Genomic DNA, 115,343 nt, shown 5'->3' on the forward strand with positions numbered 1-115,343 from the left:
CCGGCAATCGCCCACTGGCGGAAATCATGTACCAGGGGGTGCGCTTTGGCGGCTCACCATACTTTCCCAACTGGTATCGCTGGGGCTATGGCTGGCAATATGGGCGAGGTTATGCCCCCCTCACTGATGAGGAAAGACTGCAAGTCACTCGCAGGATGGCCGCATATTACAAAAATCCGCCTGCCAAGCAATGTCCGGATTGAACAAACATAGGTCTACACGCCAAGTGAGCGGGCAGCGATATCCAATCCCAGAAAGGACAGGCACTCAGGTTCCAGTTCTTCACCTGCCCGACGCAAAATACGGCGCTGATGTTCATCGGATAAGAGTGTTCGATGATCACCCACCTGGCCACGTCGAATAAATCCACCGGGCTTGAACAGCGGCTTTGTATCACCATTGTGGCGAGTGAATTTTTCGCTATGCGCCTTCATCCAGGGGAACGAGCTGTGCAGCAATGCACGTTGCCGTTGTTCTGGCGAAATACTCCATCCGAGAAACTCCAGAATCTGGTCGATGCAGCCGGGTAAATCCAGTTTCATATCTTCATAGCGCAACCACAACACGTTTTCATCGTGTCTGTGTGGCCACCAGCTTTTGACGTTGCGATACCAGGCACCAAAACCCAGCCAGTCCTCTACATATTGATCGAAGGTAGGCGGCTCGCCTATGCCACGCCGCGCCCGCGCCTCGTCGGTCAAATCCTGCAGATGATGATAAAAGCTCACGCAGCAGTCGCGTGGGTCACGGGAACTAAGTATGACTTTGACCGTGTCGATGCCGGGCGTCTGCTCATATGTACAATGGGTCTTGAATACACGCGGATTATTTATGGTCTCAAAGTCCGCCAAAACCTCCTGCCAGCTGCGACCGATTTGCGGCCATTCTATCCAAGGCACCACATCGTTAATCGACTCAAAACTGTCATCACCTCCGGATTTCAGCTGATACAGTATTTGCTGCATCCAGGTGGTGCCCGCCTTTGGTGCCGTGGTTATCAACACATCGCTAGCGCGTGGCCGGAAATTCGCCAGGGCATAGGGATCATGAAAAGGTGAAGCGTGTCCCCAACGGGGATCGAGTTTTTGTGACATGTGACGAATGGTAATCTCAAATGACGGTCAGGGAAAGTTCGCGTCCGTTATTGATGATGATTTTGGCCGTCCCAGTGGTCCCCGCGACCTCGATGACCAAGGTGTTCTTGTCTTTGGCACTGACATTGAGTTGCATGTTCGCCGGTCGCATAGAAGAGATGTTGTCGATGACGTCGTTTGCATTTGAAGGAATCAGATAAAGATAAGTCACCTTGCCCCGCTCCACTTTCACTGTATCCTGATTTGAGGAAAGACGAACAATATTCCCCTGAAGACTCCGTGTACGGAAGACCCAGTCCATACTTCCGGCGATACCATCGGCAATGTATTCCAGTTCAACTCGATATCGACGATTCCACTCCAGTCTTTGCAGTGGGAACAGCGCAAATTCATGACTACTTAACAACTTATTCGGATCGTTGTTCGTGTCCAGCTGCAGAGTGGATTCAATATAGACATCATCCACCAGATCATACAAACGAAACGCCGTCACGCTCACACTAGCGTAAGCCACGCGATTGAACTGCACAGTTACGGGATATCCGGAAACCGAATGTTCTGGCAATGGATCCGGGTCCTCTTCATAGAACACGGGAGGGATATCAAACGCGTTCTCCGCTGGCCACACCACAATGCTATTGTTTTTTTGTCGCGTTGAGACTACTGCCTGCATCACTTCGGCACTATCTATTGTTGCGCCGCTCGCACAATAGCCTTCAAAGGATACTCGATGTTCCTCGGTAGTTTTGCACAGCGTATTGATTTTCGAATTCCCCATATTGTGCACTACCAGGGTTTTATTTTTTCTCAGCTCGCTGCTACTGATGCCTATACTGTCTAGATCAAGATTGAATAGATTCAAACGATGATAGATTGCGCTCATTAGGTTATCCACGGCAATCATGTCGCCGTCCCCTGTCGCTATCCCCTCAAAAACAAAGCGTGTGCTATACCCCGCCGCCAAAGCTCTCGCGCTGGCATTTTCACCGGTATATTCATCGAGTGCAGCGTCTTCTTCATGACTGTAGCGACTATTGTTTTTCAAATAGCGCAAATGATTCTCGGCCGCCGTTTGCAAATTATCATTCTTGTTCAAAGCACTCAGACCGGCGGATTGGCGCAGATGGTTGATATATTCGTAGAGATCGCTAAACACTACGTAGTCTTCTTCCACCGTTTTTGTCGCAACGAAAGGCAGCATTCCATCAGATCGTGCGACACCGCAGGAATTGAGCGTAAAAACTGATAACAGAAAGAAAGCGACGATTGTCGTTCTATACATGAGACTCCCAGAATCGTTCTTGTTTTAACTACAGTTCAACGATGAGTTTGTCTTTTTACGCGACAGGCATTAATCCTGACTTATCGGGAATAGCGTGAAGAGAGCATTAGAAAAAGAGAAGATGGTGCCCGGGGCCGGAGTCGAACCGGCACGGATTATTCATCCGAGGGATTTTCTTACCCGCTACAGCTTTCGCTGCTCTATCTATATTAGATAGATTTGTGGTCTGGACTTTCTCTTTGCCGTGTTATATTGCTACAACTTAGGCAGGAGCCGTCAAGTCTCTACACTTTTCCTGAACAAAATGAAACTATACAAATATTCAGAGAAAGATCTCAGAGAAGCGGTAAGAAATTCGACTTCTATGAGACAAACCCTAGATAAACTTTGCGTTTCACCTTTTGGTGGCAACTACGATGTATTGCGAAAAGCGCTATATCACTTCGCGATCGATACATCTCATTTTCGCGGTCAAGCATGGAAAAAAGGCAAGTCACTGCCTCCAAAAACGTCCACAGAGGACTACCTTTCTAACAAACTTCCAATTCAATCATACAAACTAAAAAGGCGCTTGATAAAAGAAGGGTACTTTCAGCATTTGTGTTCAAAATGTGGGAACACCAAATGGCTAAACGAACCAATTCCTCTCGAACTCGACCACGTCAATGGGGACAAAAAAGACAACAGATTAGAGAATCTTCGACTTCTTTGTCCAAATTGCCACGCTTTTACACCGACGTATCGGAGTAAAAACCGGTCCAGGACTTAGCTCGGGATTGCCACCACCACTACGTGCTGAGGTTTCCCCGAATTTGACTCCATTCACGCCAGGTGTTTCCAGCCTGGGTGCTCAAAAGTTTAAGTCCCTTGCGTCTACCAATTTCGCCACCCGGGCCACGGGAAAGCGGCCGCCATTATAACCACTTCAACTTCTTATTGGAAATGATTGTACGAAGGGATTCGCAATTGAAAAAAACATAAAAAAAGGAAAAAAGAAGATGGAGGCTGAGCCCGGAATCGAACCGGGGTACAAGGCTTTGCAGGCCTCTGCATGACCACTCTGCCACCCAGCCATCAAAGAGTGTGGAAGTATAACGTGAGACCGTGGTGATGTCTCCCTATACGGCCTTTGCAAGGCCCCACAATTCACTACGCTAAAATCAAAAAACCCCGGCAAGCACCGAGGTTTTGAATTTGGAGCGGGAAACGAGACTCGAACTCGCGACCCCAACCTTGGCAAGGTTGTGCTCTACCAACTGAGCTATTCCCGCGTCAAGCGAGGACGTATTGTACCTTCAAAACACTCCTTGTCAAGCCGGTGGACAAGGAATTTCCTTCACATATTTTCTCAGCCCAAAGGTAGCGATTTCAGTCGGTTAGCGGCTGGTTTTCGCTCACTATTTGCGCCTGAGCAGGCATTTTTCAGTGCAAAATAATTAAGTGCTCTATAAGATGCTTCGGGGATAATTCAAGCACTTAACCCAGCCCCCGACCATGTGGACAACAGAATCCACAGCGCGGGAACACTGGCAAGCGTGTTGGAACAGGGGTGAGAAAAGTGAAAAAAACATCCGGGAAAAAACCCGGCTTCAGTTTGGTTGAGCTACTTGCGGTTATTACCATCGCCGGTATTCTTGCCTCATTCGCCATTCCAGCCTATTACAGTTTTTTGCAACGCGGGTATGTGGCCGATGCCACCTCTAGCCTGACGCGCCTGGCCAACCAGCTGGAATCCAGTTTTCTCGACAGCCGCAATTATGCCAACGCACAAGGTCAATGCGCGGTTCCCACCGATGACACCAGTGATTATTTCGATATTCAGTGCGCTATCACCGGTCAAGGTTTGAACCAGTATTTATTGAGCGCGACCACCACCGCTCGTTTTGACCAGGAAAAGACCTACGTCTATAGCCTGGACAATAACGGTCGCCGCCAGACACGGGTATTTATCAATAATAGTGAAACTGCCCACCATGAATGTTGGCTGGTGAGCAACAACGGGGCATGTATTTGATGAGCGCTCGACACAATCAAAGTGGCTCGTTGATGATCGAATTAGTCATCGTAATGACGATCGTGGTGATACTGGGCAGTGTTGCCATGCCGGATCTACATCGGTTTCTGGTGCGTCGTGACATAGACAATACACGCTCGATGCTGATTCAGTCCCTGCACTATGCGAAACAGATGGCGCGTGCGGAAAACACCCTGGTCGATGTTCAGGTGGGAAGCAATCGTCTGACGATCAAGCCACGCAATACAGCACGCGAGATTTCCCGTCAGTTTTCGCAACGCATCAATCTCGTTAGTGCCAATAATACAGTTGGTCTCAGTTTTGTTTTTCGCCCGATGGGTACGCTGGCCCGCGAAGATGATGACCTGGTCATCGATGCCGACGCGGATTTATTGATTAAGATTCTTCCTCAGGATACCCGTCTGACCGGTATCGAAGACAGTGTGGTAATCGGAAATTATGGCAGTCTCGCATCCCGTTAATACACAATCAGGATTCACTCTGATCGAAACGCTGGTAGCAATCACCGTGCTGACTGTTGGCATGCTCTCGATCTCCATGAATCTCACCCTTGGCCTCAAATCCCGCATCGATACGGAAATCCATTCCGAGGCGATGCAGGTGACAGCGCAATATGTGGAACCACTGAGTATCGCAGCAGGATCAGACCTCGAACGTTTTCGTGACTTGATTATGTCGCTCAACACCGTGCCTGCACAGTCGCGCTATCAGGTATCGATCAATTCAGTCCATGACGCGAAGCAAGTTGATTTGCGTGATGCACCCAGCGGATCCTGGGAACCGCCGTTCACGCTGGTCATGAACGTCGCCTATCGCGGCAAGAATAATCTCGCGCTAAACTTTCCCACAACGCATGTCTTCGTGCCATGAACAAAATCACATCGCAACAAGGATTCAGCCTGGTCGAGATGATGATCGCTATAACCCTGGCGAGTCTAATCACCATCATGGCTTTGTCGATGTATTTCATACAGGACCGCAACATCGGCATCGAAGAAAAGCGCAGCGGTAATATCACGCTTAGCGAAACAAGTTATAGCTCGCTTAGTCGCTTATTGCGTCACGCCTTGAGCAATACCGTCACGATTAATTATGGCAATGGTCGGCTAAATACCGCCAATAATGACTCGCCAGAAATTAGCAGCGATGAAATGACCGTAGATTTTTCATTGCCGCCAAACTATCCCATCTGGCCAAATGATAAACTTCCGTATGACAAACCATGGGTTCGACTGCATTGGTCAAACAGACCACAGGCCGATGCGCCGTACAGCATTACTATTGCTACCGCTGCCAACCCTGCGGATCTTGCGAATGCAACGCCCGGCAAACTCACACCTGATGAGGGTGAAAATCTGATCGCCAATCTGGACTTCTGGCCACTCGATGCAAACGGAAATGTTCAGGCCTCGCCCCAGGCCGCGGCCCCCGGTGGTTACCTTTTGTCTGTCACCTCACGCACCACGATACCGGATCAAAACTATCAGCATCCACGCCTGGCGCAGAACAATCCCCTGGCGCAATTTCGCACCCACTCCCTGCAGGGCGTGGTTTCGCCGAGGAATTAAGCGATGAAGCAACAGGGTTTTATACTTATATTCGTCGCGTTAATTCTGATGGCCTTGAGCCTGGTTTCGATCAGGTATTTCAACGGCTCTATCGGCGCGAAAAAAATTGCCGCTTATAATCGCGATGCAGAAGAATCTTTTATGTTCGCCGAAGGGGCTCTCAATACCGTATACGGTGGCTTTGTTTACAAAGCAGATTTCAATCAGGATGGCACCATCGACAAAGATGCAGCAATCAATCTGGACCAGCCCTCCCCCTTGCCGAATCCCTATATGTATTTTGTCTCAGCAGAAAACAAGATCGTGCAGACCATCCCATCGATACTGCAACGCATAGCGGATGGTGAAGCACGCGGGCGCGGCAATAGCGTTAATGGCGCGATTGTTCCGGCAACTGCCACAACTTTGAAAATCGATGATTTGTTTGGCGATACCGTCAGACCGATTTTGTTTACACAGGACGCAACTGGCCTGCAACAGGTCACGGGGAGCACCTGGGCGAATCTTGACAATGAAAACGCCAGGGCTGCTACCTGGATAGAAATCATACGCGACACCTATCAGCCTAATCGCCTTTATTTGTTTGTGCAGTCCATGGCCCAGGTCGGTGATTCGCGCAGTTATATACAACGTTATATCGGCGAATATACCGATACCATTGGACACCAGGTAAGTGCATTGACGGAAGCCAACCCGCATCCAGCAAGCAGCAACAGGGAGCGTCACCATGATGACTAAACAGAGAATTTTTATTGTATTGCTTTTGCTTGCTCTTACACCGTCGCTTGCAATGGCATCCTCAGAGCGTGAGAAGAAGAACAAGAATCCCGGCAGTCTGATTATCGACAACAGCCTGGGAAAACCTGGAAGCATGGGCATTACCACGAATATGCGTGTCGGTCTGGACGACGATAGCGATGACCATCACCGTGGCGATATCGAAGAGTGCGAGAACGAGCACGACACGATTTCTCGATCATGTAATAGCTTCGAGTTGGAAGACGGCGCAGACCTGCAGGTAATCCAACGCAACACACAAGACCAGCTCCGTATCGAGAGCGGCGTGTTTAACACCGAGTCCACCAGTTACAATAATTTCGGCACCGACAATCAACTACGCCTGTTTGAAAACGAAAACCACTTATTCGATATCGCACGTTTTCGCGAAGCGGCGAAGAAACTTAGCCTGATCACTACCACAGCCGAACCGTTTACCTATGGCAATATCACCTGGAAACAGTTTATCGATAACGTCGCCCATGCGCGCACCATGCACGGCATCGTGCGCGTCGAGATACCGTTGCAGCGCTTAAGCGATGTCCCGCGTTCATCAAACGAAGAGCATCGTTATCGCAGTCGCAGCGGCAAGCGTTACGGATTTTGTGGCAAGGAAAAAATCGAAAAATGTGGTTGCGGGCCGGGAACGAAAAGAGAAGGCGGTGACGATGACGACTACGATGAAACTCACATCAAACCCGGCGAAAAAATTTGCGATATTAAGATTCCCAGCTTTGCACGCATAGACGTACGCGGCTCCATACTCTTTGAATGGGTGGATTGCGATACGCGTGAACCGATCGCCCTGGAAGACCTGCCAGAAAAATCCGAAGATTTGCAGATCAAGGTTTCGGTTCCCCTCAGTATCAATCCTGCGCTTGCGGATACGGATACCAGTATGAAGAACACGCTTGCGATAGCCGCGCTGACGGCGGGCAAAAGCTGCGGCCCTGGCAGGCCGTGCAGCTTCCCGTTCGAAGTGCCTTTAAGCGCATCTTCCTTGCTGCCACCGGCCAGCGATTCGCGATTTCACCAGTTATTTAGCGCGTCCGAATATGCGGCCTTAAGCCACCCGATGCGCTATGGCTCGCTTATGCCTAGCGGCTATACCAAGGGTTGGGTCGAGGCCTTTCAAACTTTGGGCATCACCGGCGCGAAGTGGCGCAGCTATGGATTTCAAACACCGACGTCTGATAGTGCGATCATCAATGCAGAAGATATTCACGTTCAAAACAACACACCATTTGAAGACATTCCCGTGTATATGTATACCGGCGGTCTGTTCAAACTCGAACACCACATCAATATCTCGGGGCTGCTATATATTCCGCGCGCATTAGATCTCGAACAAGAAGGCATTGAACTGGAACGCAAAGTCAAAAAACACGATGAGGAATACGAAAGAGAAGACGACCACTATCGTGAATATAGCCACTTCAAACGGGTCTATCGTTCCGAAAGCGAATACCATGACCACGAATATTCCAGTTGTCCGAAAAAGACAGAACACTACGAAACAGAGATTCCTGCCAAACAATATATCAGTGGCGCAATTGTAGTACGTGATGGTTTTTCAATTGAAGTGGAAGACGGTGGTGGCGCAACAATCATCGCTAATGATCCGGCTACCTATGACAATATGCGCGGTTCAGGAGGCAGTCATATGGCGAAAGGATTTGTTGCGTTTAAAAAGGAAACTACCGCATCACCGGGAAATTCGGGAGGAAATAATCCCAGCTCAGGAAGTGGAAATCAGAACGGCTCTAACAATGATGATCAAAACAACAACGGCAATACCGGTCCTTCAACAGGGAACCGTCCAACCTTACCCTTGTGGATGGAAATTAGACCACGCTAGTTTTCTTAATGGATATCTGGTAGACGCTGCGATGATTTTCTCATTACCGTCTAAACCCGTGAGCCTCAACTCATTCCAGATTTACCTTAGTTCCAGCAATCCTGATTGGCATTGGGCGCAGTAGTCACCGGTCCGTTATGATTAATCACGAAATTACCACAGGTATCATTGACCTGATCCGTCCCCGCAACTGCTGAGGCCGATACTTCAAAAGTTAGTGCCGTCGATTTAGTACTATCGATTTGAATATCGTAGAAACCCGCTGTGGTTTGTATCGTCGCAGTTGTGTAACCAAGTTGAGTTAAGCTACTCGCGTAGTTAGGGCTGTTCAGGCGAAAGCGTTCCTGTGCCAGGGCAACTTCCAATAAAATCGAAACCGCCTCGGCGCGACGACCATCACGCACCTGATTGATATAGTTCGGATAAGCGATAGCGGCAATAATACCAACGATCGCAATTACCAGCATAATCTCTATTAGTGAAAATCCGCTGCTTCTACTTTTCATATGTAATTTCCGCAATTCTGTCTTACCAACTAGCCCGATACTTGTTACGGTTCGCGTCCTAAAAACTTAAGCTTTTGCCTCAATAGACGAAATCAAGAACACAAGTCATCAATTTTGGCTACCCATTGGATTCAAGCAGGTTTTAAGGACCAATGATGTTAAACACCACGCAAATTCACAAACAACACGCATTTACCATGCTGGAATTACTCATTACCATTGCCGTATTGGGAATCCTGCTATCGGTTGCGATACCCTCTTTCTCCGGAATGACGGAGCGGTACCGCCTGAAAACGATGATAGAAACCGTGGTGGAGGACTTGCAATTTGCACGAAGCAAGGCGGTAACTGATAACACCAACATCTTTGTCAGTGTGTCCACCGGCAGTACCTGGTGTTACGGTATCAGTAGCACGGCCGCATGCGACTGCAGTACGGGTACTACATGCGACTTAAAGAAAGTTGGCTTCGGTGATTTCAATGGTTTGTCTATAGATGGAACGAATACCGATGTGAGCAACATCACATATGGGCCAATTGGTGTTTCCAATTTCATCACAGGTGGTGGACGCATCGAATTTCGTACAACAAATCTGACCGCTCGAATCAACATCAATGCGATCGGCCGTTTGCAAACCTGCTCCGATGACATACCCAGTCTTGGAAGCGCACTGGTGGATTGTTAGAACTGGCCCAGCAAATTGTAAAAAAATATGTGATATACCCCTCTAAAATTGAAATAACCGGACGCTAACAAGGTATGAAGAACCGTCTCCGCTCAGCGTAGACGGGACTATTGGTTCTAACTCATTGAAGTAGATGAATATGAACAGTTACCTACCACAGCAAACGGCACAATCAGGCTTTAGCCTGTTAGAGATGATGATTGCATCATCCCTGGGCACGCTCATTATTATGGGTTTGCTACAGGTGTTTGCGAGTAATGTTCGTACCAATAGTGATGCCATCTTGAGTACCAAGATGACTCAGGAATTGCGTGCAACAATGGACTTTATTACTACCGAAGTTCGTCGTGCAGGCTATTGGAGCGCTTCGCCTGCGCCCGCCGGATCTGTCAATCCCTATGGTATCCATGAAATTAATCAGACATGTTTACTGTACAGCTACGACACCACCGCTGCTACGACACCGGTCACAACGACAAACAGAGGTTTTCGCCTCAACACCACCACGAATACGATAGAGTGGATACAAAGCAGCACGCCAGTCGACTGCGCCTCCGGCGCCTGGACGCCGATTACGATTCCATCGATGGTAACCGTAACCGCTGTGAATTTTTCACTAAATTCTAACTCTGCCTGTATGAATGCAACCACCGGCGGTGACTGCGATCCATGCAATGGCGCAACCGCAGTATGGGCAGTAAACGATGTTCTGCACTATACACGCGGTATCAATGTCATTGTGGCAGCACAATTGACTAATGCACCGACAGTGTCGATGGCATTGCAGGAAACGATTTCCATCAGAAACCCTGAGTCTGGCGCGGCAACGGCTGCCGGACCGGCCAATACCAGTTTATGTGGTTTTAAACTTCCACTTCAGACACCAGCGATGATACGGATATGAAGTCTATGAAGCCTTTAAACGCGATACAAAAGCAGTCTGGTTCCGTCACACTTGTAATGACGGCGATCATTTTGTTCCTCTTGAGCATGGTATCGGTATTCGCCGCGCGTATTATTACGACAGACTATCGCATCAACGCCAATCACTATCGCGCCAAGCAGTTGTTTGACGCAGCGCAAGCAGGTATCGACCAGGCAATAAGTACACTGGATCGCCAGGCCATTAACGCGAATATCGGTAGCACCGATATATTCTCCGGTGGTCCACATACACTGTGTCCTCAAATACAAGCAGGACAAACAGAGTTTTACTGCGCAACCGATGCCAGTGGCACCATTGGTTTAGCCGTATTGCGCGCGCAATACAATCCTGTTCTTGTCGGTGATACCTCGCAATTAACACTAACGATCAACGCATTCTCCCCCAATGCCAATATTGCGGGAGGCATTACAGCGAACAAGACGTTTACTCAGATTGTTCAGTTCAGCCCACTGATTCCAAACCCACCACCAGGTCCACTGACCGTACTTGGAGATATCAATGCAGCGGGTGTCAGGCTGACGAATACCAATACCGACATTGCAGCATGGTCAGGTGGCGCGGCAGTAGCTCCGCCTAACACCTTCGTAAAAACCGGTACTGGCATCTATCCTTCCGACACCAATCTTGCGGCCCTGGGCATTGATCCGGCGCAAGGTATGTTCGACAACTTTGTCGGCTTTAATAAGGCCATCGTCCGTCGCCATGCACGCACGATTAATTGTACAGGTGGCTGTACCGATACAAACGCCGATATTCAGAAAATCGCAACATCAACCGGCGGCACGTACTGGCTCGCTGGTGATCTCGTTCTAAATTCTAATACTGTGCTTGGCACGTCACAGAATCCCATTGTTTTGATCATGGAAGGCAATCTGACCCTGTCCAAGAAAAACGACACGATTAATGGCCTGGTTTACAAAATTGGTGACTGGATCGATACCGGCAGCAAGGGCACGATCAACGGCGCACTTATTGTCGAAGGTAGCTTTACCGAAACAGGCAATATGGACGTCTGGTACGGCGATCTCTTATTAGGCACACCGCAGATTAGCAATCTCAATATGGTTGGTATGTATACCTCGGTTGCTGGTAGCTGGCGCGACTTCTTTTAATCAGTACGGTATGAGTAATATGCAGCATAAATCACCACACACCCGGAACTCTGGTTTTACCCTGATTGAAATCCTGATTGCCATGGTCGTCATCGGTATCGGACTGGTCGCACTGGCACGCTTTTCCGGTGTCGGGGTAAAAGAAAGTAATATGTCGCAGGCGCGTGTGCAGGCGATCACCCTGGGTGAACAAGGTATCGAAACACTGCGCACTCAATGGGCAAATGACCCAACCAATGTTCCCAGCGGTACCGACCAACAGACACCGGCTGGTAGTAATACCACTTATGATCGCAACTGGAATGTGAGTGAAACAACGAGTGGTGCGACACAGATCGATATGCGGGTTTCCTGGGCCGACCGTACCGGGGCTTTGCAAAGCGTGAGTTTGTCTTCGGTATTGGCAACGTCCACGCCACTGGATCATTCCATCACATTAACTTCAAGTCCTTCGGGTTTGGTAGTGGTTAGTACGACTGCACCGGGAGCACCTGGTACCGGCGGCGGCGCGGCTCCTGGTACTGGAACAGGTACTGGTACGGGAACTGGAACAGGTACTGGTACGGGAACTGGAACCGGCACCACAACGACTACCCTGGCAGGCACAACCACCACCACTACGCCGCCGGTTTATGTAGACGTATTGACCTGTAATTGTGAATGGAGCCACGGGAAAAAAGGCAAAGTTGAAGGCACATTACATACATCATTGAACGGCGTCTATGCTAATCCAGAGCTGACACAAATGTGTAATACCTGTTGCGGATTGACGCCTATAAAACCACCAGTTGGCGGCGAACACTACACCGAGATCTGTAATGTAGACAGTACTAAGGCGATTACGCTGCAGTAAGCCAGAAATATAGATAACGTAAAAACAAAATAGAAAAGACAGGCCATAAGGGATTGCAAAAGGCCTGACATTTGGTTGGAAAGCTATGTTGTTGCTTCTTTCATTTCTGAGGGGATGCGGCGTCATAGCATAAGGAAAGTGACTATGAAAACGACATTCAACAACCCACAACAAGGTGGGTTTAGTATGATCGAGATTCTGATCGCGATGGTTATCATCAGCGTTGCTCTATTGTCACTGGGCAAATTCGCCGGAGTCGGCGTCAGGGAAAGTAATATGTCGGCAGCGCGGGTGCAGGCAATCACCCTGGGTGAGCAGGGCATCGAAGAGCTACGTACCCAATGGGCGAATGATCCTACTGCCATTACCAATGGTTCCGACCCGACAATTACCCAAGGTAACACCACTTATGATCGCACATGGAACGTGAGTGAAACCTCTTCCGGTGCGACTCAAATCGACATGCGGGTAACATGGGCCGACCGCACCGGTGCCTCGCAAAGTATCGCGCTTTCATCAGTATTGGCGACTTCAACGCCTCTTGATCACTCGATTACGCTGACCTCCAGTCCTTCGGGACTGGTGGTGGTGAGTACGACCGCGCCGGGTGGTGGTGGTGGCGGTGGCGGTGGCGGTGGCGGTACAACTTCGACTATTGGCGGGGGTGGCATGATGACCACAACCACCTTGCCCGGCGGCGCCACGACAACCACATTGTTCGGGGTTACTACGACCACAGCGCCTGTTTACATCGATATACTCACCTGTCAATGTGAGTGGGAACGTGGACGCGGCAGCGTCGAGGGAACTGTGCATATCTCGCAGAATGGTGTGTTCGTCAATCCCCAATTGACCAATCATTGCCGCACCTGTTGTGGGCTATCTACCGCACCCGCGTCGGGTGATGTCGATGTTGTCGACGAATACTATAGCGAGATGTGTTACGTCGATAGTAGCAATAACGTGGGCCTATATTAAAGTCTAGATCGACACGCTTTTTGCAGTAAAAAGGCTTTTACTGCAAAAAGCGCAACGTGTTGATCAGCATCGTCATTCCCATATACAACGAATCGGCCAATATCTCCCCACTGTGGGAGAGTCTTTCGGCCGTGATGACTACCCTGGAAGCACCGTGGGAATGTATCTTTGTCGATGATGGCAGTCATGATGACAGCCTGGCGCGACTAGCCAATCTGCAACAGCGCCATCCACAATGTCGGATCATCAGCCTGTCGCGCAACTTCGGCCACCAGGCCGCATTATTGGCCGGCTTGCAGGCGAGTAGAGGCGACTGCGTCATCACCATGGATGGCGACCTGCAACACCCACCGCACATCATTCCGCAACTATTGGTGCAATGGAAGAACGGCGCGCACATCGTCAACACCCGCCGCGTGGATAGACGCCAATTGAATCTGAAGCGACTCACTTCCGGGCTGTTTTATCGCCTGTTTTCCTCGTTGTCGGGGCAGCGCCTACTCCCCGGCATGGCGGATTTTCGATTGCTTGATCGCCAGGTGGTGGAAACCTTGTCGCAAACCCAGGAACGCGCCCTGTTTTTACGTGGCATTTTGCAATGGCTGGGTTTTCGTCAGGCGATCGTCGACTACGAACCAGCGAAAAGATTAAGCGGAAAGTCCGGCTATTCAACGGGCAAGATGTTACACCTGGCCATGGATGGTATTACTTCGTTTTCTCTGATACCACTGCGCATGGCGACTTATTTAGGCTTTTTGTTTTCCTTCGCCAGCTTCGCCTATCTCTCTTACGCCTTGTATGGCTGGTGGTATACCTCACACAATATCGTCGGCTGGACCTCGGTCGTTGGTTCGGTATTGTTTCTCGGCGGCATACAACTGATTTGTCTCGGCATCATGGGCGAATACATCGGCAAGATTTATCTCGAAGTCAAACACCGCCCGCACTATGTCATCGAGAAGACTCTGGGGTTTGACGATGAGTAATTTTGTATTATTCATACTTGCCACTCTCGCCTCGGTCAGCGCACAGATACTCACACGCCAAGGTATGACGCAACAGACCAATGATGTCATCGCTTCATTGTTATCATGGCAAGTGTTTGCAGCTCTGGTTTGTTATGCCCTCGCCTTCGTGTGTTACGCCCTGTTTCTCGCGCGTGTAGAACTTTCTCTAGCCGCGCCGTTATTCGTCGGCGGCACCATCATCCTGCTACAAGTGTATGGACAGTTCACTGGTGAACATCTGGATATCTATCGTATTGTCGGTGCGGTACTCGTCATTGCGGGTGTAACGCTGTTATCGCTGTCCATGCACAAGGGGGCGGCATAGTGTTTTTTCGTTTGCCAGGGATGGTGGCGCTATTCAATCTTGCAGGGCTCGCGCTACTCTATTTTATTTTTCTCGATCGATTTGAGCTGTCATTACTGTTTGAAGACACCATACTTACTGGCGGCGACTCGGCCTCATGGTATCAAATCGCCTGGCATATGAAGCATGAACTGCTGCCCTACGGACGTGTGTTTGGCTGGAGCCAGGACAATTATTTTGGCTACGATAATTTGTTGCACTACTTTGTGTTACCGTTCCTGGCCATCGTGTTACTTAGCTTTATTATCCCACTGACGATCTCTCTCAAGCTGATCAGCTTTCTCGGTGTGCTGTTGTTACCGCTGGCCGTGTTCTGGATGCTCAAACGTATTGGTTATAAAACGCCACTACCCTTGATCGGCGCCGCGCTGAGTTTTTACTTTTTACTACACGAACAGTTCAGAATATTCGGCGGCAATTTATTGAGCACCCTGGCGGGTGAATTCTGCTTTAGCCTGGCCTTCGTCTTATTCACCTTGTTTATTGGCAATCTTCATCGTGGCATAGATTTGAATTCACGACTGGTGAGCAATGCCTTGTTGCTCGCCGCTATCGGACTCTCCCACGCCTTTGTGTTTTTCTCTGCGGCGTTGTTACCGGTTTTCTATTTGTTGCAACGCCACGGGCTGCGCCAGCGATTACCCTATGTATTAAAAATCTACGGCCTGGCCTTTTTGCTCATGGCCTTCTGGTCTTTACCTATGCTCGACATGCGCGAGTTCACGACGCAGGTGAATATGGTTTGGTACTTCACATCGTGGCGTGATTTTCTAAACAACCTGGGGATAATACCGATCGTGATTTTCATCAGCGGTGCGGTGCTGACCTTGATACCAGCGACGCGCAATCAACGCCTGTCCCTTTTCGTATTCATTGGCGGATGCGCAGTGGTGCTATATTTCGTCGCCAATTTATTGCGCGTACCGGATATTCGCTTTTTCCCGGCTTTTCTCTTTTCAACCATACTGATCTCAGTAGAGATTGTGTACTTACTCGCTAGTCGACTGTATTTTTATCGGCGTTATTTTATGGCTACGCTTGTGGCCATGGTCGTGCTGTTCTGTGGCAAGACGGTTTATGCACCGGAACTGCAATCACCGGCCTGGTTTGAATGGAATTACAGCGGCTATGAAGTTAAGCCGGCCTTTCGCAATGGCGTATTTCAAGAACTGGTCAACGAACTTAAAGGCGACTACACCCGTGGCCGTGTGGCCTGGGAACATGTGGATTACAATCCCGACTTTGGCAGCGAACGCGTATTTGAAAACCTGAGCTACTTCACCGGCCGTTATACCACCGAAGGCATACACTACGCCGCTGGCTTAATGAGCAAAACGGTAACGATACTGGCCAATGAATTTTCCTTGCGTCGCGGTGGTGCCGAACCCGTGATGCAAGCACAGCCCAATGTCGAGCGACTAGGTGATCACTTCAAGTTATTTAACATCTCGCAAGTCATCGCCAAGAGCACTCCGATTGAACAAATGTTCAGACGCTCGGCGGATTTTGAACTGGCACTGCTATCCGATGATTACTCTGTGTTTAATTTGAGAGACTACACGCCGTCGTTTGTTAAACCTTTGGAATATGTTCCCCCGTTGGCTACAATTGAAAGCTCACATCCAGAGGCCGCGATACGCAACTGGTTTCGTCGCGGCCATACCTTGGAATCACTATTTGTCGATCGACGACATCTTCATACGCCCGAGTTGAAAGAGCCGTTCACACAATCGGTCACGCTTGCCGCCAATGGTAAGTTGAGTGAATTATCGGTTGAGAAGATGACCCCAGCGTCAGTAAGCAAGGAATTTATTGATAACAGAACGATACGCTTTCAAACCGATGGCATTGGCAAGCCACATCTGATCAAAGTCAGCTTTTCGCCCTTATGGCAATCGTCCAATGGCGAAACAATTTATCGTGTCGCACCGGGGATGATGTTGTTGTTTCCGCAACAGGAGAAAGTTGAACTCGTGTATACGCGCAGCACTGCCGAAAAAGTTGGCCTATTAATGACATTGACAGGCTTGCTCATTATTCTCGGCATGCGCTACAAAGAAACATTCACCGAGCGATGGCTGGAAAGGCTGTTTTTGATCGCGCCGATTAACGCTACGGTATACCGACTACACCGTCCGTTGTTAATTTTACTAGTAGTGGCAACACTACTCTTGTGCTGGTGGGGTGCGAGTGTGAAGCGACAACTACTGGACTTTCACTACCAGGGCGCTGCGCTGAGCAGTAGCCAGCAATTTCAGGCCAGCGTGAATTTTCATCAGGCTACGCTCGACAACCCCGAACAAATCGACGACGATCTCGACGTGGGGGCGTTGAGTATGCTCGCGCTGGCACGTGACCTGATTGCACTCAAACAGTATGATCGCGCGCAAATCGTGTTGCAACGCATGCATGAGGACTATCCAGATTGGGCTTCATTTGATTTGATTTATTTACAACAGGCACGCCTTGCACTCGCGCAAAACCGACGCGAGATCGCCTCACGCGTACTAGATGAATGCAAAAAACGGCAAGTGCAGATTGGCGTAAACAAGTCCTGCAATAATTTCAGGGAGTCCTTCCATGTGGCACCCTGATCGATCGAATAATTGTTTCTACCGCATGCTGGCAGGGGTGTTGTTACTCCTGATATATACAGGCATGGCAAGCGCAGAAGAAGCAAAATTGTCAGCCTCTATCCAGGTGAAACTTGTCGACAAGCAGTTCCACCTGAATTGCCGAATCGAAAACACGGGGACCGTATCGCTATTCGATGTTGCGCCCGTGCTATTTGTAAACAACCAGCGCATACGCTTGCCCGCCAGTCCGCAGCTATCCGCAGGTGCGACTTACCAGCACATCATGCAAATGGATAACCCCTGGTCGACCAGAGGTAACTTTCTGTTTCCTGTGAATATCACCTATCGTAACGAAGAGGGCGTCACCGGTAGTTTTTATGCCGTAGCCGACGTCGCGCATGAGGCAAGTGCCTCGCCCAAACTCGTCATTGCCGTGCCTCCTAACTTTCTTAGCGACGATGAATCATTTGATGTTGATACTTTTATCCGCAATGCGGAAGACCAGGCGATAGACATTACGCTGTCACTCTATCCTTCAGGGCAGGTGTCCCGCCGTTTTTATCAAAGCGCGGCGCTGACAGCAGGACAATCGCTTGAATTGAAGACCGAAGTAGAAACGGAGCTAAGTCTACACAAGAAGGAGATGCTCATCATTGTTGACTATGAAAAACAGGGATATCACTATGCGCAATTAACGCGCACCTATTTTTCCGAACCCCCTGACTATGAATGGCTGTCGGCCTTTTTCTCGAAATCCAGGCTTGTCTATAGCCTGATGTCAGTTCTATTCCTCATAGCACTCACCATCATTTTTCTCGACTGGCGTAAACGCCGCCTCACACGTACTTAATATTCGGTTAATCCCGCTTTTCTATAAAGTCGCTTCGTTGAAAACAATAAAAATATGGAACGAGATTTTCAGGGATGATGCTGCATACGCGGGCGCAAGGTTTTAGCCTATTCGAACTACTCACCGTCATAACACTCGTATGTCTGCTCGTACTGGCAGCCGTTCCAGCGTTTACCGATCTCATCGACCGCATTCGTATCAAGCAACAAACGCATACCTTGTATTCACGACTACAACTGGCCCGACAATTAGCCTTGAGTAGCGGTAGCGATGTACGGGTGCGTTTTCAGCAACACCAGGGGCGCTGGTGTCTGGGTTTTTTTGATGAAATACATGGCGCGTGTGATTGCACGCAAGCTGACAGTTGTCGCGTTTCGGAGCGGGAATATCGCTACACCATCGACAACCACGATGCCGCCTTGTACCGGACGCGATTTGCCGGAGGCGGCGTTCTCGGGTTTTCCGCCAGCCGAGGGATAGCCAGCGATAGCGATGGTTTTCACAACGGCAGTGTGTGGTTGCGTTCGCCTCGCAACAAAACCTTTGCGGTTGTCGTCAGTCGGCTTGGGCGATTGCGCCTGTGTGAAGCAGGCGTCGGTAATTGTCCGCCAGCGCCGGGAGCCTAACATGCACAATCAGCGAGGTCATAGCCTAGTCGAACTGGTAATCGCCAGTGCCATCGGCGTCGTCGTGTTAACCCAGGCGCTGGACTTATTTGCTCATCGAGTAGCGGCGCAAACCCATCACCAGGGGCAACTACGACTCGAACAGGAAGTCCGCGCCATTATCGCCGTCGTGGAAAACGAGGTATCGCGTCATGCCTATTGGAATTCCGCTGATCAAACGCACAATCCACACGCGCAATGGATCGCACGCAGCGACTGCCTAATCGTCAGCCACGATCGTAATCGCGACGGTTCGACTTCTGTCGATAGCGGCGAACGAAGTGGCATACGATTTCGTGAACAACGTGTCCAATGGCGCAGCAATGCCACGGATTGTGATAGCGGTCGCTGGGAGGCGCTGAATGAAGACTCCACCGTCGTGATCGACGAGTGGCGTTTTGTGTTTGTCGCGGATGGCGACTGTACAAATCTTAGTCATACCCCGCCGTCTTCGTGCAATCCTACGATTTGTCCTTATGATCAGTTTCGAAGGGGTGACAAACTAAGAAAACATTATCGCGTCGGTATAGACATAGACGCCCACTTACGCGCCAACCCAAACACTAAAATTCAAATTCAACATCAGATTCATCTACACAATCCGCTTGTAGAAATTTCAAGCACCGACGGGCCATCACAAGGAGAAGAACATGCCTGTAACTAAACAACAAGGAGCGTATACACTTAGCACGGTACTTACCATCTTATTTATTTTCGGTCTTGCGAGTATCTTTAGTGCACAGACGAGCATCGCCGAAACACGCATGGTGAATGCGGAAGCCCAGCGACACCTGGCGTCACAGATTGCGCAAATCGGTCTCGCCACCAGTTTGCAACAACTTTCCGCAGAGACGTTCCACTCGCTGTCTTCTTCGGAAACGCAAACGATAGCAAGCGAGGCACTATCCAATTCGTCTGGTTTGGCCATTGGTAGTTACACAAGCTCGATACAACGCAATTCCAACGTCGACGCATTCGTCACGGTAGAGGCAAGAACTGCCGACAACAGTAGTCGTCAACGTGTGCAACAACAGGTCAATCTGCAACCATTGTTTCACTATCTTCCACGCAGCGCGGCCACGATTAGCGGTGATGCGGTATTGCATCCACTGGTAACGATTAACGGCCTGGATGAGACGCCCTTGTGGTGGAGCGGTGGCACAAAACACGGCGGATTCGCCTATCGGCCTGTTACCAACGATCAACACCTCAGACAACTCAATAGAGATTCCTTTATTGCGAATTTCAGCACCTTGTCACTCGACGGTCTACGTCAGGCCTTGACCAACATTGATTGCACTGACACATGCTCAACCTCGCAGCTCGACGATGTCGGCAATGCCTTTATCGTCGGTGATTTGAACATAGAGCATAGCTTCGGCACGATCGAATCACCTCGCCTTCTAATCGTCGATGGCAATGTGAATATTCGTGACCGCGCGACGTTCACAGGCGTGCTGATATGTCTCAACGGATGGAATAACCGAACACATGTTGGTGGTGTGCGCGGCGAAGTTCTCGTATGGGGAGATGTCAGCATCGATAATATCTTTCAACTGTCTTACGATTCTGGCGTCGTCAGCACCGTGATACGTAATAGCGCGTTTTTAGTGCCGGTTGCGGGAACCCTGATTGATGGATAACCAAGGTGGCGCGTCGCTCATTGAAGTAATGATCGCGATGGCGATACTCGTCTCCGGTAGTCTCGCCTTTGTACAACTGGACAATAAACTGCTACGCCATACCCGTGAGACGATGAACCACGCCCACGCTGCTCAGCTGTTACAACAAAAGTTGGTCGAACTGCAACATACTACGTCCCTGCACGATGGTAGTGATCAGATAGAAACGGACACGCATGTATTTGAGCGGCGCTGGCAGATGTCATCTGAGCAAGGCATTGTTTATATTCACGTCTATATTCGTTGGCCCGATGTCCAGGGAGAATTTAGTGATCGCAGCCAGCAACAGGCGTCGCTACGCATCCGTGCTCCCGAACTGGACCTTGCCCCAGCTCGGCCTATCCAGATCATACGATTCCCCGCTGAGTAGCCCGGTAGCCGGGCTCAATCTACGCCAATTCTGTGTTAAAATGCCGACTTTTCGCCCCGAGGATGTTATGGCAAACAAAGGAATTCTAATCACCGGTGGCGCCGGTTACATCGGCAGTCATGTGGTAAAGCTATTGGGAGACAGCGGTTATGACAATATCGTGGTGCTCGACAATCTGAGCAAGGGCTTTCGCGAGGCTGTCTTATATGGCGAACTCGTCGTCGGCGATACCGGCGACAAGGATTTAGTCAGCCAGGTCTTGCGTGAACACAATATCGAATCTGTCATCCATTTCGCCGCGCATACCATCGTCCCCGAGTCTGTCGAGAATCCGCTCAAGTATTACGGCAACAATACCTGTAGCACGCGTAATTTGCTCGAATGTTGTGCACAAGCCGGTGTTATACAATTTATTTTTTCCTCTACCGCTGCGGTATACGGCATTCCCGAGGTCAGCCCGGTGACCGAAGACACGCCCAAGTCGCCTATCAATCCCTATGGCACGTCCAAGCTGATGACGGAATGGATGCTTCAGGATTTAGGCGCTGCAACGTCGATGAAGTATGTCGTATTGCGTTATTTCAATGTCGCCGGTTGTGACCCGGAAGGAAAAATCGGTCAGTCCACACCCGAGGCGACGCTGTTAACCAAAGTCGCGTGTGAAGTTGCGATAGGCAAGCGCGAAAAGCTTTATGTTTTTGGCACTGATTACGACACCCACGATGGCACCGGTGTGCGTGATTATATTCACGTCGTCGATCTTGCCGATGCACATATCAAGGCGTTGGAGTATTTACAGCAAGGCGGCGCCTCTGATGTGTTTAATTGCGGCTACGGTCACGGCTATAGTGTGCGCGACATGATTAAAGCAGTAGAGAAGGCACATGGTTCGCCTTTGTCGGTTGAAGAACATCCTCGCCGTGCGGGCGATCCCCCGTCATTGATTGCGGATAGTAGCAAGCTCAAACAAAAAATGGGCTGGGTGCCAAAATATGATGATCTGGATGGGATCGCGGCGACGGCGTTGAACTGGGAGAAGAACCGGCATTATTGACGCCGGTTTGCTTATATCGCGAAATTCTTAATACGGTATCTTGGCATCTTCGAGCAACTGACGTACGTGGCTTACCGGAATCGCATAGGTAATGCCACTAGGGTTCTCCAAAATTTTTTCCTTGGTTTCCTTTACAAACACCTTGTTGATCACGCCAACCACTTTGCCAGTTTCGACGTGGTATACCGGACTGCCACTATTACCCGGATAGGCGGTGGCGTCCAGTTGGAAGACATCGAAGGGATCACGCAGGCGTCGTATCATTCTGACATCGAGATCCTTGGGATTCACTACCGGAATAGCGACCGGCGAAATCGCCGAAACGATACCGCGATGGGTAACCGGATAAACTCCTAGTACTGCGCCAATAGGAAAACCGGTGAACGCGATTTCATCACCCTCGCGTACTTTTTCCGTATGTCCCATGACCATAGCCGGTACCGGTTCGCCGCTTATCGCGATCAAAGCCAGGTCGTGAATGTGATCAATTTGAATTTGTTTGGCAGGTCGTACCTTCGCAGATTCACCGGTGCCGACGATGACACACAGGGTTTCTTTGTTTTCTTCGTCCAGGACTTCCGGCAACACATGGGCATTGGTAACAAAATAGGTTCCGTTACCAACCGCAAATCCGGTCCCCATCAATTTGGTGCCTGGACGTCGAGTGGTTTGATGCGTACAAACGCCGACGATGCTGGGTTTAATTTTTTCGATAGTGTCCGCAAGACTGGCGATTGCCGATTGACCCAGGCCAAATGCGCACATGTTTATCGCCATAACGCTGAGAATAATCCGTTTCATTTGCTTGCTCTGTTTTACCTATGCCTAGCGATTAACACGATAACGCGGTCCATTTTGTCTGTCGAGATCAACCTGAACGCGCTCATCTGCCCAGCCGTGCACATTGTCGCGGGCTTCGATGTAAATAATTTTGATATTGCGCGGGATTTTAAGATCGCCGAGACTGCGCGTGAATGGCTGTTCGGTTTCATGTGGATGCATCAACACCCGTCGTCCCAGTTCATTGCCTTTTTTGTCGACGACTCTCCAGGCGTCGGCATAGTGATCCCAGCCGCTGTCTTCATGTTTTAAGGTGACGCGCACTGTCCAGGTATTCTGTTTTTGCGTGAGCAGAACATCCATGATTTCGACTTCGTTGGCGTTTGCAATACTGGGCATGATCAGGACAAACAGCATCAACAGATACATGTGTTTCATCATCAAAACTCCACGTAAGGTTTTATCAGTATTATTACCACCATGCCGAAAACTCCGGCGAGCATGTCGTCTACCATAATGCCGAAGCCACCGTGCACGTGACGATCAAGCAGGCGTATCGGCCAGGGTTTCCAGATGTCGAATAATCGAAACAGAAAAAACCCGATCACGATCCATTGCCAGCCTTGTGGCGCAAACATCATCGTTATCAAATAGCCAACGACTTCGTCCCATACGATACTGCCATGATCGTGTACACCGAGTGCGCGGCTATATACGTGGCAGGCCCAGATGCCGACTATGGAAAATATTAGCACTAGGCCTATATAGGTCGATGTTGGTAAGTTTTGCATGAGCACAAAGATGGGAATCGCGGCGAGTGTGCCGAAGGTGCCAGGGGCGACTGGCGCCAAACCTGATCCGAATCCGAGTGCTAGCCATTTGGCGACGAAGTTCATAGGTCTCCTTAGGCGAAGTGGTCGTATCCACGTTTCGTCACGGCCAGTTCCCGGCCGTCACGATAGAGGCATTGCAGGGTGTTTCCTTTCACCATCTGCCCGATTTGAGTTATGACGATACCATGTTGGCTGGCAATGTCGAGTAGTGTGTTCACGTGTTCGTCTGCAACGGTGAAGCAAATTTCGTAGTCGTCGCCGCCGCTGAGCAAAAATTGGTATTCTTCGTCATCTATTCCTTTGTCTGTTACACCTTCGGACAATGGAACATCTTCGATTTGGATGGTCGCGCCAAGCTCACTACGCTGCATAATGTGACCAAGATCTGCGAGCAGGCCATCGGAGATGTCGATGGCGGCGTTGATATACGGTTTTAGTATTTGCATGTCAACGACTCGCGGGGTTGGGCGGTTTAGTCGTTGTAGAAAATAATCATCCGCAGAGGCCGTGCTCAGTTGTCGTAGGCCGATGGCGGCGTCACCAATTGTGCCGGTGACAAATATTTTGTCGCCGGGTTTTGCGGCGTCACGGCGTAGTGCTTTCCCGTCTTCGATGATTCCGGCGATTTGTACGCTGATGGTCAGTTGTGTTCCCCGGCTGGTGTCGCCGCCGATAATCTGTACACTATGTTGGCGCGCGAGTTCATCCATGCCCAGAGCGAATTCTTTTATCCACTGTTCGTCTTCAAACTCACTGAGGGTGATGGCGAGTGTGGCCCATTGGGGTTTGGCGCCCATGGCGGCCATGTCACTGAGGTTTACGGCGAGGCTTTTGTAGCCTATATCGCGTGCTTGTGTTTGTTCGGGAAAGTGTACGCCACGGACGAGGGTGTCGACGGCAATGCATTGTTGTACATTGCCGGTTTGTATTATGGCACCATCGTCACCAACACTGAGTATGACATCGTTTCTGTTCTCACCGATGTGCGCAAAGTAACGGTCGATGAGGGAAAATTCTGACATAGTTTATGATTTGCGTTTCTTATCTGCGTTTATTTCAATCTGGCGAGTGTCGATGGCGACTTTGTCGACGACGCCGTTGATGAAGCGGTGAGATTTGTCTGCGCCGAAGCGTTTTCCAAGGTCGATGGCTTCGTTGATTACAATGCGATACGGAATGTCGATAACGTATTTGAGTTCGTAGGTAGCCAGTCGAAGTATGGCGCGTTCGATAGGACCAAGGTCATCGAGGTGGCGGGTAACATGTGGTTTGTAGAGTTCGTCGATTTCGCTGGCGTTTTGGGTGATGCCGCTGATCAAGCGTTCGAAGTATTCCATGTCGGTGTTTGAGCCGCTATGCTCTTCACGAAATTGTTTGATGATGTCACCGATATTTTGCTGCGCGATTTGCCATTGATATATTGCTTGTACTGCGGCTTGACGTGCGCGACGGCGTGCTTGTCCGACATTCATTTTCTACTACCTTTTTAAAGAGCTTTTGGACTGTTGTCCGTTTTACATTCTGTGTTGTGCAATTGTTTAGTTTGTTTTGTGCCTGGGTTCCCGTTGCTCCATGCCTGGAAAGGGCTTCTGTTTACAAAACTCGCTGTGAATACTTCCCTGTACGCTCTGCGGCCGCGTCCATGCGGCCGAAGGTTTTGTAAACAGAAGCCCTTCCCAGGCAATACGCAACTGTATTGTGCTATTGCTTAGTTTGTATTCGTGCCTAGGTTCCCGCTACTACGAGTTTTTGTATTCACTTCAAGTGACTCGCCCATTCGCTGCTGTGTATCTGCTTAGTTTGTATTCGTGCCTAGGTTCCCGCCACTACGCGCTTGGAAAGGGATTCGATTACAAAACTCGCTGTGAATATTTCCCTGTACGCTCTGCGTCCACGTCCATGCGGCCGAAGGTTTTGTAAACGAATACCCTTCACGGCCACTGCGCGGCTACTTTGTGCTAAATGTCTAGATTTGGCGTTTTCGTTTTAACCGCTTAAAACCAAGATATTCGATACACAATGTTGCGCAACAAAACTTCCTGCCACCGAAAACTAATCTCGACTCCGCGAACGAAACCAAAGTACAACCACATTCGGATTCTTACGAGTCACAAACACTTCTAGAATTAGGTTTCATATTCATTGAACCGAAATTACAAAACCAATTCTGAATTTCTCTCCCAAACCACTACCACGATCTCTCAAGCACAGTGTTGGGGAAGGGTGTGGCGTTACAAAACCTTCGGCCGCATGGACGCGGCCGCAGAGCGTACAGGGAAGTATTCACAGCGAGTTTTGTAACGCCACACCCTTCCCCAACACTGTGCCCACCACGAAACACGAATTCACAACGGAACCCTACATATTGCGAAACAAATTCACCATTTCGATCGCAGAAACTGTCGCTTCGACACCTTTGTTACCGGCCTTGGTGCCTGCACGTTCGATCGCTTGCTCTATCGTATCCACCGTCAACACGCCGAATGCGACAGGCACATCGTCGTTGAGCGAAACGTGTGACAGACCCTTGGTCACCTCACCCGCGACATATTCAAAGTGCGGTGTTCCGCCACGGATAACAACGCCAAGCGCGATAATCGCATGGTATTTTTTACTACGGGCCATACGCTGTGCGGCCAGGGGAATTTCAAAGGCACCGGGAACTCGGACGATTTCGATATCGCTGCGTTTGCCGCCATGACGGACGATGGTGTCGATGGCGCCTTCGAGTAGGCTTTCGCCGATATAGCTGTTGAAGCGGCTCACGACGATACCGAATTTGGTGTCTTTTGCTACGGTGAGTTCGCCTTCATATGTTTTGATGTCGTTCATAGTGTCATCCGTCTATCGATACGTATTCTGTCACTTCCAGTCCGAAGCCTGAGATGCCGTGCATTCTCTTCGGCGCACCTATTACGCGCATTTTCTTTACGCCAAGGTCAGCGAGGATTTGGGCGCCGAGGCCATAGGTACGCAAATCGCCTGCCGGTTCCGGTTGCGGCAGTATACCGCCACCATCTTGTAATTGGTAATTGCGGATGCGCTTGATCAAATCATTGGCGGCAATTTCTTTGCGGATGAGTATGGCTATACCACTGCCCTCACGTGCAATGGCTTGCATGGCCTTGCGCATCGGTAAGGGTAATCCATCACGTTCCGCGTTCAATACATCGGTCACGTCATCGCGCAGGTGTACTCGAACCAATGTCGGTGTTTCTCCATTGACCTCGCCGTAGACGGCGGCCAGATGCACTTGCTGGCTGAGTAAATCGCGATAGGCGCACAGGGTAAATTCACCCCATTCCGTCGGCAGGCTGCATTCGGCAACTCGTTCGATGCTTTTTTCGTTGCGTATGCGGTAGTCGATCAGGTCGGCAATAGTGCCCATCTTCAGGCCGTGCTCGCGGGCGAAGATTTCCAGGTCGTCGCGACGGGCCATAGTGCCATCTTCATTGAGTATCTCGATGATGACCGCAGCGGGTTCAAGTCCTGCTAGACGTGCGAGATCGCATCCGGCTTCCGTATGTCCGGCGCGGGTAAGTACGCCGCCGGGTTGGGCCATGATCGGGAAGATGTGGCCCGGTTGTACGATGTCTTCCGGTTTGGCGTCGGCCGCAACGGCAGCGCGTACGGTTTGGGCGCGGTCGGCGGCGGAGATACCGGTGGTCACGCCGTGGGCAGCTTCGATTGAAACCGTGAAATTGGTCGAGTGTTTGTCATTGGTGTTGCTCACCATTAGCGGCAGTTTTAATTGCTGACAGCGCTCAGTGGTGAGAGTCAAACAGACCAGGCCGCGGCCATAGCGGGCCATAAAATTGATGTCGTCGGGACGCACCCATTGCGCGCCCATGATCAGGTCGCCTTCGTTTTCCCGGTCTTCGTCGTCCATCAGGATGACCATTTTGCCCTGACGGATGTCTTCGATGATGTCTGCTATTGGACTGAAAGCCATGAGTGATTATCCACGTTTGAAACCGTGCTCGGCGAGCAGGGCTTCGGTAATGCCGGAGGAGGTTTGTTGCGCCGCTTTGTCGCCAAGGATTAATCGTTCCAAATAACGCGCAATGATATCGACTTCGAGATTCACCCGGGTACCGGGGCGAAAGTCATCCATGGTGGTGATCTTGAGCGTATGCGGCACGATGGTCAGGCGAAAGGTATTACCGTTCACGGAATTTACCGTCAGGCTAATCCCATCGACACAAATCGAGCCTTTTTCGGCGACATAGCGGGCCAGTTCATCAGGTGCACGCACCCAGAATTCCTCGGCGCGGGCCTGTGTCTCCCGGGACAGAATTTCTCCCACGCCATCGACGTGGCCGCTGACCAGATGCCCACCCAGCGGGGTAGCCAAAGTCAGGGCTTTTTCGAGATTGACGTGATGACCAACCGATAGATTTCCCAAGGTAGTACGTGACAACGTTTCCCGCGAGACATCGGCGGCGAATCCCTGGGTGTCTTTTTCGATGACCGTAAGACACACCCCATTCACCGCGATACTGTCGCCAAGATTGACCGTATCCATGCCCAGATCGGGGCAACGTATGGATAGGCGCATGTCACCGCCGCGTGCTTCGCTGCGCGATAACTGGCCTTTGGTCTGTATGATACCGGTGAACATAGGAGATTTATTGTCTCAGGGTGTTGGTTTTGAACGTCAAAAGGCCTGCGAGTATAACATGAAGCGCTAATACTTAACCAAGTCCGGCCAGCGTAGTTCTATCGCTTGCCCGGTCGGCAGGTGATGCGCCAGTCCTGACCAATCGCGCGGATATCGACGATTTCCATGGGTATCTTCTGTTCCATGGAAATCACACCTGGCAGGTGCATCATGCCGGCGGCGGCATCGCCCATCAACACCGGCGCCATATAAATAATGAGTTCATCGAGGAGTTTTGCGCGTAGCATTGCGCCATTGAGTATGGCCCCCGCTTCCATCATGACCTCATTGATCTCCAGTTGACCCAGCTTATCCATCAAGGCATTAAGATCCACGCCGCCCTGATAATCCGGCAGGACATAGACCTCAGCACCCCGTTGTTCGAGGGCGGCCTTTTTTTCTGTATTGCGCGAAGTACAGAAGATGAGGGTGCGTCCGGAGAGTTCGAACATGCGTGCATCCGGCGGCGTGCGCAGTTCGCTATCGAGGATGATACGCGCGGGTTGGGTTGTCGGTTCTTCACCGAGCTCGTTTTCGCGCAGATTGAGATAGGGATTGTCCGACAACACCGTGCCGATACCGCTCATAATGGCAGAGCTGCGCGCGCGCAATCGTTGTACATCGCGGCGTGCGGTGGGCGCGGTTATCCAGTGACTCTCACCGGTTGCCATGGCGGTGCGACCGTCGAGACTCATCGCGACCTTACACATTACCCATGGCCGACCAGTACTCATGCGTTTGACGAAGCCGCGATTGAGTAGTTGAGCCTGTTCGGTCATCAGACCTTCACGCACCGTAATGCCCGCCTGTTTGAGCTCTGCAATGCCATTGCCCGCGACTTGCGGATTAGGATCGGTCATGGCCACTACCACTTCTGACACTCCGGCGGCGATCAAGGCCTGTGTACACGGCGGTGTTTTACCGTGATGGCAGCAAGGCTCGAGGGTGACATAGGCTGTCGCACCTCGCGCCTGTTCACCGGCCATGTTCAAGGCATTCACTTCGGCATGCGCCTGCCCAGCTAAGGCATGATATCCCTCGCCTACTACTGCGCCATCTTTGACCAACACACATCCGACACGCGGATTAGGATGAGGACTGCACATCGGCGTCTCCGCGAGTTGAATCGCGCGCGCCATAAAACGATGATCATCGCTGTTGAACATTAGTGTCTCTTGTCGTCGTCAGGAAGAAGTGGCATTTGCTGGCGATTGAATTCTTCGTTGGGCTCGCGTTCCAGTTTTTCGATCTCATCGCGGAATTCGCTCACGTCCTGGAAACTGCGATAGACCGAAGCAAAGCGAATATAGGCAACGCGATCAAGTTTGCGCAGTTCGTCCATAACCCAGCCTCCCAATTGATCCGACGAAACTTCGCGATCGCCGGTTGCGCGCAGTTTGCGTGTAATCATATTAATGGATTGCTCGATTCTTTCCGTGTCGACAGGGCGTTTTTCCAGGGCGCGCATAATCCCCTGACGCATTTTGACTTCATCAAAGGGGACGCGGCTGCCATTGCGTTTGATGATGCGCGGCATTACCAGCTCAGCGCTTTCAAAAGTGGTGAATCGCTCAGCGCAGGTCAGACACTCACGGCGGCGACGGACCATATCGCCTTCGTTCGCCAGCCGCGAGTCTATTACCTTGGTTTCGGTCGCGCCGCAGAATGGGCAACGCATGTTTGGCCTTCCCTGTCGTTTAGTCCCTAGGCATAAACCGGGAATTCACGGCACAAGGCCAGAACTTCCTGCTTTACGCGCTGAATGGTGGCGTCATCGTTGATGTTTTCAATCACGTCGCAACACCAGTCGGCGACCTTGATAATCTCTGCCTCTTTGAAACCACGCGTCGTTGCCGCCGGTGTACCGATGCGCAGTCCGCTGGTGACAAATGGTGACTGTGGATCATTCGGTACGGCGTTCTTGTTCACGGTGATATTGGCGCGACCCAGTGCTTCTTCAGCGTCTTTGCCAGTAATACCTTTCTTTTGCAAATCGACCAGAAACAGGTGATTCTTGGTGCCATTGGAAACGATATCGATACCGCGTTCCTGCATGCGCTTGGCGAATGCCTGGGCGTTCAGTACAACCTGCTTCTGATAGGTTTTGAATTCCGGCTCAAGCGCCTCTTTGAAGGCAACCGCCTTGGCGGCGATGACGTGCATCAAAGGTCCGCCCTGGGTACCAGGGAATACCAGTGAATTGAATTTCTTTTCGATCTCGGGATTGGATTTGCACAGTATCAAACCACCGCGAGGACCACGTAGAGTTTTGTGTGTAGTCGTAGTAACCACGTCTGCGATGGGCACTGGGTTGGGGTATTCACCCGTGGCAATCAGACCGGCGACGTGGGCCATGTCTACCATCAGATAGGCACCAACCTCGTCAGCGATATCACGGAATTTCTGCCAGTCGACGATTTGGGAATAGGCGGAAAAACCAGCGACGATCATCTTCGGCTTGTGCTCACGCGCCAAACTCGCGACCTGGTCGTAATCGATTTCACCGGTGGCGTCATTCAGACCGTATTGCTGGGCGTTGAAAAGCTTACCCGAGAAATTGACCTTGGCACCGTGGGTCAGGTGACCGCCGTGGGCCAGACTCATACCGAGTACGTGGTCACCCGGTTGTAGCAGCGCGAGATACACGGCCGCATTGGCCTGAGAACCGGAATGCGGTTGCACATTGGCGTAGTCTGCGCCGAATAGTTGCTTGGCGCGATCAATCGCCAGTTGTTCGGCAACGTCGACATACTCACAACCGCCATAATAACGACGACCGGGATAACCCTCCGCGTACTTATTGGTCAGCTGAGTACCCTGGGCCTGCATTACCCGTGGGCTGGCGTAGTTTTCCGAGGCGATCAGCTCGATATGCTCTTCCTGGCGACGATTCTCGTTTTCGATGGCGCCCCACAGTTCCGGATCATAATCCGCGATATTCATTGATTTAGAAAACATAACAATCTCCATTACTTAGAATTCGGTGGGCCACCGGGGAACTCGCCGCCGGGACGTGGCCATGAAGCCGGCGAGTATACCGCAATAGAGGGGAGTTTTCATTCACGCGAGTTACAGGGACTTTACCACTCCACGGTCACGACGACCGCGTCGCGATAGCTGCCGGGTTCCACTCGTTGGGCGGGAGGGATGCGTCCATACACGTTCAGACGTGTTGTCGCGCCAACAGGTGTGCCACTGTAAAAAAGACTATCGCCACTGCCGTCACCCCAGATCTGGCGTCGCTGCGGGTCGAGATAGAGATTATAGAGCAGACTGCTGGCGCCATCGCCTTGCATGCGTCGATAGGCAAAGGCGCTGTCGCCATCCAGCCCACCATCGATGATGACGCGAAACGGTTCGCTGCTTTGACAATCCACCTGGATAAAACCTGTCGCATCCAGGGGTGCCGGAAGAAAGCTGTCGTAGGCGCCAAAGTACACGCCTTGCGCATTGACAAAACAATGATTGGCCTGCGCCGTTACACATTGCAAGACCAACAATAAAAACACGATTGTTCTAGCGTACACAGCGGACTTCTCCCAGATCCTGTACCAGCGCGGTGGACGGCGGTACCTTTAGTTGAAATTGACAGTGCTGTCCTTCGAGCAACATGCTCGCCTGATACTCTCCCTCGCTGAGGTTTTCAAAATAGAACAGGCCTTCTTTTCCGATGATACTTTCCGTACGTAGTTCACCACGACGTAATTCCAGTAACGCAAACTCCGGAATTTTTTTTATGCCGAAATCGTCGAATACCAGATGACCGCTCACTGCCTGAAACTGTTTGAGTTCAAAATCAATCACACTACCGCTGCGATAGGCAGGGACGACGATCTTGCTCGTGTGCGCTATAGAATAATTGACCGGAATTGATTGCGTATCGATGCGAATCTGGTTGCGCGAATACGAAGTGAGATTGGGGATAATGGCGTCGCCGTTATGTGTGCTTCCCATTAATTCGCCAGAGAGATACACATCCACGTCATCGAGCTTGCCCAGTTGCACCAGGCCGAAACTGTCATATATGGGTCGTGTCAGAAATGTCTTGCCATTTACCAATGCCAGGGCACCAGACAGGGTTCCCTGATAGCTGTTCCTATCGGCGAGACGATACCAGGACACATTGGTGTTCAGGTGTTGTGAATTCCAGCTTGCACCGACTTCGCCCTGCATTTGGTCGTTGACCTGAAACGTATCCTCAGTCCAGCCGCGTGCACGTATGCCTATACCCTGACCAGCAGGCGTTGCGCGCTGCATGTAATAGTGGTGCGCAAAACTGTCCTGCTGTTGTTGATAGCGATAACTGGCAGTGAAGTGGCGATCGAAGATTGCGTTTACGCCAAGCATAAACGTATTTTGGCCAGAAGCGCTATCGAACTGATAACTGTAGCGGGCGAAGAAGTGCGTCGCTCTGGTCAGGCGTTTATTGTAAAGCACGCTGACGTTTTCTCGATCGGCCACTAATTCCGGAGAAGCAAATTCATCGCCTTCTGAATACGATTGCACACGGTTATAAATCAGCGAGATGGTACCGATAGGAAGCCCATGTAGACCTGCCGAGTAGGCTTGCGTAAATCGCGACTCCCATTGTTCAGGTTTATACGAAAGATTCGCGTAGGCGTCAGATGTATACGACAGTAATGCGCGTACATGAAAGCGTCGCCCGACATAGTGATAACGACCCAGAGCGGCGTAGGCATTTTGCTGTTGATAAAGACTATACCCGCCGAGTAATTCAAACTCACCGAGGCGCGATAACAATATTACCGAATGTGCGCGAAGATTGATTACCTCTTTATCAACATCCATACGTATTCCTGCGGTGAGTTCACGCCGTATTCCGACATCATGGGAAACGAGTAACATCGGCCGATCTTCGTACTCACTGACGAATAAATCGGCATAATGTCTCCGCCAGCCAAACGCGTAGTGATATTCGTGTCGTCCGGGTAATAACAAACGCGACGACACATAATAGGGTTCCTGTAAACGCTGCTCGCGACCAAAGGCATCGGTTACCACGACTTCTGCCTCACCGCCGCCAAATACGTTCGGAATATTGTCGAGTGTGTATGGCCCGGCGGGTAATTCCTCGCTGCGTAGCAACATGCCATTGGCATAAACATCTACGCGTGAAGGTGTAGCCAACAGGCCTTCGAGACGCAGGCCGACGCCGCGTCCCAGCCAGTTATCCAATTGCGTGTGACGGGAAAATCGTATGCCGCTAAACATACCGCTACCACCGAGTTCGCCACCGCTGGCAAAAAAGTCTCCGACGAGCAGCCGTTTCCCTTGTTCGGGATAATCCGCTGTAATATGCCCCAGACCGCGACGCCAACGGTATCCACCCTGATAGGGAAAAACAGAATAATTGAGACGCAGACTGACGTTGTTGCGACTGGCTACCGCTTCTAAAGGAAATTCCCAGGCTGCATAGGATGCCTCTTCACTTCCACGATAGATTGCGCTGTAATTAAGAAAGGCGGCCGCTGTCTTGCTTTCAACTTCCAGCGATCTGTTTGCGCCATAGTCGATATGCGTAGCGGGCAGGTAATAGGGATTGATATCGACATACAGAACGAGTTGTTCACTGTCTAGCTTAAAGGTCAAGCGTGCACTGTGAGACTTTAGTGATACATAGCGCTGTTGCTTGTATGTAAGACCATCCAGTTTCAATAAGGTGTTTAGATTTCGCATGTCCTCGTATGGAACCCACACATCTCCGTCATCACGAAGCAACACGAAACTTTCCTGTCGTTCAAGCTGATTGACAAAGAGTTTGAGAGGTATGACTTCATGAGCATAGACGGTGAGTGATAATAGTTGACAATAGATTACACAGAAAAATAATAGTGCCTGTTTCGACTGAACACTCACAGCCATACCTTACAACTTCTACTGGGGCGCATAGACAGCTAACAACCAATCTGTTCCTTTGGCACCCTGGCAACGAGGGTCTTTGCAGAGGTTCTTGTGGTCAGTTCCAGAAATTCACTACGACCACATTCCTGGTCGCTTAGTTTAATGGAAAAGGCGTTATGGTTGCCTGACAACACGTACCAGCCTTTGGACTCGTGAAAAAATATTTCGTGTTGATTACGATCCAGTCCTGTGACCTGAAACTGTTTGACGATTACGTGCTGATTCCCTCTATTCTCAAGCACAACGCTGGCCTTTCCATTTTTGACCGAAGCTCCGGACAAGGCCACTTCGACTTTCTCTCTCTCTGGCTGAATAAACAGGGGAATACTGAAACGCAAGGCAAAATTCAATGCCTGATTGCGTTCACTACGACTGACCAGCTCCTCAACGAAAATCCGATAGGTCATTTCTTTTTGCGCATCGCGTGTACCGTTAAAACCTATACGTATCGTTCTTTGTTCATTGGCTTTCAGGGTTACTATGCGCGGAAAAAAAACAATTTCATCGGCCTCGTCGTATACATCGGTTCCAGAGGCATCCTGCATCCATTTACGCGCATCGATTTGCAGCGTTACGGAGCCATTACTGGTATTGCTCAACTCCAGAATGCTGGTGCGTGTGTTTTGAGAAAATTCCAGCTTGAGGGGGTTTACCTTGAAGGAAGCGGCATATGAAAACGTAGCAGCCTGGACAAGCAAAACAAATATGAATAATCGATACAACATTCCCTTTCCTCCCAAAAAAAATGCCTCTTCCCCAATACAGAGAAGAGGCGAGAACGTGATCAAAATGCCACAGTCACCGTCACTGTATCGGAATAAACACCGGGAGGGACATCGATGTTTCCGAACAGTCTGGCTTCCACGTTAAATGTTTCGGGTAAACCGATACCGGTTCCTGCGACAGGTTCTCCAGGATAGGTGTTGGTTACGCCGACATCACCCCAATCATTGCCACCATATGTAAGACGGTATGGCAAAACTGCCCCGGTGCCATTACTCAACATACGATTCGCGCCATCGGAGTTTACACCCGCATCCAGCGCCACGTTATAAACCACCCCATTGTTACAGCTGACAGTAACCTGTCCGCTGGTGTCAACTTGTGCGCCACTGTATACACCGAAATCGATTGGCGCCGCCTGTACCGTACAGGCTCCCGCCACTGTCGCGGTAATTTCCATTTGCGCGGTATTTGCACCCGCATTTGAGATCGTTAACATACTTGCAAGCAAAGCAGCAAAAGTCAGGAAACGTTTGTCCATGTTTCTGTCCTCTTTTCAAGGGTGAAAGCGGCAAATCAAAATGCCGTCTCCCACGTTATAAATTAATTATCTTCACGGCTGATTCTGTTTCGACGAGTTATTTAGTCGAGGCAGTCAGAATAGAAAAAATCCAATGAAACAAAGCTGAAAGGTGTGAATTTAATTTTTCATATCAAATTAATGCTGGAACACATTGTGTGTTTTGACACAATTCAGATTTTCAACGAATCAGAAATTCAACAATAAGACAGGAAAAATTCAGATAGAAGTCAGGTATAAAATCAAAAAAGAATGGAAGTATGCGTTAACTAACAACTATTCACCATAGCGTCGAACAAGCACAGATATCACCAGACAGATGTTGGTAACGTATCTCAGTGCTCCAATGCGATACTCTTCCCTATATAGTTTCCCTGCGCAAAATCGACCCCTATTTCCATTAGCAAGTCATGCACAGGTTCACTCACGACAAATTCGGCTACGGTTTTGGTACCCATTAAATGACCAATATCATTGAATGCCTCAACCATTGCGCGATCGAGGGGATCACTCTCCAGGTCTTTGATAAAGCTGCCGTCGATCTTGATATAGTCCACCGGTAATTGCTTGAGATAGGAAAATGAACTCAGACCGCTACCAAAATCGTCCAGTGCAAATCGACAGCCTTTTTCACGCAGGGTTTGAATAAAGTCTCTGGCACGCTGCAGATTTGAAATAGCCGCGGTTTCGGTTACTTCAAAACAAATAGAGTGACTTGTAATATTGTTCCCATCGATTGTGTCTAGTACAAACTGCAAAAAGGACTCGTCGCATATTGACTGCGCAGAAAGATTAATCGAAAAACTGCTGGTTTTATCGCCTGATAATTGGCGACCACTCAGATTTTGCAAAGCATTATTGACCACCCAGCGATCTATATGCGTCATTAATTGATATCGTTCTGCCACAGGTATAAATGTATTTGGCGCGATCACCTGACCATTCTCATCCAGCATACGTATCAAGATTTCACAATAAGGGAGACCTCCACCGCCGTTCAAGGGCACGATCGGCTGTTGGTACAACACAAATCGATCTGCCTCTAACGCCCGCTGTATGCGTTGCAACCAGGCCATTTCTCCTCTGCGCTGGCTAAGCAAAGCGTCACCCTGACGATAGACATGAATGCGATTACGTCCAAGCTCTTTCGCCAGATAGCAAGCCGAGTCGGCAGCCTTCAATACATCAGCAACCGTACCTGCCATTCCGGAAATCTCTACCAGGCCAATACTCATTCCGATGTCGAAGGTCTTGGTTTCCCAGGTAAAGCGAAAGCGATTAATCATGGCAAGAATTTGTGAGGCGCGTTGTTGCGCGACCTTTACGTTACAGTGGTTAAGCAGCAGACCAAATTCATCACCACCAAGGCGAGACAAAGTATCACTATCCAAGACGCAACTTTTCATATTGCTCGCTAATTGTTTCAATAAGGCATCACCGGCGACATGTCCGCATAAATCATTCACGACTTTGAATTGATCCAGGTCGATGTAGCACAGCGTATGCACATAACCTCTTTCACGTGAACTGTTAATTTGTCTTTCTAATACCGTTTCAAATTCGCGTCGATTGACCAAACCCGTCAGGGGATCGTGAGATGCCTGGTAGGCAAGTTTCAACGTCAGTCGTGATAATTCGCTGATATCGTGAAATATCAGAATACTGCCTAAAACATCGTTATCCTCGCCACTGATTGGCGAAGCGTGTGCTTCAAATACCTTCTCCCGTTTTGAACCGGTTTCAGGCGTTATCGTGTCACCATAGGTCAATGCGCAATTAAGATGCATTACCTGCGACAACATGTGTTTCAGTGCATCTGGTTTACAGATTCCTGCGTCGCTGAGTAGATTGTCGACGGGCAATCCCATATATCCTTCATTCGGCATGGACAACCAGGAGGCAAACGCCGGGTTAATGAATTCAACGGCGAGATTTCTATCAGTAGTAATGATCCCATCACTAACTGATTCCATTGCCGAGCGTAAACGTGCGTCGGCAACGTTGCGTTGCCTTTGCTCATACAAGCTATTATCCCGCAACAATTGGTGATGAATGACAATCGCCGCCTCTCCCGCCAAGGCTTCCGTCATTTCGATTTCATGATGGCTGAAATGATGGACAGAATGACGGTGTATGCCGACGATCACGCCGATAGTTTCGTCTTCCACTAAAAGAGGCGAACAAATAAGTGCTCTCACCTCATAGCGTTCTAACAATGTGCGCTCATCTTCACTCAAATTATTTGCATCACTTACGCATACCGTACGCCCTTCCATAAACGCTTGTGAGCTAACACTGAGACCGCCCAGAGAGATCGACTCATAACCTTCCGACAGATAAGGCCCTTCATTGTGCACAACGGCAATCAGTTTATCCTGTTGCTTGTCGTGTAACATAATCGCGACAAGATCGAAGCGCAGCAATGAAACACTGAGCTCAACAATATTTTCAAATACGTTTTTGACGGAAAGGTCCGGGGCACCGCGCAAAATACGATTGCCCACATGAAGAATCTTGTGTGAATGTTCAATATGTTCAAAAAGCTCACGAAAACGACCGGTAAGCACGCCGAGTTCGTCAGTGGAGCTTGCCGCGAGTTCGCGTGCGACTACGTCGTTCTGGCTTTCTTCACCGAAAAGTGATTGCAATGGTTGCAAGGCCTGCCCAAAGCTATGGACAAACATCAGCGCGCCGGCGATCGCCAAAAGCTCGAGTGACAACCACACAAAAAACACTTCGTTATCAAAAACACCGGTACGTGCCCAATAGTATTGCACCAGAACGGTATCAATTAACAAAGGCGTGAGCGCGCCGATCAAAAACACTCGCGTTTTTATCGTCAAGCGGGGCTTATTTAGATTCAGTTGCCCAAGCGCACGACCAAATAAATCATAGAACTTAAAAAAAACAGGCAAACCGACAATAATCGAAACAATCAAGGCGACCAAGTGTATCTTGAACCACTCGACCGGACCGGCAACAAAATCCGTCGCTATCTCAGCCGTTATGATTACCGAGGAAGGCGCCAGGGCTAAACTACCTAAAAACAAACTCCAGAACTGCAAAGGAAATCTACTGAGAATTCGATCAACATCAGCTACTGCACTATTGTCCTGGCTCAAATACCGCGCCACCGGCTGCACGTAAATGCGAAACCATATTTGGGCAAAAACAAAAGTACCAGCGATAAACAGAATTTCGAGAGGATGACTAAGGATGGCGTAGGTTTGTCCTGGTGTGAACAACCCTATATACAGCATAAAAGCAAAACCAATCACCGGCGGTAAAGTCCAGCAGATGGCGACCAGGGTGGTAAAGTGGACGTTAAACTCTTTAGCCTTCATCCACTGTGTCCTCCCCTTTCGGGAAAGACACACCACCCCGTCAGAATAAAATTACATAACAGGTTCCTGGTCTTCTCCTTCCTTATCAGGAGGCAGAAGATCTTCCTTGGTGACCCCCAGCATGAGTGCACTAGCGCTGGCAATATAGATAGAGGAATAGGTTCCAACGACGATACCAACAATTAGCGCAGTGGCAAATCCATGAATCAATTCGCCGCCGAATATGAATAATGCAACCAATACCAGCAAAGTGGTTAATGAAGTCATCATGGTTCGTGACAAGGTTTGGTTGATCGACTGATTAACGACATCAGTCGGTGTTCCCTTACGCATTTTGCGAAAATTCTCGCGTACCCGGTCAAAGACGACGATGGTGTCATTCAAGGAATAACCTATCACCGCCAGAATAGCTGCCAGTACTGTAAGATCAAACTCCAAACCAAGAATCGAAAAAGCGCCCATGGTGAAAATGACGTCATGCACCAATGCTGCGATTGCTCCCAGTGCGAAACGTTTTTCAAAACGTATCCATACATAGACTAGAATACATCCCAGCGCAGTCAACATCGCCAGGCCACCTTTTTCGATTAGCTCGTCACCAATCTGTGGTCCAACAAACTCAACACGACGCATATCGGCTGTGCCGTTTTCCGTTGAACTCAATACAGCAAGCAATTGAGTACTCAATTGTGCAGAGGTGACGCCCTCTCGCGGCGCAATGCGCACTAACACATCCTTGGCGGTTCCGAAGTGTTGCACGACGGCATCGTCAAATCCCTGTTTCGCAAGCGTGTCACGAAGACTGGAAAGTTCTGCCGCTTGTTGATACCCCACTTCTATCAGGGTTCCTCCGGTAAAATCGATGCCAAGGTTCATTCCCTTAGTCACAACCGATCCAAGACCAATCAACAAAAAGATCATTGAAATCATCATCGCGGTCTTATGCACGCGCATAAAATCAAATTGAGGAGGCTGTTTTAGTATTTGCAACATGTCACGTCGTCCTAGATCGAAAGTTTACTCACCTTGCGTCCACCGTAAATCAAATTGGCGATGGCGCGAGTACCCATGATGGCGGTAAACATAGAGGTCAGAATACCGATAGAAAGTGTTATCGCGAATCCCTTGATAGGACCGGTTCCCAAAGCAAATAGCACGATTGCGGCGATAAGCGTTGTGATATTCGCATCGGCAATAGTCATGAAGGCGCGACCATAACCAAGATCGATCGCATTTTGCGGTTTAATTCCTGCGCGTAATTCTTCTCTTATGCGTTCAAAAATAAGTACATTGGCGTCAACCGCCATACCCACTGTAAGAACGATACCCGCGATACCCGGCAAAGTCAGCGTGGCCTGCATCATAGACAAAATGGCGACGATAAACACCAGATTGGCTGCCAACGCCACATTCGCAATCATGCCGAAACCACGATAGTAGAAAAGCATAAATCCCAACACCACCACGAAACCGATGATGACAGATTCGAAACCCTTATCGATATTGTCTTGCCCCAAACTTGGGCCGACCGTACGCTCTTCCACAATATCAATAGGCGCGGCCAAGGCACCGGCACGCAGTAACAAGGCCAAATCGCGTGCTTCTTCGGTGCTATCCAGACCAGTGATCTGGAAACGACTGCCTAGACGATCACGGATACGCGCAATATTGATTACTTCCTCAATCTTGCGCTTGGTACGTATCGTTTCTCCATCCACCACGCGTCTATCGGTCTTCGACTCGATAAACACCACCGCCATCAATTTGCCGACATTATCCTTTGTGGCATTGGTAAAGATGCGGCCACCCTTGCTATCAAGAGTGATATATACCGCTGGGCCACCGCTTTGGGTATCGATACCGGAAGATGCATCGACGATGTAGTCACCGGTCAGCATTACCTGGCGCTTGAGCAAGGCAGGATCACCATTACGTTCTTTATACAACTTTGAACCCGGTGGCACGCGACCGCTTAATGCTGCTTGAACATTGTGTTCTTCATCCACCATGCGGAATTCCAGGGTGGCTGTCGCACCTAAAATTTCTTTGGCGCGCGCAGTGTCTTGTACACCTGGCAACTGTACGACGATGCGATCAACGCCTTGCTGTTGTATTAAAGGCTCGGCAACGCCCAATTCATTGACGCGATTGCGCAGCGTGGTGATATTTTGTTGTAGGGCAAATTTCTGAGTTTCACGAATTTCCTGTTCACTCAGACTGACTTGAAGATAGTGATAGGGCTCTTCGTCGATATCGGTAAACAGGAGATTACTATTCGATTTTTTGATCAGGCGACGCGCTTCTTCGCGCACATCGGCACCACGGAATTTCAATTGAACGTAGGCATTACCGCTGGCGACATCTCCCTCACGGTCGATACCCAGGTAACGGACTTTTTCTTCGCGTAACAGGCTGCGAAAATCGCCGGTATAGCGTTCCAGTGCCTGGGTGATAGCGGCCTGCATATCAACTTCCATCAGGAAGTGCACGCCACCACGCAAGTCGAGACCGAGATACATCGGCAGGGCATCAATAGACGTCAACCACTCAGGCGTCGATGGCGCCAGATTTAAGGCCACGATATAACCTTCACCGAGTCGCTCACGCACCAGTTCCTGCGCCTTGAGCTGGGTATCGGTATCGCTGAAACGCGCCAGGATACGATCACCTTCGAGTACGACGCTCTTAAAGACGATATTCTGGTCTTTGAGTATTTGCTCGACACGACCCAGAGTGCCAGTGTCTATTTTGACAGTGCGCTCTCCAGAAACCTGTACTGCCGGGTCCTCACCATAGAGATTGGGCATGGCGTATAGCGCGCCAACGACCACTGCAATGACGAGAATGAGATATTTCCACAACGGATATTTGTTTAGCATCCTGTTACCCAGACTTCCTTATTAAATACGGGGGTTGTTTGTATAGCAAAAACCGGGCAGGAATCTCCGCCCGGCCAATTTGCGGTTACTTATACGTTCCCTTGGGAACCAGATTGATGACAGACTGGCGCTGAATTCTCACCTGCGTATTGGCGGCAATTTCCAGTGTCACGAAATTTTCATCGACTTCGATGACCTTGCCCAGCAGACCACCGCTGGTGACGATCTCATCACCCTTGGAGACTGACTCAGTCAGCTTCTTGTGTTCCTTGGCACGCTTGACCTGCGGACGTATTAACAAGAAATAGAAAATCAGAAAAATGACCAGTAGTGGCAGTAAGCCCAGCAAGTCACCAGCACCCGGTGCTGGAGCAGCCGCGCCGCCCTCAGCCATAGCATCAGAGATGAAAAAGCCCATCGCGTTTTCCTTTAGCTCCCAATAGTGATAAGGCCGCGTATTATCACACAAACCAGCCAGCGTTAGAACGGAGTTTTACCGGAACGTCAATTTTCCAGCAACCGGGTCACACTTCCGAGAGGCGCGATCTTTCATTGGCTTATCGGGTCACTTTGCCACTTACAGGGCAGGCACAGACGCGCCACGTCGTTCATAAAAAGACTGCACGAAATCGCTGAATTGCCCGGCCTGTATGGCATCACGCATGTTTTGCATGAGCTCGTGGTAGTAATAGAGATTATGGATGGTGTTGAGACGTGCGCCCAGTATTTCACGGCTGCGATCCAGATATCGTAGATAAGATCGACTGTAGTGCTGACAGGTATAGCAACCGCAATTCTCGTCCAAGGGTCGGGTATCGCGCTCATAGATGCTATTACGTATGCGTATCACGCCGGCATGGACGAACAAATGGCCGTTACGCGCGTTGCGCGTAGGCATCACGCAATCGAACATATCGATGCCGCGACGAACAGACTCCACCAGATCTTCCGGCGTTCCCACGCCCATGAGATAGCGCGGCTTGTCCACCGGCATAGCGGGAGTCAGATGGTCGAGTACGTGTTTCATCTCCTCCTTGGTCTCACCAACCGACAGACCGCCGATGGCGTAGCCGTCGAAGCCGATCTCCGTCAGGCCACGCAGGGAAATATCACGCAGTGTCGGGTACATGCCGCCCTGCACAATGCCGAATAATGCATTTGGATTGCCTTCGTGGGCTTTTTTACTTCGTTCTGCCCAGCGTAAAGACAGTTCCATCGAGTCTCTGGCCTGCTGTTCAGTGGCCGGATAAGGCGTACATTCATCGAAGATCATCACGATGTCTGAGCCGAGTTCACGCTGGACTTGCATAGATTCTTCCGGACCGAGAAAGATCTTGTCGCCATTGATGGGCGATTTAAACGTCACGCCATCTTCGCTAATCGTGCGCATATCACCGAGAGAAAATACCTGAAATCCACCAGAATCCGTGAGTATGGGTTTGTCCCAGTGCATAAAATCATGCAGATCGCCATGCTCACGGATAACACCGGTACCTGGACGCAGCATGAGATGAAAGGTATTGCCGAGTACGATTTGCGCGCCCAGCTCCAGCAATTCTTCGGGGGTCATGGCCTTGACCGTGGCATAAGTGCCAACAGGCATAAACACGGGGGTTTCCACCACGCCTCGGGAAAAGGAAAGACGTCCGCGGCGAGCGCCATCGGAGGTGGTCAATAACTCAAACTTCATGAAATGGAAATCCGTCTTACTCTGGGAGGCGCAAGCTTACCGCAAAACAGGGTGATTACAAACGTCAGGCGGCCTGAGCCAGCTCGGCGACGCTCTCGAGTATGCGCAGTGGTTCGACCGGCTTCATCAAAAAGGCGCGTATACCCATGGCATGGGCCTTTTTCTCGTCCATGCGTTCGCTATAGCCGGTACACATCAGGATGGGCATGTCCTCGCGTAGCGCCAATATTTGCCGACTCAACTCCTCGCCAGTTATGCCAGGCATGGTGTAATCGGTAACAATGACGTCAAATGCGTAGGGATTCTGTTTGACGAGTTCGAGCGCCGCCTTCGGATCGGTCATAGCCGTAACTTCATAACCATACATCTCGAAAAGTATCCCATACAGTTCGACTATGGATTCTTCGTCGTCTACAACCAGCACTCGCGCCTGGTTTCCATCAACTATGACGCTGTTTACAACTTCCTTATTATCTGCGACTTCCAGACAATCACTCGTCGGTAGAAAAATACTGAACCGCGTACATCCTGGTTGCGACTGCACTTCCAGATGCCCTCGGTGCTGATGAACAATCGCCTGCACCATGGAAAGCCCCATTCCCGAACCCTTGCCCACCTCCTTGGTGGTAACAAACGGATCGAAAATACGCTCTAACAGAGACTCGTCTATACCTGCACCACTGTCCTCCACTTCTAACACCACATAGTCGCCAATAAATGTCTGGAAACATGCACTACAAGTTGAATGGGCGTTTTGTTTAACCCCCAGTTGAATTTTAATGCGCCCCTGACCCTCCATTGCGTCGCGCGCATTGATACACAAATTCATCAACACCTGTTGGAGTTGAACGATAGTGCCTTGCACAATGGGTATGTCTTCGCCAATGTCACAAACGATTTCAACACTGCTCGGCATGGTCGGACCGAGCATGTCGACGACTTCGTTCACCAGCATGGGCATCTGCACGGGCTCGAAGACATCAGTCTGGTCTCGACTAAATGCGAGCAACTGCTTCACCATATCCCTCGCGCGCTGTCCGGCAAGGCTGATTTTTTTGACGTACTGAACGATATCTTCTTTGCTAAAGCTGTCCGGCATTTCCGTAACTAGTTTTGAATAACCCAAAATACTGGTCAGCATATTATTAAAATCGTGGGCAATTCCACCTGTCAGTTCGCCGATAGCCTCCATTTTTTGCGCCTGTTGTAATTGTCGTTGCAGACGCATTTTTTCGCTTTCAGACTTCACCACTTTATCAATGTCGATCAACACTCCCAGCACTCGACGAGCAGTGCCATCTCTATCGATTTCCACATTCCCCTTGAGATTCACCCAGCCAACGGAGCCGTTTTCCCATTGAAAACGAAAGCGCGTATCCAGCTCGATGTGTTCGCGTACACAAAAAAGAATCGCCTGATCGACATCTTGCCTGTCGTCAACGTGTATGCGTGATAAAAAGTTTTCAAATGTCCGCTCGAAAGCGCCGGGGAAAGCCCCCATTAATCGCCACACTTGTTGGGACCAGACAATTTCTTTCGTTTGCGGATTTAGTTCCCAGGTACCTATATTGGCGAACTGTTGACTCATCTCAAATCGAATCTGGCTATTGATCAATTCCTGTTCAGTGATGCGACGTTCAGTGATGTCGCGTCCGGTTCCCACTTGGCCGATAATTTGTCCGTTAGCGTTGCGCAATACCGAGCCCTTGATATGAAACACCCGTGGCCCGGCTTTCGTTTGTAACACCGCGTCAATTTCGTCGCTGCCAACGGCCATCACGCTATCGAAAGCCGCCTGCACCCGATCTCGATCTTCAGTCGAAACAAACTCCAGGGCATTTCGCTGCCACATATCGGATTCTTCCCATCCCGTCATACGCTGCAGTGCGCTATTAAACCAGACGATGCCGCCGGACAAATCCAACTGGTATACAATGTCCTGCATGGTGGCATTAATCAGTTCATATTCGCTCAACACTTTTTTCAGTCGATCTTCGGCATTCGTGCGTTCCGCGATTTCCTTGCTTAGGTATTCGAGATAACTACGTTCTGACAGATCTCTAACAATGGCAACAACGTATTTTTCTCCACGAATCGTGGTAGGAAACAAGTCAACCTGCGCGGGAAATACAACGCCATTGGCGCGTTTTGCGTCGATCTGAATTCCGCCAGACATCGTTCTGGCTCTCATGTCCTTAAAATATTCTTCACGCAAATGCTGATGATTTATTGACATTTCGGTGGGAATCAAATCATCCACGCACATTTGAAGTAGCTGACTGGTTGAAACGCCAAAAATCCCCTCAGAAGAACTATTGCAGAATCGTATTATGCCTTCTTCATTCACCATCAGTACCGCGTCGGGAATGGTTTCCATCAGAATACGAAACTTTTCCTGCGATTCGTTTAATGCAAGCTCTCTTGCCTTGCTCTCTTCTATCTTGTTTTGCAGTTCTTCATTAACCCGCCCCAACCTGCCCGCCATGTCCGCATTGGTTTGCCACAAGGTAATATGCTGAACGAATTGTTTTTGAACCGCGCGTGACAGTGCCAGAACACCGAGTACAAAAATACCAAAAAAAACTAAAAACTCAGTCGTAAACGATTCCCTATTACGAAATACCCAAACCACCGTACACATTAGCAGCGGTACCGCAAAACTGTAATAGAGTGTGGAATGTAAGGCTGTGGCCAGCGCACTTGCTGTCACCAAACCTGCGTAAATCAACATAACGCTATAGACGACGTGTGGCGAGGAAGCGCCGTCGACCAAAAACAGACCGCTACCCCAGACAACCGCCGACATAAGATTACCCAACTGCAGCAATAAGGCCCTGGTACGAAAATGTAACTCTTGATCTGTTTTAACGTAGAAGCTGGTGGCCAGGCGAAAGATGCTGACTAACACATGCGTCAGAAACCAATACCAGCAAACGATATTCTCGGTGTAATTCCAGGCAAAAAATGTATAGATCAAACCAACAAGAATACCTGCCAGGATTGTACGTGGCAGATTTTCGTTAGCCGAATTTAGTTGCGTCTGTTTTAAATTCAAAGGACTGGTTCAATTCAAGAGTTAAACGCTTGGGGATTTTAAGCCACTGGCCTGGTGCTGACTGCGCTACATTGCCGGTTGACTCAGAGTTCCCTTGGATGTTTTTGTCACTCCTAATATGTCGAACCAAAGACTCTTTATATGTATGTGGTTTACAATTGTTTACGCCATTTATTGACGTGTGGAATAATTTTCGTGTGGATTATAACGACTCATTCAGCCATTCTTTTTCCATGATAAAGTCATCCATATAAAAACCTGCGCCAATATCTTTTTTCAATTTTTCTGTCTTCGAAAAACCATGTTTTTGGTACCAGTCTATTGCCAAAATATTGCGTCTATTCACCGTTAACCATAGTTTGCTGATGGATTTTTCACTGCGCGCCATTGATTCGGCCAATCGCAGCATGCTCGTCGCGACACCGCGTTGCCTGTGCCGTTTCGACACGTAGAATTTGCTTATCATCATAGAACGCGCCGATGCATCTGGGATAAGAGACATATAGCCTGAGGCTTGTCCCTCAAAATACGCCAGGAAATATGAGGCCCCTGACGCAATTTGGGCATTAATCGCTGCTGGACTTTGAAATTTTTCCAGCATATACACTACCTGATCGACGCCGATGATGGGCACGAAGTGTTCATGCCAAATTTCTTTTGCCAGCACAGACACAGTATTTTTCATCTCGTCATTTTCAACCGCAACAATTTCCACGGTTTGAAAATCGTCTATCCACTCATTCGAGCTCAGTTCTTTTTTCTTTCCTGGAAAACCTTCGAGTAGATTGCGATGTGCAGTCAAAGAATATTCGTCATCGCGCCGAGCATAATCGCTAAGCCAGTTGATCAACATTTCCAGATTGCGCTGCTGCGCCTCAAGACTGCTGTATTTGTGTGCCTCCCACGGACGCTTTTTACAATTTTGTATGCATGCATCAATGCCCGGATTGAGAAATATCATCTCCGTTGCCTGTGAAGACAATAACTCCAACAAGTCGGCATAACAGCCCTCGATTATCCACTGCGTTTTTCCGGCGATAAAATCCTCAATCTGCGCCATACTCTCATTTAACGGCTTTCTTTGGGGATGCGTACCGACATGCCAGGCCACGGTATCGAGATCAAGATGCGCCAGATCATGGCGCGTACTTAGCAGTCGCGCCAGTGTTGATTTACCCGATCCTGAGTTTCCAAAGACGAGGATACGTTGCATAAAATTCCTATATTTGTTTCGACACGTCGATCAATGCCGATTCCAGCGTTCGAAGAAAAATAACAGCGGTCCGAGAGTTACTCTATTGCTTATGCCAGACCGCCTCAGTCTACTCGTTTTCAAACAACTGGAGAACGATCTGAAACGCTGACACCGTCCGTCAACCTGCATTCTTCCGGGTCCCTGACTACCTGACGCAGGATTTATTTTCGCTTTCCCGCGGCCGCTCCACTTTGCACCATGATGACTGTCATCGCTGGCCTCGCCTGACCACCAATAAGTTGTCGCCATAACACCTTGCCTGGAACCAATCCATATCTCCCCAAGAGACAGCTACCTGAGGAGTGAAATTAAGGTTCATTTGGGCTATCTTTACTACAGTAGTCACCAATAATAAACATCGCTGACAGCGTGGGGAAAATGATGGTCTGCAAGCGACTCCTTGGCCTGGGATGGTTGCTGCTTTTCGCGGAAACTATCTTTGCAAATCAATTTGTTATAGACGGCTCTAGCGAGCTTTGTTCCGATGATATCGGTACGCCATTCTGTACTGTGCAGGCCGCAGTCAATTTCGCTGCTACGGGCGATGAGCTAAAAATCGCCCCGGGAACCTATCCAGGCAATCTGCACATCAGTAAATCTGTCTCTCTCATCGGCCAGGAAGGGGTCATACTCGACGGGCAAGGAAAATCCGCCGTCATTATCATCAATCCCGCCGTGGATGTTGTGTTAGAACAGCTCGTAATCACCGGCGGCAAGGCAAAGAAAGGCGGTGGAATCTATAATCTGGGCAACTTGATCATTCGTGGCTGCAGGATTGAATACAATACTGCAGAAGAAAGCGGCGGAGGCATCTATAGCGCCGGGTCGATGTCTGCTTCCCTGGTAATTGAAGACTCGCGTATTAACAACAACGCCGCCAGAGGCGACGACGAATTCAATATCAAATTCGGCGGCGGTGGCATCTTTAGCGATGCGCCGATGTTGATCAAGAATTCGGATATCAGCCATAACATTGCTCTGGAAGATGGTGGCGCCATTTATTCTTCATTTACCTATCGCCGTGATGCCACCCAGCTCGAACAACTGAGCGAGGAAATGGGCGTGGCCTCCAAACCGATTACGCATACGGCCCTGAACACTACCTTGCAGCGTGACAAAGTCAGAATCATCAATACTATGATTGCGAATAATAGTGCCGACTATGGTGGTGGTATCTATGTTCTTGGCACCCTGGATCTACGCAATAGCCGCATTATTCATAACAGCGCCACTTCCTCTCGGCTTTCCTCTGGAGGCGGATTGTTCGCCCATTTCAATGCCGGCCTGACCCTGGTGAATAGCATTGTCGCGCACAACCAGGCATCTTCCCGCGGTGGCGGCATTCGCTACTACTCGGCCCACGATAGTGATATTTACAACACTACTATTATTAGCAATAAAGTGGATGCCCACGGATTCGGAGCTGGCGTGTTCGTACAAAAAGGTTCAGCGCTGCTGCGATTACAACATAGCGTTATTGCCGAAAACGTCAAGAATGACAAACCCGGCCACAATTGCTACGGCCCGCTTCATTCCAATGGTAATAATTTCCTCAGCCAGAACCGACGCTGTGAATTGACGATAGACGCCAGCGACATCGTCAGTACGGAAAAAAATGCGATCTCGAGCGGTATTGCCGACATTACGGATGACGGCAATTACCGTCTTGCAGAAAACAGCGTTTTAATCGACGCGGGTAATGAAAAAGGTTGTGCAGGTCCGGAAGGCATACCACCGAGTAGCGATATCAATCACAAAACACGTATTGCCGATGGAAACAAGGATGGCAATGCCCGTTGCGATATTGGCGCACTCGAACAGCAATAAATCCTGAGTGCCACATCACTGAGCATCTTGCGCACAACGAAAACCCAGGCCGGCCTTTCTATCGTCGGGATGGAGATGGGCGCGATAGGCACCGCGTTGAAAATAGGTTAAGGCATAGTGTCCTATGCCACCGTATCCTGCACCTCTCACCACTTTGTGTACTCTACCGTAGTCTTTGTCTTCGTCATCAGATCCAGGATAAGCGCGATACCAGTCGTCGACCCATTCCTGTACATTCCCGGCCAGATCGAACACGCCATAGGTCGAACGGTCTTTCGGATAGGCGCCAACAGGTGCGACGAAGTGTTTCCAGTTTTCGTCTCCAGTATTCGCCATCCCTGACTGCCATTTCATCCCCCACGGATATTCATTGCCCTTCACGCCGCGCGCGGCCTTTTCCCATTCGACCTCGCTGGGCAAACGCTTGCCGGCCCATTCGCAATAGGATTTCGCCTCGTACCAACTGACATACATCACCGGCAGTGTATCCAATTCGTGCCAATGCTGATTTACTGCCTCACGCATGTGATCAAGCGTATCGTTCTGACGTTTGGACAGCGGTATATCCGCTCCCTGAATGAGTCGTTGCAATTGGCTCTGATTCATATTGGCGAGTAGTTCCAGACGTACGCTCAACGCATAACTGTTCTCAATCCAGTAACGAGGAACGTTCTTTCCGGTTTTGCGTATGTATTCGCGATAGGCCTGGTTAGTCACTTCGTATTGGTCGATGGCAAAGCCCCGCAGCTCCAATTGGCGTTGCGGGTGTTCATTGCGATACCAGTCAGTTTTTCCGCCGTAGCGTTTGGATAAACCTTCATCATCGACGCGATTACTGCCCATAACGAATTCACCAGCCGGTATCGCTATCATCTCTGCCGCTTTAAGCGGTGATAACAGAATAAATGACACCACTACGAGAGCAACATTTAGGGGAAGTGAATTTTTCATGCGTGCCATGCTAGTTTTTTTTGCTGACTTCAAGCTGTACGTCCACGACTATCCCAACAGAGATAGATAAAGACAGACTATTCCGGTCTCTGAATTGCAAAATATTAAACGAAAGGAAGTAAATGTGTTATGCCCCTGGTGGCAGCTTTACCAAGAGTTGATTTGCAGTGGTCGACCTCGAGTGAGCAAACATAAGCGAACACAGGTCTATTGGCAGCACGTGGGAACGAAGGACGGTATAACGTCCTCAATTAAATCCACTGAAATCTCCTTCTACCCCACCAGGGGTTCACTTCGTAAGCAAACATTGTTCCGCGAAATTTCAGTTCACCTCTTATGTCATCTTCCCGTTTCCACCACGCACAATACGGCATACACGCGCCAGTATTGAACGGGTTTGAAAGACATACTCGCTGTTCAAGTGACAAAATTACGCCGAAAACGCGTCATATTTTTACCGCGCCTGAAATTTGCCGGACAATGCGAGCTTTTGTAATGTCACAATTCCGCTATAATCCTATGTAAATTCGCCCTGGGAGATGTCTATGTTTCGCTTTGTCCTATCAATGCTTTTCGTTTTATTGATATCCGCACATACAGCAATGGCTGCACCGCAATTTGCCGCGCAACTACAGGCACAATACGCGCCACCAACCGGCGGTATGGTTGGATTTACCGTCGAAACCCAGTTGGATGCGCTTCCCGCTGGTCTGAGTCTCGTGGGCAGATATGGTTATCTTAGTTACTCCTTTGAAGACGGCGATTATTGGGAAGATGGCTACGGCGGCATGTATGGCATAGGCGTAAAATATTACACCGCATCCACCCCACTAGAGGGCTGGTATGTGGGCGTTGAATTACAAAGTATCGATGTCACTGTGGACTGGGGCGGCTATAGTAGTTATGGCACCACCTGGATAGAGGGTGTGATGCCTGGACTCGCTGCGGGTTATCACAAGAACCTCGGCAAACTCTTCATCGAACCACATCTACTTGTTGCCGTTACCGCAGCTGCAGGTGGCGGTACTAACGATAGCCCTCCGCTGATTCTCGCCATCGGTATAGGCGCAGGTGTCACTTTCTAAGTCTATGCTGAAATACATAGAACCCGTTTTTCGACCGCCGAGTGAGGCCAACTCACTCATCCTGCCGGTGACCAATGGTTGTTCCTGGAACAAATGCGCATTTTGCGAAATGTACACCGCTCCGCAAAAACAATTTCAAACGCGCAAAGAGGAAGACATCCTCGCAGACATTGCCCGTGTAGCCCAACACTATCCCGACGTGCGCCGGATTTTTCTGGCCGATGGCGATGCCATGGTGTTGTCGAGCCGTCGCCTGTTAAACATACTTCAGGCGATAAAACAGTCCTTTCCTCAACTGCAACGAGTGTCTTCTTACTGCCTGCCGCGCAACGTACGCAACAAAAGCGTGGACGAACTCAAGGAAATAAAAGACGCCGGTTTGTCGTTGGTATATGTCGGCGCCGAGTCAGGTGATGATGAACTGTTGAACATGATAAATAAGGGCGAGACGCTATCATCGACAGTGACCTCACTCAATAAACTCAATAACGCGGGTATCAAATCTTCCGTGATGTTGTTAAACGGTCTGGGGGGCGTAATGTTTAGCGAACAACATGCAAAGCACTCCGCGCAACTGGTCAATGACACTCAACCACACTATCTCGCGACGCTAGTAGTCAGCTTCCCCATGGGACAACAGCGTTTTCTAAGCCATTTCCCTGAAGGCTTTCAACTCCTCGACCAGAGTGGACTGTTTCGCGAAATGGAAATGTTGATCGAACAAACCCACCTCAAAAACACTATTTTTCGTAGTGATCACGCCTCGAATTATCTGGTATTAAAAGGTGTTTTAGGCAAAGACAAACCGTCCATGCTCGAAAAACTGCGACTCGCCCTGAACAATCCGGAACTGGCCAATCTGCGTCCGGAGTGGAGTCGTGGTCTGTAGTTATTAACGTCGTTTGCAATACATTATTAACAAATCTTAACTAGGTATATTTGACGACGGTGTGCGAAAATCTTAGTGCGCAAGTGTTTATTCAGTCCAGCCGTTGCCTTGTATATTCCGAACAGTTTTTCACGTAAGCAATAGTAGTGAGAAAACCGGCATCAAAGGTTGCTTGTGCTGTAAAAAACACTGGCCTGATTTTTTCTTTAATCTAAATACTAGATCAAAGTGAAATTTTGAGAATAATTGTTCGAACCAAATTGTACACCTGGTCGTCAATTAACCAGACTCTGCGGTGATGCACGAACGATTGCCGCTATTGTCCGCGTAACCGTTTGTCAATTCATGCTCAAACAAATAGTAGGAAAGGGAAGCATACTATGAAAAACCGACAGCCGCTACATAGCGAACACTCACCCAAACTTATTTGGGATTTGCCTTCGAGGGTGTTCCACTGGTTGCTTGTCGCCTGCTTTATCACAGCGTGGATTACCCATGAGAGCGATCGATTTCTCTATCACCACGTATTCGCTGGCTATCTTTTTTTTGGTTTATTGATATTTCGTTTTGTATGGGGCTTTATCGGAAGCCACTACGCCCGCTTTCGCTCCTTTGCCCACGATTGGAAATCGGTAACAGAATACTTAAAGGCATTACTCGACGGTTCCGCCAGTCGCTATATTGGCCACAACCCTGCCGGTAGTTGGGCGATATTTATGATGCTGGCACTAGGCATACTCATCGCGATCAGCGGCATGCTAGTCCTTGGTGGCGAAGAAGGTCATGGCCCGCTCAAGGGGCTGATCAGTTTCGATGTAGGCAGTTTCGCAAAAGAGGCGCACGAAACACTTGCCGCATTAATGCTGCTAGTAGTATTCGTCCATGTAGGAGGCGTTATCGTCGAAAGTATATATCACAAGGAAAACCTGATCTGGTCGATGATCGTCGGGCACAAACCAGCGCCGGATGACACTCATCATGTACATTTGTATCCTCTGCTCGGCGTGATTTTACTTGGCATCGCCCTTACTTCTGCCATCGTCTATTTTCGCGGCTATGTAACCCAGACTGCCGATGCGCCGTTTCTTGCCTTTAAGCACGAACCTTTAGTCATGAACGATACCTGGCAAAGTGAATGTAGCGAATGTCATCTGGCTTTTCATCCTTCTTTACTTCCGGCTAAGTCCTGGCAAAGCCTGTTCGCTCAACAGAACGAACACTTCGGTGATGATCTGGCATTGGACGAAGATACAGTCAACGCACTGCTTCAGTACGCATTAGACAATTCTTCAGAAAAAGGCGCCACCGAACCAGCACACAAAATCACGCGCTCGGTGGGAAATGGGCCGTATCCAATTCGCATCACTGCGGTTGAATATTGGAAACACAAACACCATGAGATAGCCGATTCCATGTGGCGGAGTAGCAAGGTAAAGAGCAAAGCCAATTGCGCTGCCTGTCATCTCGACGCCAAACAGGGCTGGTTTGAAGACTCTAATATGCGATTACCCAAACTAGAGGAAAAGGTAGGTAATAAATGAGAATGGCAACATCAATGACTTTCGGCCTGATATTTCTGTTCGGCGCAGCCAGCAGTTACGCCACGGTTGTGGACGACCAATTAAAAGCCTATCAAGCGCAGGGCGCTGGCAGTTTCAGTGCGCAACGGGGAGAACAGATGTGGAATAAGGACTATCCCGACCCGGAAGAGCCAGGAAAAGTCAGAAACTGTCATGTGTGTCATGGCAAGGATTTCAAAGCCAGTGGCAAGCATGCAAAGACCGGCAAAACGATAGACCCGCTTTCGCCTTCGGTAAACCGCGAACGCTTTACCGATCCTCAGTTTATCGAAAAGTGGTTCAAACGGAATTGTAAGTGGGTAATGGATCGTGAGTGCACGCCTCAGGAAAAAGGCGATTTTCTTATGTATCTTAAAGACAAATAATTTCATCGAGGTAATTAATTATGCGATCTCAACCGTTTTTTCTTAGTCTGCTTTTACTGTCTGCCACCAGTCAGGTTTCCGCTGCGCTTGATGTCGCGCCAGTCACGAACAAGACTTACCAGGAAGAATGTAGCGCCTGCCACATGGCCTATCAACCCGGATTTCTTCCTGCGCGTTCCTGGCAAAAGATTTTCGACACGCTGGATAAACATTTTGGTGAAAACGCAGAACTCTCTGCTCAACAGACCCAGGCATTAAAAGCCTACGCCATGGAAAATGCCGCCGATCACTCCCACTACAAACGGTCGCGTAAAATTATGTCTTCGCTCTCTGCGAGTGACACGCCTCTGCGCATTTCTGAAGTGTCCTATATTCAACGCAAACACCGCGAAGTGCCTGATCGTTTGATTACGCGTAATCCTCAAATCAAGACACTGGGACGTTGTGAAGCCTGTCACCCCGACGCAAAACAAGGTGACTATAACGAGCATCGTGTGAAAATTCCTGGCGCTAACGGCCATTGGGAAAACTAGGACATACCATCGCCCGGGGGACTTATGCTAGTTCGCAGACCGGTTCTGTTTGTATGCCTGTATTTGGCCAGCCATATGACGCATGCCACGACTTTGGACCTTAGCCTGCAAAACCAGGGGCCTTTCGTAGTCGGCTCAAATACGGATTCGACGAAACTCAATAACAAATTGATGTTGAGTGATTCGGCATCGAACAATCAAGACACGATGCATTCTCCGCTGTTTAGTCTGAATAAGGCCCACCAGTATTTAGGTATAGGTTCGCTGGTTCTGGCGACTGTTGCCGCAGTCCTGCCTAAACCCGAGGACGAATACGGCATCGTTGATATAGAAAACAGTTGGCACCATCGAACTGCGGTAACAGCCGCTTATTTTGGTGGCGCTGCAGTGGCTTCCGGCATTGCGTTTCACTATAAAGACATACGCTGGAGTAAGTTTTTCAAAGACCCTGACGCCTTACATGCAGCTTTGGCGACACTGGCAACGGCGGCATTTGCATCCACGCTTGTGCTCGCCCCGGAGGAAGTACATGCAAGCGCAGGTATTGCAGGACTCGTGAGTATGGCCGTCGCTATTAAGATCACCTGGTAAGGAGCGGAGAGAAAATGAAAATATATTTTCTAAAACGTTCTTTTGCGACGCTCCTCGGCCTTGCTCTATATATACCTGCAGTTCAGGCGGAAGACAGCTTTTTCTCCTGGGCTATTTCGCCGTGGCGCATGAAAGGTGTCGCGGTTGTCAACAACGCCGAATACCAGGAAGAATGCGGCGCATGCCATTTCCCTTACCCGCCGGGACTATTACCTGAACGCTCGTGGAGACAGCTACTCGACACCAAGGCCTTGCAGGACCATTTCGGTGACAATGCCGAACTCAATGACGCTGTGCGCTTACGTTTGCTGGACCTGGTGGTAACCAATGCGGCGGAGAAGTCCTGGTATAAACGCTCACGTAAACTCATGGCCTCTCTTGATGACGACGTCATTCCACAGCGTATTACCGAGACTTTATATATAAAAGAAAAGCACGAGGATATCCCTTTGGAAACGCTTCGCCGTCCGAGTATAAAGTCGCTGAGTCATTGCGATAAATGCCATACGGGTGCCAGTCGTGGAGTATACGATGACGACACGGTGGTGATTCCAAAGTAACATCGGTTATTACCAGGCGATTTAGAAAAAGCCAAATAGAATACGGCTGATTCCTTTTACATCCGTCACACCTACTGTCATTTCTATGCGCTGACGAAAGTCGCTTTCCTGCATAAACAATCGATAGCTGCCGGAGATTTTGATCTTGTCAGAGAACAAGCCCAGTTTACCGGTGATCCCTGCGTATTGGTCGTTGACGAAGCGATCTTTCGTACCAATAGTTCTGAATAATTTTGCGCCAATTCCGATACTGGTGATGAAAATATTGTAGCTTTCATATCGCATCAGTATTTCGGCACTGGCATAGTCATCAGTATCGATTGCGAAATGAACAGGGTCCACGCCGATATCAAAAGACTGCCGACTGAAAAAGCCAGGAAATTGATAACGCCACGAAAGGTAACCACCAACACTGTCCGTGTGCATGCCAATCTCATCTGGTATCAAACATGACCATCCACCAAACATCAATACACAGCTGTCATCGCTAGTCGACGCTGGCCAGTAGCCGAGTGAGTGTCTTTTGAAAAAACTTTGTCCATAGAGTGATAGCACTTCCAGTCCACTGACAACGTATTGCTGCGTTTGTTGCCGTTCTTTGTCTTCAAATGTGTTTTGCTGTGACTTCTGATCCCGCAGGTAATTGAGTTTCAGTCTTTCCACTTCAATGCTGCGCTTTAGCATTCTATCCATCAGAGAATGACTCCAGTGATTGGGCGAGGCTGCCATTTGTTGCGTCATATGCTGATATCGATCAATCTCGGTCAGGGAACTGAGAAAATGGCCAAAGCTTTGTACTTTGATATTTTTTCCGCATAACTCCCGACGAGGGTTACAGCGATCAAGAGACAGAAAAATATCCACCAGTTTTCCACGATCTGTCTTCATCCCGCGCAACACGGTAAGCTGACTCACTAATATCTCAACAGGTTCAAACAACCAAGCCCACGACGGTAGCTCGCGATATGCAGCAAATTCTTTCGCTGCCAGCAAGGGGAACATAACAACGCCATCGCTGTTTTCGATATCAAAGTGTTTCAAGTTTTCCCGCAACTGACGCGACAAACATTCGTCTTGATTCGCGTTACCCAAACAATCCAGTCTCGTAATGTTTACGATGCCGTCATAAACACCAACATAATAATCAAACAAACGGTAGGCCTTGTCGAAAAACGCCCCAAAATGCTCGGCATAGTCTCCTACCAAAGGATAAAAACGAGAAGAAGAAAGCAGTCGTCCCTTACTATTACGTTGTTCAGCGAGACTTCGATACAACTCGGCTGACATCCCGTAGTCAACGATGTGGCCTGCAATCGATATATAGTCCGTGAGTCCACTAATCTCCGCTGGCCCATGATTACTCGCCTCTCCTTCCGATGCCTGTTCACTACGTTCGCGAATTCGACCCGGGTTGATATAAACCAGAGTATGGTCACTATCGTCCCCAAGAATGCAGTCACTCGACCGTGCGCCGGTACATGGCAACTGTCCCGCGATACGCTGCGCGGCGCCGATCGGCGCATTATCGAAACTACCGCCATCAATGAAAACGCTTTCCTCGTAGAAATAGCCCTGTGGACAAAGCTCAGACACACTTGCCAGATTGGCATTTCGGGCTACGCAATAGGCCATAGTGACCGGTGGAAAGGCAATGGGAAATGCGCTAGAGGCCATTACTGCGCGATAGATATCAAACCGTGAAATCTCGCCTTTTATTTCAGGTAGAAAAATAAAACGATCGATATCGTTTAAACGCTGACGATGTCGTTCCTGATCGTTAAATAGATGCGAGTTGAAAAAACGCAGTCTCCCCTCGACAACCTTGATGATAAAGGGAATAACATAGCGCTGATTTTTGACATTGATGCCGTTGACGTCGTAGGTATCTGGAACGAATTTGGTAACAGCAATCCCTAGTTTTACTTCACAACCTTCGCGAAATTTCCCCTGCCCTATCCGAGCCTCTACCTTGCGTAGGCTACCCAATAAGGCGCTACGATCAAACAGACCACCACGGTCTTTACCCGAATGTCCATCCTGATCCTTGCTGACCGCGTTCGCTATATCCTCGACAAAATCTAGAAATCTGCCGTCTGACTTATTGTCAGCAAGCAGAGCGTCTATTCCAATATCCCAGGTTTGGCGAAACAAATTGTCATTGATATCGGTGGCATCAGATTGCTCACAATAACGCAATGCCGCTACCAAGGCATTGATACTACCTGCCGAGGCGCCGGTAAACGTGTTCATATTCTCTTTGCGTAACCGGAGTTGTTCGATATACGTCCATAGCAAGCCGGCTTCGTAACTGCCGAGACTTACACCACCTTTGACTGCAAAACTGTAATTTTCAGCATGTGCAACAATTGGTACGAGCAAACAGAGTCCGAGGAGTAATGGCTTTATATTGTTCAATATTCCACCCTTTATTTCATCCGTGCGGTAGTAGCGCAAGAATAGCAGATAAGACCTGTTCCAGGTTACCCTTACATGAATTCATTTTTGGCCTTAATTCAAGATCAAATTCCTTTGCCATCTAACACTTTTAGGCTAATGATAATCTCCCATTTTTTCTAAACAAATTTCCCTGTCGGACGATAGTTACGGCAGTGAGATGAGAGAGCGTGGTGATTGGGGAAACCGACACGATTGACGCCTGAAATTGTTTGGCTAATCACGGATGAACAAACCCAAAGAATCAGTTACATAAGAAATAGAATATGGCGGAAAATTTCTCGGAACTGGACCTGGAACAGATCTTTTCAGGATTAATCCAGCCGTAAGAAAACGTGTTTAACATTCCTTAAGTTTTACGTAATGGAACCTGTTGTTTAAGGTCACGTAGCACCACTCCCGGCCAATCAAGCGTCCGGACCAGGCACCCCGCCTTCTCATAACAAAAATCACACCCTGAATGCTAGCGACTATTTCTGCCGATGGATTTTGGCGAGTATATGCGCATACAACAGGAACTTCGAATTTTGATGTTGAGAAGAGCCGCGAATATGTTGTTTGGTGGAAGAACCCTAATCGTATCGATCATAGCAGCGTTGTTAATTTCAGCCTGCGGTGAACCTATTCCTTCACGCAAAAATCAGAACAGCAAAGATATTCTTCTTATTGATGAAGAAATTCTGGCGAAAGCGTCTATCATCGTGACTGCTGAGGCAGGCCCCGTGCAAGAGGTCAGCGTTGGCACTAGCGTATCGGTCGATGGCTCAAAATCCCGCACCTCTGACGGCTCCGTACTGTCTTATCAATGGTCATTTGCGAAACTCCCCGTCGGTAGCACGGCTGTTCTGCGTGACCCTACGGCAATGAAGACATCATTTACTGTCGATGTAGCCGGCGACTATCTGGTACAGCTGATCGCTAGCGCCAGTGGCATAGACAGTCAGAGAGATGTTGTGCTAGTGGTGGCAGGGAAAACCAGCGGTCCCCATCACACCGGTCTGTCTTCTAATTGCGTGCAGTGTCATGACGATGTATCCGCCGTCGGCAAAACGGGAAATCACGTTGCTACCACAAACGAATGCGCCGCCTGCCACTCGACTACCGCCTTTGCCAATATCGCTGCCGTCGATCACAAGGAAGTTTTCGGCGTTTGTACGGACTGTCATGATGGCGTCATTGCGATTGGCAAATCTTCAATACACTTACCTACACAAGAACCGTGTGATTCCTGTCATAACACGAGTGGCTTTATCCAACTTACGGCTGAAGGCACGTACTTTCACAATGGCGTAAAAAGCGATTGCGCGATTTGTCACAACGGTATTGTAGCAACAGGCAAGTCCGCGACACATATCGTCACCCTTAGTGATTGCAGCGTCTGTCACCTGAATGTATTAAATTTTGCAGACGTGGTGTTTGATCACAGCACCATCACCAGTCCATGCGCCGATTGTCACAACGGGACGATCGCAATTGGAAAGATTGCGACGCATCCTGCCACCTCTGACGACTGCGGCCAATGTCACAATACCAAAAGTTTTATCAACAAGATTTTTGACCACACGGGCGTGGTAGATGGTTGCGCAGACTGCCATAACAATATTACAGCATTAGGTAAATCGGCCACGCATATACCCACCACTTTGGGCTGCGAGTCATGTCATACTCCCGGTACTTTCGCAACCGGCGTTTTCGATCATGCCGGGGTAACCAGCGGCTGCGCGAATTGTCACGATAATGTCATCAGCAATGGATTACCGGCAACGCATATACCGACCACCCAGGATTGCATAGACTGCCACAATACGGTCAGCTTTAACGGAACAGCCTTCGACCATACCGGCATCATCAGTAATTGCAACAACTGTCACAACGGTATATTGGCGACTGGAAAATCTCTGACGCATATTCCCACCCTGGAAGATTGTAGTGCCTGCCACAACACGGCAACCTTTGTCGGTGCACTAATGGACCATACTGGGATCACGCGAGGCTGTGAAGGCTGCCACAATGGTACGCAAGCGCTCGGTAAAGATAGCGCCGTACCAACTCATCTACCTACAACACAGGATTGCCAATTTTGTCACATGACGGGCGCGTTCAGTCCTTCTATTTTTACGCATACCGGAATTAGTGCCAATTGCGCTAGCTGCCATAATGGAACATTCGCTACCGGGAAGTCTGTAGGTCATATATCAACTACCGCAGACTGTGGCGTGTGTCATGGAACTGCAGGTTTTCTAACCGCCGTCTTCAACCATACGGGTTTTATCGACAATTGTGCTTCGTGTCACGGTGTTTCCGCATCGGGTAAAAGCGTCAATCACATTCCGACAACAGAAGACTGTGGTGTTTGCCATGTACCCGGTACGTTTAAGCCAGCCGTTTTCAACCATGCCGGGATTTTGAGTAATTGCGAATCGTGTCATAACGGCACCAACGCCACCGGTAAACCGACAACGCATATTGCGACAGTTATCGACTGTGCCAGTTGTCACAACACGACTGCCTTTGCTGGCGCCAAATTCGATCACGCCGGCATTACCAACGGCTGTAAAGTATGTCATAACGGTACCACTGCAATCGGAAAGAAAACGAATCACGTACCAACAAACAGTGACTGCTATGCCTGCCACACGACAGCAGGATTTTTACCGGCATCTTTCAGTCATACGGGAATTACTGGCAATTGTTCATCCTGCCACAACGGTATTTTCGCAATCGGCAAGAGTGCGATTCACATTGTTACCAATCAGGATTGTGGCGTCTGCCATTCAACCGCGGGATTCTTGAGCGCTACATTTAATCACACGGGCATAATCAGCGGCTGTGCGACCTGTCACAACAACATTAATGCGCTCGGCATGCCGGATACGCATATTCCGACGTCGCTGGATTGTATTAACTGCCACACAACGGCGACATTCGTTGGTGCCACTTTCGACCACCAGAACAACACCACCGGTTGTAGTAATTGCCATAATGGAGTTTCAGCGAGAGGCAAAGCCGCAACGCATTTTGTGACGACGCTCGAGTGTGTGACGTGTCACTCAACCACCGCCTGGACGCCGTTAATATTTAAACATTCTGCAACTGGCAACTATCCGGGAGATCATAATGCGACACTGGGATGTATTTCCTGTCATACGACGAATAGTCAGACGATAAATTATCCAACTCCGTCGCTCGCACCGAAATGCGCAGGCTGTCACGCATCTGACTATCGCGCCAGTGATCATGACCGCACACTGGCACAAAATGCCAACTGCGGCGCATCGGGTTGTCATCGTGTTAACAGCCGCGGTTGGTAATCGGGTTACAGCCCGCGAATTCTTTGGAACATTCGCACGCTTTGTTGCAGCCGCTCATCGCCTGCTTTAGTCGCTGCCTTCAGCAGATCTGAATTTAACAGCATGTTGAGTTGAGACTCGAAGGCACTGGCGTCCATGAGTCCTGCGTGTTTCGCCACTCCGTGATTAAGCACCGAAAAATGAAAATGCTCAACACGGTCAGACTCTGAGGGTTGAGAAATTGCCGCATAGGCAGCCTCCACGCCTTGAGTCAATTTCTGAATCCTATCCAGTAGAGATTTGTCTACCTCGCCAGCATGCTGAATGATTAGCGTCAAACCGTTATACAACCCTTGGGACACTGACGGTGATAAATAGTCACCCAATTCCTCTGCCAACACTGTGATGGTATCGAGCATACGCGACAGGTTTTCAAACATTTTCGATTTGTTTTTTTCCTGCTCATTTAACAACACCAGTTTTTGATAATCTTTGGCTATGAGTACCAGTCGAGACGCCTCATCCATTGCAAATACATCTGTCTTTCCCTTGAGCCCTTCCAGGATATCGATACGCGAACGCAAATGTTGTATGCGCTGACTGGCATCTGTCTCTAGCGTGGCAAGAAATCCGTGTGCTAATAGCGCCTGCCGGTCGCTATCATATGCCAGAAGGAAAAGATTATCGGCCTTGCGTGACGCCCCCTTTCTTGTCAATTCCAGCAGACGTCGGTACGCTTCCCGCGCGGAATCCGTCTGACCGTTTTTCATTAAGCTATAGGCATAGGCATTTTGTATGCGTATCTGATTACCTATATCCAAAGACTTGCTATCAAGTCGCTGGTATATCTCAACCGCCTTCTTGTAATCACCCCCGTTCATCAGATAAAACGCACGCCGTTCGTCCAGGGCTTTTGCTAAACCATGTTGTGGCTTGATGCGTGACTGTATCTGTGTAATCTGCGCTGCGGCATCAAGATGTTGATTGGTGTAATAAAGACTGCGCGCCAATGTCCAGCGGGTGCTGTACTCATCGTCTTCGCTGACAAATGGAAACTGCAAACGCTTACGAAAGAAGCCTTCTGCCATGGCATACTGACGCACATCGACTTGTAGCCAGGCGAGATTATTCAAGGTGACTGGCACGACCCGCCCGTTATTTTTTTCCAGATCAAGCGCCATCATATAGTGATAATGCGCCTTCTGGTAAAGCGTCTTGTCATAGGCGTAACCCTTCTTACCATGTCGCAACTGGATATGATAAAGATAGCCAAGCAATAGATCGCGCATCGACGCACCCGAACCGATGCTACTCATTTTGCGCAGGTCTTGAAGTGCAGTTAGGACTACTTTTTCATCGTAATTTCCGCGCATTTCCATCTCATAGACGGATCGCATAGCACGCACGTAGTTTGCCGCTTGTCCGAGAATTTGTTGCTTGTTCAACAGTTCATAGGAGGAATCCAGATTGTCGCGTTTGTTTAGCTCAGGATTCAGTCCAAGTCGTATAAATTGATAATGCGCTTCCAGGTCATTGGTCTGACGTATCGCGCTATAAAACACCGAGTAGGCTTTGGCCAACTCCTTGTCCAAAATCAGCCCATAAGCCTTATCCAACGTTATGACTGAATACTGTTCCGCTACTGTCGCAAATTCGATTTCCTTGATATTGGTTACCTGCAACCAATGACGCGACATCAATTCCAGAAACTTATATTCCTCATGCTCACCAAGCACTCTTATAGCACGCGAGTGCATCGCATGACGTAATCTGACATCTCTTTGTTGCTTCTTAAGTAGTTTGGTCAGTTCGCTATACAGGCTGTTTTTCTTGGCATCATCGGCCTCGGCGATCAGTTTATAGACCAGTCTTTCCGTCTCAACAAGATCTGTTATACGGGATTCAAGCGGTGATTCTGCCAATTTATCAAGCGCCGTTGCAATACGGGAGACGTCTTTCTCCACATTGCTCAGTAATTGAAGATAACGATAGGCGTAATACAACCGTGATTGTTCATCCAGTTTTGCATCATCCAATAAGGCGCGATAACTGGACAATACGAAACGCTGATCCACTTCACTGAACAACTGGGCAGTCAATTCAGCCAGGATATGCTTCTGTAAAGAGAAATCCAGCTGAGCTAACTTTATCTGCTTCAATTTTTCGCGTGCAGCGTCATACTGCTCCAGCTCATAAAGCAAATACACGTCGACCAGTGAAATAAAGTCCCCAAATTCGCTATCATCGTGTAGTTGAGATTGTATTTTCTTTACCTGTAATTCATAACGTGCGGTCATCTCCCCTCTTGGCACACGTTGTTTTAGCGAACTTGCATCCAGTAGCTTTTCTAATATGCGATAGAAGTTGCTCTTATTTCCAGTTACAGACTCGGTCGACTGTAATATCTTTTGAATATAAAAACGCGACGCCGTGTAATCACGCAGTTGCAGGTGATTGACCAAAAGTCGTTCATTTAGACCAAGATCACCGGTCCTGGTTTGATACTTGATACGATTGAGCAATAACAGTCGTTGCTCGTAGCTACGTGCAGCCGAATGTGCTTCCCACAATTGATCGAGCTTCCAGTGCTCAGGAATACTGCCACTCATGGGCAGACGGTAGATATCCAGAGACCCTTCGAAGGCGCAAGTTACATACAGTTGTTTTTGTGACAAACGGGGGAAGGTACAGTTATTGTCAACAGAGATGAGTTGTTCCGGGAAATACGCCTTCTTTGATTTCTTCCATTCAGTGTAATCGGCACGGAACACCACGCTATGATCATTGCCATCTATGCGCTGATCGCCGTTTGTATCGTTTAGATAATGATTAAAATAATAATACTTGCCGTCATGCGAAAAACTGGCATAGCCTGTCTTTCCCGGCAAATCCATCACAGGCATCGGTTTACGCGAGCTATCTTCAACAGAGAGACGATAAAATTCACTACGCACGCCTGACGACGACACAAAAATGATTTCGTCACCCGGTGGCACGAGAACGGGTGCACTGATATCGCCTCTATAAAGTTCTCGCGACTTACCATCCGCGAGGTTATACAGCATTAGAGCCGACACCTGATCACCGCTTTCTCTGGCAATATAGGCCAATTGGGTATTACCAACCCAGAACGGGGTATGAGCGATTTGCTGTTTAGGCGTAATACAGTGTTTTTGCGTCAATTGCATGGTGTCATAACAGATGTCACCAAGCGCATCTTTACCATAAGAGGTGTACGCCACAAGCTTTTGATCAGGGCTGATGCGAAACTGTTTCGCGTCACCCTCTTTTCCGATTAGTAATTCTGTCTCTGTTGATGGGAGGTTTTGTTTATATATATTGGGCACCTGGTTCAAATCACGCGTAAAATACATGACCTGGTCGTCATTACTAACCGAGGCATCGTAATTATCCCAGGGTCCGACCGATAACTTTTCTAACGGCAGCACCTGGTTCGCCGCCCAGTCCGTTGTCTCTGCCTGTGCAAGAGTGCTTACACTCAATGCGCAGGCAATAAATTTTAACAGCGCCCTCATGGCTTGGTACCGCTGTCCTGTTTGACAAACTCACCTTGCAACAAGGTAAAGACTTTCTCTTTGCGCTCAGTGGAAAAGCGGTCTTCTATATCGATCGCGCCACTGTTCAAGGCCTTGTCGCTAAAACGTTGCTCCAGTTCCGGCCATTCCCCTGCCGCTTCGAGTTCCATCACGGTGTGGCGGTCGATTAAGTAGACATCGGGCACGCTTACACAGGCACCGAAAGCGGGAATAAGACAAATCAACATCAGTTTTTTCATCGGCTACTCCTTATTGCAGAGGTATCGTCCTGAATTCGTCCAACGTGTCGCCTGCGTATTGCTGTATCAACCCGCTGAGCGGTAAGCGTCGGATTTCAATCGGTGTCGGAATCAAAGACATTTTGACCTGTAGATTCATCAGGCCCTGACTCATGTCGATGCTCACCCACTCGGGATGTGCAGTTCGCACAGCCTTGCGCACCAGAGCCAGTTGTTCGTCTTCATGATTCGGATCGATAAACTCGATTAATTGTAATAGCTGTTGCTTATTGATATCCGAAACGTTAATACGCCCTTCCAGCAAACGGCGATTAAAATCGAAAAGCACTGCCGTGCGCGCGTTCACCGGTGATCGTTCGCTTTGTTTCATGCGCGACTTGGGATCAAGCAAAAAGCGTGGGTCAACATTACTGACGCGGCTAAGCAAGCCAAACTTCCAGTTACCTGGTCGCGCATCAAAGAACAGCTGCCCGGTAACAAAACCATCGAATATTTTTAGATTGAAATCGGGAAACCGTATTAAATTCTGTTTGATCGAAGACTGTGCATGCATAGGCCCGATGTCGAGATTATCGATGTGTATCTGATCGATTTTCAGATGATCGCTATCGACGAAAGGCTGAAAGGCATTGTAGTCAACACGCTGGAAGGGATCGATTTCGTCGACGTAACGAAACTGCACATATTCATCCCCTAATATCAGTTCTTCCTCCAGCTTGATCCTGCCATTCATACTGCCGACTGACATATCATCAATTTGCACCTTCACCTGTTCAAATTCGAGTGCCCCATCCAGCGACACCTTGTCGCCTTCAACGATACTGATAATCACGGGTGTGCGTATCTGCCCACTACCTGCCAATGCGGGTGAAGACAACATATCAGGCGAAAACGTCAACGCATTATTCAGTTGGAACTGACCATCCAGCGTAGAAAGATTTATCTGGCCACTCAGGTGAGTATCGACGTGATTGCTACCAACCGTATTGCGCAGGGAATCCAGAACCAATAAATCACCACGTTGACCAGCGCGCAGACGGGTCTTGATGGGCGTAATCAAATTATCCAGTTGAATACGTTGATCGCCATCGAGCATGGCGATTTCACTTTTGTCCAGATCGAAATCAAATTCGATTTGCGCCGGTTCCAGTCCGTCTTTTGCCAAGGCGCGAATAGACCCGGACATTTGTTTTATATCGATACTATTATCCAGGGTCGTCTTGTTTATCGCATAACGACCATCGAAGTGTGCCTGCTCCGGTGACCAGTCCAAACGTCCGGTGAAGGTTATCGGTTCACGCATGACTAACACTGCCTTATCGGTATTGCCGATTTGCGACACGGCAAGACTAATGTCGGTACCCAGTTGCAGACTATTCAACTTGTCTGGTTCTATTTCGGTGATATTGTCTTTGTCGTGCGTCAGTGTCGTTTTGATATCCAGACGCGTGTTCACGTCACCGGTTTGTTCAAGATCTTTGAAATCCGCCATGATATTGTGCCAGCGCTGGTACACACTCGCCTGTACATTCAAGGCCGCCTGAAGTTTGCCTGGATCGTTATTCACCGTACCATCGACAATCACAGCCTGCTTTCCATCCAATGCGAGATTGATTTTGCTGGCTATCTTTTTCAGCGCTGCATCCATTTTTTGCTGTACTTGCAAGTCAACCTCGACATACTTTTCCAGCGGCTCGGTTTTTATGCCGGGGACAAGTACCCGCATGTCCAGTGCTATCTGCTCACCGTTTTGGACGGCATAAATGATTTGCGGCTTGCCTTCCAGAAAAATACTGCCTTGCTCAGCAGTGGGCTTACTGGTTTGGCTAATTTCAATATTGCCTGCAGTTTCAACACGCATGCGATCCGCTTGTGAAAAATCCGCATCCAGCAAGGCCGCAGCCCCATGATGCACGCGCGCATCACCCTTAATCGTAAGTTCCGCCCCGCCTATCGTCTTTAAATCCGCGAGCAGAGCACTATAAGCGGTAAGACGTTTAGGCGCGTTCGCACCTATATCGTGATGCACTGAAAGTATGCCACCCTCGTTTTGCGTCTTAATTTTCGCATCAAACAGCTTCGATTTGTCCAGCGACAAACTGAGCTGCACATCGCTCGCCTCGGCATCCAGTCTGGTGTCGACTGCAAAAGGTAGTTGTATATTGACCCGCTTGAGTAGTTCCGGTAACTGAGCCTGCGCCAACCCCAGCTTGCCGTCGATTTTTACACGGCCTTCATTAAGCGACAGATTTGTATTCAACTGCAATTCCGGAATATCTATCTTGTTGCTGCCACTGGCATCGACCATATTGAGTTTTACTTTGGAAAAAGCGAGCGCCTGCCTTCCGCTCATATCCAATTGTTGCGGTATATCGTCAAACGACTTCAGACGACCTTCGCCAGAAAAACTAAAATGCTCTTTAAATGCAACAAAGGTTTTTTCGCTTTTGATATCGCCTTTAAACGCATCTATGTCCAGAAGCGTGGAAACGGAAAATTGCACCGGACCAGATTGAGCCCCCTGTGAATTATTAGCCTGTACCCTGGCAATATTGTGCAGACGATCAAGCGTCAACTGATCCTTACCCATACGTGCTGTCAAAAAAGGAATGTCCAGTCGATGATCGACATCGATACTGACTTGGGGTGTCGGTTCGTCAAACGGATGTAATTGACCCTTAATCGTCATATCAGTACCAGTGACAAGCTCGGTATCCAGATACATATCGTCGACGGAAAGCTTATCGACTTTTAACTGATCGACCTGGTTACGGATGTGAATATTGGTATCAAGGGGAAACAGACTCAACAGACCTTCATGACCAGAACTGTCGACGCTATTCAGGCTGGCATTCACTTCGGTTTTAAGCGCGCCCATTTTGCCAACATCAGGACGATTCGGCTGATCGATATCCAGATCACTGAGACTAAACAACAGTTTTAATGTGGGGAGACTCAAACGCCAGTTACGTTCGTCTCTCACGAGCGACCATTGAGCATCGGCCTGCAAACGGATCAGCACATGTGCCGCCATGCTTTCCCCACCAGAGGCATACGCCAAACTGATGGAGTCCTGCCCCTGCTTACCCATGGAAAGCGTGGTCATGCCTTCCAGGCGCTGCTCATCCCAGTTTAGCTGTACCTCGAATCGATCCAGCGTCCCCGAATAGTCCAGCGTCTGCTGTGCGTCATGTAGTTTTATCTGAAACTGAAAGTCACTCAACAACAATTGCTGTAGACGAATATTCAGCGGAGGTTCTGACAATAATTGCTCAATCTCAGCCAGTTCCATCGGCGGCGAGGCTTCTTCCTCTACCCCATCTTCCTGCGCGGGGAGTAGCGCGATATTACCTGTAACTTTCAAACCCGATACTTCAACGCGCTCGATGTCGAGATTACCGAATAATATCGGCAACAGTGAATAACGAACTTCCACCTTAGACAAGGCTACTGAAGCATTGCCTAACTGGGCATCCTTCCACTCAAGCGCAATCTCATCCAGGTCTACATCGCCAAATAAATCCACACTGATGTTTTTGGCCTGAAAACCGGTGACTCCCGCGTCACTTAACGAAGATTGCGCGATTGAAACAATAGGGCCGGTCAAGCCCCCTGAGAGTAAGGCAATATGCAAGGCCACAATCCCCAAAAGACCCACGCCAGAAACGGCGAGCAAGCCTTTCAGTATCGAGCTTTTGTTGAACAGTTTACCTGGGGGGGCGCCATCCTTGCCCAATTCGGTACTAATTGTTGTCGGCTCCGTTGTTAATCCAGGCTATTAGCTGTGTCTTTAAATTTTCGGACTCAACGTGAGTCTTGTTGAGCACATGCACATTGAAAGAGGTCGTACATTCATAAGTCGTGCTAAAGCTGCTGGAAGAACTTTCGATTAACGACGCAAGTAGTAAAGAACCGTCCGCGTTGGCGGGATCAATATAAGCATAGTCGCGGCATTCACTATTTATGTTCCATGAGTAATCGCTAGCGGTTTTTTGATAAAGTCCTGCGTAAAACGCTGCCTTGCTACTCATGTCTGGCCCGTCACCCAAATCCGCATTACTCGGCTCATGACAGTTTGGCCCACAACCACTGAAATAGGATTCCCACAAACTCGTGTAGGTAGGCTGAACATCAGCATAAGGATCTTTATCAAGCTGGCTCAACATATCACAGGCGTTAATCACTACAACGACTAACAGCAACAGTCCCACAAACCACAGTTTGCGCACCGTGTTTCCATTCATACCCTATTCTCCTTCTGGCCGTCCGCGCTATGAAACGATTATTCTAGTACAATCACGCAAGCGCGGAAAAGTTGAAAAGACAGATCAATGACACATGAACAATATTGTCCTTTTGCCAAAGCCATCTTTAATGGATGTGTACAATGCGCCTATGCACTCAAGTTAGACCAACGCACCCGCAAAGTAAATTGTCAGCAGGCCATTGATAAACGCCCTTCATGCATCGAATTAAACGAGCTGTTACTAAGCCAATTCAATATACTCGATAATGTCGAGCAACACGGCGAAATTTCATACTCCCAAAGACTGAAACTTGTGTGCGGCGGAATAGCGGGTATACAAAGTTTGCTAGACAAAACCTCCGCACAAGCCCCAGATGTCCAGCAAACCATTTCCTCGGTACAGCACGCCTATAACACGCTTTCAGATTTCCCGTTTCATGAGCTAGCAAATTTCATTCTCGGTTTTGACGTTCGTAGAAACAGACGTCGTTAAACCCCGTGCGGTTAGGAATCCGCCATTTCGCCAAGCGGTATCGACTACTAGTCTATTTGCACTAGTTACCACAATCCGTACTAGCCATCCTCATCTGTAACAGGAGTTGGCTTTATGCCCACACGTCCGTGAGCCGTGAAGAGGCAAAATCCTGTACCACACTCGTGTTTTCCCGCACTCAAACGTGACAAAGCAGCCTTTTATCCAATTGTGTTCGGGGAATATCAGCAAGAAGAAAAATTTATTTTTTTATCAACACAATCAGCTGTTGCAATTAGCCGACACTTTATTCAGAATAACCATATACTTACAAAAAACCAAACAGCTGTTCTGCCGTAATTAGGCAAAGAAATCCGATAGTTATGACCTTGTATTTATAAAGTCTTTTAACTATCATACCCACAGATAACAGTTTTCCACATAGAGGGAACAAAAAGATGAAAAGAATAATGTCTGTTTTGGGCTGCTTGTTCGCGATTAGTACCGCGAATGCCACACCGGTCGTCATCGGTTTCGACGATTTGAGCGCAGGTGTCGTTGTTGGGGGACACTATTCGGGGCTAGGCGTCACTTTCGTAGACGCACTGACTACGAGCAGTGCTTTGCCAGGGACTTCAACACCGACGGCTCTCCGACACACCGACACCTACCGACCACAGCCAAGCAATCCGATTGAAGCCATATTTGACTCGGCGGTTGATTCTGTCAGCTTGACCGGTATAGATGTTGGTGTCGCCGGGTTCGTCTTGAGTGCATATGACGATGTTAGCGGTGGAAATCTACTGGCGTACTCAGAAGTATTTGGAACAGATTTAGGCGTAGGTCAAAGCTTTACTTTGTCCGTAGCTGCTACAGGTATACGTCGAGTGGAGTTTTCACAGGCGCACCTTGACCAAACTGATGGAATATTATTTGATAATTTCACATTTGAAGTTGCCCAAGTTAGCCCTCCGCCACCTCCGGCTACTCCAGCCGATGTCCCTGAACCTATCAGTGCCGCATTGTTTGGATTAGGTCTAGTCGGCATCGGTGCGAGTCGTATGCGTCGAAAGTCTAAGCCTAGCCCCCCCCCCAAAGAGGGATAACTAAGACGAAAAACCGGCCAAATGGCCGGTTTTTTGGTTTATGTCAAAACCAAACGCCAATCCCCCATTGTTATCCCAGCTTCAATAGGGTGGCCTGCAGTCCAGTATTCACGATAATTGTGTCCACTGCCATTTGTACCATCGGGCCTGGCGTTCAAAAACCTGACTCACTCAAACCGCCCCATGGAATATTAGCAATCCGTGATATTCCACGCAGTTCTGACATCTCATCCGCTAGACAAAGCCAAAACACAAAAATAGCCATTAAAATGTATCTAAAAATGAACGATAAGCTAGGGAATATTCCATTGTTTGAGGGACTACTTACCCATGGCAGGCTTTATTTCAATAAGTCGACTATATGCAATTATCGCGATTTTCGTTGCCGCTTCAATTGGTCAAATACCGAGCTTCCTCGCTGGTGACGTTTTGGCAGCTGTTACTGGGGGGATAATTACCACGATACTCGCCATCACTTTGCTATTGTTTGTGCTTCCATTCATAAACAAACACACTAATACACTAGGATCGACTCTTGCCGGGATTGCAAATGGCAGCATTAGCAAATCCACGCCTTTGGAAAAAACTGGAAACCCGGCACTAGACCAAGTCATTGAACTCTACAACTCAGTTATCCAACAGTTTGGCAACAGCTACACAAAAATCATGTCTACCGTGAACAAACTCGACTTCACGACTTCACGGCTCACAGACGTTACCGAACGCACCGAGAAAAACACGCGGAAACAACGCAACGAGACCGAACAAGTTGCCGCCGCAATGAATGAAATGGCAGCGACAGTCGACGAAGTTGCGCGCAATGCCGCACAGGCATCAGCCGCTACGTCTCAGGCAAACAACGCCGCGAGTAGCGGTGTCTCGGTCGCAACGCATACCCAAAAGGAAATCGCCGGTCTTGTAGCCGATATTGAGCGGTCCTCAGACGTTATCTCTGTCTTAAAGTCTGAAAGCGAGAATATCGGTGTTGTGCTCGACGTTATCAAAAACATTGCGGAACAAACAAACCTACTCGCGTTAAATGCCGCCATAGAGGCGGCGCGCGCTGGTGAACAAGGAAGAGGATTCGCTGTCGTCGCCGATGAAGTTCGCACCTTGGCAAGTCGCACACAAGACTCCACAAGTGAAATCGAAGTCATGATCAGTCGCCTGCAAGGCGGCGTAAATAATGCTGTGTCGGTAATGCAACACTCAATGGAAAAAGGACGTCGCGGTGAAGAGTCTGTTGGCAATACCCTTGCCTCGTTAAATGAAATACTTTCGGCGGTAAAACATATTGATAATATGAATACACAGATCGCAGCGGCAGCGGAACAACAAAGCAAAGTCGCAAACGAAATCGGACGCAATATTGTTGCAATAAATGATATAGCGGTAATGACCGCCGAAGATGCTAGTGAGTCACGAGAGACCGGTGTTGAACTTGCTGGACTATCCATACAGCTTGGAGATTTTCTCAAGCAAGTTGGATTGAGTAAAAATAATAGCCTTGATTTATCGTCTGCAAAGGCCGCACATCTAAACTGGAAAACACGCCTGCGTTCGTTTTTGGACGGAAAAGAAAGTCTCACTCGTGAACAGGCAGTATCACATCACCACTGTGCATTTGGTAAGTGGTATTACTCAGAGGGCCTGCAAAGCTTCGGACATTTGAAGGCTATAAAGGCCGTGGAAGACCCTCATGCAGATCTTCATCGACTCATTAAAACAATTATCGAATTGAAAGAACAAGGGCGAACTACAGAGGCAGAAAAAGAATATGCCAAGGTGGCAGGGATTTCCGAGAAGATCGTGTCTTTGTTGGATCAGGCGGAGCGTGAGGCTAGATAGCACCGCTATCACTTGCAGGCTTGGAATCACATCCGCTAGGCAAGTTGGACCTGGCTCAACCGACTCTTATTGTCGCAAAAAATCTTCATGTTTCATCGACCCTATTAACAAAAAGCTTCCCAGAGCACTGAAACAAACAAGCCGACACGAAGGCCGGCTTGTTTGAATTTAAGAACAAGTAATTCTATTTCTTCTTCGGCGCATACAAATCCGTACACGTCCCCTCAGCCACCTCTGCGGCAAAGTTAAACGTCTCGGATAGCGTCGGATGCGGATGTATCGACAAGGCAATGTCTTCGATATCTGCCCCCATTTCCAGGGCCAATACCGCTTCGGCTACCAGTTCACCCGCGTTCGGTCCGCACATAGCGGCGCCGATGAGTTTGTGGTTTTCGTCGAAGAGTACCTTGGTCATGCCTTCGTCACGTCCGAGAGACAAGGAACGTCCACTCGCCGCCCACGGGAAAACGCCTTTTTCGTAGGCAATGCCTTTGGCCTTGCACTGTTCTTCGGTCATGCCCATCCAGGCGACTTCCGGATCAGTGTAAGCAACCGACGGAATCGTGCGCGCATCAAAGAATGATTTTTCACCAGCAATATTTTGTGCGGCAATCTTGCCTTCATGCGTGGCCTTGTGTGCCAACATCGGCTGGCCGACTACGTCGCCTATCGCAAAAATGTGAGACACATTGGTACGCATTTGTTTGTCGACGGGAATAAAGCCGCGATCATCAACGAATACACCGGCCTTGTCTGCATCGATCATTTTACCGTTAGGGCTGCGACCGATAGCGACGAGTACACGATCAAAGGTATCTTCGGCGGGGGCCTTCTTGCCTTCGAACTTACACACCAAACCTTTGTCTGTCGGTGTGATCTCGGTCACCTTGGTATCGAGGAAAATGTTTTCGTATTTATTCTTAATACGACGTTCAAGTGGGCGTACCACGTCACGGTCCGCGCCAGGAATTAAGCCCGGTGACAATTCGACAACCGTGACTTTCGCACCGAGTGCGTCGTAAACCGTCGCCATTTCCAAACCGATGATGCCACCACCAACTACCAGCAAACGCTCTGGAACTTCTTCAATCTCCAATGCGTCGGTAGAGTCCATTACGCGTGGGTCGTCCCACGGAATGAATGGTAGCTTGGTAACGCGTGAACCTGCGGCAATAATGCAGTACTCAAAACCAACTACGGTTTTACTACCATCGGCAGCAACCACTTCAATCGTGTTCGACGAAGTAAATTTGCCGTAGCCGTGAACCAGTTGCACCTTGCGCTGCTTGGCCAAATGCTTGAGGCCGCCGGTGAGTTTACCGATGACGTTGTCTTTATGGCCACGCAGTTTATCCAGATCGACTTCAGGCTTGTTAAACTGTACGCCGATTTCATGAAACTCGGCGGCTTCGTTTATCACTTGCGCGGTATGCAACAAGGCCTTCGAAGGAATACAGCCCACGTTCAAGCACACGCCACCTATGCTGTCGTATTTTTCGATCAATACAACTTGCTTACCCAGGTCTGCCGCGCGAAACGCTGCGGTATAACCGCCAGGACCGGAACCCAATACAACGACTTCCGTACTAACATCAACATCACCGCTAAAACTTTGCGCCTTAGGCGCGCTGACAGGCGCAACCGGTTTTTCGGCAGTCGCGGCAGCAGCGGGTTTACTCTCTGGCACCGGCGCACCAGCGCCGCTAGCAGCGCTCACTTCCAATTTCAGTATCGGACTACCTCGCGAAACGCGATCGCCGACTTTGATATAAAGCTCGTGCACTTTACCCGCTTGTGGCGCAGGAATTTCCATGGCCGCTTTGTCGGACTCGACCGTAATCAAAGACATTTCCGCCGCGACGGTATCACCCTCTTTGACCAATACCTCTATGACTTCAACATCGGCAAAATCGCCAATGTCTGGAACCGCGATATCAATAATCTGACTCATGCGTAACTCCTATAGCAACAGGCGACGCGTGTCGGATAACACACGGCTGAGGAAAGAGGTGAAACGCGCACCATCAGCACCATCGATAACACGATGATCATACGACAAGGACATCGGTAGAATCAGACGCGGCTCGAATTCCTTGCCATTCCAAACCGGCTGCATCTTGGAACGAGACACACCGAGTATGGCGACTTCCGGCGCATTCACAATCGGCGTGAACTTGGTTCCGCCAATCCCGCCGAGACTGGAGATTGAAATACTGCCACCCTGCATATCCGAAGGCTTGAGTTTCTTGTCGCGCGCCTTGATGCTGAGTTCGGTCAATTCATGCGCGAGCTCGATCAGCGTTTTACGATCAACATCTTTGACCACTGGCACCACCAGGCCGTCTGGTGTATCAACCGCAATACCGACATTAAAATATTTCTTGAGTATCAGGTTTTCGCCAGTTGCATCGAGCGAGGAATTGAAACGGGGATACTCCCGCAACGCCGACACAACCGCCTTCATCAAAAAGACCAGCATCGTCAGCTTAACGCCTTTTTCCTTATACTCATGCACCATGGACTTACGGAAAGACTCCAGGTCAGTAATGTCGGCCTCGTCAAACTGGGTAACATGCGGAATCGTCACCCAGTTGCGATGTAAAAACTGTCCGGTGAGTTTGTTGATTTTAGTCAGTGGCTTTTCTTCGATCTCGCCCCATTGACTGAAATCGATTTCCGGCATCGGCGCGACACCGAGACCGCCACCTGTACCTTGTGATAAGGCGCGTTTGACGAAACCTTGTACGTCTTCTTTGGTAATTCGGCCCTTGCGTCCACTACCATCGACTTTGCCTAAATCTACACCGAGTTCACGCGCAAACTTACGTATCGACGGCGTTGCATAGGCCTTGGAGAAACTGGCTTCATCGATTTTAGCGGTAGGTGATTGACGCAATGGCGTGGGAGCAGGTGCAGGTTTGGACGGAGCGGAAGCGGCCGCAGGTTTAGGTGCTTCGGCCGTAGCTTTTGGTGCTTCAGCGGCGGCTTTGACCGGTGCCGCCTTCGGCGCTTCCACCGCAGGCGCATCACCACTAGGCTCCATGATCAACAACAAACTACCCTGTGATACACGATCACCGACGTTGATCTTTAATTCCTTGACCACGCCAGACTCGGGCGCAGGAATCTCCATCGCTGCCTTGTCGGATTCAACCGTGATCAAGGATTCTTCGGCCTTGATCTGTTGTCCGGGCTTAACGAGAACCTCAATAACCTCTACATCGGAGAAATCGCCGATGTCCGGGACCAATACCTCTTTCGACATGATGACGTCCTCCATAGCTTACACGCTCAACGGGTTTGGTTTTTCAGGATTGAGGCCATACTTTTTGATCGCCTCATCGACCTTGCCCGCAGGCAGTTCACCAGTATCGGCCAGCGCCTTGAGCGCGGCGACCACAACATGGTAACGATTCACCTCGAAGTGCTTGCGCAATTGCGCGCGTGTATCACTGCGACCAAAACCGTCGGTACCCAACACAGTATAGCTGGCAGGAACCCACTTACGAATTTGCTCCGCATAGTTACGAATATAGTCGGTAGCGGCAATCACCGGACCGCGGCGACCCTTGAAGCACTGTTCTACATAAGATGTCTTCGGATCGGCCAGCGGATGCAGACGATTCCAGCGGTCTACCGCATGTCCATCACGCGCCAGTTCGTTAAAGCTTGTCGCACTCCAGATATCCGCATCCACTGCCCACTCTTCGTCGAGCATTTCAGCGGCAAAAATTACTTCACGCAAGATGGTGCCTGAGCCCATCAACTGAACCTTGCGCTTCTTCTTGCCACCGGAACGGAACAGATACATGCCCTTGACGATGCCCTCTTCCGCGCCCTTAGGCATGGCCGGATGGCTGTAGTTTTCGTTCATGGTAGTGACGTAGTAGAAAACGTTTTCCTGATTCGCATACATGCGACGCAGGCCGTCCTGAACAATCACCGCCAGCTCATAGCTGAAAGTTGGGTCGTAGCTAACGCAGTTTGGAATCGTACCCGCCAGGATCAGACCATGGCCGTCCTGGTGCTGCAGACCTTCACCTGCCAGGGTAGTACGACCTGCAGTAGCACCAATCAGGAAGCCACGCGCCTGCATATCGCCTGCGGCCCAGGCCAGATCACCGATGCGTTGGAAGCCAAACATGGAGTAATAAATATAGAATGGAATTGTATTCACGCCGTGGGAGCTATAAGACGTCGCTGCTGCAATCCACGAAGACATAGAGCCCGCCTCGTTAATCCCCTCTTCGAGGATTTGGCCGGTCTTGTCTTCCTTGTAGAACATGATTTCGTCTTTGTCCTGAGGCGTGTATAGCTGCCCCACAGAAGAATAAATACCCAGCTGACGGAACATACCTTCCATACCAAAGGTACGCGCTTCATCAGGAACGATGGGCACGATGTTCTTGCCGATCTTCTTATCTCGACAAAGCAGTGTCAGCATACGTACATAGGCCATAGTGGTGGACATCTCTTTGTCGCCACTGCCTTTGAGCAAGACATCAAACGCATCCAGTCCCGGTACTTCCAAAGGTGTCGCCACATTGGCACGCGCAGGCAGATAACCACCAAGCGCCTTACGACGCTCATGCAAATACTTCATTTCCGGGCTGTCCGCGTCCGGCACAAAATACTTGGCCGCACCCGCATCTTCGTCGTTTAACGGAATATTGAAACGGTCGCGCACGTAAATCATGTCTTCCGCACCGAGCTTCTTCTGCGAGTGAGTACGATTCTGCGCTTCACCAGCCGCACCCATACCGTAACCTTTTACCGTCTGGACCAGAATGACCGTCGGCTGGCCCTTGTGCTCAGCGGCGGCTTTATAGGCGGCATACACCTTGTGGGGATCGTGGCCACCACGGTTCAGACGCCAGATATCGTCATCAGACATCTTCGAGACCATGGCCCTTAGCTCAGGGTACTTACCGAAGAAATGCTCACGCACATATGCGCCGTCTTTGGATTTGTAGTTCTGCAGATCGCCATCGACCACTTCCATCATGCGCTTCTGCAACAGGCCATCTTTGTCTTTGGCCAGCAACGGATCCCAATAGGAACCCCACAACACTTTAATAACATTCCAGCCTGCGCCACGGAACATGGCTTCCAGTTCCTGAACGATCTTGCCGTTTCCACGTACAGGACCATCGAGGCGCTGTAGATTACAGTTCACCACCCAGGTCAGGTTGTCGAGTTTTTCACGTGAAGCGAGTGAGATCGCACCGAGCGATTCCGGCTCGTCGGTTTCGCCGTCGCCAAGGAAAGACCACACCTTGCGATTGCGGGTATCGGCCAGACCACGGTCTTGCAGATACTTCATAAAACGGGCTTGGTAAATCGACATAATCGGACCGAGACCCATGGATACGGTTGGGAATTGCCAGAAATCAGGCATCAACCACGGGTGAGGATAGGAAGACAGACCTTTACCATCAACTTCCTGACGGAAATTGTCGAGTTGTTCTTCGGTCAAGCGCCCTTCGAGGAAGGCGCGTGCATAAGTTCCTGGAGATGCATGACCCTGAGAGTAGATCAGGTCGCCACCGTGTTCATGAGATGGTGCACGCCAGAAGTGATTCATACCCACGTCGTATAGCGTCGCTGCCGAGGCGAAAGTCGCGATATGGCCGCCCAGTTCTGAGGCCTTGCGGTTGGCCTTGACCACCATCGCCATCGCATTCCAGCGGATATAGGAACGGATGCGGTCTTCCAGCGCCGGGTCACCAGGCATATCCGGCTCCATATGGGGCGGGATGGTGTTTACATAGGCGGTATTGGCAGAATAAGGTAGGTTGGCACCAGAGCGACGGGCCTGGTCGATCATTTGTTCTAATAGATAGTGGGCACGTTCTATCCCATCGTTCTCTAATACAGATGCCAGGGCATCCAGCCATTCCTGGGTTTCGATAGCATCGAGATCAAGCATCTGAGCGGATTGCGACATAGGTCTTCCTCACTTGGTTAGTGCCCCCATCAAACAGAGGGCTTCAGACTTGGGCTATAGTGTCGTTTTTGGGGGTGAAAATCAATCAAATTCGGCTCATATTTTGTCAGGCTAATTTTTTCAATTTGTTTTTCATAAAGTTACAGAACGAGAATAATTTCTCCCCATTGGCAGAAAGCGACGTAACGTACCCAAAATAGTAGCTTTTTGGCCGCTTTTTGGCCAAAACACACAAACCGCCCCAGATTCACCCCGGTTTTGGGCCCAATTTGCATCCAATTCTTGGGCCAGTAATTTTTATCTATTGAATTTTCATAAAGTTACAGAACGAGTTTATTTTTGAGCACACCTGCACCAACACCGGCACAGACGTACAGACCTGTATATATGTTATGATGTGCGCTCCCAACGCCCCATGAATGGAAACCATGCAAGAGATTACCATCACCCGTCCCGATGATTGGCATTTACACCTTCGTGACGGCGCGGCCATGCAATCAGTAGTGGCCTATACGGCGAAACAGTTCGGACGCGCGATCGTGATGCCGAATCTCTCTCCACCGATTACCACTGTTGCCGACGCCCACAGCTACCGCGAACGCCTATTGGCTGCTTTACCCGCCAATACGAACTTTCAACCTTTGATGACGCTATATCTCACCGACAAGACGAGCGTATCGGAAATCAAGAAAGCCGCGGCCAGCCCTCACGTCTACGCTGTAAAACTCTATCCTGCGGGCGCGACCACCAATTCTGATTCCGGTGTTACTGCGATTGAAAATGTCTTTGGTGCCATCGAGGCCATGGCCGATACCGGCTTGCCCTTACTGGTACATGGTGAAGTCACAGGCGCCTCGATTGATGTATTTGACCGTGAGCAGGTTTTCATCGATCAAACACTCAGTCCGCTGAAACAGCGCTTTCCGAAACTACGCATGGTGCTCGAACATATCACCACACGAGAAGGCGTGGACTTTGTTAACGCACACGATGACAGTGTTGGTGGAACTATCACACCGCAACATCTGTTGCTAAATCGCAACGCTTTATTTCAAGGCGGCATACGTCCACATCACTATTGCCTGCCAGTATTGAAGCGTGAAGAACATCGGCAGGCCTTGATTAAGGCTGCCACCTCAGGCAGTAAAAAATTTTTTCTCGGCACTGATAGCGCGCCTCATGCACAACACAGAAAAGAAAATGCGTGTGGTTGCGCGGGAATATTCTCAGCTCACGCCGCGATTGAATTTTATGCCGAGGCCTTTGATTCCGTCGGCAAACTCGACCAATTAGAGGCCTTCGCCTCATTTAATGGACCAGACTTTTATCATTTACCACGAAATCAGGATACAATATGCCTGCTCAAACGGAAGTGGACGGTTCCCACCTCAATCGAATTTGGCAATGAACGACTCATCCCATTTCGCGCAGGCGAAGAACTCGCTTGGAAAATGAAAGAATAAGGAATACATGCAGGTATCCAACGCACACAGCAAAGATATGGCAACCCGTTTTCGCGGATATTTGCCAGTCGTAGTTGATGTGGAGACAGCGGGCTTTAACTCAAAGACGGATGCACTACTGGAAATCGCAGCGGTTTTAGTCGAGATTGATAAGGAAGGTTTTCTATCACCCGGCAGAACCGTGCAATGCAATGTCGAGCCCTTTCCCGGCGCCAATCTCGAACCTGAAGCGCTGGCTTTCAACGGCATCGATCCCCACCACCCTTTTCGTGACGCCAAAACCGAACACGATGCGCTCAACGAAATTTTTCGTCCCGTGCGTCAGGCCTTGAAAGAAAGTGGTTGTAATCGCGCGATACTCGTCGGCCACAATGCCTTTTTCGATCTTGGTTTTCTCAATGCCGCGGTTGAACGCAGTGGCATCAAGCGCAATCCCTTTCATCCCTTTAGCACATTTGACACGGTAACCTTGTGCGCTATGGCATTCGGCCAAACCGTACTCGCACGCGCCGCCAAGGCTCACGGTATTGTGTGGGACAATGATGCTGCACACTCAGCTATATATGATGCCGGAAAAACGGCAGAGTTATTTTGTGGTGTCATGAATCAATGGCGACGTTTTCAATTAGGTACTTCCTAAAGAATCCATACCTCTGAATTTACCTACTGATATTTCTCCAGACGTAATGATACGTCCTTTAAATAACGTCGCGTCTCAGCATGTGGCAACTTTTTCAGCAGGGTTGCGTAAACCTGTTTTGGACTTAATTGATTGATACTTTGCGTGGCTCGCTTAATATTGGTTCCGTGGCCAAACGCCTTGGCGACGTTACCTGCGCCTGTATTGTATGCGGCAACAGTGCAATACAGACGGCTAACCGGATTTTCTATCTTACCCAGGTACTGGTGATACAACACATGGAGATAGGCACTGCCGATCACAATATTGTTATCACTGTTGTACAGAAACGAGGGTGAGAGTAAGCGACCTTCGCCATACAGATAATTCGTCGCATCGAGACCGGCACTGCGCGGGACTATCTGCATCAATCCATAGGCAGGTATATGAGACTTAGCCAGCGGATTAAAATTACTTTCGGTTTCCATGACGGCAAAAATGATTGCCGGTGGAACATCCTCCTTGCGCGACACCTTGCCCACAATACCATCATAGAGACGGGATTTTTCCGGTGCGGTGCGCGGCAATGTAAATTTCAATCGCACGACTTCTTTGTCTGGCAAGGCAGATTTTCGTGTATCGATAGCGGCATTTTGCTCCGCCTTGCGCGCAAGATCCGGGGCGCTATTGGTGTTATCAAGTTCCGGCATTAATGCCTGCATTGCCGGTCGAGTCGTCGGCTTACCGGTTACAACCTTTTTATTCCCAGCCAGTTCCTTCTCCACTGCCTGGGCAATATCGTCCTTGTTGTACACGCTGTTCTCGGTTTCGCGAAACAAGTCCAGAATCTGCGCCCTCAATAGTTGCACCGCCTGTTCCTGTTTTTCACCTCGCGGTATGACGGTTTCCAGCTCCACTTCGCCGGTACGAAAATTCACCGAACGCCGTATGCTATCGTCACGTTCGTAGCTAACCCATACCTCTTTGCCGCCTTCGCGGTACTCACCCCAACGCGGCGTAACGCGTTTGCGTTGCTTTTCAAGCGCGCGGTCATAGGCGTTTTTGTAAAGCTCAAATTCCTTCTTCAGTTCGTCCTTATACGCCTCAAAATCATTCTTACTCTGTTGAACCCCGGCGCGTTGTTCGCGGGCAAAGGTCTCAAAGTCAGAATCAGCGGCGTAGCTGGCGAAGGCCAAACAAGTAAAGCCGATAACACAGGCAGCCTTTCCTGCCAGGCTTAGTCGCTTTGACGTCATTGTCGATGCTCCATAATTGGGTTGTACCATGTAACTCTACATTATTTCTTTTTCGTACAGCAATTTTCATACAGAAAAGACTCTTCCATGCCTATGCGAGCAACTGAGGTGACCAGGAACGATGTCGTAGTTTCGGATAGCGCTATATTCTCAAAAGAAATATAAGTTATGTTTACGCCTGTAATCGGAGAATCACTATTGAGATAGAAAAGATACTTTGCGCTTAACCCTGCAGCTCTATACCAGGATGTTTTGCCAGTTCTTCCAGTAACATCTCCGGGTCATCGGAGTTGTGCACCATGAGATTAACGAAGTCATGATAGTTCTCTGCATAGATGGCAAGAAACTTCAATCCAATACCCTCTGGCCGGATATGTTTTACTTTGGCCTTGAAATTGACCAGAACAACGTTGTGACCACCCTCAAGCACCAGAGAAAACTTACATTCGTCGCCAACAACCAGCGCCGAAATTTGGGGGAAATAGAAAAATGCACCGCCAAAGCTGATATTTTTTGTCTTGCCTGAAACATGTACCCCATCGGACAGGGCAATCTGTGCGGTAAGCTCGAGTGGGAGTCGCGCATGCTTACGCAGATTTGTCTCGCTGTGTTTGTTGGCCTGATAGTTCATCGTTCTATCTATTTTATGTTGTCTTTCCTTCCCACTGTATCGGACTAAAAACTTTCATCGCCACAATATAAAGGGTAATACTGCGTGATAGATCGCATAACCGGCTGCTATAAGGGAATTTCTATTTAGGATACTTGGTTTCAGTCTCGCTCCAGGGATTTGAAGCTCGCTACTGCAGCCCCGCCATGGAAACTTACGGGGGCGTCTAGAACAAACAAGTGAACGCTGACCGCTGCAGCTATACAGCAGAAAAGAACGAGATAAAGTAACGCGGCAAAACCTCTATTCATTTACCTATCCCTTGATTTGGATATGCAATGATTGCTCAAAATAGCGTTATCACCCCAATACTGGAAGGACTCGGTTCCTATCAGCCCCTTTATATGATGACGAGCCCTGAGGGCGGACAGGAGGTCGATGCAAGGCAGGTGCCGTGTCCCTTTCATTAACATGGTTAATATAGCTTCTATTACTTAGTAGAAAGAGCTTTATGGCCACTACAATAGATAATATGGCCACATTACTTGCATAATGGCCATATTAAGCTAAAATAGAACACGATATGACCATAAAAACTCAAAAACTGGCCATTCTTGCCCTGTTTAAACAATCACAGGAGCCAGTAAGCCCCTCCACTCTTTCTCAGCGTTCAGGTGCCACCATTGCCGGGCGGACCCTAAGGCGCTGGTTAAACCAATGGGTAGATGAAGGCGTACTCGAGCGTGTTGGAGAAGGCCGTGCAACGCGTTATCGCTATCTTGCGCACGAGGAAACATCCCCGTCATCAACATTTTTTTCACTGAAGTTTCTATCCGGGCTGGATGCCGATCTTCGCGACTCAGTGATGAAGCAGCTGCGAGATTTATGGACGCATAATTCCACTGCCATTGAAGGCAATACCTTGAGTCTGGGTGATACCCATTTCGTGCTGGAAGAAGGCCTGACAATCTCGGGCAAACCCTTGAAGGATCACCAGGAGGTCATTGGTCATGCACGGGCAATTGAGCTGATTTACCAGTCGCTCAAGTCGCCGCTCAACGAGTCGATTTTTTTCGAACTCCACAAAGCCGTTCAAACAGAGATCGTCAGCGATATCTATAAACCGGCGGGTGCGTGGAAAATCGAACCCAATGGTACCTATGCCGTTACGGAAGATGGCCAACAAATTTTTATTGAATATGCCCTACCGCTTTACGTGCCACAGTTGATGTCCGAGCTCATCGAATTCGTCAATCAAATAAAGCTGTCCGAAATCACTATGCAGAACGCACCGAGTTACTATGCCAAGGTTCACACTGCTATCGCACACATACATCCATTCTGGGATGGCAATGGGCGAATTGCCCGTCTGGTTGCAAACATTCCCTTGCTAAAGGCTGGCCTGCCGCCGCTGCTCATACCCCAGACTCAACGACGCGAATATATTCAACTGCTGGCGAATTATGAGATTGCCGTTGGGCAGTTGAATAACAAAACGGGCCTATGGCCAGCACCTGAGCGGCTGAACGATTTCTCGGCATTTTGTCATTCCGCTTACGTTGTTACTACGCAGATTATTGAGAAAGCCTTCGAAGTGCAGGGGCGCAGGCATTGAGTAGGATCTGCTTAAGACTGCTATCATCGACACCATGAAAGCCGCCGGATATACCGTCAAAGAAACCGACCCTTTTGAAAACAAACCGGCAACAATTTTAGACAGTCGCGCAGTATCTCCTTACGTCAATAGATTGCTGTACGCGACCTGATCCACCGCATTCTTTGCGTTGCTGGAACAGGAGGAAAACCCCGCCGTCAGGATAGAGTCGCTCTTGTAAGCCCTGAAACCGTTGACCTTCGTTTCGCGTCACTCCACGACCAGCGAACAGATGCACCTTAAAGAGCAACTTTCGCTGTTGAAAATACACCGCTAAGCGATGTATTTCTGATTAGTTTGGACTTTTTGTTTGTATTAACCGCGACAATGTGTTCTCTGTCTGGTTCGACCCGGTTTACAATTTTCTTGGCGTGAATACACCCGCTATTCACGCCACTTGAGTTTGTTCAAACGTGTGCAGGAAAAAGGCCCGGCATCCAACGATGCGCCAGCGAGGCCGGAAAGGCCAGGCGCAATGGTGCCCTGCTACTTTCAGAAACGAGCACACCTTGCGCTGTCAACGCAGAGACAATACGCCGAGCGTGGCGCTCTCCCGCATCGACGATAGTCGGGAGTTCATTCCTGGGTAAAGCGCCCTTGTAGAGAACAGCCTCCAGTATTCGCTCTGCCTTTGCCGGCAGCTCATTCAGGCGAATACTCTCCTCCGCCCACACCATCAATCGCGCATGAAGCCTGTCAGGCTGAACCAGCTCCTCCATAAACTTAACCTGGTCTATACAGGTTTCGAGAAAATATTTGGTGAAGTCGATGAGCGATTCTTCGCTGAGGTTTCCCCGTCCATCCAGATCATTGCGGCGAGACAGGTCGCAGTTAGCGAGGTGTTGCTTATAGATATTAACGTTTCTCGCCAGCCCCCTGGATATCGACCAGATGCCACCTGTATCCAGTGAGTCGAGCAACATGGCGTATGACAACATACGTGCGACACGTCCATTGCCATCCACAAAAGGGTGAATCCAGACGAGTCGGTGATGTGCAGCTGCCGCAGCGATGATCGTCTCAGCAACACCTAACTTGCTATACACTGCCTCATAACGATCAAGGAATCGATTTAAGGCTCCTGGACTTGGCGGTATATGCTGTCCGACTTTAACGTCACTCTGTCTTAACTCTCCCGGGACAATCTGAACGCGCTCGCCGTTCTCCGGATTTTCGGTCCACAACAAATCATCAGGCAAAGACTCACAAAAACGCCGATGAATTTCCCTGACGGCGTCCTTTTTTGTTACCTTCCCTTCCAAACCGCCTTGATCTATCCATTTCTGGACCTCGATATGTGCTTTCGCCTCCAGTTGCAGATTTCGTTTTTGCCTGTCAGCGCTATAGTCGTTTTTTAGTGCCTGTTCAATCTCAATGGGGTGTGTGTCATGCCCTTCTATCAGATTGCTGTAATAGCAGTTCATCGATCTAACCAGTTCGGCGAGTGAGGCCAGTATTCCCTTAGGTAGACTCCGCCTTAAACCAGCGGACGAGGCCGTGAGCTCCACGGTAAGATCAGATAACTCGTTTCGATGTGGCGAGGTCGTCGAGATAAGCAAAGGATCCATCATGGATACCTTCTCACCTCTATCAACCAGATGCTCATGCCGGGTCATATATATGTCCGCATTAAAGTCCGGTTTACGATATATATCATCTTTATTTTTCAGTTAGTTATTACGCAATTCAGGTATATCCTAGCAATATTGAGTCCGGTTTAGAAGACAATATCTTTGACAATACCGGGTCGAACCACGCAAGCTTCCCCATCTAACTGTTTTTCGGATTCTTTTCATTTTTGGGCATCAATATCTCCCCCTTAGCGACTCACTTTTACCCATCGAATCGACACTGTAAGCCCTGAGACCTGTGACCTTCGTTTCGCTTCACTCCACGACCAGCAAACATATACGCCTTAAAGAGCAAACTTCTCTGTTGAAAATACACCGCTAAGTTATGCATTACTGGCTAGTTTGGATTTCTTGGTCGTATAAACCGCGACACAGTGTTCTCTGTGTAGTCGGATCCGATAAGTCAGAGCCTAAAACGTTTTTGGAAATTTCTAGATGCAGAAAATCATTCTGTCAGACGAACTCAGAAAAGAGTGGATAGATAATTGAGGATTTATTCGCTAGAGATGTCTTTATACTTCGCCTCGGTGATCAGTTGATATTTTCCTCCGGGGCTTAACAGATAGACTTCGCGTAACACGGCGTTGTCCATTGCTTTCATTTCGAGTTCGACATAGAGCAACATACGTTGCTTATCTAACATCTGAAAGTTGATATCGTGTACATGGGCCTTAATTCCCGGGCTTGGTATTTCATATCGTCTTGCGATTGATTTGGTATTCTTCTTTTCATCTGCGAGAAGTTCCAGGACAAATAATTTATCGGTGACGTGTTCCAGACCGCTTCGGACGACGTGCGCCTGGTAGTATCCATATTGGTTGTTTTGTTCCCAAATACCGCCCGTTTTGAGTAGCCAAATATTCTCTATAGTCTCGGCATTTACCCATCCCGCAAAGAGCCAAACAAGTACTAAGACAAACAACCTATTCATGGCATTTCAACATGACAAGACCGTGTTTTTTCGCGATGCTTTCCAAATCTTTGTAGTATTTGTGGTTCCGGTCATTACTATAGCCTGTATTTCTGTCTATAAGATCGACAGCCAAGCCAGTCAGATGTTTGCTGTTTCGATTGGCAATCTCCTTGGAATTATCTATCCGCATGGTCACTAACCGCTACCACCGAATACCCGTACGTATCACCAAATTGTAGTCAAGTTCCAAGTTGCGCTGTCTGTTACTGATGTTGCGAGTCGAGCCGGGGCCTTCGAGTTCTAACAACGCACCAATACGCAGGCCAGTTTTGAGAAAGGTATACTTTCCAAAGTTTAGATGGTAGCCCAGTTCGCCAAAAGGAATAGCGTAATAGTGACTCCCTGGCTTGATACCTAAACGTTCACTATCTCCCGCGACATGGCTGTATTGTTCGAACTTGAGTTGCATGCCTGTGCCAAAGTACGGACCAGAGAGTCGATCTCTCTTGTACCAACGACTATAAAGCGTTCCACCGTAGAGTTTGTAATCCCAACGACCTTGGGCGTATATCTGCCCGTCAAACCAGTCCCTGTTTATCCAGTCATTATGAAAATCAGCGAAATAGATTTCCACGCCAAAGGAGTACGGTTTGGTTTTGCGTTCGATATCCAGCATGAATGGCACCGTAAAGGCTTCTTTTGATCCTAGCAGCCTACTCCCCGCCCACAAAGTAGAGAATGGATTAACCGCTACAGTATAAGCACTGAATTCATGTGTCGGTGGCCTAACGTGCCGCATATATTCTCTGCTAGCAAAATAGGCTGGGACAAAAGGGGCCGCAAGGAAACCAATGCCGGGGACAAGATACAAGGGAAGGGAAATCGCGGAACCTATTAGCGCGCTTTTTAAAACATCACCATAATCACTCTCCTGTTGCGCTACGTCGCCGGTTAACTGCACGCCAATCGAAGAGCCTATGGCACCGTGTACTGGAAACAGGACTATTGCGGGAAATACTCCCCAGGGTGACATTCCTACCCAGGCGACGACACCGCCAATCGCACCGACGTAATACCCGAAATAACCCGATGCTATCTTGTCATAGGGAACGCCTATCTCTTCTTCCACAATGGGTTCTGAAGGCAACTCCAGTGTATCCGCAAGATGTGCCTCGTCCTCCGCAGATGAAATTGATGAAAATATTGCCATCCATAGCGAAAACGAGAATAGCCTAGCCTTGCGACGGAGTTCAGATCTTTTGGACATGACATATGTTCCTGTTGTTATATAACGTCTGTTCTTTGTCTTGGTATCATAATACAGCATGCATGCAATATGCTGTCAGGATTGAAAGCGATTTTCGCGCAGCACCATTACCGTCAGAAAATTCTAATCCGATACGCATACTCGGTATCTCACCACACCGTTCTTATGTTCTTTCAATTGAGAGTCTTGTTTTAACACGCGGCCTCGCTTTAGAATCGTCATATGTTTATTATCGATACCACGCCTAATTTCTCCGACGCAGAAATCTTTTCGATTTTATGCGATGTCTATGTCGACGAGGGATATACCGATGTGGAACACGCACAAAAAGCATTTGAGCCAGACTCAGTACGCAAACGAGGCCAGATAATCGCGGCCAGGTCTACGCAGGACCAGGAATTGGCGGGCTTGGTCATACTCGTCCATGCCGACACGCCAGCAGCACGACTGGCGAAAGAAAACGAATCGGAGATACACTTGCTGTGCGTGAGAAAAGGGTTTCGTGGTCAAGGTTTAGGACGACAACTGGTCAGCGCGGTCGTCGAACTGGCCCAAAAGGCCAACAGAGAAAAACTTATATTGTGGACACAGACCAGCATGACTGCCGCGCAGAAACTCTATGAGTCTGTGGGATTCGTTTTTCAAAACACTATGGAAATAAACAACCGGACCTTCAAGGTTTATGAAAAAGATCTTACATTCACGGATGGGTAAACAGATCGCCTATAGAAAAACTCTCCCAGAATAGCCCACGCCCTATATTTCTATAGACTCGCTGAGCTCGCGCACTATACCGATCTCTTTCATCAAAGCACTCGCTTCCTTAAGTATATCGGTGTAGTGAAAAGCGCCTTTTCTGATAACCCGCACGACATGCGCATCCAAATAAGCTTTTTCGTCTGGTGTGAGCGTTTTCGCACTGGTAATAACGACGGGAATATCTCTTGTATTTGCGTTCCGTTTCAATTGATCGATAATGTCGAACCCCGACACCTCTGGCATCATAAGATCAAGAAAAATCATGGCCGGCAGACTACGTTCAATTTCGCTCATCGCTTGACTGGCCTCGGTAACGATACGAGTCTGGTATTGATCCATTTGCAAGATGGTTGCAATTAGCTTGGCATCGTTGTGGCTGTCGTCGACTATCATGACCTCTTTTCGTTTATCCCGTAACTGTTTTAAGGTGTTAAGCAGCTGTCTAGAGTTAACGGGTTTTTGAATATATTCAAGTGCGCCAAAATTATATGCCATTTCTGACTTATTCAGGATTGATACAATCACCACAGGGATATTTGCCGTATGGCGATTGGTTTTGAGTTCAAACAAGGTTTCCCAACCGCTTTTTTCAGGCATTAGAACATCGCGTGTGATGATAACAGGACGAAACTCACGCGCCAGATCAACGGCCTTAGCCCCGCCATCAGCAATAATGACGTTATATCCTTCAGCATGCAGATGGCTTTTAATTAAAGCCTGTGCGTCAGCCTGATCATCAACAACGAGAACATTAAATGCGTTCTCCTGCCTATTTCGCACAGGCGACGGTAACAGCGTGTACAGCTCAGGGTACACAGCGCTATGTGATCGTACCGGCAGTGAAATGGTAAACGTGCTTCCCTCTCCAGGAACGCTTTTTACAGAAATAGTCCCTCCAAGTAGCTCAGTGAAGCGCCGTGAGATGGCTAGTCCAAGACCAGTCCCCTGAAACTTCCGGGTAAGTCCCTTTTCCACTTGTTGAAACGAGTCAAATATTCGGTCCAGTTGATCCTCATGTATGCCGATACCTGTATCACTGACAGCGATGTGTAGCATTTCTCTATCATCGACTTGATAGTGAACAGCAACGCCTCCAGTGTCTGTAAACTTAATTGCATTTCCCAAAAGATTAATCAATACCTGATTCAGCTTGTGCATGTCACTTCGGATGAACAACTCTTCGTTCAGTTTCCCGTGAAAAATTGACTCGAGGCTCAGTCCTTTATCTGCCGCCTGAACACTCAACGATTCAATTAGCTCAACAATTAGCGTATGAACCTCTACATCGTCCCAGTCGACTTCCATTTTTCCGGCCTCGACCTTGGAAAGATCGAGAATATCGTTGATGAGATTTAGCAAATGTTTACCACTACCATGAACGATATCCAATTGCTTTCTTTGTAAGTCGTTTATTTCGCCCGCCATGCCGTCACGGATGAGACAGGTAAACCCAATAATCGAATTCAAAGGTGTTCGTAATTCATGGCTCATATTGGCCAGAAAATCAGATTTCGCTCTTGTAGCTTCAATCGCTTCGTCACGGGCGATTTGCAATTCGCGTGTGCGTATAGCGACCTCATCTTCGAGGTGGTTGCGATATTGATCGAGTTCTTTCTCTACTAATTTTCGTTCCGTTATATCGCGCGCTACAGCAATGACACACGGGGTGTACCCTGGCTCTTCCAATATTCCCAAATTGACTTCAACCGGAAATTGAGACTGATTTTCTCTAAAAAACTCACCTTGTATGGCAATATGGGCGTCACTTTCAGTCAACTCATCTACCAGCTTCATCAGTCTTTCAGGATTATCCAGTTTGCAAATATCGCTCAAGTGCAAACCCTTAATTTCACTTGCAGAGTATCCCAGCATACGCGTGGTTGCCTGATTGCAATCAATGCACTCAAGAAATACAGAATCAAATAACAGGATCGCGTCATTCGCGACGTCTAGTGCCTTCCTGAATCGCGCTAAATCATTTACCGCAAATTCTTTTTCCAATCGTAATTGTTCGGTATAGCGCTCATTAGCAACGCAGAGTTCAATCATTTTTCCAAGGTTAGACAGTATTGGAGCGAAAACATGTTCGATCTTCACCTCCAAGTCCGGAAAGCGATTGCCGAGTAGCAAAATAACTTCACCTTTGGGCAAGGGAAGCCAATAGGCTGAGAGATAGACGTCGCACAATTCAGCAGACTGAATCGGAGAGTCCATTTGTTGAATTCGCGAAATATGATCGGGTTGAGTCAGAGAAATGGGTTTTCCTACCGCTTCTCGAAATTTTCTGTTGCCTACAGACTCAACGATACTGTAGTTGTTGCCCGGCTTTTTACCGACAACCGGAACGAGATATAGACCGCACGAAAACCCTGTGTGATACAGCATCTTCTGTAACATTCTTTGCATCAATGGCACAAGGCGCGTCTCGCCACTCATGACTAGCGCCATCTCATACAAAATGTGATAGATGTGTTCTTTATTCAAAATTAGTTCTATAGAGGTAAGGACACCAGAGTGGCATTATGAAATAGCGGGTAACCCTCTTTGCGCGAGTTACCAATTTCACCCAGTGAAAGCGCTCCAACAATTTCTTGCTCCGAAAATTGACCGGCAATGCTTTCTACTTCCTCTTTTGCGTGATTCTGCATATGCATTCGTCTACCTGCACAATAAAACAACAAGAAGTTTTCACATTTCTGGTTACGAACTTCCTGAACCAGGGCGTCCACGGCACCGTGACTATTAGACTCTTCGGCCATCAGCAAACTCAATAAGGCGTTCTCTGGCACCTCGCCCACGCAGAATAATGACCCGTCATCTTGTAATGCCACAGGAATACGAACCAAGACTTCATTCGACATTCGTACAATGCCAAAAGGAAAATGCACGGCATTCTCGTAAAAATTTTCCTTGGTGATATCAACGTCGTAGTGTTTTTTCACTTGCTCGGCGTAAACTTCAAACGCTGGTTTCCAATCGATACTGGTGATCCGATTCCCTTCTGCCGCTGTTGCCACTATTGTTTGAGCAGGGGCAGTATAACCGTGCTCCAGTACTGCAGGATGTGGCGTAGGCAGCAACAATGCCAAAATGGCATTCTGCGTGAAGCGCACGCTATCAAAGATACACAATATGGGTTGAAACGTCTCGCTTCCTGCATTCACTCCCGCATAATTAACCACGTCACCAATATTGGAATAAATATCATCAAGTAGACTGCCTATATTGGGGATCATAGCGTCGAAGATGCAAAACAGCGTCGGGACAAATTCGGACGTGTTGCGTTCAAGCAGGGGAAGAATTTGATCGCTGATAGATTTTTCGCTCTCAGCATTGATGTCATCAATAATTCGGTAAGGAATGGCTTGTTGATAGCCTACCAGTACGAATCCCTGTTTCTGGAAATCGTTTTTGTAAATGACTTCAGGAAAGACAGCCCCACAAAGTTGTATGCCTGAACTACGTGCAAGTCGCTGTAGACGCGATACCACGGCGTCACATTCTTGTTCGGCTACCAGTGCACAAATGAACCTGGCTTCGCTATCACTGATCCAGCGTTCAATATCCATGTCCGCTGTATCAGTACTTCCATGTAAAAGTGATAAGGTACTCATTTTTCCCTGGACCTGTAGAGTATTTCCAGGGAATGTACTGAATCTGTTCCAAGGCGTCAAACGCTAAATCTATTCCCTAACGTCGACGAAACTTTTTCATTGAAAAAACTGTGTGATTTAAATTATCGCACTACTTTTTCGGCGTTCTCCAAATTAGTAAGCCACCGTAACCTGAGAGGAGATTCGTCCACGCAAGCCGCTAAAGTTGTCTTCAAGCGCTGGCACGCTGTTCAACGATACTGCACGACGATCTTCGTAATTCACTGCCAATCTCGCTTTTTTATTCAAAACATATTGCACAGCTAGCGTCGTATTATAAAAACTCGTTTCGAGTTGGTCGCCGGTTAGACGATTTAGGGTATCGAATCGTGCGCCAATCAAAAAGCCGGAGTTAAATAGCGCCCATGTACCGTCCACGTACCAACCATAGGCCAGCCCCAATAAACCATCGCCAGGAGAACCTTCACCCGGTACGTTTAAGTCAAAGCTTTCCTTGTGAGCGCCAAGAAATATCATGCCTTGTCCACGCATGTATTCACCTGAGACATGTAGATCTTTCCAGCGAAGACTAAAACCGCCACCACTGCGAATACGGCTATAGGGGGTATAAAAGGTTGTGCCAGAACTCACGCCAACCAATGTTTGTGCATTTGAAACCTGATTGGAAAAATCCGTATCGAAATTCCGCCAGCCTGTCTGATGCCAGCCATAAATCTTCAGACCTTCTCGACGACCACCTTTACCACCGAAAACCCATTCGCTTGCACCATAAAAATAATATGTCAGACTACCATCATTGTCGCCGACATTTAGTCCGTTTCCATTACCGGCCATTGTTGCATAACTCAATTCCCAGTCACCGGCCTTAAAGGTATTAAAAATCTGTACACCGACATCGCGAAAAGCACCGACGGGTTTTTCAAACCCGTTAGCTGAAACAAAAAGTTGCTGAGCTTCACGATTGCCTCGCATATCAAATGTTTTGGCATAATTATCATCGTTAGGAAAACGCTCCAGATTCAAAGCGTTTGTCACAGCAGAGAAATTAATAAATTCCGCTACTGTCGCTGACTGCAAACCTTCTTCTGATCCTGGATACTTAAACATCCCAATACGAACTTTTGCGAAAGGAACATGATTGAGCGTAACACTGGCATCGGTTAACTTGCCATATTTTCCGCCAGCCGTAATACCGTTATTACCCAATTCCATTAACAAGAAGTAGTTGAGTTTATTGTCGAGAGGAAAGTTATTGCCGCGAACGCCAATACGCGCGCGGGCGATATTGAACTGTGAATTACTAGTCAGGTTTGGACCGATTAGTTTTGCTGGAACATACAGGTTGTTCGAATTACCGTAGCTCATATCATATTGATATTGGCCTTGAATGAATCCCCAGATTTGCGCTTGCTCATTATTGGATTCAGGTTCGGTTCCCTGGAGTGCCAACCAGTCTGCGGCAAATGTCTTGCCCTGTCCGACGAAAACACCCAATACCAACATAACAGCGATGCTGGCCTTACGATATGAAACTTTCATGACGGCTTTCCCCTCTTTGGAATTGTTCTAGTAGTTTTGTACCTGAAGCTACCTGCCAAAGTCAGGCGCGTCAGGCCGATAAGCAAAAAATCATACGATTATCGGGTAATCGGTAGTCGAACACGTACCCAGAATCCTCCAAGTCGTGTCGATCTGCCAAACTCTAATTCTCCATTGTAGTAACTTACGGCATCCTGAACGATGGACAACCCAAGTCCATGACCGGCTGTAGATTCGTCGATGCGAACGCCGCGATTAGCCAGTTTGCTCAACTGCTCATAAGGTGCGCCGGGGCCATCATCCTCCACTGTCGCCGTCATATAGTGACCATCCACCGTGATATAGAAGGCCACGATGTGTTTGGCCCATTTACAGGCGTTGTCAAATAAATTACCCAATAATTCCATCATGTCTTCTCTATCCAACGGCGTAGATTGACCTTCCGGATATTCAACGTCGATGGCAAGATCTTTTGCGCGATAGACAGTTTCCAGCATTTCAATCAGCGGTGGCAAATCTTCGTCAGGGCGAAAACGCTTACCCATACCTGCCGCGCCTGCCAGGCGCGCACGTTTTAATTCCCGCTCCACCAGTCGTCGCATGGCTTCGGTTTGATTCAATATTTGCTGACGTAGATTCGGCGCGGTTCTCAATGCGGGTAAATGCGTGAGCTGCCCCAAAATGGTAAGCGGCGCCTTGAGTGCATGTGCCAGATTACCCAGCGCGTTTCTCGATCGATCAAGACGTTGGCTTAACAGGTTTAGCAGGCGATTGATTTCCTGTACGAGAGGTTTGATTTCCGTCGGCGCGTCATCACTAAGCTCACCGATTTCGCCGCGCTCCATCGCTTGGAGCTGCATACGAACAATTTCTGCCGGACGGAAACCACGACTCACTATTACAACCTGCAACACGATAAGTAACAACAATGCGAAAAAAGAAATACCGCTATAGACAATCTGTAGATCGACCACATCCTGTTTGATATCGGCGATTTCATGCGCAGTTGCGATCTGTATGACCAAACCATGTTTCTCGTACCCGGCAACGCGCAACACTATCTCGTGCCCCAAGGGACCATCCACATGCATCGTCTGCACTTCACCGACACTTACCGGCCCGAACTCAAGACGTTGGTCCCACAGGGAACGCGAACGCATTATGTTTTCACCCAGGTGTATCTGGTAATAGTGTCCCGAGAATGGTCGATGATACATCTGAGAAACACGGCTCTCGGGTAATATGACTTTGCCATTGTTGTGCACTAACAAGGCTGAGAGTATATTTTCCGATTCGTGATCAAGTTGGGTGTGTAGAAATTCGTTGGTCAGGTGCTGAATAGCGAAACTGACCACGAACCATTGAATGGCAAACAATATTATAAGTATGGAAACAAGCCCGACGCCTAAACGGGCCTGAATGGATTGCATCAGGTCTTGGCCTCAAACACGTAGCCCTGCCCCCGGCGAGTCTGAATCACATCCTGCCCTAATTTCTGACGTAGGCGTTTTACATATACTTCAATGACGTTACTATCCTTCTCGGAATCATAGTCATATACATGTTCCGTTAAACGTGTTTTTGACAAAATTTTCCCGGGATTATGCATAAAATAGCGCAAGAGGCGAAATTCCGTTCCCGTAAGCTCAAAAGCTTTGCCGTCAAGACTAGTCACCGTCTGCGTATCTTCATCCAAGGTAAGTCCCGCAATCTTTAATGTCGGGGCAGCCTCGCCACTGCTGCGACGTATTATCGCATTCAGTCGCGCAACCAGTTCTTCCATGTGAAAGGGTTTGGCTAGATAGTCATCCGCTCCCATGCGAAAACCGTCCACTTTTTCGTGCCACGCATCTCTGGCAGTCAAAATCAAAACAGGAACTTTGTTACCCTTTTCACGCCAATGCTGCAAAACTTCCAGCCCAGGCCGACCCGGTAAACCCAGATCAAGAATAACGGCATCATAGGGTTCTTCATCACCCATGAACTCGCCATCGACCCCGTTTTCAGCGATATCCACCGCAAAGCCAGCACTTTTTAATTCCTTTTTCAGCGCCTGACTCAGGGTGGCGTCATCTTCGACTGCCAATACCCGCACGTTACCGCTCCTTTTCTTTCTTTATTAGCCCGCCATCGCGAGCATTATATTTGAATTCCCACACAACCCCATCCGACATTAGCACCTGGATACCGTAAACATACCTGTCGTTGTCGGTCTCCAAGTCAGCTTCCAGCAAATTGCCACCCGTCTCTTTTAACGTTTTGGCAATCAACATATCGAGCGGAACGATTTTTCCAGACATCGTCAGCTTACGCGCCAGCTCCTGATCATTATCATCCGCTAGTAACGCGACTGGCGCCAGCAGAATCAACAACAAAAAAGCCAATTTTTTCAAAACTTTATCTCTCACCCATTAGTTAGCCACTGATATTGAATGTAATCCGACAATTTGGAAATATCCTAATCATCCCAGCGGCCTATGCCTGGTATTTTAATCTCATTTTCGCTATATGAACCACTGTCTGCGCGGGTATGGCACTCGATGCAATTAGACAGACTTTTAGGGCCCTTCTTGCCACTGAGTACTGATCGCGGTAATTCATGATGTTCCCGTTGAAAAAAGCGCGTTTCTGTAATTCTAAGCGGCGCTGCGTTTCCTATACGCCCCATCACCTCACGCCCCAAATAGGCATTAGACCGGTCTGCCGCATTTTGTTCAAGATACGCCAGTATCTCAGTCCGTTCTTTTTGGCCTAGCTCAGCATTGTCACCAAAATGACTATCCAGTCCACCCATGATTTTTTGCCATGATGCTGCCGGTAACAGTTGCGGCTGATAGGCAAAGTGGCAACCACCACATTCCTTTTTATATAAATCATTAGTTACTGCAGAGGTACGATGAGATTCAGACTCCCTCTTACCGCGAAACCATCCACGATCATCATCGTCAGCCACCGCAATTGCACCAGTTCCTACTGCGAGGATCAAGGCGATTAACGCTATATTACGAATACGCATATTATCTTCTCCTGAACTTATTGCTGCATTATTACTGTGTACGGATATAGCTGAGAAAATCCGCCTTTTCCTGTACGGTGCATTCACGCCCCATGGTCCATTTGCAATTGCGGCGGAACCATTTTTCTATTTTGGCGACATCAGTCAACCGTTCGCGATTAGCCGAAGGTGCAAGCGGATCTATGGTTTTCCCAGTTTTGACATGCTTACCTGCAGTACGCAAATCCTTGCTATGACAGGAAGTACAACTGCGCATTTTGCCATCCTCGCTGCTTTGGTGTTGCTGTGACCACATCTGTTCGCCGCGTGCGGCAGATACATTGTTTGCCCCCTGGGCGATATAGTCCTTGATCACATCATCAACTACAGCGGCATGTGCACCAGCTGAAATAACCAGCGTAATAAATAGAATGCCTACGTGCGTCTTGAGTTTCATTGTCTTCTCCAAATTTGGTTAATACGCAATTCAATTTCATTAACGCGTCCATGCTTGTATTTGTTTGAATTGATACACGCTTACCCTGTTAAAAACTCCCCTCACCCGCCTGCATCGAAACAGTTTTCAATCTCATATTGACGACTATCCCCTATTGGCCTTTTTGCCATTCCACATGGATAGAACCAGATTTTCCTGATGCAGAATGCTTTCGATTACTACACCTGCCACATGAACAAACACCAGGAATAACGTGAAGTTGGCCAATCCTTCATGCAACTCTTCAAAAACTTCCGCCAGCCAATGAGGAAGTCCGTGGACGTAATTCACTAGTGGACCTGCATGTTCTTCGGTGGCATACACCACCAGACCGCTCATGCTGGTCGCAAGCAAACACGCCATTAAAATGATAATCATCCATCCACCTGCGGGATTGTGCCCGAGGTAGCGCTTGGCCTTGAAAGTGACAACATCTTTTAGATAAGAAACAGCAGTGGAAGGCGAATACACAAAATCGACAAATCGTGCGTGACGAGTACCAATCAATCCCCAGATTATGCGCACAGCCAACAAGCCCAAAATGGTATAACCCGCGTAGGCATGCACTAACATCAGATCATCTTCGGTAGCATAGGCAATCGCAAAAGCCGCCACCAACGTCCAGTGAAATACTCGGACCAGAGGATCCCAGACCTTTACTTCATTTGCAGTCATAACTCACCTTCTTTATGCACCATGTTGGGGAGCAAATTAGTCCCGGCAACTGAAACGAAGGTGAATGTAAGTCGCTATTTTTATTAGTAATTCAGTTGAGATTCAGATTTTTTATCGTAATTTTAATGTGGTTTTTGGTGAGATTTTTCATCTAAGTTGCGTATTTTTCAACGGAAAATTCTCCACGAATTTTCAGTCTAAAATTTTACCGAAGTGACTTTCATAGGCATGGTTAACATATGGTAATGTAAGCATTTTTTTGTTTTTTTGGGTTATCGGGAAATAACCCAGTCGTCGCCTTCTCGGCGAAATTGTATCTCGTAGGATATTGAACCTCTGGCTACGCGGTAGTTGAAAACAATGGCGGGGGCGTCATCTCTCTCCAACCACACGAGTTTGCCTGTGTAGCTGGAATTCAAGCCCACGGATTGCTCTCTCAAGTTAAGAGCTTCAAGATCCTTATCTGTCGCGGTATTTTCTAGGGACGCTTTCAATCGATTTTCGAATGTCCCTTTATCGGCATAAAACGCTGCATCCAGTTCCTCGTTACGTTCCTTGAATAATGGGAGTATTTCGTTGATTCGATTGCTCGTAATTGCCTCCTGTATAAAACGATATTTAGGATAGAGTTGGCGGTGAAGTTTTTGATACTCATCTTCCGGCAAATCATCTACATATTTTATCGCTTTACTATCTAAAAATTTCCAGCGAGGAAGACTACTCTGCATGGTTATGGTTTGTACAAAGTGCAGTGATTTCTCATCTTCCGGCACAGATTTAATTTCGAGTTTGCCAATATGCACGTCTCCTTTATCATCCTGAAAAAAATCTCGCGCGGAATTGAGTATGGTATCGGAGCTCGATCCTAAGGCGGGCTGCTTTATGGAATTACCTTTGGCCGACGCAACCAGGGTAGCAACTGGCCAGACTTTGTCTGATTCATCTTTTGAAGCTACCCGTAAAATAATTTTGATACTTGAGTTCTCCAAGGTGGTATCTGAATAAAGCTCTATGCGGTTTTCACCACTCGTCATATACTGGTTTACCGGGACGACTGTGTTGAATTGACTACCGTCGAAACTCTCCATTACGTTTACACCGTTGACGACGACCTGGAATATGGCGTTTTCACATTCGATACGTAACGTAAAAAATGGTCTTTTATTTAGTACGGACACAATCTTGTTTTCCTCTAATTTCTTTTCCAGCGCACTAACCTTTGCACAACTAAACACCACAAGTAAAACCAAAACCCAACTATATAGTTTTCGCATCGATAGCCACGTCTCCCGCTTTCTCTGGCCATTGAAAAGGCTTAATAAGGGTAACGAGCTTATGAAACTCCTCATGTTTTTTTTCTGCCTCAACTTTGGTTTTTGCTCGACCATAGGTCTTTCGAGGCAGTGCTGAACTCTTGTCATTCCTATCATCCGATTCCGCCTTTTCCGCACCCGCTTTGATGTACAGCGTATAGTAAATGGCAGCACCGGTGAACGCCAGTGTACCCTCAAAACCAGGTTTCTCTTGTATATTCTTCGCTTTGACTGTACCTGTAAAGCCAACGCCTGTCTTGGCAGACTTCTCACTTCCTAAACGGGCACCAGCGCCTGCAGAAATTTTGATGAGAAAGGTGTCGACTTCTACCGTCACGAAGCCTTCAATGACAAACTCAAGATTAGAAGACAAGGTACCGTCAGTCGTCCAATCTTTGTTGGGGCTCTTTGTCCACTCGAATTTACCGCTTACTTTGCCGGAAATTTTGAGATCTACACCTAAATCTGCTTTAGCATTGTTAGTCTCATTGCCTACGCCTTGTTTTAAACGCTCACGTATTTTATCAAGAAAAACCGAATACCCCGGCGCCGCTACACGCAGTATCCACCCAAGAATATCAACCTTGACATCGGCACCGATCAAGGTCGGGCACTTCAAAAAGAACTTGCCTTCCAAATCGATCAAATTACTCTGTGGTAACTCGATCGTTTTCATCTCGCCGCCAAAGGCAATATTTGGCCAGTGTATCGTCACTTGTGGCGGCCGTTTATCATTATTCGAAAACAGCTTTCTCTTTGCGTCGACAAGCAAGGTTTCTTTGTTGGCATCCAGATCGCTGAAAAATGGTTCTATCTTTTTCAACAAACGAGTGAGACCCTCAAATGGTTTATCATTTTCTCTCGACAGTTTGCCACTGATTTCCCATTTTTCGGTATTGACGGCGAGGTTGAGCTTGCCAGACACGAAAAACTTGCCGTGCCCTTTCATTTTCTCGAAGCCAACTTTCTCATTCTTAGCCAACATCGCATACTTGGGCTGTTCATAGCCAAACCCGACCTCGCCACCCCAACTGGCCTGTTGAAACACTTCGATTTGGGCTTTTTGTTTACCAGTGCCACTGCAGGTCTGGCTAGTCACATTGTAAACAGATGCATTATTTAAATTAATCGGGATGAGATATTTTTCGAGAAACTTGCGGAATCCTTTCGAGTCCGGATCAAACATCGGCGGTAATAGTTGCACCTTGACAGGACTGGGTTGATCGACCTGTAAATCCGATGCGCTAATTTCCACAGAAGGACAGAGTCGATCACGGTTCGGTCGATATTTTCTTTTGTAGTCTTCGGATGAACTCGATTTACCACCATGTCCTTGCTTGCAGTTACCTTTGAGGGTGATTTCTACCAGTCGAGGTTCATCGGATTTTGCCAACACCCTCAACACATACTGATACTCACCCTCGGGCAACGGTTTGCTCAAATCGAGCGTAAATTTTCTAGCGGGATTGATCGCCGTAATCGCCACCAGTGCAGGTTCGCAACTGGCCCGATGACAGCTCTGACAACTATCGTCAGGGCGACTACTACTTTCAGTATTGGTGACCGTACTCGCCATTTAACACATCATTCCTTGTTCTTTTTATTTGTCGAGCCGTTTGGCGGCTTCATCGTTCAGCCGGGCGATGCGTAAGGCACCATCACTTATGTCTTTGTCTCCGAGAATCTCACGAGCCCAGGAATGACGGTGATTTTGATCGAAATCGTCACCAAATTGCGCACTCAGGCTAACGAAATCACAAATATCCTGACGCGTTTCGATACCATAGCCGCGCGCTTTTTCGACGATCGAACTAACTCGCTGTTTTAACTGCTCTTCAGTGAGGGTTTCGCATTGTTCAGGAAAGTGGATTTGCAGGTGCTCCTGCATACGCTTGAGGAAAAGACGCTCGGCAAGTTCGTCAAACAGTTTTACCTGTTCTGGGCGTAGTTTGATCATGGTATGACAACTTATTGATTATTTTTAAAATTATTTTAACTTTTGCTGCCGCCATAAGGGGTAGGCGAACAATCAATGCAAGTCGCCATAGTATAGACAATACAATCGCTTGCGAAAACTATTTAATAGGATAGATTCGAAATTTGTGACTAGAAGATGGGAACAAACATCGTGTTTCGAACCGCATTCAATTTGATCGAGCTTGCAGCCGGGCTTGTCGTTTGTTGGCCATTGGCCACCGCTTGTTGTTGCAGGGATTGAGGCAGATGTAGCAGCTGACTATTTGATTGAACGAGTGTTTCCAGCTTCCAGGTGTAGAAATTCCCCCAACTGTGCGTTGCTACCACATAAATATCGCCATCATGGTAAACGCCATAGCCGACGACAACTGCCCAATGCGCGTTTGCGCCCCCGTAACAACCTGGATTTCCTTGGGTATCAACATCGAAAGCCACAAGCGCGGTATGGTCCTGCTTGATAATCTGGCGTAGATTGTCGAACGTTATTCCTTTGACGATTTCGTTTCGGTAATACCCTTGCTGCTCCGCTACCGTTTTTAGTTGCTCAGGCATCCAGAAGTCATCCGTATTTCCGGCCCCAAGGATCAACCCGCCTTGTTTTATCATCTGGCGCTGTACCGGTTGTGCTCCGCCAGGATTTTTCCCCTGAAGATTGTGTATCGTGCCCCCTGGCTGCCGAAACTTCAGGTGACGATAATTCAGTGCAATATTTAGCGCGAAAAAGCCAGAGTCGATTCCAGACAAGAAACTTACTTCTGGAAATGGGTTTAACAATTTGTAGTAAAGGACGCGTTTTCCTAGAAAAAAACGCCTTATTGATTGCAAATCCTGTCCTGACAAACCCTGCCTCCGAATCGAAACCAGATATACTTATCCCCTTGTCGGACTTTTTAGACAGCTTCTTTAGTATAAGGACACAAAAAAAAACGGGGGCAAGGCCCCCGTTGTAGTTTGCGTTGTTGTTCTTGTTTAAATCTTTGTGCCTTCGATAAGGTTGTAACCGGCAGGAATTGGGCTGCCTGCATCGCCTTTCTCGTTGAATGGCGTGTACTTGGTTACGATCTTCGCGAAATTCAGACTCAAAGACTCATTCGGGCGATCGCCACCAGTAGACATGGAATAACCAGAAATCATGCAGTCATCCAATTCATAAGACATATAGGTTTCAATTTCTGAGGTTCCTGTCTTACAAAGATGGATAGTCGCCTTCTTGGCCTTACCAACTGTTGCCTCGTTGAACAGTAAGGGTGAAGACTTGTCCAGCAATTTGGTTACTGAAATTTCGCTGATGCTCGGCTTAGTTGCTTCACGGTCGGCGGTGCCGCCGATAGAGGTTGAAATTGCGCGTCCACATCCGAATTGCATGGAATCCAACTGTATCCAACCCTCGTGTCCCTTAGAAGAAACTGTTCCTTCAATACCTTCATATTGCAAATAAATAGCCATTTCCTAAATCTCCTTTGTCAAATTTGTGTAAAACTTCCTTAGAAACTTTTTCTCAACCACGGTGTTATAGTAACCGCGTTAGAAAATAAAGACCTGTTATCTAGTTCACAATCATCTAACTAATTTACCGTGACAGTGAGGCTATCGTCGTCACCAACGCCGATAGTGACTTTCTTCACGGCTTCACCGACAGCAACACGACTCAAAAACTCTTCTGACATTTTAGGCAGTAAGCCGTCATTGAGTATATTGTCGATATTGCGCGCGCCGCTTTCTACTTCCTGGCAACGAGAGGTGATGGTTTCCAGAACATCGTCCCCATACTCGAAGTCAGCTTTGTAATTCTGATAAATCCGCTTACCTATCTTGTTCAGCTTTAATGCAATGATCTTGGAAAGCGCGTTATCGTGTAAAGGATAGTAACAAACTGACGTGGTACGTCCAAGAAACGCCGGTTTGAAATAGCTGAGTAAATCCGGGCGCACTGCCTCAAGCAGCATATCTGGTTCAGGCATGGTTTCTTCGTCGGAACAGAGCTTCGATATCGTTTCCGAACCCAGATTCGATGTCATGATTATCACCGTATTCTTGAAGTCGATATCGCGACCCTCGCCGTCTTTCATATTTCCCTTATCGAACACCTGATAGAAAATATCCTGTACGCCAGAATGAGCTTTTTCCATCTCATCAAGCAATACTATGCTATAGGGCTTGCGCCGTACAGCTTCGGTGAGCACGCCACCTTCACCATATCCGACATAACCGGGAGGAGATCCCATTAGCAACGAGACCTTATGTTCCTCTTTGAATTCGGACATATTGATGACCGTCATGTTTTGCTCACCGCCGTAGAGCAAATCCGCGAGCGCCAGAGCTGTTTCTGTTTTACCCACGCCGCTGGTACCGACCATCAGGAATACACCAATAGGCTTATTAGGATCAGTCAACCGCGCACGAGAAGTACGAATGCTCTTGGCAATCGCTTCAAGGGCGTGACGTTGTCCGATAACACGCTGCTCCAGGTGATCACCTAACTTCAATACCGACTGAATTTCATCGCTTACCATGCGCCCTACGGGAATACCGGTCCATCCAGCAATAACTTCAGCAACCGCTTGCGCGTCGACACGCACATGTAGCAAGGGGCTCTCACCCTGCAATTGTTTCAACTGTTCTTCCAGGGACTGCAAACGCTGTTTGGCTTCCTGTTTGTCGAGAGACTCGTCCTCGCTGTGCAACTGAGCTAACGCTTTAGCTATTTCTGCGGCGATTTCACGTTCACTCGCCCATTGCTGATTAAGCGTCTGCAAACGAGTATTGACGGTGTCTTTCTCTGTCAGCAATTCGTCGATACGCTCCTGGTGATTTGCACCGGCTTCCTGCTCGCGATTCAAGATATTCAAAGTGACATCAATCTGGTCCAGTCGACGCTGGCTGTCTTCAACAGAAGCCGGCGTAGAATTTTGGCTGATTCCAACCTTGGCACATGCGGTATCAAGCACGCTCACGCATTTATCCGGCATTTGTCGATCGGGTATATAACGGTGTGAAAGCTTTACCGCTTCCACCAGGGCCTCGTCGAGAATACGCACACCATGATGTTTTTGTAACATGGGAGCCAGACCACGCATCATTTCTATGGCCGTTGCCTCACTAGGTTCTTCGACTTTTACAACCTGGAACCGGCGGGTAAGAGCCGGGTCTTTTTCGAAATACTTTTTGTATTCCAACCAAGTCGTCGCAGCAATCGTACGTAGCTCTCCACGGGCAAGGGCTGGTTTTAATAGATTGGCGGCGTCATTTTGGCCGGCTTGTCCACCGGCACCAATCAAGGTATGTGCTTCGTCAATGAATAGTATGATGGGGGTGGTTGAACCTTTGACTTCATCGATTACTGAACGCAGGCGATTTTCGAATTCACCTTTAACGCTTGCACCTGCCTGTAACAAACCAAGATCAAGCGATAGTAGTTCGACATTTTGCAACGCAGGCGGCACGTCACCCTTGGCAATACGCAAAGCGAAACCTTCGACGACGGCTGTTTTACCAACGCCGGCTTCACCAGTCAGAATTGGATTATTCTGGCGACGGCGGGTAAGTATATCGACGATTTGACGTATCTCTCCATCGCGTCCCAACACGGCGTCTATTTTTCCATCACGTGCCTGTTGGGTCAGGTTATTGGTATATTGCTGCAATGCACCGCCCTTACGCGCTGGCGCACCGGCTTCACCACTTGTTGCAGCGGCACGAGATTGGCTTTTCGCTTCCTGCGTTTCACCCGTAATGCTTACAAAATTCTTGCGCAAATCGTCAGCGGCAATTCCTTCGAAAACGCGTGTTGCGCTGTTCAACTGACGTCTCAGGCTTTCGTCACTCAACATTGCGCCAAGTATGTGTCCGCTGCGTGTAAATGGCGCACCGAAATTGAGTGAGCCATATACCCAGGCCTCACGCGCAACATCGACAATACGAGGAGACAATGAAGGCGGTCTGGAATTACCGGTTTTGAAGCCGTCGATGGCACGGGTAAGATCCGCCGATAAACGACCAACATCAATTCCGTAAAACTGAGTAATCGCAGCGATATCGCTATCGGTCTGTTCCAGCAATTTCATCAGCCAGTGTTCGATTTCCACGTCATAATTGGTGCGCGAAAGACACAAACCGGCAGCTGCCTCTAAGCTATGTTTTGTCGACTCGTTCAATTTTTCGATCAGCGATCGCAATTCCACCTGTACCATTTTGCTTTCCTTGTGTACTCGTTTCTCGTTAACTGTTGTAATCAACCGTCATCAAAACCTGATGACCCCTGCTAGCACTCTTATTTCCCTATGCGAAAAAAGCTACTGCATCAAAACCTTATACGGAATCAAAATTTCGTCGACTTCCGGTGTCTGATCCTGCTGTGGTAACCAGCAATTCCAGCCTAGATTGAGCCCACTCTTTTCCGGACTCATCTGCCAATCAGGCCGCGTACCGCCGCGCAAGACATAGCGTATATCAAACTGAAAAGTATGTCCCACATAAAGCGTTATCAGTCGACACAGCAATTTCTGTCGCAACGTACCTGGCCGTATTTTCTCCGCTTCATTACGGTGCATCGGCCCCAATGCGAGTTCAAACCGATTTTCTACACAGAACACCTGATCGCCTATGACAAAGTCCTGACCCAATACATTATTCTGCGAACGCCCAAACATATCAGGCAGCTGTACGCGGTCATCGGTTTCAAGCGCCAACCACTCCCCTTGAAACTGGTGCACTTCCACAGGCAGTCCGAGAAAATCCGTCAGTAATTCGCTGAGGCCTAAAGCACCGCGCTGTTGATTGATAAAATGCCCGGCATAGTGCAGCAGATTACCAATATCCAACTCGTAGCGCTGTCCGAGATATGTTGTTTCAATACCCATTAATGACAGCACTGATCGCGTTATTGGATCAGGGTTACGCCTGTCATTGCCAGAGGCCTCGGCGTTTACCACTAAACGATATTTTGCCCATGCCCGATAAAACAAAGAGATACTGCGATGATTGAAAATATCCAGGAAATCGCGCAGGGCTTCGTTTCTTTGTTTGTATTGTTCTACGATAAGCTCGGAATAGTGATCCGGCAATACACCTGCGGGACCGTTAAGCCCCATAAAATTGACGCCAAGTGTGATGCCACCATCTGAGGACGAACTTAATTCGGCCCCATTTTCAAGTTCTTCCGCGGGAAAAGCCAAAAACCGCTGGGCACGAAAGCGGAGCAACTCCTGCTCTGGGTCAAAGTCGCGACCAATAGCGCGGCGTGGACCATTTGCTGAGCCATCCACCCACTCAGCTTGCAACTGTCGTACGGCCTGGAAGAATTTTCGTCCAGTCTTTTTGCTTGGTGCCGCTACGCGCTTGCTCAGGCGATTTGGCGATTCGACGCTCTCGGTGTCCATTTCTTAATCGGCTCTTCTCGTTGAACAGTTCTCAATACCAGACGCGTGAATGAATTCATCGGCGCATACAAAGCGAAAAAACGTTCCAGCACTGATGCGAACAACAGCATGTTTTGGTCTTTATATCGCTCTTCGTCGAGCACCAATTCAACTTCAATTCCACGACAAATCGCGGCATTACCATGGCTCCTTACTCGCGAGGCAATCTGACGTGTATTGAGTTTTCGTATGCCATTGATGATGGCTTGATTCTTGGGCAGCTCGTTCACGTTATATAGACCCAGCATTTCCTTTAACACAGTCAAGGTCTGCTCTTGGTCAAACAAGGGAATATGATTGATTGAGAGATGTGAAATTAAACGCCAGCGCAGTCCACTCAATTGCCCGGGTCTTATTGTATGCGTTGGGGGAGTAATGCACTCAATAGTTTCCACCAGACCGCCATCGCGCATATGTAGATTGAGTGTTCCGCGTTGTAGGTATTTCAGCATGTCGCGATTGAGGCAGAGTGTCTCCACATTGATAACCCACTTATCAGCGGAGGCGGACAAATAATTATCGTTTACCAGCGAAATATGCATTTCGCTGCCCTTGTCGATTTGATTAGACTTGTGGTTATCACTATTACGTCGGCGCGCATGCCAGTACAAGCCTTCATCGCCCGCCAATGATTGATGACTGGTTCCATAAAATGGCGCGACGACTGTCTCTTCACCATCGGCGCGCGTAATGCTGACCTTATCAATCTGATAAATTTCACGAGAAAGTTTGCGTCGACTATCGGGTATCACATGATATTCATCACTTTGACCAGAGGCCACAATAGGCTCAGCGACTTGTCTAAATAGGTTGACTACGGGCGTACACCCTAGAGAGAACACCGACTTGTTTACATAGTCTGCCACGCCAGGAAAAGTTCGATTCAAATACAAAAAGATTTCTATGCGTGACCCACGTCCTTGCAGGCGATCCTTCAGTCCTGTGACATCGAAAAACATAAACTTTTTGGGAAAGGTAAAAAATTCCGTCAGCAGACGAAAGCCGCTAAATGAGCGCTTGCCGTATTCGAGCAAATTATCCTCTTCTTCAAATCCCACCTCTTTGACGCAAGCAGCATCAAGATATACCGGCGCGGTATCGAGGCTATTGTTTGCCACGCTCACTGCGACGAGATGATTGAATATCAGACTATATAATTTGTTCGAAATCCCTTCGTCACCACCGATGTAAAAACGAATCTTGTCTGGCGCCAGGTCTTCGAACCGAAAATCCTCTTCATCGCATGTCAGTTGCAGTTTTATTACGGCGGCAGCGTCAAGATAGGACGGTATCGGCGGTGCTTTATACGCACCCTCGACTAATTCTGCCTGCGTGATCTGAAACGGCCACAAGGTTACCGGGTATGCGGTACGAAAGGTCAAGGCGTCGCCATCTATCGTGTCGCTTTCGAGCAGACTGCCTTTGGGAATTTGATAAGCATCTCCAAGCCCATCCTGCGGAGTCAATCGCGCAATCGTCATCGACGGTATCGGTTTCAGATAATGCGGATATAGCAGGTCTAGCAGCGTCTCGTTCAGCTCAGGAAAATCATCATCGAGTTTTTTGCGAATGCGACCGTTGAGAAACGCTACCGACTGTATCAAATGTTCAACATGGGTATCGGCAATCGTGTCCTTGTTAATGCCTAATTGCGAAGCAGCCTGCGGATTTTCTTTTTGAAAACGGGCCGCGGAACGATTTAAAAATCGTAATTCCTTTTCATAATAGTCGAGTAAACTGTCATCCATCGACTGCATCCTCCACATCCAGTTCCCGCGATACAGGATCTATACGTGTATCAAAAACTAATGGTTCAACTGCGGGCTCAACGCGAAGTTCGGCCTCAATACGAAAGTGCACAGTTCTGTCCAGGTTATCCATTTTTTTTCTTTCCGTAACGCGTACTGATTTAAAGCGCTTTTCATAATTCTCGATGACGTGACGAATTTCTTTGACCAGACGCTCCTGTTCCAACTGTGTTGAAAAACTCGCCCCGGTAAAATCCGGAACGCCGTAATCGACAATGGTTAGTGACCCGCCCATACGCTCCCGTCCTACCCTGTATGGCCTACGTGTATTGAGCAGATTTTCCAAATCCCGACGCAGCGCGTCGCGGATTTTTGACATATTAACTGAACTTGAACCAGTACCACTCGCGCCTGCCTGGGGATCAAGCAATCGATCGAGTACAGAGGGTTTCAGTTCCTGAGTTTTAGTAACGCGCGCCATTATCATTCAAAACTCAAGGTTTCCAGCTCCATAATGGTCTTGGCTTCTTCGCCGACAAGAAACATCTTTTGTCCTATGCCACAGGCTGGCCCGTTCTCTCCACCCACCCAATCTGTGGTACGACCAAGCTTGGCAACATCGTGCGTTGTCTCAATATCAGAATAATAAGTACCCGGTATATAGACCTCGCCCTGCAAATTATCGTCGGTCGTTTCGACATAGGCCCTGCGCCATTTAATATCAAGCAGGTTTTCAGCCTTACGAAATTCAATTTTCTTTATACTGTTAGTCGGAATCCAGTAGTACTTACCTGTAGTGGTCAGAACTTCAAACACTGTCCCCAGGCGGTCATCAAGATCACGAAAATCTTCGAAACTGCTACCATTGCATGATCCTGACCGCTGCTGTCGCGTCTCTTCGAGCTTATTGAAGACTTCACTTGCTGACGGCAATTCACCTTCACGCAAAAAAATTGAGGCACGCAACATCTGCTGCACATTGTCCTGTGGTTGGTCAACAAACTCAGGTACTCGCCCCTTCTCGTAAAAATCCTTACGCGCCATTTCTGCACGAATCAATTGCCGCAATAATGATACGCCACCCATAGACTCAGGGTGTTGATGAACGATGGTATCCAGTTGCTTGTCTGCGCGCTCATATTCACATGCGAGTATCAGGCACTCAACCAACAAGCTGCGCGCATCCAGATCAAAGGGACTTTCTCTAACCATGCGTGTTGCTTCATGTATCGCTTCGCGCAGTTGTCCGGCGGCTAACATATCTGTAACTTTCATTGATTAATCTCCTTACGTAATTTTTGCCGCTACGAGTTCGGTGACCAATTTTATCGATGACATCAATTGGTCGATTTGTGCATGGGGTTTCAACTGCACAACACACCCATAGATACCTGGTCGACCCGGCACTTCACGAATTTCTATATTGCAATCATTTAACGGATGTCTTGCACGCATTTCGTAGGAAGGCGTATCGCTGGATATGGCAAACTGCATTAGCCATTTTTTAAAATAATGTTGACACTCATCCGCACTGAGGAATGACCCAACTTTCTCGCGACCCATGACTTTGAGGTAATGCGCAAATCGGGATACACAAAGAATATATTGCAGCATTGAGCCTAGACGTGCATTGGCGCGCGACAATTCATCGTCATAGTGTTTATGACCATGTAAAGACTGATTACTGTAAAAAATGGCGTATTCCGAATGAGGGTTATGACTAAGGGGAATCAATCCTAATTCACTGAGTTCCTTTTCCTGTTCGTCGGTAATTAACACATCTGTCGTGTACTTAAGAACAGCACCGTGCGAGTCGGTGGCAAAATCTGCGACGACTAAATCGTTTACAACGCCGCCGTCCAGTTCACCCTGATAAGTACCACGAATATCCGCGAACCAACCGTGTTTTCGAAATGCACGAATCAGAATCGAACCAAATGCATAACAGGCATTTCCCCAGAGATAGTTATCACGTTCGCCGTCTATGGTTTCCGCAAAAGGAAACCCGTCTGCACGAAATACATCATCTGTGTAAGGCCTGCGCATCAGCACTCGAGGGACCGTCATGCCTACAAAACGTGTATCGATATCCTCACGCATGCGTGCCCACTTCATGTATTCCTTGCTTTTGAACAAGGCGTCCAGATTGATATGACGTGACAATTCGCTAAATTGACTTACACCAAAAAACGCTGGATGCGTCGATGTAATAAATGGCGCAAATGCAGCCGATGCCACGGTGGCAATGCTGCGCAAAACGCCAATGTTGTCATATGGCATGTCTTTGGTTGGACGGTGAGGCACATAATAGTCACCCAACAAAACACCATACGGTTCTCCACCGGCAATATCGTATTCTGCATTGTAGACTTTTCGAAAAAGCTGACTCTGATCAAACTCTATCGCCCGACCAAAATCCTTGCTCAACTCCCGCCACGACACGTCGAGCAATTTAATCTTGACACTCTCACTACCATTGAGGTGTCCAGTTAAAAAATACACGCCACACCAACTGGCCTCAAGACGTTGGAAGCACTCGTCGTGCAGAATTACATTTAGCTGGGCATTCAGACGCGAATCAATTTCTGCAATATAGAATTGAATTATATTGATCAGTCTACGCTTGTCACAATTCTCCGGTATTGTAATAAGACGTTTGAGTTGAACTAAAGACTCTTTGAGTGAACCGGCATTAAGAAAAGCATCCAGGGCATCCCGATGAAGCGTTCTCTCACCACTACTGGCAGCGATAACTGACTCAAAAAAGGATGCCCCGTTCACTTGTTATACCTTTATACGTGCAGACCAAGCACCGGATGCTGAAAAGCATCCGGTGTACATCATAGATCAATTAGCCAGGAATACGCGCAACCATGCGTAGGGAGGTGGTCAACTCTTCCATCTGCAACCATGGACGCATCCAGGCAATGGCATTGTATGAACCAGGAGAACCCGGAACTTCTTTTACCTCTACCTTTGCTTCCGCAAGCGGGAACTTGGCTTTCATCTCAGGGCCTGAGTCTGGATTTCCGTTAACGTATCCACTCAACCAGCGATTCAGCCACTCCTGCGCTTCATTTGCCTCCATGAAGGAACCGATCTTGTCGCGACCCATGACCTTCAAGTAATGGGCAATACGTGAAGTCGCCATGATGTACGGTAAACGTGCCGAGATCGCGGCATTTTCCGTTGGACCAGGTGCATCATAGATTTTCGCTTTTTGTGTGGTCTGCGCGCCAAAGAACACGGCATAGTCAGTGTTCTTATAGTGACACAGCGGTAGCAAGCCCAATTTACTCAATTCAGCTTCACGACGATCGGTAATACCAACTTCTGTCGGACACTTCATGTCAACATCGCCGTCATCACTGATGAAATTGTATGTTGGAAGACCTTCAACTTTACCGCCACCTTCCGCGCCTCGGATAGCTGTACACCAGCCGTATTGCGCATACGCATTCGTTAGACGCGTACCCATCACATACGCAGCGTTCATCCAATTGAATTTCTCATGACCTGGCTCGCCGGCAACCCCTGAGAATTCTTCATAATCGAATTCCTCGATCGGCTTAGTGTCCTGACCATATGGAAGACGCGCCAACACACGTGGCATAACCAGACTGACAAAACGTGAATCATCCGAATCACGGAAACTGCGCCACTTGGTATACTCAGTCGATTCGAAAATCTTTTCCAGATCGCGAGGTTTGGACAAATCAGTCCAGCCTTCGAGACCAAACAGCCTTGGATCTGCCGCTGAAATAAAAGGACAGAAAGAAGCGGCTGCGACGTTAGACATCTTACTCAGAAAATCGATGTCTTGTGGATGGTTTGAGAACTCATAATCTCCGATCAACGCGCCATAAGGTTCACCACCGGCAGTACCAAACTCATTTTCATACAATTTCTTGAATGTCTGGCTCTGGTCAAATTCCACAGCGGTATCAAGATCTTTAAATACGGTCTTCTTATCAGCGTTTATGACCTTGATCTTCAATCCTGAGCCTGTTTCAGAATTCATCACCAGATGGTGAAGACCACGCCAGGAACCTTCAAGTTTCTGGAATTTTTCGTTATGCATGATTGCTGCGAGCTGCTTGGAGATCAAATTGTCGATCTTGGCAATAGCTTCGTTGAAAGTGACCGTCAGGTTACGATTCCACGTAACGGTACCTTTCATAACCTCCTGCGCCAGGTTCTTTAACAAATCCTCGGATTGATCGCGCTCTGTCATCTTGGTGGCGCTGATCGCCTGCTCGAGCAAGCTGATCGATTCGCCTTCCGCTGCCGCCGCTGCCTGGACTTCTTCTTCAGTTGTACTCATTACAGAAACTCCTTATTCACTTTTCTCTGCTTCAATACCGAGGTCGTCTGACATCTTTTTGATGTCATCCGCATTTTGTAATACTTTTTCGAGTATCCCTTCCAGGTCTTCTGAACGATCTACTTTACTCATCAGGTCACGAAGCTTGTCGCGCGCTGCCTTCAATTGTCTCAAAGGCTCAACTTGCTCGACGACTGAGCCCGGTTCGAAATCCGCCATGGAATCAAATTTCAGACTGACGGCCATTTCCTTATCACCACCCTCGATGACATTGGCCACTTTCATATTGACGCCAGGCGTCATCTTGGCCATAACGGAATTAAAATTGTCACGATCAATCTGGATAAACTTACGATCCTTCAACGGCTTTAATGGCTGAGTCGGGTCACCAGAAAAATCACCCATAACGCCTACCACGAAAGGAAGTTCTTTTTTTACAACGCCGCCTTCTGTTTCCACGTCATAGCTGATATGTACACGAGGTTTACGAACCCGGCTCAACTTATCATGTATTCCTGCCATTCCAATGTCCTCTTTGGTTTAAAACGTATTAGAAAAATTCACTTGATGAGCTCGAAGCAGTACTTTTCGCGCCTTCTTCCGATGAAGGCCGAACACCTGCCAAACGAAAATACTCCTGTCGCGCCTTTCCATCTGGAATCAATTGTTCCAACAAATCAGGCAATGTCATACGCGACCAGCGTATGGCTTGTTCCAGGGAGTATGAAACCGGTGAGTGAGGTTCGGTACGCTTAAAAAATTCTGCAATCTTTTGTAGCATCTTAAGTGCTTCGTCACGGGTAGCAACTTCCCCGTTTAACGAGCCGCCAGATTTCGACTTCACAGCGACATCCCCACCACCCGACTCACTCGAACTTTCAGATTCCCCAGCTGCCTCGTCGATAAACATGTCACGCGTCAGATAAGAAACAATCGACTTTACTTCGATTATCGCGTTCTTGATATTCGAAGATGGAGGCGCATCTGCGCCAGCCGCTTTGTCAAAGGCCTCATTCATTAGCTGAAACGCTGCAAGACAGCTGTCGATATCGGCAATAAGCGTTTCATAAAATGACAACGGCGTTTCCATCGCCGCACGTTCGATTTGCGCCATCGTTGGCACGCCAGCTTCAATTCGAGACTTGCGCTTATCGGGGTCTGTGATGCGTTCTAATTCCTGCGCCTGTACATATTGCCATTGCGCGTAATCCGTTCCTGAAAAACCCTGGGTCAAGGCGATGTTGCGGATCGGGGCCAACAAGGTACCCTCTCCATCGACACCATTAAGTCCCATAATTGGTGCGATACGTGTTTCCATACCGTCTTCATCAGGCATGGGAAAAATATTGTCCCAATATCTTTCTACCAGTTCGCGGGTCAGGTTAAATCCCTCACGCATGCCCGCAAATCCATCAGTACGCACCAACGCTTCGATGTACCAGGCGACAATTTCAAGATCTTTTGCGTGATCTTTCAATACGGTAGGGGCAAGTTCTATGATGTTATGCCATTCCTCATCAACTTTACCCATGGCATCTCGATCATCGAT

99 protein-coding genes, 2 tRNA genes and 1 pseudogene (2 of these 102 only partly in view) are annotated in these 115,343 nt (G+C 48.6%); 37 read left to right on the forward strand and 65 right to left on the reverse strand.

Going from position 1 to position 115,343, the window contains the following annotated elements:
- Positions 1 to 203, forward strand: the 3' end of a protein-coding gene (locus OEZ43_06170) for an FAD-binding oxidoreductase (protein MDH5545160.1). Its footprint begins 220 nt before the window's first position; the window shows 203 of its 423 coding nt (coding positions 221-423); its start codon lies off the left edge, out of view; its stop codon occupies positions 201 to 203.
- A gap of 12 nt (positions 204 to 215) precedes the next feature.
- On the opposite strand, the gene OEZ43_06175 is transcribed toward OEZ43_06170, so the two are convergent.
- The 4 genes from OEZ43_06175 to OEZ43_06190 form a co-directional block, all read right to left on the reverse strand.
- A complete protein-coding gene (locus OEZ43_06175; GenBank protein MDH5545161.1) occupies positions 216 to 1,094 on the reverse strand; it encodes a sulfotransferase domain-containing protein in 879 nt (292 codons plus the stop codon).
- A gap of 16 nt (positions 1,095 to 1,110) precedes the next feature.
- Positions 1,111 to 2,376 (reverse strand): CAP domain-containing protein, encoded by a 1,266-nt coding sequence (locus tag OEZ43_06180; protein ID MDH5545162.1) that lies wholly within the window; start codon positions 2,374 to 2,376, stop codon positions 1,111 to 1,113.
- A gap of 999 nt (positions 2,377 to 3,375) precedes the next feature.
- Positions 3,376 to 3,449 (reverse strand) — tRNA-Cys (locus tag OEZ43_06185).
- 122 nt (positions 3,450 to 3,571) lie between these two features.
- Positions 3,572 to 3,647: transfer RNA gene (locus OEZ43_06190), tRNA-Gly, on the reverse strand.
- Between the two features lie 287 nt (positions 3,648 to 3,934).
- On the opposite strand from OEZ43_06190, the gene OEZ43_06195 reads away from it, so the two are divergent.
- Genes OEZ43_06195 through OEZ43_06220 form a run of 6 tightly spaced genes read left to right on the forward strand, consistent with a single transcriptional unit; the run spans position 3,935 to position 8,614 of the window.
- Entirely contained in the window at positions 3,935 to 4,390 is a 456-nt protein-coding gene (locus OEZ43_06195; protein ID MDH5545163.1) for a prepilin-type N-terminal cleavage/methylation domain-containing protein, read from the forward strand.
- Positions 4,390 to 4,872 carry a hypothetical protein gene (locus OEZ43_06200; GenBank protein MDH5545164.1) on the forward strand — a complete coding sequence of 161 codons (483 nt, stop codon included), beginning with the start codon at positions 4,390 to 4,392 and terminating at the stop codon, positions 4,870 to 4,872. The genes OEZ43_06195 and OEZ43_06200 overlap by 1 nt, the downstream gene beginning before the upstream one ends.
- Positions 4,850 to 5,281, forward strand: coding sequence for a prepilin-type N-terminal cleavage/methylation domain-containing protein (locus tag OEZ43_06205; GenBank protein MDH5545165.1), 432 nt, complete (start codon positions 4,850 to 4,852; stop codon positions 5,279 to 5,281). Before OEZ43_06200 ends, OEZ43_06205 begins: the two co-directional genes overlap by 23 nt.
- Positions 5,278 to 5,979, forward strand: a complete 702-nt coding sequence (locus OEZ43_06210; GenBank protein ID MDH5545166.1) for a prepilin-type N-terminal cleavage/methylation domain-containing protein — start codon at positions 5,278 to 5,280, stop codon at positions 5,977 to 5,979. The genes OEZ43_06205 and OEZ43_06210 overlap by 4 nt, the downstream gene beginning before the upstream one ends.
- A gap of 3 nt (positions 5,980 to 5,982) precedes the next feature.
- Complete coding sequence (locus OEZ43_06215; protein MDH5545167.1) at positions 5,983 to 6,717, forward strand: hypothetical protein; 735 nt, start codon at positions 5,983 to 5,985, stop codon at positions 6,715 to 6,717.
- Positions 6,707 to 8,614 (forward strand): hypothetical protein, encoded by a 1,908-nt coding sequence (locus tag OEZ43_06220; protein ID MDH5545168.1) that lies wholly within the window; start codon positions 6,707 to 6,709, stop codon positions 8,612 to 8,614. The genes OEZ43_06215 and OEZ43_06220 overlap by 11 nt, the downstream gene beginning before the upstream one ends.
- Positions 8,615 to 8,700: 86 nt before the next feature.
- Here OEZ43_06220 and OEZ43_06225 read toward each other — a convergent pair whose 3' ends face one another.
- A complete protein-coding gene (locus tag OEZ43_06225) occupies positions 8,701 to 9,120 on the reverse strand; it encodes a prepilin-type N-terminal cleavage/methylation domain-containing protein (GenBank protein ID MDH5545169.1) in 420 nt (139 codons plus the stop codon).
- 152 nt (positions 9,121 to 9,272) lie between these two features.
- Between OEZ43_06225 and OEZ43_06230 the strand changes: the two genes are divergently transcribed.
- From OEZ43_06230 to galE, 14 genes are all read left to right on the forward strand, one after another.
- Positions 9,273 to 9,806: a GspH/FimT family pseudopilin gene (locus OEZ43_06230; protein MDH5545170.1), complete on the forward strand. Its 534-nt coding sequence runs from the start codon at positions 9,273 to 9,275 to the stop codon at positions 9,804 to 9,806.
- 139 nt (positions 9,807 to 9,945) lie between these two features.
- Complete coding sequence (locus tag OEZ43_06235) at positions 9,946 to 10,710, forward strand: prepilin-type N-terminal cleavage/methylation domain-containing protein (GenBank protein ID MDH5545171.1); 765 nt, start codon at positions 9,946 to 9,948, stop codon at positions 10,708 to 10,710.
- A 5-nt stretch (positions 10,711 to 10,715) separates the two neighbouring features.
- Complete coding sequence (locus OEZ43_06240) at positions 10,716 to 11,864, forward strand: pilus assembly PilX N-terminal domain-containing protein (protein ID MDH5545172.1); 1,149 nt, start codon at positions 10,716 to 10,718, stop codon at positions 11,862 to 11,864.
- A 19-nt stretch (positions 11,865 to 11,883) separates the two neighbouring features.
- On the forward strand, positions 11,884 to 12,717 hold the full coding sequence (locus OEZ43_06245) for a prepilin-type N-terminal cleavage/methylation domain-containing protein (protein ID MDH5545173.1): 834 nt from the start codon (positions 11,884 to 11,886) through the stop codon (positions 12,715 to 12,717).
- A 144-nt stretch (positions 12,718 to 12,861) separates the two neighbouring features.
- Positions 12,862 to 13,695 (forward strand): prepilin-type N-terminal cleavage/methylation domain-containing protein, encoded by an 834-nt coding sequence (locus OEZ43_06250; protein ID MDH5545174.1) that lies wholly within the window; start codon positions 12,862 to 12,864, stop codon positions 13,693 to 13,695.
- A gap of 56 nt (positions 13,696 to 13,751) precedes the next feature.
- A complete protein-coding gene (locus OEZ43_06255) occupies positions 13,752 to 14,681 on the forward strand; it encodes a glycosyltransferase family 2 protein (GenBank protein MDH5545175.1) in 930 nt (309 codons plus the stop codon).
- Entirely contained in the window at positions 14,674 to 15,027 is a 354-nt protein-coding gene (locus OEZ43_06260) for a hypothetical protein (protein ID MDH5545176.1), read from the forward strand. Before OEZ43_06255 ends, OEZ43_06260 begins: the two co-directional genes overlap by 8 nt.
- Complete coding sequence (locus OEZ43_06265) at positions 15,027 to 17,660, forward strand: hypothetical protein (GenBank protein MDH5545177.1); 2,634 nt, start codon at positions 15,027 to 15,029, stop codon at positions 17,658 to 17,660. The genes OEZ43_06260 and OEZ43_06265 overlap by 1 nt, the downstream gene beginning before the upstream one ends.
- Positions 17,647 to 18,492, forward strand: a complete 846-nt coding sequence (locus OEZ43_06270; protein MDH5545178.1) for a hypothetical protein — start codon at positions 17,647 to 17,649, stop codon at positions 18,490 to 18,492. Before OEZ43_06265 ends, OEZ43_06270 begins: the two co-directional genes overlap by 14 nt.
- 74 nt (positions 18,493 to 18,566) lie before the next feature.
- A complete protein-coding gene (locus tag OEZ43_06275; protein ID MDH5545179.1) occupies positions 18,567 to 19,118 on the forward strand; it encodes a GspH/FimT family pseudopilin in 552 nt (183 codons plus the stop codon).
- A gap of 1 nt (position 19,119) precedes the next feature.
- Positions 19,120 to 19,821 carry a prepilin-type N-terminal cleavage/methylation domain-containing protein gene (locus OEZ43_06280; protein ID MDH5545180.1) on the forward strand — a complete coding sequence of 234 codons (702 nt, stop codon included), beginning with the start codon at positions 19,120 to 19,122 and terminating at the stop codon, positions 19,819 to 19,821.
- Entirely contained in the window at positions 19,808 to 20,800 is a 993-nt protein-coding gene (locus tag OEZ43_06285; protein ID MDH5545181.1) for a hypothetical protein, read from the forward strand. The genes OEZ43_06280 and OEZ43_06285 overlap by 14 nt, the downstream gene beginning before the upstream one ends.
- Positions 20,793 to 21,209 (forward strand): prepilin-type N-terminal cleavage/methylation domain-containing protein, encoded by a 417-nt coding sequence (locus tag OEZ43_06290; protein ID MDH5545182.1) that lies wholly within the window; start codon positions 20,793 to 20,795, stop codon positions 21,207 to 21,209. Before OEZ43_06285 ends, OEZ43_06290 begins: the two co-directional genes overlap by 8 nt.
- Before the next feature lie 67 nt (positions 21,210 to 21,276).
- Positions 21,277 to 22,263 carry a UDP-glucose 4-epimerase GalE gene (gene galE / locus OEZ43_06295; protein MDH5545183.1) on the forward strand — a complete coding sequence of 329 codons (987 nt, stop codon included), beginning with the start codon at positions 21,277 to 21,279 and terminating at the stop codon, positions 22,261 to 22,263.
- Positions 22,264 to 22,290: 27 nt separating this feature from the next.
- Here galE and OEZ43_06300 read toward each other — a convergent pair whose 3' ends face one another.
- From OEZ43_06300 to OEZ43_06410, 23 genes and pseudogenes are all read right to left on the reverse strand, one after another.
- Entirely contained in the window at positions 22,291 to 23,064 is a 774-nt protein-coding gene (locus OEZ43_06300; protein MDH5545184.1) for a serine protease, read from the reverse strand.
- A gap of 24 nt (positions 23,065 to 23,088) precedes the next feature.
- Positions 23,089 to 23,484, reverse strand: a complete 396-nt coding sequence (locus tag OEZ43_06305) for a hypothetical protein (protein MDH5545185.1) — start codon at positions 23,482 to 23,484, stop codon at positions 23,089 to 23,091.
- Positions 23,484 to 23,939, reverse strand: a complete 456-nt coding sequence (locus OEZ43_06310; protein MDH5545186.1) for a phosphatidylglycerophosphatase A — start codon at positions 23,937 to 23,939, stop codon at positions 23,484 to 23,486. Before OEZ43_06310 ends, OEZ43_06305 begins: the two co-directional genes overlap by 1 nt.
- 8 nt (positions 23,940 to 23,947) lie before the next feature.
- On the reverse strand, positions 23,948 to 24,898 hold the full coding sequence (gene thiL / locus OEZ43_06315; GenBank protein ID MDH5545187.1) for a thiamine-phosphate kinase: 951 nt from the start codon (positions 24,896 to 24,898) through the stop codon (positions 23,948 to 23,950).
- A 3-nt stretch (positions 24,899 to 24,901) separates the two neighbouring features.
- Positions 24,902 to 25,348, reverse strand: coding sequence for a transcription antitermination factor NusB (gene nusB / locus OEZ43_06320; protein MDH5545188.1), 447 nt, complete (start codon positions 25,346 to 25,348; stop codon positions 24,902 to 24,904).
- An 886-nt stretch (positions 25,349 to 26,234) separates the two neighbouring features.
- The gene (gene ribE, locus OEZ43_06325; protein MDH5545189.1) at positions 26,235 to 26,708 is read right to left on the reverse strand and encodes a 6,7-dimethyl-8-ribityllumazine synthase; all 474 of its coding nucleotides are present in this window, start codon (positions 26,706 to 26,708) and stop codon (positions 26,235 to 26,237) included.
- Positions 26,709 to 26,712: 4 nt separating this feature from the next.
- A complete protein-coding gene (gene ribBA, locus OEZ43_06330) occupies positions 26,713 to 27,828 on the reverse strand; it encodes a bifunctional 3,4-dihydroxy-2-butanone-4-phosphate synthase/GTP cyclohydrolase II (GenBank protein MDH5545190.1) in 1,116 nt (371 codons plus the stop codon).
- Between the two features lie 6 nt (positions 27,829 to 27,834).
- Entirely contained in the window at positions 27,835 to 28,497 is a 663-nt protein-coding gene (locus tag OEZ43_06335; protein MDH5545191.1) for a riboflavin synthase, read from the reverse strand.
- A gap of 98 nt (positions 28,498 to 28,595) precedes the next feature.
- A complete protein-coding gene (ribD, locus tag OEZ43_06340) occupies positions 28,596 to 29,702 on the reverse strand; it encodes a bifunctional diaminohydroxyphosphoribosylaminopyrimidine deaminase/5-amino-6-(5-phosphoribosylamino)uracil reductase RibD (protein ID MDH5545192.1) in 1,107 nt (368 codons plus the stop codon).
- A complete protein-coding gene (gene nrdR / locus OEZ43_06345) occupies positions 29,702 to 30,214 on the reverse strand; it encodes a transcriptional regulator NrdR (protein ID MDH5545193.1) in 513 nt (170 codons plus the stop codon). The genes ribD and nrdR overlap by 1 nt, the downstream gene beginning before the upstream one ends.
- A gap of 26 nt (positions 30,215 to 30,240) precedes the next feature.
- A complete protein-coding gene (locus OEZ43_06350) occupies positions 30,241 to 31,494 on the reverse strand; it encodes a serine hydroxymethyltransferase (protein MDH5545194.1) in 1,254 nt (417 codons plus the stop codon).
- A 122-nt stretch (positions 31,495 to 31,616) separates the two neighbouring features.
- The gene (locus OEZ43_06355) at positions 31,617 to 32,063 is read right to left on the reverse strand and encodes a spore coat U domain-containing protein (protein MDH5545195.1); all 447 of its coding nucleotides are present in this window, start codon (positions 32,061 to 32,063) and stop codon (positions 31,617 to 31,619) included.
- Positions 32,053 to 34,413 carry a fimbria/pilus outer membrane usher protein gene (locus OEZ43_06360; protein MDH5545196.1) on the reverse strand — a complete coding sequence of 787 codons (2,361 nt, stop codon included), beginning with the start codon at positions 34,411 to 34,413 and terminating at the stop codon, positions 32,053 to 32,055. The genes OEZ43_06355 and OEZ43_06360 overlap by 11 nt, the downstream gene beginning before the upstream one ends.
- A 38-nt stretch (positions 34,414 to 34,451) precedes the next feature.
- Positions 34,452 to 35,183 carry a fimbria/pilus periplasmic chaperone gene (locus tag OEZ43_06365; protein ID MDH5545197.1) on the reverse strand — a complete coding sequence of 244 codons (732 nt, stop codon included), beginning with the start codon at positions 35,181 to 35,183 and terminating at the stop codon, positions 34,452 to 34,454.
- A 59-nt stretch (positions 35,184 to 35,242) separates the two neighbouring features.
- On the reverse strand, positions 35,243 to 35,722 hold the full coding sequence (locus OEZ43_06370) for a spore coat U domain-containing protein (GenBank protein MDH5545198.1): 480 nt from the start codon (positions 35,720 to 35,722) through the stop codon (positions 35,243 to 35,245).
- A gap of 374 nt (positions 35,723 to 36,096) precedes the next feature.
- Positions 36,097 to 39,105 carry an EAL domain-containing protein gene (locus OEZ43_06375; GenBank protein MDH5545199.1) on the reverse strand — a complete coding sequence of 1,003 codons (3,009 nt, stop codon included), beginning with the start codon at positions 39,103 to 39,105 and terminating at the stop codon, positions 36,097 to 36,099.
- Between the two features lie 51 nt (positions 39,106 to 39,156).
- Positions 39,157 to 40,095 carry a protein translocase subunit SecF gene (gene secF / locus OEZ43_06380; protein ID MDH5545200.1) on the reverse strand — a complete coding sequence of 313 codons (939 nt, stop codon included), beginning with the start codon at positions 40,093 to 40,095 and terminating at the stop codon, positions 39,157 to 39,159.
- 14 nt (positions 40,096 to 40,109) lie between these two features.
- Entirely contained in the window at positions 40,110 to 41,984 is a 1,875-nt protein-coding gene (secD, locus tag OEZ43_06385; GenBank protein MDH5545201.1) for a protein translocase subunit SecD, read from the reverse strand.
- Between the two features lie 85 nt (positions 41,985 to 42,069).
- The gene (gene yajC / locus OEZ43_06390) at positions 42,070 to 42,402 is read right to left on the reverse strand and encodes a preprotein translocase subunit YajC (GenBank protein MDH5545202.1); all 333 of its coding nucleotides are present in this window, start codon (positions 42,400 to 42,402) and stop codon (positions 42,070 to 42,072) included.
- Between the two features lie 159 nt (positions 42,403 to 42,561).
- A complete protein-coding gene (gene tgt / locus OEZ43_06395; protein MDH5545203.1) occupies positions 42,562 to 43,674 on the reverse strand; it encodes a tRNA guanosine(34) transglycosylase Tgt in 1,113 nt (370 codons plus the stop codon).
- A gap of 64 nt (positions 43,675 to 43,738) precedes the next feature.
- Complete coding sequence (locus OEZ43_06400; GenBank protein ID MDH5545204.1) at positions 43,739 to 46,729, reverse strand: PAS domain S-box protein; 2,991 nt, start codon at positions 46,727 to 46,729, stop codon at positions 43,739 to 43,741.
- 202 nt (positions 46,730 to 46,931) lie between these two features.
- Entirely contained in the window at positions 46,932 to 47,330 is a 399-nt protein-coding gene (locus OEZ43_06405) for a GNAT family N-acetyltransferase (protein ID MDH5545205.1), read from the reverse strand.
- Positions 47,331 to 47,468: 138 nt separating this feature from the next.
- Positions 47,469 to 47,942 (reverse strand): annotated as a pseudogene (locus OEZ43_06410) (shikimate kinase).
- Between the two features lie 420 nt (positions 47,943 to 48,362).
- On the opposite strand from OEZ43_06410, the gene OEZ43_06415 reads away from it, so the two are divergent.
- On the forward strand, positions 48,363 to 49,811 hold the full coding sequence (locus OEZ43_06415; GenBank protein MDH5545206.1) for a hypothetical protein: 1,449 nt from the start codon (positions 48,363 to 48,365) through the stop codon (positions 49,809 to 49,811).
- A gap of 15 nt (positions 49,812 to 49,826) precedes the next feature.
- On the opposite strand, the gene OEZ43_06420 is transcribed toward OEZ43_06415, so the two are convergent.
- Positions 49,827 to 50,762, reverse strand: coding sequence for a formylglycine-generating enzyme family protein (locus OEZ43_06420; protein ID MDH5545207.1), 936 nt, complete (start codon positions 50,760 to 50,762; stop codon positions 49,827 to 49,829).
- A gap of 545 nt (positions 50,763 to 51,307) precedes the next feature.
- On the opposite strand from OEZ43_06420, the gene OEZ43_06425 reads away from it, so the two are divergent.
- The 7 genes from OEZ43_06425 (at position 51,308) to OEZ43_06455 (ending at position 56,365) form a co-directional block, all read left to right on the forward strand.
- On the forward strand, positions 51,308 to 51,847 hold the full coding sequence (locus tag OEZ43_06425; protein MDH5545208.1) for a hypothetical protein: 540 nt from the start codon (positions 51,308 to 51,310) through the stop codon (positions 51,845 to 51,847).
- Positions 51,848 to 51,851: 4 nt separating this feature from the next.
- A complete protein-coding gene (locus tag OEZ43_06430) occupies positions 51,852 to 52,736 on the forward strand; it encodes a radical SAM protein (protein ID MDH5545209.1) in 885 nt (294 codons plus the stop codon).
- Positions 52,737 to 53,116: 380 nt separating this feature from the next.
- Positions 53,117 to 54,277 carry a cytochrome b/b6 domain-containing protein gene (locus tag OEZ43_06435; GenBank protein MDH5545210.1) on the forward strand — a complete coding sequence of 387 codons (1,161 nt, stop codon included), beginning with the start codon at positions 53,117 to 53,119 and terminating at the stop codon, positions 54,275 to 54,277.
- Between the two features lie 2 nt (positions 54,278 to 54,279).
- A complete protein-coding gene (locus OEZ43_06440) occupies positions 54,280 to 54,681 on the forward strand; it encodes a DUF1924 domain-containing protein (GenBank protein ID MDH5545211.1) in 402 nt (133 codons plus the stop codon).
- A 20-nt stretch (positions 54,682 to 54,701) separates the two neighbouring features.
- Positions 54,702 to 55,214: a diheme cytochrome c gene (locus OEZ43_06445; GenBank protein ID MDH5545212.1), complete on the forward strand. Its 513-nt coding sequence runs from the start codon at positions 54,702 to 54,704 to the stop codon at positions 55,212 to 55,214.
- A gap of 24 nt (positions 55,215 to 55,238) precedes the next feature.
- The gene (locus OEZ43_06450) at positions 55,239 to 55,805 is read left to right on the forward strand and encodes a hypothetical protein (GenBank protein MDH5545213.1); all 567 of its coding nucleotides are present in this window, start codon (positions 55,239 to 55,241) and stop codon (positions 55,803 to 55,805) included.
- A 14-nt stretch (positions 55,806 to 55,819) separates the two neighbouring features.
- On the forward strand, positions 55,820 to 56,365 hold the full coding sequence (locus tag OEZ43_06455; protein ID MDH5545214.1) for a diheme cytochrome c: 546 nt from the start codon (positions 55,820 to 55,822) through the stop codon (positions 56,363 to 56,365).
- 21 nt (positions 56,366 to 56,386) lie between these two features.
- Here the strand turns inward: OEZ43_06455 and OEZ43_06460 are convergent, their stop codons facing one another.
- Positions 56,387 to 58,780, reverse strand: a complete 2,394-nt coding sequence (locus OEZ43_06460; protein ID MDH5545215.1) for a patatin-like phospholipase family protein — start codon at positions 58,778 to 58,780, stop codon at positions 56,387 to 56,389.
- A gap of 539 nt (positions 58,781 to 59,319) precedes the next feature.
- Here OEZ43_06460 and OEZ43_06465 point away from each other — a divergent pair.
- The gene (locus OEZ43_06465) at positions 59,320 to 62,130 is read left to right on the forward strand and encodes a hypothetical protein (protein ID MDH5545216.1); all 2,811 of its coding nucleotides are present in this window, start codon (positions 59,320 to 59,322) and stop codon (positions 62,128 to 62,130) included.
- A 5-nt stretch (positions 62,131 to 62,135) separates the two neighbouring features.
- Here OEZ43_06465 and OEZ43_06470 read toward each other — a convergent pair whose 3' ends face one another.
- The 4 genes from OEZ43_06470 to OEZ43_06485 are packed head-to-tail and all read right to left on the reverse strand — an operon-like array spanning position 62,136 to position 70,149.
- Positions 62,136 to 65,645 (reverse strand): hypothetical protein, encoded by a 3,510-nt coding sequence (locus OEZ43_06470; GenBank protein MDH5545217.1) that lies wholly within the window; start codon positions 65,643 to 65,645, stop codon positions 62,136 to 62,138.
- Positions 65,642 to 65,905, reverse strand: a complete 264-nt coding sequence (locus OEZ43_06475) for a hypothetical protein (protein MDH5545218.1) — start codon at positions 65,903 to 65,905, stop codon at positions 65,642 to 65,644. The genes OEZ43_06470 and OEZ43_06475 overlap by 4 nt, the downstream gene beginning before the upstream one ends.
- Before the next feature lie 10 nt (positions 65,906 to 65,915).
- Positions 65,916 to 69,641 carry a hypothetical protein gene (locus tag OEZ43_06480; GenBank protein ID MDH5545219.1) on the reverse strand — a complete coding sequence of 1,242 codons (3,726 nt, stop codon included), beginning with the start codon at positions 69,639 to 69,641 and terminating at the stop codon, positions 65,916 to 65,918.
- Positions 69,642 to 69,648: 7 nt separating this feature from the next.
- Positions 69,649 to 70,149, reverse strand: a complete 501-nt coding sequence (locus OEZ43_06485) for a hypothetical protein (protein MDH5545220.1) — start codon at positions 70,147 to 70,149, stop codon at positions 69,649 to 69,651.
- 87 nt (positions 70,150 to 70,236) lie between these two features.
- Here OEZ43_06485 and OEZ43_06490 point away from each other — a divergent pair, with 87 nt between their 5' ends.
- The 3 genes from OEZ43_06490 (at position 70,237) to OEZ43_06500 (ending at position 73,577) form a co-directional block, all read left to right on the forward strand.
- Positions 70,237 to 70,644, forward strand: coding sequence for a hypothetical protein (locus OEZ43_06490; GenBank protein MDH5545221.1), 408 nt, complete (start codon positions 70,237 to 70,239; stop codon positions 70,642 to 70,644).
- A 437-nt stretch (positions 70,645 to 71,081) separates the two neighbouring features.
- Positions 71,082 to 71,729, forward strand: a complete 648-nt coding sequence (locus OEZ43_06495; protein MDH5545222.1) for a PEP-CTERM sorting domain-containing protein — start codon at positions 71,082 to 71,084, stop codon at positions 71,727 to 71,729.
- Between the two features lie 330 nt (positions 71,730 to 72,059).
- Positions 72,060 to 73,577, forward strand: a complete 1,518-nt coding sequence (locus OEZ43_06500; protein MDH5545223.1) for a methyl-accepting chemotaxis protein — start codon at positions 72,060 to 72,062, stop codon at positions 73,575 to 73,577.
- A gap of 184 nt (positions 73,578 to 73,761) precedes the next feature.
- On the opposite strand, the gene lpdA is transcribed toward OEZ43_06500, so the two are convergent.
- From lpdA to aceE, 3 genes are read right to left on the reverse strand one after another with little or no spacing between them, the layout of a single operon-like run.
- Complete coding sequence (lpdA, locus tag OEZ43_06505) at positions 73,762 to 75,528, reverse strand: dihydrolipoyl dehydrogenase (protein MDH5545224.1); 1,767 nt, start codon at positions 75,526 to 75,528, stop codon at positions 73,762 to 73,764.
- 9 nt (positions 75,529 to 75,537) lie between these two features.
- Positions 75,538 to 76,842 (reverse strand): dihydrolipoyllysine-residue acetyltransferase, encoded by a 1,305-nt coding sequence (gene aceF / locus OEZ43_06510; GenBank protein MDH5545225.1) that lies wholly within the window; start codon positions 76,840 to 76,842, stop codon positions 75,538 to 75,540.
- An 18-nt stretch (positions 76,843 to 76,860) separates the two neighbouring features.
- Positions 76,861 to 79,524 carry a pyruvate dehydrogenase (acetyl-transferring), homodimeric type gene (gene aceE, locus OEZ43_06515; protein ID MDH5545226.1) on the reverse strand — a complete coding sequence of 888 codons (2,664 nt, stop codon included), beginning with the start codon at positions 79,522 to 79,524 and terminating at the stop codon, positions 76,861 to 76,863.
- Positions 79,525 to 79,952: 428 nt separating this feature from the next.
- Here aceE and pyrC point away from each other — a divergent pair, with 428 nt between their 5' ends.
- Together pyrC and rnt are read left to right on the forward strand one after the other, a co-directional pair.
- Positions 79,953 to 80,987: a dihydroorotase gene (gene pyrC / locus OEZ43_06520; GenBank protein MDH5545227.1), complete on the forward strand. Its 1,035-nt coding sequence runs from the start codon at positions 79,953 to 79,955 to the stop codon at positions 80,985 to 80,987.
- A 7-nt stretch (positions 80,988 to 80,994) separates the two neighbouring features.
- Entirely contained in the window at positions 80,995 to 81,627 is a 633-nt protein-coding gene (rnt, locus tag OEZ43_06525) for a ribonuclease T (protein ID MDH5545228.1), read from the forward strand.
- A gap of 23 nt (positions 81,628 to 81,650) precedes the next feature.
- On the opposite strand, the gene OEZ43_06530 is transcribed toward rnt, so the two are convergent.
- Both OEZ43_06530 and OEZ43_06535 read right to left on the reverse strand, forming a co-directional pair.
- Positions 81,651 to 82,862 (reverse strand): transglycosylase SLT domain-containing protein, encoded by a 1,212-nt coding sequence (locus tag OEZ43_06530; GenBank protein MDH5545229.1) that lies wholly within the window; start codon positions 82,860 to 82,862, stop codon positions 81,651 to 81,653.
- 223 nt (positions 82,863 to 83,085) lie between these two features.
- A complete protein-coding gene (locus OEZ43_06535; GenBank protein ID MDH5545230.1) occupies positions 83,086 to 83,493 on the reverse strand; it encodes a PilZ domain-containing protein in 408 nt (135 codons plus the stop codon).
- A gap of 562 nt (positions 83,494 to 84,055) precedes the next feature.
- Between OEZ43_06535 and OEZ43_06540 the strand changes: the two genes are divergently transcribed.
- Positions 84,056 to 85,087, forward strand: a complete 1,032-nt coding sequence (locus tag OEZ43_06540; GenBank protein MDH5545231.1) for a Fic family protein — start codon at positions 84,056 to 84,058, stop codon at positions 85,085 to 85,087.
- Between the two features lie 446 nt (positions 85,088 to 85,533).
- Here the strand turns inward: OEZ43_06540 and OEZ43_06545 are convergent, their stop codons facing one another.
- The 3 genes from OEZ43_06545 to OEZ43_06555 form a co-directional block, all read right to left on the reverse strand.
- Complete coding sequence (locus OEZ43_06545) at positions 85,534 to 86,742, reverse strand: Fic family protein (protein MDH5545232.1); 1,209 nt, start codon at positions 86,740 to 86,742, stop codon at positions 85,534 to 85,536.
- Positions 86,743 to 87,250: 508 nt separating this feature from the next.
- Complete coding sequence (locus OEZ43_06550) at positions 87,251 to 87,688, reverse strand: hypothetical protein (GenBank protein ID MDH5545233.1); 438 nt, start codon at positions 87,686 to 87,688, stop codon at positions 87,251 to 87,253.
- 184 nt (positions 87,689 to 87,872) lie between these two features.
- Positions 87,873 to 88,937, reverse strand: a complete 1,065-nt coding sequence (locus OEZ43_06555; protein MDH5545234.1) for a hypothetical protein — start codon at positions 88,935 to 88,937, stop codon at positions 87,873 to 87,875.
- A gap of 222 nt (positions 88,938 to 89,159) precedes the next feature.
- Between OEZ43_06555 and OEZ43_06560 the strand changes: the two genes are divergently transcribed.
- The gene (locus OEZ43_06560; protein MDH5545235.1) at positions 89,160 to 89,651 is read left to right on the forward strand and encodes a GNAT family N-acetyltransferase; all 492 of its coding nucleotides are present in this window, start codon (positions 89,160 to 89,162) and stop codon (positions 89,649 to 89,651) included.
- Between the two features lie 42 nt (positions 89,652 to 89,693).
- Here OEZ43_06560 and OEZ43_06565 read toward each other — a convergent pair whose 3' ends face one another.
- The 23 genes from OEZ43_06565 to tssA all read right to left on the reverse strand — a co-directional run.
- Positions 89,694 to 92,180 carry a response regulator gene (locus OEZ43_06565; protein ID MDH5545236.1) on the reverse strand — a complete coding sequence of 829 codons (2,487 nt, stop codon included), beginning with the start codon at positions 92,178 to 92,180 and terminating at the stop codon, positions 89,694 to 89,696.
- Between the two features lie 8 nt (positions 92,181 to 92,188).
- Entirely contained in the window at positions 92,189 to 93,310 is a 1,122-nt protein-coding gene (locus OEZ43_06570) for an FIST C-terminal domain-containing protein (GenBank protein MDH5545237.1), read from the reverse strand.
- A 153-nt stretch (positions 93,311 to 93,463) separates the two neighbouring features.
- A complete protein-coding gene (locus OEZ43_06575; protein ID MDH5545238.1) occupies positions 93,464 to 94,849 on the reverse strand; it encodes an OprO/OprP family phosphate-selective porin in 1,386 nt (461 codons plus the stop codon).
- Positions 94,850 to 94,947: 98 nt separating this feature from the next.
- Positions 94,948 to 96,279: a sensor histidine kinase gene (locus tag OEZ43_06580; GenBank protein ID MDH5545239.1), complete on the reverse strand. Its 1,332-nt coding sequence runs from the start codon at positions 96,277 to 96,279 to the stop codon at positions 94,948 to 94,950.
- Positions 96,279 to 96,944: a response regulator transcription factor gene (locus tag OEZ43_06585; protein MDH5545240.1), complete on the reverse strand. Its 666-nt coding sequence runs from the start codon at positions 96,942 to 96,944 to the stop codon at positions 96,279 to 96,281. The genes OEZ43_06580 and OEZ43_06585 overlap by 1 nt, the downstream gene beginning before the upstream one ends.
- 1 nt (position 96,945) lies before the next feature.
- Positions 96,946 to 97,242, reverse strand: a complete 297-nt coding sequence (locus OEZ43_06590) for a PepSY domain-containing protein (GenBank protein ID MDH5545241.1) — start codon at positions 97,240 to 97,242, stop codon at positions 96,946 to 96,948.
- A 65-nt stretch (positions 97,243 to 97,307) separates the two neighbouring features.
- On the reverse strand, positions 97,308 to 97,865 hold the full coding sequence (locus OEZ43_06595) for a diheme cytochrome c (protein ID MDH5545242.1): 558 nt from the start codon (positions 97,863 to 97,865) through the stop codon (positions 97,308 to 97,310).
- Between the two features lie 31 nt (positions 97,866 to 97,896).
- The gene (locus tag OEZ43_06600; GenBank protein MDH5545243.1) at positions 97,897 to 98,301 is read right to left on the reverse strand and encodes a DUF1924 domain-containing protein; all 405 of its coding nucleotides are present in this window, start codon (positions 98,299 to 98,301) and stop codon (positions 97,897 to 97,899) included.
- A gap of 144 nt (positions 98,302 to 98,445) precedes the next feature.
- Complete coding sequence (locus tag OEZ43_06605) at positions 98,446 to 99,015, reverse strand: cytochrome b/b6 domain-containing protein (GenBank protein ID MDH5545244.1); 570 nt, start codon at positions 99,013 to 99,015, stop codon at positions 98,446 to 98,448.
- A 272-nt stretch (positions 99,016 to 99,287) separates the two neighbouring features.
- A complete protein-coding gene (locus OEZ43_06610) occupies positions 99,288 to 100,289 on the reverse strand; it encodes a hypothetical protein (protein MDH5545245.1) in 1,002 nt (333 codons plus the stop codon).
- Complete coding sequence (locus OEZ43_06615) at positions 100,273 to 101,904, reverse strand: hypothetical protein (protein ID MDH5545246.1); 1,632 nt, start codon at positions 101,902 to 101,904, stop codon at positions 100,273 to 100,275. The genes OEZ43_06610 and OEZ43_06615 overlap by 17 nt, the downstream gene beginning before the upstream one ends.
- Before the next feature lie 24 nt (positions 101,905 to 101,928).
- Complete coding sequence (locus OEZ43_06620) at positions 101,929 to 102,285, reverse strand: hypothetical protein (protein ID MDH5545247.1); 357 nt, start codon at positions 102,283 to 102,285, stop codon at positions 101,929 to 101,931.
- A gap of 149 nt (positions 102,286 to 102,434) precedes the next feature.
- Entirely contained in the window at positions 102,435 to 103,049 is a 615-nt protein-coding gene (locus OEZ43_06625; protein ID MDH5545248.1) for a hypothetical protein, read from the reverse strand.
- A gap of 225 nt (positions 103,050 to 103,274) precedes the next feature.
- Positions 103,275 to 103,751: a type VI secretion system tube protein Hcp gene (locus OEZ43_06630; GenBank protein ID MDH5545249.1), complete on the reverse strand. Its 477-nt coding sequence runs from the start codon at positions 103,749 to 103,751 to the stop codon at positions 103,275 to 103,277.
- Between the two features lie 119 nt (positions 103,752 to 103,870).
- Positions 103,871 to 106,495 carry a type VI secretion system ATPase TssH gene (gene tssH, locus OEZ43_06635; protein MDH5545250.1) on the reverse strand — a complete coding sequence of 875 codons (2,625 nt, stop codon included), beginning with the start codon at positions 106,493 to 106,495 and terminating at the stop codon, positions 103,871 to 103,873.
- A 102-nt stretch (positions 106,496 to 106,597) separates the two neighbouring features.
- Positions 106,598 to 107,683, reverse strand: a complete 1,086-nt coding sequence (gene tssG / locus OEZ43_06640; protein MDH5545251.1) for a type VI secretion system baseplate subunit TssG — start codon at positions 107,681 to 107,683, stop codon at positions 106,598 to 106,600.
- On the reverse strand, positions 107,647 to 109,470 hold the full coding sequence (gene tssF, locus OEZ43_06645; protein MDH5545252.1) for a type VI secretion system baseplate subunit TssF: 1,824 nt from the start codon (positions 109,468 to 109,470) through the stop codon (positions 107,647 to 107,649). The genes tssG and tssF overlap by 37 nt, the downstream gene beginning before the upstream one ends.
- The gene (tssE, locus tag OEZ43_06650) at positions 109,463 to 109,951 is read right to left on the reverse strand and encodes a type VI secretion system baseplate subunit TssE (protein MDH5545253.1); all 489 of its coding nucleotides are present in this window, start codon (positions 109,949 to 109,951) and stop codon (positions 109,463 to 109,465) included. Before tssE ends, tssF begins: the two co-directional genes overlap by 8 nt.
- A gap of 2 nt (positions 109,952 to 109,953) precedes the next feature.
- Complete coding sequence (locus OEZ43_06655; GenBank protein MDH5545254.1) at positions 109,954 to 110,745, reverse strand: tetratricopeptide repeat protein; 792 nt, start codon at positions 110,743 to 110,745, stop codon at positions 109,954 to 109,956.
- A gap of 12 nt (positions 110,746 to 110,757) precedes the next feature.
- Positions 110,758 to 112,251: a type VI secretion system contractile sheath large subunit gene (gene tssC, locus OEZ43_06660; protein ID MDH5545255.1), complete on the reverse strand. Its 1,494-nt coding sequence runs from the start codon at positions 112,249 to 112,251 to the stop codon at positions 110,758 to 110,760.
- A gap of 70 nt (positions 112,252 to 112,321) precedes the next feature.
- The gene (tssC, locus tag OEZ43_06665; GenBank protein MDH5545256.1) at positions 112,322 to 113,794 is read right to left on the reverse strand and encodes a type VI secretion system contractile sheath large subunit; all 1,473 of its coding nucleotides are present in this window, start codon (positions 113,792 to 113,794) and stop codon (positions 112,322 to 112,324) included.
- A gap of 12 nt (positions 113,795 to 113,806) precedes the next feature.
- A complete protein-coding gene (gene tssB, locus OEZ43_06670) occupies positions 113,807 to 114,316 on the reverse strand; it encodes a type VI secretion system contractile sheath small subunit (protein ID MDH5545257.1) in 510 nt (169 codons plus the stop codon).
- 28 nt (positions 114,317 to 114,344) lie between these two features.
- Positions 114,345 to 115,343: the 3' portion of a type VI secretion system protein TssA gene (gene tssA, locus OEZ43_06675; protein ID MDH5545258.1), read on the reverse strand. Its footprint extends 165 nt past the window's final position; the window shows 999 of its 1,164 coding nt (coding positions 166-1,164); its start codon lies off the right edge, out of view — the gene reads right to left on this strand; the stop codon is at positions 114,345 to 114,347.

The sequence above is a fragment of the Gammaproteobacteria bacterium genome, assembly GCA_029881255.1.
In the GTDB taxonomy this organism is placed as follows: Bacteria; Pseudomonadota; Gammaproteobacteria; order S012-40; family S012-40; genus JAOUMY01.

Excerpts from the sequence above, each read along its gene's own strand:
- OEZ43_06575 (MDH5545238.1), bottom strand. The coding sequence starts at position 94,849 with ATGAAAGTTTCATATCGTAAGGCCAGCATCGCTGTTATGTTGGTATTG.
- OEZ43_06290 (MDH5545182.1), top strand. The coding sequence starts at position 20,793 with ATGGATAACCAAGGTGGCGCGTCGCTCATTGAAGTAATGATCGCGATG.
- OEZ43_06365 (MDH5545197.1), bottom strand. The coding sequence starts at position 35,183 with ATGTTGTATCGATTATTCATATTTGTTTTGCTTGTCCAGGCTGCTACG.
- lpdA (MDH5545224.1), bottom strand. The coding sequence starts at position 75,528 with ATGAGTCAGATTATTGATATCGCGGTTCCAGACATTGGCGATTTTGCC.
- OEZ43_06310 (MDH5545186.1), bottom strand. The coding sequence starts at position 23,939 with ATGAACTTCGTCGCCAAATGGCTAGCACTCGGATTCGGATCAGGTTTG.
- OEZ43_06580 (MDH5545239.1), bottom strand. The coding sequence starts at position 96,279 with ATGCAATCCATTCAGGCCCGTTTAGGCGTCGGGCTTGTTTCCATACTT.
- OEZ43_06550 (MDH5545233.1), bottom strand. The coding sequence starts at position 87,688 with ATGAATAGGTTGTTTGTCTTAGTACTTGTTTGGCTCTTTGCGGGATGG.
- ribE (MDH5545189.1), bottom strand. The coding sequence starts at position 26,708 with ATGAACGACATCAAAACATATGAAGGCGAACTCACCGTAGCAAAAGAC.
- OEZ43_06600 (MDH5545243.1), bottom strand. The coding sequence starts at position 98,301 with ATGAAACTCAAGACGCACGTAGGCATTCTATTTATTACGCTGGTTATT.
- OEZ43_06205 (MDH5545165.1), top strand. The coding sequence starts at position 4,850 with ATGGCAGTCTCGCATCCCGTTAATACACAATCAGGATTCACTCTGATC.
- thiL (MDH5545187.1), bottom strand. The coding sequence starts at position 24,898 with ATGTCAGAATTTTCCCTCATCGACCGTTACTTTGCGCACATCGGTGAG.
- OEZ43_06595 (MDH5545242.1), bottom strand. The coding sequence starts at position 97,865 with ATGCGTATTCGTAATATAGCGTTAATCGCCTTGATCCTCGCAGTAGGA.
- OEZ43_06455 (MDH5545214.1), top strand. The coding sequence starts at position 55,820 with ATGAAAATATATTTTCTAAAACGTTCTTTTGCGACGCTCCTCGGCCTT.
- OEZ43_06655 (MDH5545254.1), bottom strand. The coding sequence starts at position 110,745 with ATGAAAGTTACAGATATGTTAGCCGCCGGACAACTGCGCGAAGCGATA.
- OEZ43_06180 (MDH5545162.1), bottom strand. The coding sequence starts at position 2,376 with ATGTATAGAACGACAATCGTCGCTTTCTTTCTGTTATCAGTTTTTACG.
- OEZ43_06540 (MDH5545231.1), top strand. The coding sequence starts at position 84,056 with ATGACCATAAAAACTCAAAAACTGGCCATTCTTGCCCTGTTTAAACAA.
- OEZ43_06545 (MDH5545232.1), bottom strand. The coding sequence starts at position 86,742 with ATGACCCGGCATGAGCATCTGGTTGATAGAGGTGAGAAGGTATCCATG.
- OEZ43_06485 (MDH5545220.1), bottom strand. The coding sequence starts at position 70,149 with ATGAATGGAAACACGGTGCGCAAACTGTGGTTTGTGGGACTGTTGCTG.
- OEZ43_06350 (MDH5545194.1), bottom strand. The coding sequence starts at position 31,494 with ATGTTTTCTAAATCAATGAATATCGCGGATTATGATCCGGAACTGTGG.
- OEZ43_06445 (MDH5545212.1), top strand. The coding sequence starts at position 54,702 with ATGCGATCTCAACCGTTTTTTCTTAGTCTGCTTTTACTGTCTGCCACC.
- OEZ43_06560 (MDH5545235.1), top strand. The coding sequence starts at position 89,160 with ATGTTTATTATCGATACCACGCCTAATTTCTCCGACGCAGAAATCTTT.
- OEZ43_06425 (MDH5545208.1), top strand. The coding sequence starts at position 51,308 with ATGTTTCGCTTTGTCCTATCAATGCTTTTCGTTTTATTGATATCCGCA.
- nrdR (MDH5545193.1), bottom strand. The coding sequence starts at position 30,214 with ATGCGTTGCCCATTCTGCGGCGCGACCGAAACCAAGGTAATAGACTCG.
- ribD (MDH5545192.1), bottom strand. The coding sequence starts at position 29,702 with ATGTTCAACAGCGATGATCATCGTTTTATGGCGCGCGCGATTCAACTC.
- OEZ43_06260 (MDH5545176.1), top strand. The coding sequence starts at position 14,674 with ATGAGTAATTTTGTATTATTCATACTTGCCACTCTCGCCTCGGTCAGC.
- OEZ43_06430 (MDH5545209.1), top strand. The coding sequence starts at position 51,852 with ATGCTGAAATACATAGAACCCGTTTTTCGACCGCCGAGTGAGGCCAAC.
- tssE (MDH5545253.1), bottom strand. The coding sequence starts at position 109,951 with ATGGCGCGCGTTACTAAAACTCAGGAACTGAAACCCTCTGTACTCGAT.
- OEZ43_06220 (MDH5545168.1), top strand. The coding sequence starts at position 6,707 with ATGATGACTAAACAGAGAATTTTTATTGTATTGCTTTTGCTTGCTCTT.
- pyrC (MDH5545227.1), top strand. The coding sequence starts at position 79,953 with ATGCAAGAGATTACCATCACCCGTCCCGATGATTGGCATTTACACCTT.
- OEZ43_06615 (MDH5545246.1), bottom strand. The coding sequence starts at position 101,904 with ATGGCGAGTACGGTCACCAATACTGAAAGTAGTAGTCGCCCTGACGAT.
- OEZ43_06450 (MDH5545213.1), top strand. The coding sequence starts at position 55,239 with ATGCTAGTTCGCAGACCGGTTCTGTTTGTATGCCTGTATTTGGCCAGC.
- OEZ43_06555 (MDH5545234.1), bottom strand. The coding sequence starts at position 88,937 with ATGTCCAAAAGATCTGAACTCCGTCGCAAGGCTAGGCTATTCTCGTTT.
- aceE (MDH5545226.1), bottom strand. The coding sequence starts at position 79,524 with ATGTCGCAATCCGCTCAGATGCTTGATCTCGATGCTATCGAAACCCAG.
- yajC (MDH5545202.1), bottom strand. The coding sequence starts at position 42,402 with ATGGGCTTTTTCATCTCTGATGCTATGGCTGAGGGCGGCGCGGCTGCT.
- aceF (MDH5545225.1), bottom strand. The coding sequence starts at position 76,842 with ATGTCGAAAGAGGTATTGGTCCCGGACATCGGCGATTTCTCCGATGTA.
- OEZ43_06495 (MDH5545222.1), top strand. The coding sequence starts at position 71,082 with ATGAAAAGAATAATGTCTGTTTTGGGCTGCTTGTTCGCGATTAGTACC.
- OEZ43_06490 (MDH5545221.1), top strand. The coding sequence starts at position 70,237 with ATGACACATGAACAATATTGTCCTTTTGCCAAAGCCATCTTTAATGGA.
- OEZ43_06610 (MDH5545245.1), bottom strand. The coding sequence starts at position 100,289 with ATGCGAAAACTATATAGTTGGGTTTTGGTTTTACTTGTGGTGTTTAGT.
- OEZ43_06620 (MDH5545247.1), bottom strand. The coding sequence starts at position 102,285 with ATGATCAAACTACGCCCAGAACAGGTAAAACTGTTTGACGAACTTGCC.
- OEZ43_06285 (MDH5545181.1), top strand. The coding sequence starts at position 19,808 with ATGCCTGTAACTAAACAACAAGGAGCGTATACACTTAGCACGGTACTT.
- OEZ43_06470 (MDH5545217.1), bottom strand. The coding sequence starts at position 65,645 with ATGAGGGCGCTGTTAAAATTTATTGCCTGCGCATTGAGTGTAAGCACT.
- tssF (MDH5545252.1), bottom strand. The coding sequence starts at position 109,470 with ATGGATGACAGTTTACTCGACTATTATGAAAAGGAATTACGATTTTTA.
- OEZ43_06175 (MDH5545161.1), bottom strand. The coding sequence starts at position 1,094 with ATGTCACAAAAACTCGATCCCCGTTGGGGACACGCTTCACCTTTTCAT.
- OEZ43_06230 (MDH5545170.1), top strand. The coding sequence starts at position 9,273 with ATGATGTTAAACACCACGCAAATTCACAAACAACACGCATTTACCATG.
- rnt (MDH5545228.1), top strand. The coding sequence starts at position 80,995 with ATGCAGGTATCCAACGCACACAGCAAAGATATGGCAACCCGTTTTCGC.
- OEZ43_06210 (MDH5545166.1), top strand. The coding sequence starts at position 5,278 with ATGAACAAAATCACATCGCAACAAGGATTCAGCCTGGTCGAGATGATG.
- OEZ43_06465 (MDH5545216.1), top strand. The coding sequence starts at position 59,320 with ATGCGCATACAACAGGAACTTCGAATTTTGATGTTGAGAAGAGCCGCG.
- OEZ43_06300 (MDH5545184.1), bottom strand. The coding sequence starts at position 23,064 with ATGAAACGGATTATTCTCAGCGTTATGGCGATAAACATGTGCGCATTT.
- OEZ43_06500 (MDH5545223.1), top strand. The coding sequence starts at position 72,060 with ATGGCAGGCTTTATTTCAATAAGTCGACTATATGCAATTATCGCGATT.
- OEZ43_06270 (MDH5545178.1), top strand. The coding sequence starts at position 17,647 with ATGTGGCACCCTGATCGATCGAATAATTGTTTCTACCGCATGCTGGCA.
- OEZ43_06605 (MDH5545244.1), bottom strand. The coding sequence starts at position 99,015 with ATGACTGCAAATGAAGTAAAGGTCTGGGATCCTCTGGTCCGAGTATTT.
- OEZ43_06200 (MDH5545164.1), top strand. The coding sequence starts at position 4,390 with ATGAGCGCTCGACACAATCAAAGTGGCTCGTTGATGATCGAATTAGTC.
- OEZ43_06440 (MDH5545211.1), top strand. The coding sequence starts at position 54,280 with ATGGCAACATCAATGACTTTCGGCCTGATATTTCTGTTCGGCGCAGCC.
- galE (MDH5545183.1), top strand. The coding sequence starts at position 21,277 with ATGGCAAACAAAGGAATTCTAATCACCGGTGGCGCCGGTTACATCGGC.
- OEZ43_06630 (MDH5545249.1), bottom strand. The coding sequence starts at position 103,751 with ATGGCTATTTATTTGCAATATGAAGGTATTGAAGGAACAGTTTCTTCT.
- OEZ43_06280 (MDH5545180.1), top strand. The coding sequence starts at position 19,120 with ATGCACAATCAGCGAGGTCATAGCCTAGTCGAACTGGTAATCGCCAGT.
- OEZ43_06420 (MDH5545207.1), bottom strand. The coding sequence starts at position 50,762 with ATGAAAAATTCACTTCCCCTAAATGTTGCTCTCGTAGTGGTGTCATTT.
- OEZ43_06250 (MDH5545174.1), top strand. The coding sequence starts at position 12,862 with ATGAAAACGACATTCAACAACCCACAACAAGGTGGGTTTAGTATGATC.
- OEZ43_06275 (MDH5545179.1), top strand. The coding sequence starts at position 18,567 with ATGATGCTGCATACGCGGGCGCAAGGTTTTAGCCTATTCGAACTACTC.
- OEZ43_06215 (MDH5545167.1), top strand. The coding sequence starts at position 5,983 with ATGAAGCAACAGGGTTTTATACTTATATTCGTCGCGTTAATTCTGATG.
- secD (MDH5545201.1), bottom strand. The coding sequence starts at position 41,984 with ATGCTAAACAAATATCCGTTGTGGAAATATCTCATTCTCGTCATTGCA.
- OEZ43_06530 (MDH5545229.1), bottom strand. The coding sequence starts at position 82,862 with ATGACGTCAAAGCGACTAAGCCTGGCAGGAAAGGCTGCCTGTGTTATC.
- tgt (MDH5545203.1), bottom strand. The coding sequence starts at position 43,674 with ATGAAGTTTGAGTTATTGACCACCTCCGATGGCGCTCGCCGCGGACGT.
- tssB (MDH5545257.1), bottom strand. The coding sequence starts at position 114,316 with ATGGCAGGAATACATGATAAGTTGAGCCGGGTTCGTAAACCTCGTGTA.
- OEZ43_06235 (MDH5545171.1), top strand. The coding sequence starts at position 9,946 with ATGAACAGTTACCTACCACAGCAAACGGCACAATCAGGCTTTAGCCTG.
- OEZ43_06405 (MDH5545205.1), bottom strand. The coding sequence starts at position 47,330 with ATGCTGGAAAAATTTCAAAGTCCAGCAGCGATTAATGCCCAAATTGCG.
- OEZ43_06245 (MDH5545173.1), top strand. The coding sequence starts at position 11,884 with ATGCAGCATAAATCACCACACACCCGGAACTCTGGTTTTACCCTGATT.
- OEZ43_06370 (MDH5545198.1), bottom strand. The coding sequence starts at position 35,722 with ATGGACAAACGTTTCCTGACTTTTGCTGCTTTGCTTGCAAGTATGTTA.
- OEZ43_06305 (MDH5545185.1), bottom strand. The coding sequence starts at position 23,484 with ATGATGAAACACATGTATCTGTTGATGCTGTTTGTCCTGATCATGCCC.
- OEZ43_06415 (MDH5545206.1), top strand. The coding sequence starts at position 48,363 with ATGATGGTCTGCAAGCGACTCCTTGGCCTGGGATGGTTGCTGCTTTTC.
- nusB (MDH5545188.1), bottom strand. The coding sequence starts at position 25,348 with ATGAATGTCGGACAAGCACGCCGTCGCGCACGTCAAGCCGCAGTACAA.
- tssH (MDH5545250.1), bottom strand. The coding sequence starts at position 106,495 with ATGGTACAGGTGGAATTGCGATCGCTGATCGAAAAATTGAACGAGTCG.
- OEZ43_06570 (MDH5545237.1), bottom strand. The coding sequence starts at position 93,310 with ATGAGTACCTTATCACTTTTACATGGAAGTACTGATACAGCGGACATG.
- OEZ43_06535 (MDH5545230.1), bottom strand. The coding sequence starts at position 83,493 with ATGAACTATCAGGCCAACAAACACAGCGAGACAAATCTGCGTAAGCAT.
- OEZ43_06475 (MDH5545218.1), bottom strand. The coding sequence starts at position 65,905 with ATGAAAAAACTGATGTTGATTTGTCTTATTCCCGCTTTCGGTGCCTGT.
- OEZ43_06375 (MDH5545199.1), bottom strand. The coding sequence starts at position 39,105 with ATGAAGGCTAAAGAGTTTAACGTCCACTTTACCACCCTGGTCGCCATC.
- OEZ43_06335 (MDH5545191.1), bottom strand. The coding sequence starts at position 28,497 with ATGTTCACCGGTATCATACAGACCAAAGGCCAGTTATCGCGCAGCGAA.
- ribBA (MDH5545190.1), bottom strand. The coding sequence starts at position 27,828 with ATGGCTTTCAGTCCAATAGCAGACATCATCGAAGACATCCGTCAGGGC.
- tssC (MDH5545256.1), bottom strand. The coding sequence starts at position 113,794 with ATGAGTACAACTGAAGAAGAAGTCCAGGCAGCGGCGGCAGCGGAAGGC.
- OEZ43_06435 (MDH5545210.1), top strand. The coding sequence starts at position 53,117 with ATGAAAAACCGACAGCCGCTACATAGCGAACACTCACCCAAACTTATT.
- tssG (MDH5545251.1), bottom strand. The coding sequence starts at position 107,683 with ATGGACACCGAGAGCGTCGAATCGCCAAATCGCCTGAGCAAGCGCGTA.
- OEZ43_06240 (MDH5545172.1), top strand. The coding sequence starts at position 10,716 with ATGAAGCCTTTAAACGCGATACAAAAGCAGTCTGGTTCCGTCACACTT.
- OEZ43_06225 (MDH5545169.1), bottom strand. The coding sequence starts at position 9,120 with ATGAAAAGTAGAAGCAGCGGATTTTCACTAATAGAGATTATGCTGGTA.